Genomic DNA, 111,014 nt, shown 5'->3' on the forward strand with positions numbered 1-111,014 from the left:
GGCGAAGTCCGCAGCGCCCGCGTCTATGGCTGTCAGATCGAACAGGACGGCCGCCCCTGCCTGGTCCTGACCGTCCGCGACATCACCCGCATGCGCGCCCAGGAACGCGCCCTGCGCGACAGCCAGGAGCGCCTGGACCTGGCGCTGGATTCTGCGCAACTGGGTATCTGGGACTGGCACATCCCCAGCGGCCTGCTCTACGGCTCGGCCCGCGCCGCCGTGCTGCACGAATTGCCTGACCGGGATTTCCACGGGCCCTTCGGCGAATTCTTCGCCTGCGTCGACAAGACCGACCGCCAGCGCATGCGCCAGGCCTACGCCCGGCTCGCCCGCGGGCCGGAGAACGACTACCAGTTCACCTACCGCGCCCAGCTCGACTCGGGCGAGGTGCGCTACCTGGAAAGCCGCGCGCGCCTGTACCGCGACACCCACGGCAAACCGCTGCGCATGGCCGGCACCCTGCTCGACATCACCGAGCGCGTGCTGCGCGAACGCAGCCTGGAGGCCTCGGAGGAGAAGTTCGCCAGCCTGTTCCAGGGCAGCCCGGACCCGATCTGCGTATCGCGCGTGCGCGACGGCGAGTTCGTCGAAGTGAACCCGAGCTTCTGCAGCACCTTCGGCTGGCTCGCCGAGGACATCATCGGCCGCTCGTCCCACCAGATCACCTTCTGGGCCGACCACCACCAACGCTCGCGGTTGTTCGAGCAACTGATGCGCGACCATTCGCTGCAGAACATCGAGGTGCAGTTCCTCACCCGCGAGGGCCAGAGCCTTACCTGCATGGTCGCCAGCCGGCTGATCTGGGTCGACCGCCAGCTGTGCATTCTCTCCAGCTTCCGCGACGTCACCCGCCGGCTGCAGGCCGAGGCCGCGCTCAAGGCCAGCCAGGAGAAATTCGCCAAGGCGTTCCACTCCAGCCCCGACGCCATCACCATCACCGAGCGCGAGACCGGCCGCTACATCGAGGTCAACGAAGGCTTCAACCGCCTCACCGGCTACCCGCCGGACGAAGTTCTGGGGCAGACCTCGCTGGGCATGAATATCTGGGCCGATCCGGACGAGCGCCTGAACATGATCGCCGCGCTGAACCGCGACGGCTTCGTCCACCACCTGGAAATGCGCGGCCGCCACCGTGACGGCACGATCAAGACAGTGGACGTGTCGGTGGAGCCGATCGAGCTGGGCGGCGTGGACTGCCTGCTGCTCACCGCCCGCGACACCAGCGAGCTGCGCGAGGCCGAGGCGCGCATCCAGCACCTGGCCTACCACGACGCCCTGACCGACCTGCCCAACCGCGCCCTGCTGATGGACCGCCTCAAGCAGCAGATTGCCCTGCTGCAACGTCACAGCCTGCGCGGCGCCCTGCTGTTCCTCGACCTCGACCACTTCAAGCACATCAACGACTCGCTCGGCCACTCCGTCGGCGACTCCATCCTGCAGATGGTCACCGCGCGGCTGGAAGCCAGCGTGCGCCAGGAAGACACCGTCGCGCGCCTGGGCGGCGACGAGTTCGTGGTGCTGCTGACCGGCATCGAGGGCAGCCGCCTGGAAACCGCCCAGCAGGTACGCCAGCTGGCGGAAAAACTCCGCGACCTGCTGGCCGAACCCATGCTGCTGGACGGCCACCGCCTGCAGATCACCCCGAGCATCGGCATCGCGCTGATCCCCGACGACGGCGCGACCCCGGACGACCTGCTCAAGCGCGCCGACATCGCCATGTACCGCGCCAAGGATGCCGGGCGGAACACCGTGCAGCTGTTCCATGAATCCATGCAGCAGGCAGCCAGCGAGCGCCTGCGCCTGGAGAACGGCCTGCGCATGGCCCTCGCCCGCCGCGAGTTCAACCTGCACTACCAGCCCCAGGTGGACGCCCGCGATTCGCGCATCGTCGGCGCCGAAGCACTGCTGCGCTGGCGCCACCCGACTCGCGGGCCGCAATCGCCGGCCAGCTTCATTCGCGTGCTGGAGGACAGCGGGCTGATCGTCGAAGTCGGCCAGTGGGTACTCGAGGAAGCCTGCCGCACCGGCGCCCGGCTGCTCGCAGAAGGCCGCATCGACATCGAGAATTTCAGCCTGAGCGTGAACATCAGCCCCCGGCAGTTCCGCCAGAGCGACTTCGTCGAGCGCCTGCTCGCCCTGCTGCACAAGACCCGGCTGCCGCCGAGCCTGCTGAAGCTGGAGATCACCGAGGGCATCGTGATCCAGCAACTGGACGACACCATCGCGCGGATGGAGCGCCTGCGCGAGGCCGGCGTGCAGTTCGCCATGGACGACTTCGGCACCGGCTACTCGTCGCTGACCTACCTCAAGCGCCTGCCGGTGGACAGCCTGAAGATCGACCAGAGCTTCGTGCGCGACGCACCCAACGACAGCAACGACGCCGAGATCGTCCGCGCCATCATCGCCATGGGGCACAGCCTCGGGCTGGAGCTGGTGGCCGAAGGGGTGGAAACCCCGGAGCAGCTGGCGCTGCTGGCGGAACAGGGTTGCCACCTGTACCAGGGCTACCTGTTCGGCCGTCCGGTGCCGCTGGAGGACTTCATCGCCCTGCTGCCCCACAACGACACCCAGCAGGCAACCTGAGGCCCGCTATTGTGCGGGCCGCAACTCCGACATCACCACCATCACCTGCGCCTCGTCAGCCTCGCCGTCGTTGAGGTAGAGGTGGCCGACACTACTGTCGAAATAGGCCGTCTCGCGCGTCCCTATGCTCACCGACTCGCCCGTCTCGAACTGGATGCGCACACGGCCGGCCACCACCATGGCGAACTCCTGGCCGGGGTGGCGGACGTAATCGTCGAACTCGCCAACTTCGCGGGCGAAGATGCGCGCGTACAGCGGCGTCATGCTGCGCTGTGGGAAATCGCCGGCGATGGGGTAGTACTCGTAGCCGCCGGTGTCGTAGCCGGCGGCGTCATCGATATCGGTCTTCACGAAAGTTTTCAGTCCCATCAGCCCGCCGACGGACGGCGACGGACGGAACAGCTGGGCGATATCCACCTGCAACGCACGGGCGGCGGCGGCCAGCTTGTCGTAGCTCACCGCGACCTGCGCCAGCTCCATCTTCGACAGGGTGGAAACCGCCACGCCAGACAGGTCGGAGAGCTGTTTCAGGGTCAGTTTCTGCTGCTTGCGAACCGCCCGCAGGCGCGCACCGACTTCGTCTCGATCCAGTTGCTGGGGCTTGGGTAGTGCCTGGGCGGTTTCGCTCATGGGACATCTCGTGAGGGGGCCGACGAAAGTTTACCGGGCCTTGCCTTGGGTGCAAAAATTCTCATATCTTAGATTTCTCACATACGAGAAAATCTGCAGAAGGCCCATGCAGTGATCCCATTCGATTTCGTCATCATCGGTGCCGGCATTGCCGGCGCCTCCCTCGCCTACCGCCTGAGCGAGACCCACAAGGTGCTGGTGCTGGAGCGCGAAGAGCAGCCCGGCTACCACTCCACCGGACGTTCCGCCGCCATGTTCATGGAGGCCTACGGCACGCCGCAGATTCAGGCGCTGACCCGCGCCAGCCGGGCCTTCTACGAAAATCCGCCGGCCGGCTTCAGCGAACACCCGATCCTCACCCCGCGCGGCTGCCTGTACGTCGGCGGCCCGGAGCACGTCGAGCTGCTCAAGCAGGCCGAAACCACGCCCGGCGTCGAGCGCATCAGTACCGAACAGGCGCTGGAATTCCTCCCCGTCCTGCGTGCCGACGCCATCATCGGCGCGCTCTACGAGCCGGACGCCCGCGACCTCGACGTGCATGCCCTGCACCAGGGCTACCTGCGCGCGCTGCGCCAGCGCGGCGGCGAGCTGCGCTGCAAGCAGGAGCTGCAGTCGGCTGACTATGCGGAAGGCGTGTGGACGCTCGAACTCAGCCAGGGCGAAACCGTCCAGGCCGCACAACTGGTCAATGCCGCCGGCGCCTGGGCCGATCACGTGGCCGAGCGCTGCGGCATCCGCCCGGTCGGCCTGCAACCCTGCCGCCGCACCGCCTTCACCTTCCCGGTGCCCGACGGCATGGACATCAGCCGCTGGCCGACGGTGATCGGCATCGACGAAAGCTTCTACTTCAAGCCGGACGCCGGCCAGTTGCTCGGCTCGCCCGCCAACGCCGACCCGGTCGAGGCGCAGGACGTGCAGCCCGAGGAGCTCGACATCGCCCTCGGCGTTTACCACATCGAAGAACACACCACCCTGGCGATCCGCCGGCCGAACCACAGCTGGGCCGGCCTGCGTTCCTTCGTCGCCGACGGCGACCTGGTGATCGGCCAGGACGCGCAGAACCCGGCGTTCTTCTGGCTGGCCGCCCAGGGCGGCTACGGCATCCAGTCCGCCGACGGCGTGTCGCGCCTGGCCCAGTCGCTGCTGCTCGGCCAGCCGCTGCCCGAATCCCTGCGCCAGGAAGGCGTCGATCCCCAGCGCCTGAGCCCGGCGCGCCTGCGTTGAATTTCCCCGGAGACCTTAGAATGAGCGATATCCAGCGTTACCCCAGCACCCTGCCCTTCCCCTTCTCCCGCGCCGTGAAGGCCGGCGGCTTCCTGTTCCTGTCCGGGCAGATCCCGATGACCGCGGACGGCCAGGTGGTGAAAGGCGACATCCAGACCCAGACCGAAGCGGTGATGACCCGCATCGCCGAGAGCCTGGAAGCCTGCGGCGCCAACTACTCGCAGGTGGTGAAGGCCACCGTGTGGCTGTCCGACATGGCGCACTTCGCCGGCTTCAACGAGGTGTACAAGCGCTACTTCGAACAGGGCCTGCCGGTGCGCTCCTGCGTGGCTTCGGCACTGGCGCTGGGCGTGGACGTCGAGGTGGAAGTCCAGGCCTACGTCGGCCAGGCGTGACCCTTTCCGGCCCCGCCGCGAGCGGGGCCGCTCTCATAACAACAACAGAGTCTCGATCATGAAAACCAGTCTCAAGCTCGGCGGTGCCTACATCGGCCTGGTGGTGGGCGTCGGCTTCGCCTCGGGCCAGGAGATCCTCCAGTTCTTCGGTGGCTTCGGCATCATGGGCCTGGCCGGCGCGCTGGTGGCGCTGGCGCTGTTCGCCTTCCTGCTGATGAATCTCTACCAGATCGGCAGCCGCCTGCAGACCCAGTCGCACAAGGAAGCCATGGAGTACATCTGTGGCAAGCCGCTGGGCCGCGTCGTCGACCTGATGCTGACCTTCTTCCTGTTCGGCACCATGGTGGTGATGTTCGCCGGCGCCAACTCCTCCTTCGAGCAGCAACTGGGCATCGGCCACTCCATCGGCGGCATCGTCCTCGGCGTGCTGACCATCATCACCGTGTGCCTGGGCCTGAAGCGGGTGATCACCCTGATGAGCCTGATAACCCCGGTGCTGATGGTCATCGTGGCGATCATCGCCGTCTACGCGCTGACGCATATCCAGAAGCCGCTGGCGGAGCTGGAGCAGATCGCCCTGGCGGTGCCGCACCCGGCGCCCAACTGGTTGCTCGGTGCACTGCTTTACGTCTCCTACAACGTCGCCGCCACCGCAGCGGCCGTGGTGGTGATGGGCGGCAGCGTGGCGAACCTGCGCACCGCCGCAATGGGCGGCGTGTTCGGCGGCATCGGCGTGGGCATGCTGATCCTCGCCATGGCCCTGGTGATGCTGGTGCAGATCGACGTGATCGGCGGCAGCGCCATCCCCACCCTGCTGCTGAGCAACAACATCGCGCCCTGGTTCGGCGACGTGATGCTGGCCCTGCTGCTGGTGAAGCTGTACTGCACCACCAGTGGCTTCGCCTACACCCTGGCCGCGCGCTGCGTTGCCTACGGCGTACCCTTCCGCGTGGCGACCGTAGTCGCGGTGGTGCTTGCCTTCATCGCCAGCCAGGTCGGCTTCGTCAAGCTGGTGGGCCTGGTCTATCCGGCCATGGGTTACCTGGGCTTCGTGCTGATGGCGGCCATCGTCGTCGCCTGGTGGCGCAACCGCTCGGCGCCGCTGCCGGACCAGCAGAAGGCCTGATCGGCCGCTGATCGAGGCACCAACGAAAACGCCCGTCTCCTGCGAGACGGGCGTTTTGCTTTGCGGCTACGGCCCGGCTGATGCCGGGCTGCCACTTAGCCTTCGATGGCCGGGTTCTGGCCGTTGATGGCGATCCGCTTGGGCTTGGCTTCTTCCGGAACGATGCGCACCAGCTCGACGCTGAGCAGGCCGTTCTTCAGCGATGCGCCCTGGACCTCGATATGGTCGGCGAGGCGGAACGACAGCTTGAAGGCGCGCTGGGCGATGCCCTGGTGCAGGTAGGTGACACTCTCGGAAGCCTTTTCGCGCTTGCCGCCGTTGACGGTCAGCACACCGCGCTCCACCTGCAGCTCCAGGTCTTCCTCCTGCAGGCCAGCGGCGGCGATGACGATGCGGTACTGGTCGTCACCATGCTTCTCGACGTTGTAGGGCGGGTAGGAACTGCCGCCTTCACTGCGCAGGGCGGATTCGAACAGATCGTTGAAGCGATCGAAGCCGACGGACTGGCGGAACAGCGGGGCGAGGGAAAGGACGTTGCTCATGCGAATCTCCTGAAATTTTCAGCAAGGTATGATCTGGAGCCTGACATCAGAACTCCGGTGCGGGACCCGTCTTCGGCCTCCCGCAGGAACATAGATTGGGCTGCTCGAATTCATTTCAAGCCCCCTTCGCAACAGGACGAGATTCCATGGACAAGGTCATGCTGATCACCGGCGCCAGTCGCGGCATCGGCGCCGCCACTGCACTACTGGCCGCCGAGCGCGGCTTCGCCGTGGCGATCAACTACCGCCGCGAGCAGGAAGCGGCGCAGGCGCTGGTCGCGCAGATCACGGTAGCGGGCGGCACGGCACGCGCCTTCGCCGCCGACGTGGCAAACGAGGACGACGTGCTGCGGCTGTTCTGCGAAGTGGACGAAGCCTTCGGCCGCCTCGACGTGCTGGTGAACAACGCCGGCATCCTGGAGCGCCAGATGCGCCTGGAAGACATGGATGTGGCGCGCCTGCAGCGGGTGTTCGCGGTAAACGTCACCGGCACCTTCCTCTGCTGCCGCGAGGCGGTGAAGCGCATGGCGCACAAGCATGGCGGCAAAGGCGGAAGCATCGTCAACGTCTCGTCCATGGCCTCGCGCCTGGGTTCGCCCAACGAGTACATCGACTACGCCGCTGCCAAGGGCGCGGTAGACAGCCTGACCATTGGCCTGGCCAAGGAAGTGGCGACGGAAGGCATCCGCGTGAACGCCGTGCGGCCGGGGCTGATCCGCACCGAAATCCACGCCAGCGGCGGCGAGCCAGGGCGCGTGGAGCGTCTGCAGTCGGCGATTCCCCTGGGTCGGGGCGGTGAGGCGGAAGAAGTGGCGCGGGCGATCCTGTTCCTCGCCTCGGACGAGTCCAGCTACAGCACCGGCGGTTTCGTCGATGTCAGCGGCGGCCGATAACCTGTAAGAGCGCGCCGTGCGCGCGATCGCGGGCATGGCGCGCTCTTACAGGTGACTGCCGTTGCGTCAGGCGGCGGCTTCGATCTCGACCTGCAGCATCCGGTCGAGCACTTCGCAGTCGTGCTCGCGGCGCACCTGGGCGAACAGCTCCACAGCTTCGGGATAACTGCGGGTAAGCATCCCCAGCCACTGCTTCAGTCGCCCCGGCGCATAACGCGGCGCCAGCTTGCGCCGGGCCTGGCGCCAGAAGTCGTCGAGCAGCACACGCACTTCCGCCCAGGGCATCGGCACCACTTCGCGGCCATCGCGCCAGGCGGCGATCTGCCGGGCGAGGTCCGGGCGGGAAACCAGCCCGCGGCCGAGCATGATGTCCGCCACTCCGCTAATGGAGCGGCAGCGGTGGTAATCCTCCAGCGTCCAGACTTCGCCGTTGGCGAACACCGGCACCTTCACCGCGTCCGCCACTTTCGCCACCCACTCCCAATGGGCCGGCGGCTTGTAGCCGTCAGCCTTGGTCCGCGCGTGCACCACCACATGGGCGGAACCGGCGTCGGCCAGGGCGCGAGCGCAGTCTATGGCGCCGTCCGGGCTGTCGTAGCCCAGGCGCATCTTCGAGGTCACCGGAATGTGTGCAGGCACCGCACGGCGCACCGCCTCGATGATGCTGAACATCAGCTCCGGTTCCTTCAGCAGCACTGCGCCGCCACGGGAGCGGTTCACCGTCTTGGCCGGGCAGCCGAAGTTCAGGTCGATCACCGGAGCGCCCAGCTCGCAGGCCTGTACGGCGTTCTCCGCCAGCAGCTGCGGGTCGGAACCGAGCAGCTGCACGCGCATCGGTACGCCGGCGCGGGTACGGCTGCCGTGTGCCAGTTCCGGGGCGAGCGCCAGGAACGACGACGGCGGCAACAGCCGGTCGTTGATGCGGATGAATTCGGTGACGCACCAGTCGATGCCGCCGACGCGGGTCAGCACATCGCGGAGGATGTCATCTACCAGCCCCTCCATCGGGGCCAGGGCGATCTGCACGGGGAAATCTCGGGCTATGGCGAAGGCCGCGGATTGTAGGGAATGCGCCTCGCCGGGAAAAGCGCGGCGCGACGGATCACGCGCCGGCGGCCACGGTTTCCGGGGAGAGCAGCGCGCGGCCGTAGCCTTCGATGAACTCCACCGGCATGCGCTTGGGCTTGCCGCTGGACAGCTCGATGCAGACGAAGGTGGTCTGCGCGCGCAGCAGGGTCAGGGCATCTGCCGGACGCACCAGCTGGAAGTGGCGGGTCATTTTCAGGCGCTGGTCGGACTGGACGATCCAGGTCGCCAGTTGCAGCTGCTCGCCTTCATAGGCGGCGGCCAGGTAGTCCACTTCATGGCGCACCACAGCCATGGCGCGATCCAGCCGGCGGTACTCGGCCAGGTCCAGCCCCAGGCTCTGGGAGTGACGCCAGGCGCAGCGTTCCAGCCAACTGACGTAGACCGCATTGTTGGCGTGGCCGAGGCCGTCGATATCCTCGGATTTGACCTCGATGTCGATGACGAACGGGTCGGGCAACTGCCAACTCATGAAGCGTGCTCCAGGCTTGCGGCCAGCGCGATCGCTTCGGCGGCCAGTTGGGTGATCTGGTCCCAGGCGCGGGCGCGGACCAGGCTGGGCGGCGCGATCCAGGTGCCGCCGACGCAGGCGACATTGGGCAGGCGCAGGACGTTGAGCAGGTTTTCCTGGGTGATGCCGCCGGTCGGGCAGAAGCGGATACCGGCGAAAGGCGCCTTCAGGCTCTTGAGCATCTTGATCGCGGCATTGCCGTCGGCCGGGAACAGCTTCAGCGAGCGGTAGCCGTACTCCAGCGCCACCAGCACTTCGGAAGGCGTCATCACGCCCGGCAGGAACGGCAGCTTGGCATCGTCGGCGGCGGCCACCAGGCGCGGCGTGCAGCCGGGGCTGACGGCGAACTGCGCACCGGCGTCGCGAGCTTCCTGGAACTGCTCGGTGTGGATCAGCGTACCGGCGCCGACGATCATGTCCGGCAGCTCGCGGCGGATCTCGGCCACCGCTTCCAGCGCCTGCGGCGTGCGCAGGGTCACTTCCAGCACCCGCACACCACCGTCGGACAGCGCGCGAGCCAGGTCTCCCGCCAGCGCCACGTCATCGATCACCAATACCGGCATGACCGGGCGCGCCTTCTGCAGCACCCAATCCAGCGACAGATTCATGCATTCCCCCAATCGGCCACCCGCGTGCGCAAGACCTCGCGCCCAGGCCGGGGCGGCCGGAAATGCCCGAAAGTCTACGCCAGCGCGCCGGGCCTGACGACCCGCAACGGGCCAGCATGCAACGAAAACGGCGGACTTTAGCCGCCGTTATCAGCCTGGTGAATGGCTCAGGAAGCCAGCGCCAGGGCTAGCGGCAACTCGGCCTCTTCCAGCAGCTCCAGAATGGCTTCGGTGACCACTGCATCCGCCAGCACGCGGTGATGCCCGCCCTCCTTCAGGCGCAGCAGGCGACTACGCGGCCACGCCTCGTGGATGGCCGTGGCCTCGCCGACTCGCACGTACCTGTCGTCCTCGGCATGCACCACCAGGCCGGGGAAGTCCAGCTCATAACGCGCGACGTCCAGCTGCTTGGCCGCGATACCCGCGCGCGCTTCGATCATGCGGATAAAGCGCGAGCGTGCCAGCGGCGGCAGGCCGACCATCCTGGAGAAGCCGCGCAGAACGCCCAGCACACTGCTCGGCGCACCAATGGTCACCAGCGTTTCGGTGCGCAGGCCCATCTGGGTCGCCAGCAGTGCGCTGGCGCCGCCCATGGAATGACCGATCACGGCACGCAGCGGCGGCAACTCGCCGGCCGCTTCCAGCAGGGCGCGGGCGAACAGCACGATGTCCGCTTCGTGGCCGGGCGAGCGGCCGTGACCCGGCCCGTCGAGGGCGATCACGCCGTAACCGGCGCCCACCAGCTTCTCGATCAGTGTTGAGAACTGGGTAGGCCGCCCTTCCCAGCCATGCATCAGCAGCACGGCCGGCCCTTCACCCCAGCGCAAGGCAGACAGCCCGAAGCGCAGGGTGACGCGCTCGGAACTGGCCAGCAGCGGCAGTTCCCAGTCACGCGGGGCATATTCATTGGGCGTCACGAAGAGCTGACGCATGCGCTGCGCCGCCCATTTCGGCGCGACGCGGCCCAGGGTGGCATTGATTCCTCGAACCCAGCTCAGACTGTTCATTGCCGTACCTCCTCAGATCACCGCTTTTTTCGCGGCACGCAGGACACGATCGGACAGGTCGCCGGTGCCCAGGGCACGAGCCAGCGCCAATCCGCCAATCATCAGGGCCATGTCGCTGAGCACGGTGTCGATTTCCTCGGGGCGGCCGGCCAGCGCCGCGACCATCAACTCCACGTGCTCTTCCAGAGTCTGGCGGAAAGCTTCCGGCAGATCGGCGATCTCGTTCAGTGAACTGGGGATCGGGCAGCCCTCCTCCTCGGTATCGCGGTGCTTGCGCGACAGGTAGTACTGCGCCGTCAGCGCGCGGCGCTCGGCGAAGCTCAATTGCGGGTCGAAGCGCTTGAGCCCTTCGCGGCGCTTGGCGAGCAACTCGCGGAAGGCCTCCAGCATCAGCGCGTCCTTGCTCTCGAAGTGCGAGTAGAAGCCGCCCACCGTCAGCCCCGCCGCCGACATCACTTCGCCCACGCTGGGGCCGACCGGCCCACGCTGCAGCAATGCGCTGGTGGCGGCGGACAGGATGCGTTCGCGGGTCTGGGCTTTCTTGTCGCTCATGGCTGACTGCTCGCTCGGGCAAATATTATGGAGAGAATATTATTCTCGTAATAAAAATCGGCAAGCGAAAAGCGCGACCACTGGTCGGAGGGAAATTTTCTGGAGGGAGAAAAACAAAAGGGCCACTGAAAGTCTCAGTGGCCCTATAGGCATCGCAGAGCGATAAAAATGGCGTCCCCTAGGGGACTCGAACCCCTGTTACCGCCGTGAAAGGGCGGTGTCCTAGGCCACTAGACGAAGGGGACATATCCTTCGAAGAAACCCACCAGGCGGTGGATTCTGGCTTCATCCCATATGGGAATTTGGTGGAGCTAGACGGGATCGAACCGTCGACCTCTTGCATGCCATGCAAGCGCTCTCCCAGCTGAGCTATAGCCCCAGATGACTCTGGCTGACGACGCGAACGCATCGTCGCTGGATAAGTGGCGTCCCCTAGGGGACTCGAACCCCTGTTACCGCCGTGAAAGGGCGGTGTCCTAGGCCACTAGACGAAGGGGACGCAAAACCTTCGATTTCAGCCTTGCCCGGACCAGGCAAGACCTACTGGTAATTTGGTGGAGCTAGACGGGATCGAACCGTCGACCTCTTGCATGCCATGCAAGCGCTCTCCCAGCTGAGCTATAGCCCCAAAGTACCGCTGGATCTATCGTTCCGTTCCGCCCTGTCAGTTCAGTTCGTCGCTGGAACGGGGCGCATCTTAGGGGTGAGGCGAACCCCTGTCAACAACATTTTTTCAGATTTCTTATTTTTTTCTCCCAAAGAACAATCACTTATGTGACCGCCCCGGTTTCCGCCCGGCGAAATCCGCGGCTCGCCTGCCCTCTTCCGGCTCGCCCGCAACCACCAGCGCCAGCATGAAAAAGGCCGGACGCTTCGCAGCGCCCGGCCTTTTTCAGTGTAGGAAAGAACTCAGGAGCCGATGGCGTCGCGAATCTTTTCCCACTCCTTGGCTTCTTTCTTCGACGCACCGCCCAACAGTTCCAGGGCCTGGCGCAAGCGATAGCGCGACAGATCGGCGCCGAGGATCTCCATGGCGTCGAGCACCGACACCGAACTGGCCTGGCCGGTGATGGCCGGGAACATCAGCGGCATCACGTCACGCAGCTTGAGGCCGAGGTGCTCGGCCACGGCCTGGATGGTCGCGGTAATGCGGTCCTTTTCCCACTGGCGCAGCGCTTCGAGCTTCCACAGCACCAGTTGCAGGACCTGGCGAACCTGGGTGGCGTCGAGCTTCTTGTGCTCGAACAGCTTGGCGTCCAGTTGCACGCCACCGCTGAAGAAGAAGCCGGCCAGCGGGGCGATCTGGCTGAAGTTCTCCACGCGGCCTTGTACGTGCGGGGCGATCTTCATCAGGTACTCGGGGTTGAGCGCCCACTTCTGCACTTCCTTGGCGAAGTCCTCCACCGACAGCTCGCGAATCCACTGGCCGTTCAGCCAGGAGAGCTTCTCGACGTCGAAGATCGGGCCGCCCAGCGACACGCGGGACAGGTCGAAGTACTCGATCATCTCCGCAAGGCTGAACTTCTCGCGCTCGTCGGGCATGGACCAGCCCATGCGGCCGAGGTAGTTCAGCAGCGCCTGGGGCAGCAGGCCCATGCGCTCGTAGAAGGTGATCGAGGTGGGGTTCTTGCGCTTGGACAGCTTGCTCTTGTCCGGGTTGCGCAGCAGCGGCATGTAGCAGAGCACCGGCTGCTCCCAGCCGAAGTACTCGTACAGCTTGATCAGCTTGGGCGCCGACGGCAGCCATTCTTCACCGCGCAGGACGTGGGTGATACCCATCAGATGGTCGTCGACCACGTTGGCGAGGAAGTAGGTGGGCAGGCCGTCGGCCTTCATCAGCACCTGCATGTCCATACGGTCCCACGGGATTTCCACGTCGCCACGGAGCATGTCCGGTACCACGCAGACGCCCTCGGTCGGCACCTTCATGCGCACCACGTGGGATTCGCCGGCGGCGATGCGCTTGGCCGACTCCTCTTTCGCAAGGTGCATGCAGTGGCCGTCGTAGCGCGGAGTTTCCTTGCGCGCCTGCTGTTCGGCGCGCAGCGCGTCGAGGCGCTCGGAGGAGCAGAAGCAGGGGAAGGCGTGGCCTTTCTCGACCAGTTCGTCGCTGTACTGCTTATAGATAGCGCCACGTTCGCTCTGCCGGTACGGGCCGTGCGGGCCGCCGACGTCCGGGCCCTCGTCCCACTCGATACCCAGCCAGCGCAGCGCGTCGAAGATCTGCTGTTCCGATTCGCGGGTCGAGCGCACCTGGTCGGTGTCCTCGATGCGCAGAATGAACTGACCGCCGTGCTGGCGGGCGAAGCAGAGGTTGAACAGCGCGATATACGCGGTGCCGACGTGCGGGTCGCCGGTGGGAGACGGCGCGATACGGGTGCGGACTGTGGTCATGAAGGCTCTCGTGTGCAGCAATTCTTCGTGTGAGGCGGACAGCGCGCGACGGCGCGCGCGCTCATGGGTGCGATGGTATCAGGCGGGCCACCTTCGGCTCCAGCCAGCGACCGGGATCAAGGGGCAGGTTATTGATCATGAAATCGAGGAAAGCCTTAACCTTCATCGCCTGGAAGCGCCGCGACGGGTACACGGCGTACAGCTCGCCCACCGGCAGCTGGACCTGCGGCAGCACGCGCACCAGACTTCCGCTGGCCAACTGTTCGTCGACGATCAGCTCCGGCAGCGAGGCGATCCCCACTCCGGCCAGCACGGCTTCGCGGGCGAAAGTGATGTTGTTGCACGACAGCACCCGGTGGCACGGCACGGTTTCTCCGCGCAGCGGCCAGTAGCGCTGGGAATCGGCCTGCAGCAGCACGGCGCGGTGGCCGGCCAGTTCCTCGACGGTTTCCGGGCGGCCATGCAGCTCCAGGTACTCCGGGCTGGCACACAGGCAGCGGCTGGTGGTCAGCATGCGCCGGGCGATGAGGGTCGAGTCCTCTGGCTGGCCGACCATGATGACGATGTCCACGCCCTCCTCCAGCGGATCGACGGTGCGCGAGGTCAGTTCGACCTCAGCGGTGATCTGTGGATAAAGGTTCATGAAGTCGCCCACTACCTTGGCCAGGTACATCTGGCCGAACTCGATGGGCGCGCTGATCCGCAACAATCCCGAAGGCGCCTGCTGCAACTGCATCACCGCCTGCTCCGCCTCGGCGAAGTCGTGCATGATCTGCCGACAGCGGTCGTAGTAGGCCTGGCCCACTTCGGTGAGACGCAGCTTGCGCGTGGTGCGGTTGATCAGGCGCACGCCCAGGCGCTCTTCGAGCAGCGCGATACGCCGGCTCACCGTGGATTTCTGCATCCCCAGGCTCTGCGCCGCCTGGGTGAAGCTGTGCAGTTCCACGACGCGAGTGAAGATCAGCGCATCATCCAGCCCCATGATTGTTCCCTATAAGCAACAAAGTTTCCGAAGTGTAGCGGCTACGTGCCGCCACGGAACACTGTTACATTGGCAAACATTTTTTGGCCAACCAAACGCTCGTTTACCTATGCCCGCACAATTGAAACGCCGCCTGTCCGTGTTCTTCGTCATCCTCGTGGTGGTCGCCTTCGCCTTCCTGGCGCGCTGGTACTTCATCGGCCGCTTCGTCGAGAGCACCGACAATGCCTACGTGCAGGGTGAGATCACCCGCATCGCCAGCCAGCTCGGTGCCCGCGTCGACGAGGTGCTGGTGCAGGACAACCAGCACGTCGAGAAAGGCCAGTTGCTGGTGAAGCTCGAAGCCGCCGACTTCCAGCTTGCGCTGGACCGTGCAAAGGCCACCCTGGCCACCCGCGAGGCGGAACTGGAGCAGGCGCGCAGCAAGCTCAAGGGCCAGACCAGCATGATCGCCGCCAGCGCGGCCGACGTGAACGCCAGCCAGGCCACCCTCGGCCGCACCGAGGTCGACCTCGGCCGTGCCCAGGCCCTGCGCAAGCCCGGCTACGTGTCGGAAGAGCGCGTGACCACCCTGGCCGCTGACTCCAACGTCGCCCGCTCGCAAGTGGCCAAGGCCCAGGCCGACCTGCAGGCCCAGCGCGTGCAGCGCGAAACCCTGGGCACCGACGTGCAGCGCCTGCAGGCGCAGATCGAAAGCGCCCGCGCCGACATCACCCAGGCCGAGATCAACCTCGCCCGTACCGAAATCCACGCGCCGGTCAGCGGTCTGGTCGGCCAGCGTGGCGCCCGCATCGGCCAGTACGTGCAGGTCGGCAGCCAGTTGCTGTCGCTGGTGCCGGACGACGGCATCTGGGTCCAGGCCAACTTCAAGGAAACCCAGATCGGCAAGATGCGCCCCGGCCAGACCGTCCGACTGGTATTCGACTCCTTCCCCGACCAGCCCATCGAAGGCCAGGTCCAGAGCCTGTTCGCCGCCTCCGGTGCGCAGTTCAGCCTGCTGCCGCCGGACAACGCCACCGGCAACTTCACCAAGGTGGTGCAGCGCATTCCGGTCAAGATCACCTTCGCCACCGACACTCCGCTGCAAGGGCTGATCCGCCCAGGCATGTCGGTCGAGGCCGAGGTCGAGCTGCGTGGCCGGTGATCAACTGATCCGGCCGGTCGGCGAGCCGACCCGCCGCGACTGGATTGCCGTGTTCAGCGCCATGCTCGGCGCGTTCATGGCGGTGCTCGACATCCAGATCACCAACTCTTCGCTGAAAGACATCCAGGGGGCGCTGGCCGCCACCCTGGAAGAAGGCTCGTGGATTTCCACCTCCTACCTGGTGGCCGAGATCATCATGATCCCGCTCACCGCCTGGCTGGTGCAGCTGCTCTCGGCGCGCCGGCTGGCGTGGATGATCTCCGTCGGCTTCCTGTTCTCGTCGCTGCTCTGCTCGTTCGCCTGGAACCTGGAGAGCATGATCGTGTTCCGCGCCATGCAGGGCTTCACCGGCGGCGCGCTGATCCCCCTCGCCTTTACCCTGGCGCTGATCAAGCTGCCGGAACACCACCGCCCCAAGGGCATGGCGTTGTTCGCCATCACCGCCACCTTCGCGCCCTCCATCGGCCCGACCCTGGGCGGCTGGCTGACGGAGAACTTCGGCTGGGAATACATCTTCTACATCAACATCCCGCCGGGCCTGCTGATGATCGCCGGCCTGCTCTACGGCCTGGAGAAGAAGGAAGCGCACTGGGAACTGCTGAAAAGCACCGACTACGCCGGCATCGTCACCATGGCCATCGGCCTGGGCTGCCTGCAGGTGTTCCTCGAGGAAGGCCACCGCAAGGACTGGCTGGAGTCGAACCTGATCGTCAGCCTGGGCAGCATCGCCCTGGTCAGCCTGATCCTCTTCGTGATCCTGCAGACCTCGCGACCGAACCCGCTGATCAACCTGGGCATCCTGCGCAACCGCAACTTCGGGCTGTCGAGCATTTCCAGCATCGGCCTGGGAATGGGGCTGTACGGTTCGATCTACGTGCTACCGCTGTATCTCGCGCAGATCCAGGGCTACAACGCCATGCAGATCGGCGAGGTGATCATGTGGATGGGCGTGCCGCAGCTGTTCCTCATCCCGCTGATTCCCAAGCTGATGAAGATCATCGAGCCGCGCCTGCTCTGCGCTATAGGCTTCGGCCTGTTTGGCATGGCGAGCTTTTTCTCCGGCGTGCTCAACCCGGACTTCGCCGGCCCGCAGTTCAACCAGATCCAGCTGCTGCGCGCCCTCGGCCAGCCGATGGTGATGGTCACCATCTCGCTGATCGCCACCGTTTACTTGCAGCCGCAGGACGCGGGCTCGGCTTCCAGCCTGTTCAACATCCTGCGCAACCTCGGCGGCGCCATCGGCATCGCGCTGCTGGCGACCCTGCTGGATAGCCGTGCCAAGGTCTATTACGACTACCTGCGCGAAGCGGTGGTGCCGGTGAATGGCGCGGTAGACGAGCGACTGGCGCAGCTGACCTCTCAACTGGGCACGCAGCAGGCGGCGCTGGGCAAGATCAGCGAGATCGTCCACCAGCAGGCGGCGATCATGGCTTACAACGATGCCTTCCATGCCATTGGCATCGTGCTGGCGATCAGCATGGTGGCGGTGCTCCTGACTCGTCCGCTACCGGCGGGCATGGGGGCTGGCGCGGGAGCCGGGGCGCACTGAACGCCCCGCCCTCCTCTTACCCCATCGACACCATACGGTCGCGCAGCTTGCCGATCTCGTCGCGCACCCCGGCCGCGGCTTCGAACTCCAGGTCGCGGGCCAGTTGGTACATGCGCTCCTCCAGCTGCTTGATACGTTTGCCGATCTCGTCGGGCGTGCGCAGCTCGTTTTCGTACTTCCCACTCTCCTCCGCCACTTTCGCCAGGCTGCGGCGCTTGCCCTTGGCGCCCGGCACCACGGCACCCTCGAGGATGTCCTTGATATCCTTCTTCACACCCTTGGGCACGATGCCGTGCTTGGCGTTGAACTCCAGCTGCTTGGTACGACGGCGCTCGGTCTCGTTGATCGCCCGCTCCATGGAGCCGGTGATCCTGTCGGCGTAGAGGATCGCCTTGCCGTGCAGGTTCCGCGCGGCGCGGCCGATGGTCTGGATCAGCGAGCGTTCGGAACGCAGGAAGCCTTCCTTGTCCGCATCGAGGATCGCCACCAGCGCCACCTCGGGCATGTCCAGGCCCTCGCGCAGGAGGTTGATGCCTACCAGTACGTCGAACTTGCCCAGGCGCAGGTCGCGGATGATTTCCACCCGTTCCACGGTATCGATGTCCGAGTGCAGGTAGCGCACGCGCACGTCATGGTCGCCCAGGTAGTCGGTGAGGTCCTCGGCCATGCGCTTGGTCAGGGTGGTCACCAACACGCGCTGGTCCACTGCCACGCGCTTGCCGATTTCCGAGAGCAGGTCGTCCACCTGGGTGGTCGCCGGGCGGATTTCCACTTCCGGGTCGACCAGACCGGTGGGGCGTACCACCTGCTCGACCACGCGACCGGCGTGCTGATCCTCGTAGGGGCCAGGCGTTGCGGAGACGAAGATGGTCTGCGGACTGATCGACTCCCACTCCTCGAAGCGCAGCGGGCGGTTGTCCAGCGCCGAGGGCAGGCGGAAGCCGTACTCCACCAGGGTTTCCTTGCGTGAGCGGTCGCCCTTGTACATGGCGCCGACCTGGGGAACGCTGACGTGGGATTCGTCGATCACCAGCAGGGCGTTGTCCGGCAGGTAGTCGTAGAGCGTCGGTGGCGGCTCGCCGGGACCGCGCCCGGAGAGGTAGCGCGAGTAGTTCTCGATGCCGTTGCAGTAGCCCAGCTCGAGGATCATCTCCAGGTCGAAGCGAGTGCGTTGCTCCAGGCGCTGGGCTTCCACCAGCTTGTTGTTGGTGCGCAGGTAGTCCAGGCGCTGCTTGAGCTCGGCCTTGATGTGCTCCACCGCTTCGAGCAGCGTCTCCCGCGGGGTGACGTAGTGGCTCTTGGGGTAGAAAGTGAAGCGCGGCAGCTTGGTCAGCACCTCGCCGGTCAGCGGATCGAAGGCGGCGATGTTCTCCACTTCGTCGTCGAACAGCTCGATGCGGATGGCCTCCAGGTCCGATTCCGCCGGGAAGACATCGATGACATCGCCGCGCACGCGGAAGGTGGCGCGGGCGAAATCCATGTCGTTGCGGGTGTACTGCAGGCTGGTCAGGCGGCGCAGCAGCTCGCGCTGGTCCATCTTGTCGCCGCGGTCCAGGTGCAGAACCATCTTCAGGTAGGACGCCGGGTCACCCAGGCCGTAGATCGACGACACGGTGCAGACGATGATGGCGTCCTTGCGCTCCAGCAGCGCCTTGGTCGCCGACAGCCGCATCTGCTCGATGTGGTCGTTGATCGAGGAATCCTTCTCGATATAGGTGTCCGAGGACGGTACATAGGCCTCGGGCTGGTAGTAGTCGTAGTAGGAGACGAAGTACTCGACGGCGTTGTTCGGGAAGAAGGTCTTGAACTCGCCATAGAGCTGCGCGGCCAGCGTCTTGTTCGGCGCCAGCACCATGGTCGGGCGCTGCACCTGGGAAATGACGTTGGCGATGCTGAAGGTCTTGCCCGAGCCGGTCACCCCCAACAGCGTCTGGTGCGACAGCCCCGCTTCCAGTCCTTCCACCATCTGTCGGATGGCTTCGGGCTGATCGCCGGCGGGCTCGAATCGCGAATCCAGTTGAAAAATCGACATGGGAACCTCGCTTTGGCGTGTGACGCTTCGGTCGCCAAAGCGTCATACCAGTCGAAAAGCACGCGCGACAACTCGCCGCCTGCTGTAGAGGCCTATATAATACCGGCCCGTCGACGCAACCCCCAGCGCCGTGTGCGGGTGGGTTGCAATTGCACTTCACTCCCGCCTTAGAGCTGCTGCCAAAATGAGTCTGTTCTCCGCTGTCGAAATGGCCCCCCGTGACCCGATCCTGGGCCTGAACGAAGCTTTCAACGCCGATACCCGTCCGGGCAAGATCAACCTGGGCGTAGGCGTTTATTACAACGAGGAAGGCCGTCTCCCGTTGCTGCGCGCCGTACAGGCCGCGGAGAAAGCCCGCATCGAGGCCCACGCACCGCGCGGCTACCTGCCGATCGAAGGCATCGCTGCCTACGATTCGGGCGTGCAGAAGCTGCTGTTCGGCGCTGATTCCGAACTGCTGGCCGAAGGCCGTGTGGTCACCACCCAGGCCGTCGGCGGTACCGGCGCGCTGAAGACCGGTGCCGACTTCCTCAAGCGCCTGCTGCCCAACGCCACTGTCGCCATCAGCGACCCGAGCTGGGAAAACCACCGCGCGCTGTTCGAAGCAGCCGGCTTCCCGGTGCAGAACTACCGTTACTACGACGCCGCCACCAACGGCGTGAACCGCGCCGGCCTGCTGGAAGACCTCAACGCCCTGCCCTCGCAGTCCATCGTTGTGCTGCATGCCTGCTGCCACAACCCGACCGGCGTCGACCTGACCATGGACGACTGGAAGCAGGTCCTGGACGTGCTCAAGGCCAAGGGCCACGTGCCGTTCCTCGACATCGCCTACCAGGGCTTCGGTGACGGTATCGACGAAGACGCCTCCGCCGTGCGCCTGTTCGCCAAGTCGGGCCTGAACTTCTTCGTGTCCAGCTCCTTCTCCAAGTCGTTCTCGCTGTACGGCGAGCGCGTTGGCGCCCTGTCGGTCGTGACCGACAGCCGCGAGGAATCCACCCGCGTCCTGTCCCAGGTCAAGCGCGTGATCCGCACCAACTACTCCAACCCGCCGACCCACGGCGCCAGCGTCGTCGCCGCCGTGCTGAACAGCCCGGAACTGCGTGCGGTCTGGGAAGAAGAGCTGGGCGAAATGCGCACCCGCATCCGCGCCATGCGCGTCGCCATGGTCGAGCAACTGGCTGCCCTGGGCGCCAAGCGCGACTTCAGCTTCGTTGCCGAGCAGCGCGGCATGTTCTCCTACTCCGGCCTGACCGCCGAGCAGGTCGAGCGCCTGAAGAACGAGTTCGGCATCTACGCCGTCGGCACCGGCCGCATCTGCGTCGCCGCGCTGAACAACGGCAACCTGGATACCGTTACCCGCGCCATCGTCCAGGTGCTCTAAAAAAATCCGGGGAAGTCGTCGGCACGATGTTGACTTCCCCTTTTTAATCAGTAAGATACGCCCCGTTGTTCCGCGATAGCTCAGTCGGTAGAGCAAATGACTGTTAATCATTGGGTCCCTGGTTCGAGTCCAGGTCGCGGAGCCAGAATTCAAAGCCCTCGGCACACGCCGGGGGCTTTTTTATTGGGCTTCTGGACTCTCTCCAGGGACTGCGTCCCAGGTGATTCCCCCTTCGGGGCCGCGCTGAAGCGCGTTCGGCTGACGCCGTCGAGTCCAGGTCGCGGAGCCAAAGTTCAAAGCCCTCGGCGCACGCCGGGGGCTTTTTATTGGGCTGGAGAAATGCGCTCCAATGAAAAAGCCGGTCATCGACCGGCTTTTTCATTTCAGCAGGCAAAGACTCAGAGCGAAATCCTGTCGCGGTTCTTGTCCAGGGTGCCCTTGCCGATACCCTTCACTTCCAGCAACTGATCCACCGTAGTGAACGGCCCGTTGCTGGCCCGATAGTCAACGATGGCCTGGGCCTTCACCTTGCCGATGCCCTTCAGGGACTTCTGCAGTTCTTCGGCGGACGCCGTGTTGATATTCACCGCCTCGACCTGGGACACAGGCGCCTTGGCAGCCGGCGCCGATGCTTCGGCGGCCGGTTTGGTGGCAGGCTGGGGACTGGTGGCCGCCTGGACGGCACCACCGAAAGAGAGGCAGGTGAACAGGATCAGGCCGGCGAGAGAGAGCAGGTTCTTCTTCATGAGTCATTCCCTGAAATAGGAGGCTTCTAGGCGAGCGCGACGGCGCCGCCCAGTGACCATATCGCCAGGAACACTCGTGAAAACCTTGGTTTAGAGAGTCGGCAGCAGTTTCCGGCGCCGCCGACAGATCGTCAGGAAAGGACTGACAATGCTCGCAGACGCGGCGATCGCCACGTCTGCTAGGAGCCGTGGATCAGGGCTCCATCCTCCGCTGCTGGTGGATCAGGTCGACGATCTCGCCCTCGGGGCAATAACCGCTGACGGTTTCCCGCAACAGTTGCCGCACCCGCGCGTAGTTGCCCTGATCCACAGCCTTGAGCAGGTCCGCCAGGACAAGCTTGAAGCCCTCCCAGTGCATCAGCTCCTCGTTGGCCTTCATGATCATCGGATGCTCGGTGGCGCTGACGTTGTCGCCGATCAGTAGCTCCTCGTAGAGCTTCTCGCCGGGTCGCAGACCACTGAATTCGATGGAAATATCACCGTGGGGCGTGCGCTCGGAGCGAACGCTAAGGCCCGACAGGTGGATCATCCGCTCGGCCAGCTCGAGGATCTTCACCGGCTGCCCCATGTCCAGCACGAAGACGTCGCCGCCGCGCCCCATAGAGCCGGCCTGGATCACCAACTGGGCCGCCTCGGGGATGGTCATGAAGTACCGGGTAATGCCCGGATGGGTCACGGTGACTGGCCCACCGCGCTTGATCTGCTCGCGGAACAGAGGAATGACGGAGCCGGACGAGCCCAGCACATTGCCGAAGCGGACCATGGTGAAACGGGTCTTGTTGACCTGGTGCACGCCGGACTTGTCGCCGAACAGCACCGGCGCGGACTCCTGGCTCAGGGCCTGCAGGATCATCTCCGCCAGGCGCTTGGTGCTGCCCATGACATTGGTCGGGCGCACCGCCTTGTCGGTGGAGATCAGCACGAAGTGCTCGACCCCGGCCTGTACCGCCACCTGGGCGGTATGCAGGGTGCCCATCACATTGTTCAGCACGCCCTCGGAAATGTTGTGTTCGACAATGGGCACATGCTTGTAGGCCGCGGCGTGATAGACCGTGGCGACCTTCCAGGTACGCATCACATCCAGCAGGCGCTCGGCACTGCGGACGGAGCCGAGGATCGGCACCAGCTGCACCGCGAGGGACTCGCGCTTGATGCGGTTTTCCAGTTCCTGGTGCACGCGGTAGAGGTTGTATTCGCTGTGCTCGAACAGCACCAGCACGGTGGGCGACGAGCCGAGGATCTGGCGGCACAGCTCCGAACCGATGGAACCACCGGCACCGGTGACCATCACGACTTCGCCACGAATGCAGTGTTCGAACAGCTCCTTGCGCGGCTCGACCGGGTCGCGCCCCAGCAAGTCCGCAATATCCACTTCCTGGATGTCATCCACTCGCACACGGCCGTTGGCCAGCTCGATGAAGCCCGGAACACTTCGTACGTGGACCGGGTAAGGCTCGAGCAGACCGAGGATTTCACGGCGCCGGGCGCGGGTCGCGGAAGGGATCGCCAGCAGCACTTCCTGCACACCGGTCTCGTCGATCATCTGCTGGATATGCTTGGGCTTGTAGACACGCAGGCCGGCGATGACGCGGTTGGCGATCTCGTCATCATCATCGATGAAAGCCACCGGGCGCATCGCACGCCCCAGGCGCAACGCCGCCACCAGCTGGTTGCCGGCAGACCCCGCACCATAGACCGCCACCTTGGGCAGGCCATCCTGCTGCTTGAGGAACGGCACAGCCTGGACCGTGCTGTACCAATCCCCCATGAAATATTGGCGCATGGCCAGGCGCAGGCCGCCGATCATCAGCAGGCTCAGCCACCAGTAGTTCAGCACCAGGGAGCGCGGGACCATTTCGGTCACCGAGCGGTTCCAGTAGACCACCAGCGAGAGCAGCAGCGCCGAGATCGTCACCGCCTTCCAGATCGCGATCAGCGCGTCATTGCCCAGGTAGCGCATCACCGCACGGTACATGCCGAAACGGATGAACAGCGGAATAGCAACCACTGGCGCCGCCACGAACAGCCAACCATGGACCCGGAACGGATACTCCAGATCGTCAGTGCCCAGGCGCACGATGAACGCCAGCCACAGCGAGAACCACACCAGCAGAATATCCGTGGTGACCTGCAATAGCCGTTTATGTCGTCTCGGAAGCCTCAGCAGGCGTTCTCGGAGCATCAGCGCTTGTCCTTAATCCCGAGCGGAGGAAAGTTTCTCGCCCGCTACATTGACCACCAAATCCGGCGGAGTTCAGCTCACATCCTGTTCATCCGGACGACCTGCACCCAGATGAGCTACGACAAGCACCAAGGGAGCATAGGCCACAATCAGCCCCAGCAAACCCGAAACATGCCCCAGTGCCACCAGCAACGCCAGCGGCATGAGCCACAGCACATTGATGGCCGTCACCACCAGCGACACCCGCAAGTGACTGCCGTAACGGCGAGAAGCGCGCTGGTAGGCATGGCTGCGATGCGCCTCGTAGACGCGCTCGCCACGCACCAGACGGTGGATCAGCGTGAAGGTGGCATCCACCACGAACACACCGAGCAGGATCAGCCAACTCCAGATCAGCGGCGCGAACACTGTCCCCGCCTGCAGCGCCAATCCTCCGAGTATCAAGCCGAGGAAACCACTGCCCGCATCTCCCATGAAGATCCGCGCCGGAGGGAAATTCCAGACCAGGAACCCCGCCGCCGCCATGCCCAGGATCAAGGGCAACCACACCAGTTGCGACTCGCCGACTAACCACCCGCAGAGGGCTCCGCCCAGGCAGACGCTGATGGCTTCCAGGCCGGCAATCCCGTCGATGCCGTCCATGAAGTTGTACAGGTTGAGCAGCCAGACCAGGAACACCGCGCCCAGCAGGTCGCCGGCCAATCCCAGGTCCAGCGTCCCCCACGGCACAGCCAGCGCAGGCAGCCCGCCCAGCCAGCCAAGTAGCCAGAACGCGGCGACAAAATGCCCCAGCAGCCGCCAACGCGCGGGAATATGACGGTGATCGTCGAGGAAACCAATGACCGCAACCAGGACGCCGGCCGGCAGCAGGGCCAACAGGCTGCTTCCATCCACCGCCCCCAGAACACCGACCAACGGCAGGCAGCCCAGGAAACCCAGCACAATGGCAACGCCACCACCACGGGGCGTGGGGATCTGGTGCGAACTGCGGGCATTGGGAATGTCCATGATGCTGCGCGCCAGCGCATAACGACGCACTCCGGCAGTCATCGCCCAGGATGCGATGAACACGGACGCCAGCAGAATACCCATGCTCATCGTCCCTGCTCCTGACCACATCCCCGCGCCGCTGCCCTCAGGGCCTGCTCGACACTGACCGGCGGAGTCCAGCCCAATCGACTGCGGGTCGTCGAAATATCCACCTGCAACGACCCCAGCAAGCGCTGGACTTGCTGGCTCCGCCCGGTCAGCAGCCCCAGCAGGCGCAGCAGCGCAGCCGGAACCGGCAGCAGCCGCGGGCGAACCCCCAGGGCCTTGCTCAAACCACGGCACAGCTGTGCCGTCGACATATCCTCACCGTCGCTCACCAGGAACACCTGTCCGGCGGCCGCCGGATGGCGCGCGCAAAGCAGCAGCAGATCGACCAGATTGTCCCGTGCGACCAGACTGCGGCGATTGTCGATGGAGCCGAAAGGCAGCGGCAGACGACGCTGCAACGCGCGCATCAGGCTGGCGAAGTTGGCACTCACCCCCGGGCCATAGACCAGCGGCGGACGCACCACGGCGACTTCGAGACCGGTCTGCCGGGCAACATCGAACAGGGCCTGTTCGGCTTCGAGCTTGGACTGCCCGTAGGGGTCCTGCGGTTGCGGCTCGGCGTCGGCAGTGAAAGGATGGCCCGGCACTGTCTCCTCGCCATTGACCTTGATCGAACTGACAAAGACGAAGCGCTTCGCACCGGCTGCCGCGGCCTGTTGCGCCAGATGCCGGGTCGCCTCGACGTTCACCGCGCGAAACTCGGCGAGCGGGTCCGCTGCCTGCTCGTCCATGACATGAACGCGGGCAGCGCAGTGGATCACCACATCGACCCCTTGCAGGGCCTGCGTCCAGGATTGCGCCACGCTCAACCCATCGATGAGCGCCACCTCGACACCCTCGGGGTATGGCGCGATGGCGCCACGCTGGGCGACGCGAACCTGCACGCTATCTTCCTGGCACAAGCGCACCAGTACACCTCGGCCGACAAAACCGCTCGCGCCCGTGAGTAGAACCTTCAATCCAGTACCTGCAGAACCTGACGCCTACGGCGTCTTCCATGTTTGAGCGAACGCGTCAGAGCGGTGAAATGACCGGCCGCAGGGCATTCCAAGCGTGGCAACTGGGGCATTGCCAGTGCAGTTCGCGGCCGGCAAAACCGCACTTGCCGCATCGATAGCGCGGCATTGTCTTATACAACCCGATGATTATTGGAGCGATTTTTCCCGTCGCCGAGTCTTTTTCAGTGTCGCCCCCCACTACTTCCAGGTATTCGCCCACGCCTTGCCAGGAAGGATGGCGCTCCACCCGCTCCAGCAGGCTCTCGCGCCAGCTGGAAGCACGCCCTGGCTGCTCGCTTTCGGCCAACAACGCGAGGATCGCCGGCGGTACTTCCTCGCCCCCTGCCAGCTCGCGCAAACAAGCCAGCACCTCGGGCCGGGCAAGGCCGTCGTGGCGACGCAGCAGCGGCACTATCTCGCCCAGGAAGGCCTTGGCATCGCTCGCCAGCTCACCGATGGTAGCGACGGCAGCAGCCGGATCCTTGCGCCACAGCTCGCAGTCCAGCCGCATCAGCAGAGCGCGCACGCAGCGCTTGTCGACGCGACGAGCCTCGCGCAGCAGCTCCTGCATGGCGCTGCGATCCCCGGTCTTGCCTTTCTCCTGAGCGAGCTCGCAGTAATAGTTGGCCAGCGCCGCGCTCAGCTCCGGGCGGCTCGGCACCAGTCGGGCAGCCAGTTCGATGGCGCGCGACCAGTTCTTCTCGCGCTCGCAGATCAGCCGCTGCTCATCCAGTGCCTCGAGAGAGATGGGCTCGTCACGCTGCTGGGTCAGCTCGTCCAGCAACTCCTCGGCGCTGCCGAGCAAGCCGCCGGCGATGTAGTCGCGGGCCAGCTCCAGGCGCACTTGCGCCACCAGCGAGCCGTCCTCGCCGGCGCGGCCCAGCAGATCCTGGTGGATGTGGATGGCTTTCTCGATATCGCCGCGGCGGCGGAACAGGTTGCCGACGTGCAGGTGGCTTTCAAGCGTTTCCGGGGTGACGACCAGCCCCTGGGAAAGGCTTTCCAGCGCGTCATCGGAATGTCGTTCCAGCAGGTTGTGCATGCTGTGGACGCGCGCCCGGAGGTTCGATTCGGGCGCAGGCTGGGTGCAGGAAAGAGAGCGACGCCCCATCCACCAGCCGATGGCCAGGGCGCAGAAGAAGAACAGCGTGGCGATGACGCTAGGCATGGTCCGTCAGCGACTTTTCACGCAGCGCGTCATTCTCCTTGCGGAAACGGGTGACTTCGGAGCGCAGCCCGGTCATGCGGACGTGCGTCTTCGCGCGGAAGGGAATGCTCAGCAGCAGGCCGATCACGCCGCCGACGATGAAGGCAAGGGAGATGAAGAGCACCAGCGGCCACTGCGGCGACTGCCAGCCGAGGAAGGTCAGCTGCGCGGGCTGCAGGTTTTCAAGGACGAAAACCACGACGACGGCAGCCAGGACGACCAGCGCCAGAATCAGCAGGAAACGTTTTGCCCGAAGCATGGACACTCCTTCTTGAAGACGGATACCCCGGGGTCACTCGGGTTCGTTGACGCGGTCGCGCAGCTCCTTGCCGGGCTTGAAGTGCGGGACGAACTTGCCGTCCAGGCGCACGGACTCGCCGGTCTTCGGATTACGGCCGGTGCGCGGCGCACGGTAATGCAGCGAGAAGCTACCGAAACCCCGGATTTCGATGCGATCCCCAGTGGCCAGAGCCTGGGACATTTGCTCAAGCATGGTCTTGATCGCCAGCTCCACATCCTTTGCGGAAAGCTGCCCCTGATGGGTGACGATTCTCTCGATCAACTCCGACTTGGTCATGGTTTTCCCTTCTTTTTCAAGCGGCTAGATCAGCTCTAGGTTCTTTTAGCATGCTGGTCATGCTTTGAACAGCCCGAACGGGAAGGATGTGTTTTCATCCGGTCAAGTAGTTGGCAAATAAAAAATGGCCGATTCCCGGGGGAGGAATCGGCCACGGTCGCGCCCAGGAGCGGGAGGACGCGCAAACAGGAAACGGATCAGGCGATGGCAGCGAGCTGCGCCTTGGCCTTGGCCAGGCCCTTCTCGGCGAATTCACCGCCCATGTTCAGGCCTTCGGCGTGGATGAAGGTCACGTCGTGGATGCCGACAAAGCCCAGCGCTTGGCGCAGGTAGGGTTCCTGGTGGTCCAGCGCACCGCCGGCGTAGACGCCGCCACGGCTGGTCAGGACGAAGGCGCGCTTGCCGGTGAGCAGACCCTGCGGGCCGGTCTCGGTGTACTTGAAGGTGACGCCGGCGCGCAGCACGTGGTCCAGCCAGGACTTCAGGGTGCTGGGGATGGCGAAGTTGTACATCGGCGCAGCCAGGACCAGCACGTCGGCGGCCTGCAGTTCGGCAGTCAGCTGGTTGGAGCGTTCCAGAGCGGCGCGTTCGATCTCGCTGTGCTCCTGAGCCGGCTTCATCCAGCCGCCCAGCAGGTTGGCGTCCAGGTGCGGCACCTGCTCGACGGCCAGGTCGCGGACCTGGACGTCGTCAGCCGGGTGAGCGGCCTGCCACTGGGCGATGAAATCGCGGGTCAGCTGGCGGGAAACGGAACCTTCCTGACGGGCACTGCTTTCGATAACCAGAACGCGGGACATGGACTGGACCTCCATCGGTCGTTGAATGTGTCGATGGAGGCCATCCTAAAGATGAACAAATCGATAAAAAAGCGTAAATAGTCGCTTCTAATTATCGAATAAATTGATTTCTTACCTGACTGCTTCTAGTCTTGTCGGGAAATCAGGAAGGATTGCAGGTCAGCTTGATGCGCAGCTTGATCACTGCGCGACTGAAGCTGGAAGTCAGGTTGGCCTCCTTGCCAGGTGCAATGGTGGCCTTGCGCACATGCGGCGTCTCGGGACCGTTGACGAAGACCGCGGTGCAGGTCACCGGCTGCTGGCCGCCGTTGCGCAGGAGGATCGCCCCCATCTGGTCGCCGATATCCTGGGTCTCGATATCCATCTCGGTGCCATTGAGGCTCTTCTGCACTTCGATGGGATAGGCCAGGGCGGTCAGCGGCAACATGGCCAGAACGGCACAACAGAATTTTTTCATGGCGGTCTCTTGTTGGTCTTCTGCGGACCGCCAGAGTAGACAAGAGGAAGCGAGGATGAAAGCGCCCCGCGTTACCCTGGATCAGTGGAGAACCCTGCAGGCCGTGGTCGATCACGGCGGCTTCGCCCAGGCGGCCGAAGCCCTGCACCGTTCGCAGTCGTCGATCAGCTACACCGTGGCGCGCATGCAGGAGCAGCTCGGCGTGCCGCTGCTACGCATCGACGGACGCAAGGCCGTGCTCACCGAAGCCGGTGAAGTACTGCTGCGCCGCTCGCGGCAACTGGTGAAATCCGCCGGCCAGTTGGAAGAACTGGCCCACCATATGGAACAAGGCTGGGAGCCGGAAGTGCGCCTGGTCGTGGACGCCGCCTACCCCACCGTGCGCCTGGTGCGTTCGCTGTCGGCCTTCATGCCGCAGAGCCGCGGCTGCCGCGTGCTGCTGCGCGAGGAAGTGCTGTCGGGTGTGGAGGAAGCGCTGGTGCAGGGCCATGCGGACCTCGCCATCAGCGGCCTGAACATTCCCGGGCACCTGGGCGCCGACCTGTCCATCGTCGACTTCGTCGCCGTCGCCCATCCCGATCATCCACTGCATCGCCTGCAACGCGAGGTCACCCACCAGGATCTGGAAACCCAGATGCAGGTGGTGATCCGCGACTCCGGCCGTCTGCAACCGCGCGACGTCGGCTGGCTCGGCGCCGAGCAGCGCTGGACCGTGGGCAGCCTCGCCACCGCCGCCACCTTCGTCAGCAACGGTCTGGGTTTCGCCTGGCTGCCGCGGCACATGATCGAGCGCGAGCTGCGCGACGGCCAGCTCAAGCCGCTGCTGATGAAACAGGGCGGCGTGCGCGAGAGCCGCTTCTATCTTTACCCGAACAAGGAAAAGCCTCTGGGCCCGGCCACGCAGATCCTCGTGGAGCTGCTGACCACCTTCGCCAACGTACCCCTCGACGCCCATTTCGCCGCCCCGGAAAGCCCGGCCTGAAGCCACAGCCCGCACGAACAAGGAGCCCGTCATGCCGTTCTTCGACCACGCCGGTCATCGCCTGCACTACGAGGAAAGCGGATTCGGCACGCCGGTGCTGCTGGTGCACGGGCTCGGCTCCAGCACCCGCGACTGGGAATACCAGGTGCCGGACCTGGAGAAACGTCATCGGGTGATTGCCCTCGACGTACGCGGCCACGGCCAGTCGGACAAGCCGCGCCAGCGCTACAGCATCGCCACCTTCGCCGAGGACGTGATCGCCCTGCTCGATCACCTGAGCCTGGGCCGTGTGCACCTGGTGGGCATAAGCATGGGCGGCATGATCGGCTTCGAACTCGCCACCCGCTGGCCGGAGCGGTTGAACAGCCTGACCATCGTCAACAGCGCCCCGGAAGTGAAACCGCGCAGCCTGCGCGAGTACCTGGAAGTGGCGCGCCGGCTGTTTCTCGCCCATGTGCTGGGCCTGGATACGGTGGGCAAGGCGCTGGGCAAGATGCTCTTCCCCAAGCCCGAACAGAGCGACCTGCGCCGCAAGATCCAGCAACGCTGGCCGCAGAACGACAAGCGCGCCTACCTCTCCAGCCTGCACGCCATCATCGGCTGGGGTGTGCAGGAACGCCTGGCGCGCATAACCTGTCCAACCCTGGTGATCAGCGCCGACCGCGACTACACCCCCGTCTCACTCAAGCAGGCCTATGTCGGGCGCATGCCCAATGCACGCCTGGTGGTGATCGAGGACTCGCGCCACGCGACCCCGCTGGACCAGCCGGAAAGATTCAATACCACCCTGCTCGACTTCCTCGAGCAGGTCGACCATCCCTAGAACCTTCAGGAAACATCCGCCAAATGACCCTGTTCAAACGCTTCCTGCTCGCTGCCTGCTCCCTGGTCCTGGCCGGCTCGGCAATCGCCGCCGACGCCAACAAGCCGCACGTGCTGCTGTCCACCACCTCGGGCGAAATCGAAATCGAGCTGTACGCCGACAAGGCACCGATTTCCGTGAAGAACTACCTGTCCTACGTCGATAGTGGCTTCTACAACGGCACTATCTTCCACCGCGTGATCCCCAACTTCATGATCCAGGGTGGCGGCTTCACCGAAGCCATGAAGGAGAAGGACACCCAGGCGCCAATCAAGAACGAGGCCGACAACGGCCTGCTCAACGAGCGCGGCACCCTGGCCATGGCCCGCACCAGCGACGTCAACTCCGCCACCAGCCAGTTCTTCATCAACCTGACCGGCAACGACTTCCTCAACCACGGTTCCCGCGACTTCGGCTACGCGGTATTCGGCAAGGTCGTGCGCGGCATGGGCGTGGTCGACCAGATCGCCGGCGTGAAGACCGGCAACAAGGGCATGTTCCAGGACGTACCGACCACCCCGGTGGTCATCCTCTCCGCCAAGCGTCTGTGATTCTGCGCAGCCGCGGCTGACGGAGGCCATTCAAGGCGAGCCCAGGACGGGCTCGCCGACACAACCCGAGAGCCATCATGCTTTACCGTCGTTTCGAGCGTCTGATCGATCCCTTCCGCGACGTCCCCGAGCGCATGCCGCCTTCCGACGTCATCCGCTTCTACGTCTACTACCTGCGCCAGGTCTGGCCAGTCTTCCTCGCCCTGCTCTTCGTCGGGCTGATCGTGGCACTGATCGAAGTCGCGCTGTTCAGCTACCTGGGGCGTATCGTCGACCTTGCCCAGGGCACCGCCCCCGCCGACTTCTTCACCGTGCACGGCCGCGAGCTGATCTGGATGGCCGTGGTCGCGCTGGTCCTGCGCCCGGTGTTCAACGGCCTGCACGACATGCTGGTGCACCAGAGCATCAACCCCAGCATGACCAACCTGATCCGCTGGCAGAACCACCGCTACGTGCTCAAGCAGAGCCTGGGCTTCTTCCAGAACGACTTCGCCGGGCGCATCGCCCAGCGCATCATGCAGACCGGCAACTCCCTGCGCGACTCCGCCGTGCAGGTGGTCGATGCCATCTGGCACGTGCTCATCTACACCATCAGCGCGCTGGTGCTGTTCGCCGAGGCGGACTGGCGCCTGATGATTCCGCTGGTGCTGTGGGTAATCGGCTACGTCGGCGCGCTGGGCTACTTCATCCCGCAGGTGAAGCAGCGCTCGGTGATCGCTTCGGATTCGCGCTCGAAACTCATGGGCCGGATCGTCGACGGCTACACCAACATCACCACCCTCAAACTGTTCGCCCACACGCGCCAGGAAGAGGACTACGCCCGCGAAGCCATCGACGACCAGACCCGCAAGGCCCAGCGCGCCGGGCGCGTGGTGACCTCGATGGACGTCACCATCACTATCTTCAACGGCCTGCTGATCGCCGGCACCACGGGCCTCGCCCTGTGGCTGTGGACCCAGTCGCTGATCTCGGTCGGCGCCATCGCCCTGGCCACCGGCCTGGTCATCCGCATCAACAACATGTCCGGCTGGATCATGTGGGTGGTCGGCGGCATCTTCGAGAACGTCGGCCAGGTGCAGGACGGCATGCAGACCATCGCCCTGCCCCGCCAGGTGACCGATGCGCCAGACGCCAAACCGCTGGTGGTGAAGCACGGCGAAGTGCGCTTCGACCAGGTGAACTTCAGCTACGGCAAGGGTGGCGGCCTGATCAGCGGCCTCGACCTGACCGTGCGCCCCGGCGAGAAGATCGGCCTGGTCGGCCCCTCCGGCGCCGGCAAGTCGACCCTGGTGAACCTGCTGCTGCGCCTCTACGACCTGGAGGGCGGACGCATCCTGATCGACGACCAGGACATCGCCCACGTAACCCAGGAAAGCCTGCGCGCGCAGATCGGCATGGTTACCCAGGACACTTCGCTGCTGCACCGCTCGATCCGCGACAACCTGCTCTATGGCCGCCCGGATGCCGGCGAGGCCGAGTTGCAGGACGCAATCCAGAAGGCCCGCGCCTCGGAGTTCATCCCGCAGCTGAGCGATGCCGAAGGCCGCTTCGGCCTCGATGCCCACGTCGGTGAGCGCGGCGTGAAGCTCTCCGGTGGCCAGCGCCAGCGCATCGCGATCACCCGCGTGCTGCTCAAGGACGCGCCGATCCTGATCCTCGACGAAGCCACCTCGGCGCTGGATTCGGAAGTGGAAGCGGCGATCCAGGAAAGCCTGGAGACCCTGATGCAGGGCAAGACGGTGATCGCCATCGCCCACCGCCTCTCGACCATCGCGCGCATGGATCGCCTGGTGGTGCTGGAGCATGGCCGCGTGGTCGAGAGCGGCAGCCATGCCGAGCTGCTCGCCCACGGCGGGCTGTATGCGCGGCTGTGGCGGCACCAGACGGGTGGTTTCGTCGGGGTGGATTGATCACGCCCCGCGCACGACCGCCCATGATTGTGCGTTGGAGCTTCCCTGTAGGAGCGGGCCATGCCCGCGATCGCGTCCATGGGGCGCTCCTACAGGGTGTGCCGCTGTATCCCGCGCGCATAAAAAAGCCCGGCACTGAGGCCGGGCATGTCCAGATCAGGACAGCTCAGTGTGTGTCCAGCAGCGCCAGCGCCTCGCGGCTCAGGCGTTCGACCGTGGCCCAGTCACCGCTGTCGATGGCGGCCTTGGGCAGCATCCAGCTGCCTCCCACGCACATCACGTTGGCCAGCCGGTAGTAGTCGTTGAGGTTGTCCGGGCCTACGCCGCCGGTGGGGCAGAAACGCACCTCCGGGAACGGCCCGCCAAACGCCTTGAGCGCCTCTACGCCACCGGCGACCTTCGCCGGGAACAGCTTGAAGCGGCGCAAGCCATGGCGGTATGCCGCCATGATTTCCGAAGCGGTGGCCACGCCGGGCAGCAGCGGCACCGGGCGGGTCACCGCGTACTGCAACAGCTCGTCGGTACAGCCGGGGGTGACGATGAACTTCGCCCCCGCCTCTTCCGCCTGGACGAAGGTTTCCGGGTCGAGCACAGTGCCGGCGCCGACGATCAGCTCCGGGCGCTGCTCGCTCAGCTGGCGAATCGCGGTGAGGCCCAGCGACGTCCGCAAGGTCACTTCCAGAACGGTGATGCCGCCGGCTGCCAGAGCATCCGCCATGGGCAGGATGTCCGCCTCGCGGTCGATGGTGATCACCGGCAGGATGCGAGCACGCTGCGCGAGGGCATCGATCTGCTGGATGTGTTGTTCAGACATTGCGGTAACTCCGTGCCTCAGGGGCACCAGTGGATCGAAAGAGGCGAACGCAGGAACGCATTGATGGGCATGCGCTGGTCGTCGTTGTCGCTGAGCGCCTGGCTCAGGGTGGCCAGCTTGGACTCGCCCTGGATGGCCAGGATCTGCACCCGCGCGCCCTGCAGCACGGCGCGGGTCAGGGTCAGGCGCTGGTGCGGCACGGTCGGTGCCCACATCGGCAGGCAACGGCGCGTGCCAGCCGGGTCCAGCGCATCCACCAGGTTGGTGCTGCCGGGGAACAGCGAAGCCGTGTGGCCGTCGTCGCCCATGCCCAGCACCAGCACGTCGATGGGCAGCATCAGTTCATTCAGGTAACGGTCGGCCTTGTCGGCCGCCTCTTCCAGGCTGGCTGCCGGCTGGTAGATACCGATGAATTGCGCCTTGGTTGCCGCACCCTTGAACAGGTGCCGACGCAGCAGGCCGGCGTTGCTGTCCGGATGCGACTCGGGCACCCAGCGCTCGTCGGCAAGGCTGACGGCCACTTTCGACCAGTCCAGCACCGCGCCGCTCAGAGCTTCGAGGAATGCCACCGGGCTGCGTCCGCCGGACACCACCAGCAGCGCGCGGCCACGTTCGATCAATGCCTCGCGCAGCGCGTCGGCTACCGCTTCGGCCAGGCCGCGAGCCTGCTCGGCGGCGTTGTTCCAGGTCTTCCAGGCCATGCCTTCAGCCAGTTGGGGTTCATAGATCGCCATACCAGTCCCTCCCGTCGCGTGCGATCAGGGCAACCGAGGCCTGTGGCCCCCAGCTTCCGGCCGGATAGGGCTTGGGCTCCTCGCCCAGGCGCCCCCAGCCGTCGATCAGGCCGTCGCACCATTTCCAGGCGGCCTCGATCTCATCCTTGCGGACGAACAGGTTCTGGTTGCCTTGCGTGACTTCCAGCAACAGTCGCTCGTAGGCATCCGGCGTCCGGGCGGTCTGGAAGGTTTCGGAGAAATTCAGCTGAAGCGGGCCGGTGCGCAGTTGCATGCCCTTGCCCAGCCCCTGGTCCTTGGTCATCACCTGCAGGGAAATGCCCTCGTCCGGCTGCAGGCGAATGATCAGCCGGTTGCTGATCAGCGAGCGCTGCTCCGGGGCGAAGATGTAGTGCGGCGGTTCCTTGAAGTGGATGACGATCTGCGAGTGCTTCTGCGGCATGCGCTTGCCGGTGCGCAGGTAGAACGGCACCCCGGACCAGCGCCAGTTGCGGATATCCACACGCAGGGCGACGAAGGTCTCGGCATCGCTGTTGGGGTTGGCGTTCTCCTCGGCGACGTAGCCGGGCACCGCCTTGCCGTCGATGTAGCCGGCGGTGTACTGGCCACGCACTACGCGGGTTGCCAGCTGTTCGGGGGCGATGGGTTCCAGCGCGCGCAGCACCTTCACCTTCTCGTCACGGATGCTGTCGGCGGTAAGGTCCGCCGGCGGGTCCATGGCGATCAGGCAGAGCAGCTGCAGCAGGTGGTTCTGCACCATGTCGCGCAGCTGGCCGGCCTTGTCGAAGTAGCCCCAGCGGCCTTCGATGCCGACTTTCTCGGCGACGGTGATCTCCACGTGGGAGATGTGGTTCTGGTTCCACTGGGTCTCGAACAGGCTGTTGGCGAAGCGCAGCGCGATGAGGTTCTGCACCGTCTCCTTGCCCAGGTAGTGGTCGATCCGGTAGATACGGTTTTCCGGGAAGAAGCGCGCCACCGCGTCGTTCACCGCGCGGGACGATTCCAGATCGTGGCCGATGGGTTTTTCCAGGACCACCCGGGTGCGCTCGGCGAGGCCGGCGGCAGCGAGGTTCTCGCAGATGCCGCCGAACACCGAGGCCGCGGTAGCGAAGTAGGCGACCAGGGTCTTCTCGTCACCCACAAGCTCAGCCAGCGCCTGGTAGGAACCGGCGTCGAGGAAATCCATGCTCAGGTGATGCAGGCGCGCCTGGAAGCGGGCCCAGACGGTTTCGTCCCACTCCTTCGCCGGCACGGCCTGGCGCAGGCGGCTCTCGATGGTCGCCAGGGGATCTTCGCTGGCACCGTCGTCGCGGGCCAGGGCGAGAATGCGGGTGTCGCGGTGCAGCAGGTCTTCGCGGTCGAGCTGGTAGAGCGCCGGCAGCAGCTTGCGCAGGGCGAGATCACCCAGGGCGCCGAACAGCGCGAGGGTGCAGGGCAGAACACGGACTTCAGGCATTTATTGTTACCAACCAAATTTTGGACGATAGTTAGCCTTACACGCCGGCATTAAGACAAATATGTAGTAATTAAACAACATATTTTTGCCGCTTCGCATCCCTGTTGGTCGCTTGCCGGCCTGACGTTAGGATAGCGCCGCTGGCCGCACCTACCCGGCCAACCGTCGATTGCCCAAGGAGCAAGGATGAAAAACCTGCTGGAGCAGATCCAGAGCCGTCTGGAAGAGCTGAACAAGGCCGAGCGCAAGGTCGCCGAGGTGATCCTGCGCGACCCGCAGCAGGCCACGCGCTTCAGCATCGCCGCGCTGGCCCAGGCGTCCAGCGTCAGCGAGCCGACGGTGAACCGCTTCTGCCGCTCCTTCGGCATGAGCGGCTACCCGGAGCTGAAGATCCAGCTGGCCCAGAGCCTGGCCAGCGGCGCGGCCTTCGTGACCCAGGCGGTGGCCGCCGACGACGGCCCCGAGGCTTACACGCGCAAGATCTTCAGCAGCACCATTGCCTCGCTGGACAGCGCCCACAAGCAGCTCGACCCGAAGCTGATCGACCGCGCCGTGGACCTGTTGATCCAGGCCCGGCAGATTCACTTCTTCGGTCTCGGCGCCTCCAGCTCCGTGGCGCTGGACGCGCAGCACAAGTTCTTCCGCTTCAACCTGGCGGTGTCAGCACAGAGCGATGTGCTGATGCAGCGAATGATCGCCTCGGTGGCGCACACCGGCGACCTGTTCGTGGTGATTTCCTACACCGGGCGCACCCGTGAGCTGGTGGACGTGGCGCACCTGGCGCGGCAGAACGGCGCCTCGGTGCTCGGCCTGACCGCCGCCGACTCGCCGCTGGCCCGCGCCAGCACCCTGAGCCTGGACATCCCGCTGCCGGAGGACACCGACATCTATATGCCGATGACTTCGCGGATCATCCAGCTGACCGTGCTTGATGTGCTCGCGACAGGCGTGACCCTGCGCCGCGGCGTGGACTTCCAGCCGCATCTGCGCAAGATCAAGGAGAGCCTGGTGCCGACGCGCTACCAGCTCGACGAGGAAGACTGAACGCCGCCGCTCCCGCAGTTAGAATCCTGCGCCTGCCCACGACTCGATTAGCACCTGATCAGTCATCCGCGCCCGGATCGAGCCCCGGGAACAGCACCTCGGTGAAGCCGAACTTGCTGAAATCGGTGATGCGCGACGGGTACAGGCGGCCGATCAGGTGGTCGCACTCGTGCTGCACCACGCGGGCGTGGAAGCCTTCCACGGTGCGGTCGATGGGCTGCCCCTGCGGATCGACACCCTGGTAGCGGATACGCTGATGACGGTTCACCGCGCCGCGCAGGCCCGGCACCGACAGGCAGCCTTCCCAGCCCTCCTCCAGCTCATCACCGATGGGCGTGATCAGCGGGTTGAGCAGGATGGTCGGCGGTACCGCTGGCGCGTCCGGATAGCGCTCGCTGCGCTCGAAGCCGAAGATCACCAGTTGCAGGTCGACACCGATCTGCGGCGCGGCCAGGCCGACGCCGCCGACGTGGTGCATAGTCTCGAACATGTCGTCGATCAGTTGCTGCAGCTCGGCGCTGCCGATCATCGACTCGGGCACCGGTGGGGCGATGCGCAGCAGGCGCTCGTCGCCCATCTTGAGAATCTCGCGGATCATCTGTGCCTCGTTCGCCGTTGCGTGAAAGCGGCATGCTTCCAATGAGAGCTGCATCCTCGGCCCCCACAACCCGTCTGGCAAGCCCGCGACCGCCGGGCAGCGCCCCGGAGCCCGTAGCGCCGCGGTGGTAGACTGATCTGCGACGACAACCATCGAACGACGGATATTTGCCGAATTTCACGGCAGATGGCGGTCGAACCCTGGGGGGAACTTTCATTCCGAGGGGCATGAGGTTCGTCATGAACAGGCATTACTACATCAGCGACAACCTGGACGACCTGGAGCAGGTCGAGCAGGAACTCTCCGAAAGCGGTATCGGCATCGAACAGATGCATGTGCTCAGCGACAGCGACGCGGAAATGCAGGAACACCGCCTCCACGAAGTGCCCTCGATGATGAAGAAGGACGTGGTGCACTGGGGCAAGATCGGCCTGATGATCGGCGTCGCGCTGGCCGTGCTGGTACTGGTGGTCGGCTACCTGAGCGGCTGGACGCAGACGGCGGCCGGCTGGATCCCCGTGGTCTTCCTCGCTGCGGTGCTGCTGGGCTTCAGCCTGTGGGAAAGCAGCTTCTTCGGCCTGCAGCGCCCCAGCGGCGACGTGCGCCGCTTCCAGGACAACCTGCACGAAGGCCGCCACGTGTTCTTCGTCGACGTGAAGCCCGAGCAGGAACCGGTGCTGGACATGGTGGTGCGCCACCACCCACGCCTGGAGATCGCCGGCTTCGGCAGCGCCATGCCGGCCTGGTGGCTCTCCGTAGAGCAGGCCTGGAACCGTTTCCGCCACATGATGTGATGCGTACCGGCCGCGCGCCGGTGATTATGCGTACCCTCTCCTCCGCGCCCGTGCAGCCAGCGGCCTGCCAGTTGCGGGCCGGACGAAATCCACTCGACAGGACGAGAATGGCTGCCGTTCAGGAATCGTTCAGAAACCGTTAGCCTGCTATTGATTCATATCAGCCGAGCGCCTCCGGTCGAACTCGAAACTATTCGAGTTCCCCATTACTCAGGAGGCTGGGACATGTCTTCATCGCCCAACCAGAAACTCGGCTTGGCCGCGCTCACCGCCCTGGTGGTCGGCTCCATGATCGGCGGCGGCATCTTTTCGCTGCCGCAGAACGTCGCGAAAAGTGCCAGCCCCGGCGCCGTATTGATCGGCTGGGCTATCAGCGGTATCGGCATGCTGATGCTCGCCTTCGTCTTCCAGAGCCTGTCCAACCGCAAGCCGGAACTGGACGCAGGCGTCTACGCCTATGCCAAGGCCGGCTTCGGTGACTACATCGGCTTCAACTCGGCCTGGGGCTACTGGATCAGCTCCATGCTCGGCAACGTCAGCTACTTCGTGCTGATCTTCAGCGCGCTGGGCTACTTCTTCCCGGTGTTCGGCGAGGGCAACACGGTCATCGCCTTCGCCTGCTCGTCCCTGCTGCTGTGGGGCCTGCACTTCCTGATTCTGCGCGGAATCAAGCAGGCGGCCTTCATCAACCAGGTCACCACGGTCGCCAAGGTCGTGCCCATCGTGCTGTTCATCCTGATAGGCCTGGTGGCGTTCGACATGGACCTGTTCACCGCCGACTTCTGGGGCCATGGCCACGTCGATTTCGACAGCGTGATGAGCCAGGTGCGCAACATGATGCTGATCACCGTCTGGGTGTTCATCGGTATCGAGGGCGCCAACCTGTATTCCGGCCACGCGAAGAAGCGCTCGGACGTCGGCACCGCCACGGTGATCGGCTTCGTCTCGGTGATGGCGCTGCTGGTGCTGGTGAACGTGCTGTCCATGGGCATGATGAGCCAGGCGCAACTGGCAGGCCTGCCCAACCCGTCCATGGCCTACGTGCTGGAACACGTGGTGGGCCACTGGGGCGCAGTGCTGATCATCTCCGGGCTGGTCGTCTCGCTGTTCGGCGCGCTGCTGGCGTGGATCCTGCTCAGCGCGGAGATCATGTACGCCGCCGCCCACGACCACACCCTGCCGAAGTTCCTCGCCCGCGAGAATGACAAGGACGTGCCGGTGAACGCGCTGTGGATGAGCAACGCCACGGTGCAGGTGTTCCTGCTGGTCACCCTGTTCGCCGCCAGCACCTACACCAGCCTGGTGTACCTGGCCGCATCCATGGCGCTGCTGCCCTACCTGTTCTCCGCCGGCTATGCCGTGCTGCTGAGCCTGCGCGGGGAAGGCTACGAAGGCCTGCTGCGCGAGCGCCGCAAGGACCTGGTAATCGGTGCCATTGCCCTCATCTACAGCCTGTGGCTGGTGTACGCCGGCGGCATGGACCACCTGCTGCTCTCGGCGCTGCTCTACACCCCGGGCGTGGTGCTGTTCATCATGGCCAAGCGCGAGCGTGGCGAGCGCGTGTTCAGCAAGGCGGAATGGCTGATCTTCGCCATCCTGCTGGCCGCGACCCTGGCCGCCGGCTACGGTCTGTATGCGGGTCAGCTGAGCCTCTGAGGTTCGGCGCCGATGCCCGCGGCCCAGGCCGCGGGCTTTTGCTTTCCAGGAGAAATGGCTGACTTCAGGAGAAGATAATGAGCACGCCCACCGAGGTCACTATCCATTCCAGCACCGGCCTCGACCGCCAGCAGTACCGCATCCGCCTGAGCTATACGGTGGAGAACGCCGCCAGCCGGGATGCGCTGGTGAAGTTCGAGCTGGACGGCGAGATCGACGGCCAGCCGTTCAAGGACGGCTTCGATCTGCCCGGCGACCTCGCCTTCAACTTCGCCGGCAGCGCCACGCGCATCCTGCGCCGCCACGGCCTGCGGGTCTGCCACGGGCCGGTGCTGCGCTTTCGCAAGGAACATGACCGGGTGTTCGACGACCTGCGTCGTCGGCTGAAGGCCGAACCCGGCACGCCGGTCGACCTGCAGCGCATGGGCTCGCTGGCCCCGGCCGAACCGCGTTGCGCGGTGGCCGAATCCATCGTCCGCGGGCGCGGCTGAGCCGTCAGACCAGTTCGATGCCGTCGTCGTGGATGACGATCAGGCCCTGCTTGAACAGGCCGCCGATGGCCTTCTTGAAGTTGCCTTTGCTGACGCCGAACTGCTGCGCGATCAGGTCCGGCGGGCTCTTGTCGCTGAGCGCCAGCTGACCGCCGGCCTCGCGCAGGGCCTTGAGGATCTGCTCGCTCAGCGCATCGGAAAGGCCAGCGCCGGCGGGCTGCAGGCTCAGGCTGATCTTGCCGTCGGCGCGCATTTCCTTGATGTAGCCGGTCTCGCGCAGGCCGTTGCGCATGAACTTGAAGACTTCGTTCTTGTGGATCAGGCCCCAGTGCTTGCCGTCGATGATGGCCTTGTAGCCAAGGTCCGTGCGTTCGACGACGAGCAGGTCCACCTGCTGGCCGGCCTTGTAGTTGGCCGGGACATTGTCCAGGTAGCGGTCCAGGCGCGCGGTGGCGGTGATACGGCGGCTGCGCTCGTCGAGGTAGACGTAGACCACGCAGTAGTCGCCGACCTGCAGCGGGCGCTTCTCTTCCGAGTGCGGCAGGAGCAGGTCCTTGGGCAGGCCCCAGTCGAGGAACAGGCCGACACGGTTGACCTCCACCACCTTGAGGCTGGCGAAGCCGCCGACCTGCACCTTGGGCTTCTGGGTGGTGGCAATCAGGCGGTCTTCGCTGTCCAGGTAAATGAACACGTTGAGCCAGTCGCCCACTTCGGTGGGTTCGTTCTTCGGTACGTAGCGCTTGGGCAGGAGGATTTCGCCGTGGCTTTCGCCATCCAGGTAGAGACCGAAATCGGTGTGCTTGGCCACCTGCAACGAATTGAACCGACCTATGACTGCCATGACGCTTACCTCGTGAACGGGGCGGGCATTCTACGCGCATTGGCGCGTTATGGCTGCCGCCGGTTGCCGGATCGGTCGCGCGTCATCGACGCGCATCGCGGGCATGGCCCGCCCCTACAGGTGTTCCGCCTGGCCGAACTGAAGCTCCGCCAGACGCGCATACAGCGGATTGCTGGTCACCAGCTCGGCGTGCCGCCCCAATGCCACCAGGCGACCGTGCTCGATCACCGCAATGCGGTCGGCATTGAGCACGGTGGCCAGGCGGTGAGCGATCACCAGCGTGGTGCGGTCGCGCATCAGTCCCGGCAGTGCCTGCTGGATCAGGTGTTCGCTCTCGGCATCCAGCGCGCTGGTGGCTTCGTCGAGCAACAGGATAGGCGCGTCCACCAGCAACGCACGGGCAATCGCCAGACGCTGGCGCTGGCCGCCGGACAAGCCCAGGCCGCTCTCGCCCAGGTGCGTCCGGTAGCCCTGCGGCAGGCGCAGGATGAACTCGTGGGCGTGGGCCGCGCGGGCGGCGGCCTCGACTTCCGCATCACTGGCACCGGGGCGGCCGTAGCGGATGTTCTCCTCCACCGTGCCGAAGAACAGCGCCGGGTTCTGCGACACCAGCGCGAAGCTGCGACGCAGGTCCGTCGGGTCGAGCTGCGCGATGGGCTGGCCGTCGATCAGGACGCGCCCCTGCTGCGGATCGTAGAAGCGCAGCAACAGGTCGAACAGAGTGGACTTACCAGCGCCCGACGGGCCGACCAGCGCCAGGGTCTCGCCGGGTTCCACGCGCAGGTCGATGCCATCGATGGCCCACTGCTCCGGGCGCGACGGATAGGCGAAACGCACGCCCTGCAGGTCGATGCTGCCGACGATGCGCTCCGGCAGGTGCAGCAGGTCGCTGGCCGGGGCATGGATTTCGCTGCGCGCGCGCAGCAGTTCGGCGATGCGCTCGGCGGCACCGGCCGCTCGCTGCAGTTCCCCGATCACTTCGCTCAGCGTGCCGAAGGCCATGCCGACGATCAGGCTGTAGAACACGAACGCCGCCAGGTCGCCGGGGCTGATACGCCCGGCGATCACGTCCATGCCGCCGACCCAGAGCATCACGCCAACCGCGCCGAGCACCAACAGGATCACCACGCTGACCAGCCAGGAGCGCTGCATGATGCGCTTGCGCGCGGTGTCGAAGGCGTCCTCCACCGTGCGGCCGAAGCGCGCGCGGTCCTGCGCCTGGTGGTTGTAGGCCTGCACCGTCTTGATCTGGCCGAGGGACTCGCCGACATAGCTGCCGACGTCTGCCACGCGGTCCTGGCTGAGCCGCGACAGGCTACGCACGCGGCGGCCGAACAGCAGGATCGGCGCGATCACCAGCGGCAGCGAGGCGACCACGATGCTGGTCAGCTTGGCGTTGGTGAAGAACATCAGGATCACCCCGCCCAGCAGCATCAGCACGTTGCGCAGCGCCATGGACAGCGAGGAGCCGATCACCGACTGCAGCAGCGTGGTGTCGGCGGTCAGGCGCGACTGGATCTCCGAGGACCGGTTGTTCTCGTAGAAACCGGGGTGCAGCTCGATCAGATGGTCGAACACACGCTGGCGGATGTCGGCGACGAAGCGCTCGCCGATCCACGACACCAGGTAGAAGCGCACGAAGGTGCCCACCGCCAGACATAACACCAGCAGGAAAAAGATGCCGATGGCGCGGGTGAGCAACTGCTCGGACTGGGTGATGAAACCCTGGTCCACCAGCAGGCGGATGCCCTGCCCCAGGGACAGGGTGATGGCAGCGGTGAACAGCAGCGCCAGCAAGGCGCCAAGGGCGCGCCAGCGGTAAGGGGCGAGGAACGAACGAGCCAGGCGCAGGGCATTGCGCTGGCGGGACGACAACAGGGACATGGCGGGCTCTGAACGGCCGGAATGGGCAGAGGGTAGCACCGCCGCGGCGCAGCGCGCGAAGGACGATTCAGGCAGCAGTATGGGACCGTTCGTTCCATAACCACCCCGAAAGGTGCTCGTTTGATGTACAATGGGCGGCCAATTTGCGCAGACAGGTATGGCAGATATGACTACCAAGCCCTCCACCCGCCAGAAAGCAGCCCCCAAGGCCCCCGCCGCTACCGCGACCAGCGAAGCTCTGGAAGCCCAGATCGCGGCCTTCCTGAACTCCGGCGGTGAGATCCAGCAGATCGCCAAGGGCGTGACCGGTCAGAACTACGGCGCACCGAGCCGCCACATCAGCCTCGGCAAGAAGTAATATCTGCAGGCAAGCCTGCCGGCTCTCGGCAGGCTGCCCGCCTCCTCCGCGTCAAGCGTCCTGTATTACCCCCTCTCGCTACACTCCCGCGTTACACCGAAGCCTCCGCAATTCCAGATTCCTCATATTGCCTCCGCGCCTTGCACTCGGGCAGAGTCCGCCCATAGTCAGGACTTGGCCTATCCCAGGCCACTCGCAAGGAGCACCCCATGTTGCCCTCTCCGGAAAAGCTGCTGTCGCGCAACCTGCTCGATGTGCTGATCCGCGCCGGCCTGATCCTGTTGCTGGCCGTTTTCTGCTTCCGCATCTTCCATCCCTTTCTCGACCTGATGCTCTGGTCGGTGATCCTCGCCATCACTCTCTACCCCATGCACCAGTTGCTCAGCGGCTGGCTGGGCGAGCGCCCGAACAGCGCGGCGAGCCTGATTGTGGTGCTGGGTCTGGTGATCCTGCTGGTGCCGGTGGTGGTGATCGGCCTGTCCATGGCCGATTCGGTGCGCGACCTGGTGCACGCCATCCAGAACCGCACCCTGCAGGTCCCGCTGCCACCGGACTCGGTACAGAACTGGCCGGTGATCGGGCAGTACGTCTATCCCTTCTGGCACCGCGTCGCCACCGACTTCATGGGCGTCGCGCAGCAACTGGCGCCGCACCTGCAAGGCGTGGCGAAGAAGGTCGCCGGGCAGGCAGCAGGCGTCGGCATGGGGCTGATGCAGTTCCTCGCCGCCTTCGTCATCGCCGGGGTGATCATGGCCTACGGCAAGCTGGGCAGCCGCACCGCCTGCGACATTGCCGTGCGCATCTCCGGCCCTGACCGTGGCCCGGGACTGGCCGAGCTGTGCACCGGCACCATCCGCGCGGTGGCCCAGGGCGTGGTCGGCGTGGCCTTCATCCAGACGCTGATCCTCGGCCTGGGCTTCATCGTCATGGGCATCCCCGGCGCCGGCCTGCTGGCCCTGGGCGTGTTGCTGCTGGGGATCACCCAACTGCCGGTGGTGCTGATCACCCTGCCGGCGATCGCCTATGTGTTCATGACCAACGATTCGCTGCTGGTGTCCATCCTGTTCACCATCTGGACGGTGGCCGGTGGCCTCTCCGACAACGTGCTCAAGCCGCTGATGTTCGGCCGGGGCAGCAAGGTGCCGATGGCGGTGATCCTCATCGGCGCCCTGGGCGGCATGCTCAGCAACGGCATCATTGGCCTGTTCGTCGGTCCGGTGGTGCTGGCCCTGGGCTACGAGCTGTTCATGTCCTGGGTCCACGAGCGCGAGGCGCCGGTCGCGCCACCGGTCGAATCCTCCGAGCAGACTTCACCCTGATCCCCTCGTCCGCGGCATGGACCGCGGGCATTCACCCGCAATGGAATGCACACGATGTCCAAACGCTGCTCCCTCACCGCTGCCGTGCTCGCCGCCGGCCTGCTGCTCTCCCCACTGGCCTTCGCCGAAGAGGCCGTCGTCTGGCCGGCCGTGGTCAATGCCGCCGACCAGCAGCGCCTGACCACCCTCGACGCACAGGTCAAGCAACTGCTCGACCAGCTCCAGCAGAGCGAGGACGAAACCACCCGCAACGAGGCGCTGAACCTCTACCGCATCGTGCTGGAAGACCCGGAGCCGCTCGCCGACGCCGCCCTTACCGGCAACTGGAAGTGCCGCTCGGTGCAGCTCGAGGCGCAAGCGCTGTACGGCTACCCGAACTTCAAGTGCTCGGTGCGGCAGACGCCCAAGGGCCTGTTCCTGGAGAAGACCAGTGGCTCGCAGCGCATCAGCGGCTACCTGCAGCGCCTGGACGACAAGCAACTGGTGTTCGTCGGCGGCGCCTCGGTGAACGACGATCCGCAGGTCGGCTACAGCGGGCTGGAGCAAGCCGCCGCCCGCGAGACCGACGTGGTCGGCGTGGTGCGCAACTCCTACGACGGCTTCGTGCTGCTGGTGCCCGAACAGCTCGGCGGCTACAACCTGTTCCGCTTCACCCGCTGAGCCCACTCTCGCCAGGAAAGGCTCAGAGCAGCGCCACCATCTCCTTGAGCGTCACCGCCCAGGTGCCCTTCGCGTTGAGGTAGCGATAACCGAAACGCGAGCCGTTGGCCTGGGTGGTGAGCACCGCGTTCCAGGCCAATCCCCGCTGCACGTCGTGGGCCGGGTCGAGGAGGAAGAAGGCGTCGTCGCTCATCCCCACCGCCAGGCACCAGTGGCGGATGTCACTGTCCTTGCGGCCATGGAAGCCGAGCACCACCGGGATGTTCTCCTCCAGGTGCCGCCGGGTCAGTTCGACCATTCGCGTGCCGTTACCACGCTCGACGCGGTACTCCTTGTCGCTGATGACCTTGAGCAGTTCCAGCAGGTCGGCGCCCGTGGTGCCGACGCGCACCAGCGTCTCGTGCTGGTTCAGCGCCTCCATCAGCCGCCCGTAGCGGGTTCGCGAATCCACCGGCGCCAGCCCCTTGGCCTGGCGCCGCGCCAACTGATTGCGGGCGAGCATCGCCATCACCAGGCAATAGGGCCCGCAGGCGCCGTCCATGTCGCCCTGGCGCAGGTGCACCTTCTCGCCACGCCGGTTGATCAGGCCGCCAGTGCCGTGCTCGTCCAGGTCCCAGCCCAGGCCGTCGATCAGGTTGATCCGCATCGCGCTTCCTCGTTGCTTGGTCTGAGGTTGTGACCGGACACCGCGCGGATCATTCCACCGGCTTGCGGTTACAATGGACGCTTTCCCCTGCCTGGTTACCCGAAATGTCCGAAGCCATCCGCCTGTCCAAGCGTCTCGCCGAGCTGCTGCCCTGTTCGCGCCGCGACGCCGAGCTGTACATCGAGGGTGGCTGGGTCACGGTCGACGGCCAGCGCGTGGAGGAACCGCAGTTCAAGGTCGACACCCAGCGCATCGAGCTGCTGCCGGGCGCCTCTCCCGACCCGATTCCGCCGGTGACCATCCTCGTGCACAAGCCGGTCGGCCTGGGCAGCGGCAACGGCGCCAACTCCGCCCAGCAACTGCTGACGCCGGACAAGCGCTGGAGCGAGGACAACCTGCAGCAGCGCCTGCTGCGCAAACACTTCGGCCACCAGTTCAACACCACTGTGCTGGAAACCGACGCCAGTGGCCTGCTGGTCTACACCCAGAGCCGCGGCGTGCAGCGCCGGCTGGTGGACGAGGCGGACAACATCGAGCACGAGTACGTGGTCGAGGTCAGCGGGCAGATCGCCGACAACGGCCTGAAGCGCCTCTGCCGCGGCATGCTGATCGACGGCCGCGAACTGCCGCCGCTGAAGGTCAGCTGGCAGAACGAGACCCGCCTGCGCTTTGCTGGCAAGCAGTTCCGCCCCGGCCAGATCGCCGCCATGTGCCGCGCGGTCGGCTTGCACGCCCTGTCGATCCGCCGCCTGCGCCTGGGCGGCGTGGCCATGGGCAAGCTGCCCGTCGGCCAGTGGCGTTTCCTGCAGCCGGGCGAGAAGTTCTGACCGTCTACCCGACCAAGGTCTCGGGCGCCCGCAAATAACCAGGGCGCCCTTCTAATCCGCGGCTTACAGCCGCTATCGATAACGTCGATAGTCACCAGTCGACGCATTCAGTTCTCTTGATAGTCCGCGCGCGGCATCTTGGCCCCATCAACTCGCTGGCAGGAGATTCGCCGGCCCCGCAGTCGGGCCGCAGGGGCGAACAAGCTACTCGCGAGACGCCCCCAACGGATCGTCAAGAGGACACCACCATGCAAGTCATTCTCGATTTCCTGCTGCTCGTTGGCTCCCTGGTAGAGCTGCTGCTGTACGTCGCCCTGGCCAGCGTCGTGCTCGCCACCACGCTGCTGGCCGGTGGCATCGCCGTGCTGACCCTGCGCTCGCCGGGCTCGGCCGTGGTCATCCCCGACCGTCGCCCCTCGGTCAGCCGCCAGCCGCGCCCGGCGGTGAAACACCAACTGGCCCGGCCGGTACTGGTCGCCGTAGCGAACGAGCCGATCCTGGCGAAAACCGCGTGAAGCCGTCCTCGCCAGCGATTCAGTCCGGGTAGCGCCCGAGTGCGGCCCCCAGGTCGCGCTCGAGATCCCCGTCCTGCTGGCCGCCGTTGTCCATCATCCAGCGCACCCGCTCCAGCGTTTCCGGCGCAGACATATCACCGACGAAGCGCTGCGATTCCTCCACCAGCGCCGCCTGATCCGCCGCCGTCACCTGCTCCACCAGCGCCTTCACATGGGCGATGCCCGCCGCCGGGAAGGTCGAAATGCGGCGCGCCAGGGCCTCGCAGAACCCCTCCAGCTCCGCGTCCGCCAGCGCCCGGTTGATCCAGCCGTAGCGCTCTGCCGTGTCCGCATCGAAATCCTCGCCGCCCAGGCAGACCTCCAGCGCCCTGCCCCGCCCCAGCATTTGCGCAAGGCGCACCGTGCCGCCCGCACCGGGCAGCAGGCCGACCGCCACTTCCGGCTGGCCGAGCAGCGCCCGCTCGCGGGAGGCGAAGCGCATGTCCAGCGCCAGGAGGAACTCGCTGCCGGCGCCCCGCGCGCGGCCGCGCAGTTCGCCGATGGTCACCTGCGGCAGCCGGCTGAAACGGCTGAACAGCGCGCTGAGCGGGCTGGCCATGCCGGCGGGCAGCTTCATCGGCGGCGCGTCCAGCTGGCTGCCGAGGTCATAGTGGGCAAGGAAGAAATCCGGGTTGGCACTGCGAAACAGCACCACGCGGATTTCGCTATCGCGTTCCAGCTCGTCGGCCAGGTGCAGCAGGTCGATGACCATGGCGCGGTCGACCAGGTTGATCGGCGGGTGACGGAAGCTCACCACGGCAACGCCGTCGCGGTCTTCTCGGGTGAAAGTGCGGTAGTCGCTCATCGATGGGCCTCCGTTGCGAAGGCCCGAGGATGCGCCGGGGCGCGCGTGGCCCCCAGCACTATCGATGCGCGGAATGGCCGGTCAGTGGTGGCCGATGCCCTGGTCCTCCAGGTGGTCCGCCTCGAACAGGGTTTCCAGCTCCTTGCGCGCCTCGCGAGCGGTCTGGATTACCGCAGTCTCGTCATCGTAGACGCGGTACTGGGCCATCAGCACCGCTTCGTCGTGGCGCTTGAAGCGGCGGATGCGCGCGGCGACCTGCTCCTCGGTCAGGCCCAGGCCGGTGAGCAGCAGGCGGCTCATCTCCAGGCTGGAGTGGAAGGTCTCGCGCACCGGCGTCGCGTCGGCGTCCAGCAGGTGGTAGACGTGCTGGCGGTTGCGGGCCCGGCCGATGACCTTCAGGTGCGGGTAGAGCTTGCGCACCAGCCGCGCGGTCTCGATGTTGGTCTGCGGATCGTCCGTGGCGACGACGAAGAACTCGGCCTTCTCCACCTGGGCGGCGCGGAGGATTTCCGGGCGCAGCGGATCGCCATAGAAGATCGGGATATTGCCGTAGCTGCGGGTCAGCTCGATGGTGTCCACCGAGGTATCCAGCGCGACGAAGGGCACGCCCTGGGCGCGCATGATACGGGCAACCACCTGACCCATCCGGCCCATGCCGGCAATCACCACGCGCGGCGCGTCGTCCGGCAGCTGGCGGTATTCGGGCGGCGGCTCGCGCAGCACTGCGGGCTTGGGCTTGATGTTGCGCGCCAGGGCCAGCACCAGCAGCGGGGTCATCGCCATGGACAGAGTGATGCACAGCACCAGCAGCGAATGCAGCTTGCCGTCCATCAGCCCCTGGGCCAGGGCCAGCTTGAACACCACGAAGGCGAACTCGCCGCCGGCGCCCAGCAGCACGCCGAGGCGGATCGCCGAGACCTTGTCCAACCCGCCAGCCAGGCGGCCGATGAGGAACAGCAGCGGCAGCTTGATCCCCACCAGCAGCAGGGTCAGGCCGAGCACCACCAGCGGCTCGCTCTTGAGCAGGCCGAGGTCCGCGCTCATGCCCACGCTGATGAAGAACAGGCCGAGCAGCAGGCCCTTGAAGGGTTCGATCTGTGCTTCCAGCTCGTGGCGGTACTCCGAGTCTGCCAGCAGCAGGCCGGCGAGGAAGGCGCCCAGCCCCATGGACACACCGGCCCACTCCATCAGCCAGGCGGTGCCGACCACCACCAGCAGCGCGGTGGCGGTGGACAGGTCGGCCTGACCGGTGCGGGCCACCGAGCGGAACACCGGGCGCAGCAGGAAGCGCCCGCCGATGACCACCACGGCGATGCTGCCGACCACTTCCATGACATGGGCCAGGTCACCGCCCGGCGCCGCCGAATCGGCGCGCGCGCCCAGCAGCGGGATCATGGCGATCAGCGGGATCGCGGCGATGTCCTGGAACAGCAGGATGGCGAAGCCGAGACGACCGTAGGGGCTGTTCAGCTCCTTGCGCTCGGCGAGAATCTGCAGGCCGAAGGCGGTGGACGACAGCGCCAGGCCGCCGCCCAGCACCACGGAGGTGTTCACCGGCATGTCGAAGGCCAGCACCGCGACGCTGCCGATGGCCAGCGCGGTGAGCAGTACCTGCGCGAGGCCGACGCCGAACACCTGCTTGCGCATCACCCACAGGCGCTTGGGCGAAAGCTCCAGGCCGATGATGAAGAGCAGCAGCACCACGCCCAGCTCGGAGAGACTGGCGACGCTGTCGGGATTGTCGATCAGCCCCAGCAGCGACGGGCCGATGAACACCCCGGCGAGCAGGTAGCCGAGCACCGCGCCCAATTGCAGGCGCTTGGCCAGCGGCACCATGAACACCGCCGCGAGCAGGAAGACCACTGCCGACTGCAGGTAATTCGTCCCATGTTCCATGTATCAAGACTCCTTGGAAGGGTTGGGGCGAAGCGAAGATCCACCCATGTCGTTCATCTCACACATCCAGCGCCACGCCCTCGGCCAGCAGATGCCGCTGGAACTGCCCGGCCAGGGCATCCACCTGGTCCCAGGGCTGTTCGTAGCGCTCGTCCAGCGCGACATGGCTGCTGGCGCGCACACGGGCTTCGAGCCCGCAGTGCTCGTAGAAGGCGTTCACTGCGGCGACCATCGGCTCGCGCTGGTTTTCCATCAGGATGGCACCGTGGGCCAACACCACGTAGCGCCCGTCGCTGGGCCGGCGGCGCCAGCGCTGGGCGGTGCCCACCAGCTTGCGGCCGCCCAGGTTGACGTTGTAGCGGCCATCGCAGAAAGCGCCTTCCACTTCTCCCAGGCCCGGATTGAGGCCGAGGGCCGCCAGCCAGTCGCACAGCGGCTGGCACAGGCGCAGGTAGGCGGTTTCGATACGCGTCTGCTCGTTGTCGCCCGGCGGGATCGCATAGACCAGCGCGACGTTGAGCACACCGGCGGACTGCGGTACCGGCTCGCCGCCGGTATCGCGCAGGGCGATCGGCCAGCCCAGCCCGGCGCAGGCGACCTCGGCGGCAGCAAAGCCTTCCAGGCGGCTCAGCCGGCGCGGCATCACCAGGGACTGCTCCAGCGGGCTCCAGAACAACAGGCCGCTGTCGCGCTCACCAGCGAAGGTGGCATCGAGCAGCGCGCGCTCGGCATCCAGGCCCTGTTGCGCCGACAGTCGTTGCACTCTATTCATGACAAGGCGCCTGGATTCATCAAAGCGTTCCGGGGGATTCATGACAGCGTCCTTGGGTAAACCGGGTTGCGGACTATGCCCGCCGAGGGCTTATCCGACAATGTTCCAGGCCAATTTGTTGCCGCACTCGGAAATTTCAGCGTAGCGGGCTGTGACTGCCGCGGTGTCGCGCCAAGTCACGTCGATTTCAATCCGCGCCGCAGCGAAGCGGCGCTGCGTCTATCCTGCTACTGGCCGGCACTTGCGCAGGAGGCCAGAGCCCGTGTCCAGGACGTTGCTTCAGCGTCTGCACCACGCCATTGCCGTCAACGACGCGCTGGCGCTGCCGATCGCCCGGGAAAACCTGCGGCGCCTCTACTTCTCCGCCCTGCTGGCGGTGCCCTTCGACCTGGTCCATATCCTGGTCTTCCGTCTCAACCTGCAGGGTTCCAGCCCCGAATACGACGGCTGGAGGCTGGATATCATCCGCGTCCACGCCGTGGTCGCCGTGCTCTTCAGCCTGCTCGGCCTGCTCGCCTGGCTGGCCTCCCCGCCCCGACGCCACGCACCTCTGTGGTACATGCAGACCCTGACCGTACTGGGCAGCATCCTGCTGCTGGGGTTCGGCATCGCCATCACCGGTGCCGACCAGCAGGTCACCAGCAGCATTACCCCCTTCCTCATGGCCTCGGTGGCCACCTCGCTGATCATCCTGTTGCGCCCGAGCCTGGCCGTCACGCTCTATATCCTCGCGCTGGCCACCTTCGAGCTGACCATGACGCTGACCCAGGCCAGCCCACAGCTGCGCCTGTCGAACCAGATGGGCGGGCTGACCATCTGCGGCATCGGCCTGGTGTTGTCGTTCATCCTCTGGCACGGCCACGTGCGTAACCTGCGCCAGCGCGAGTTCCTCCGCCAGCAACGGCTGGAGCTGGAGGAAAAGAACCGCCAGCTGGAATACCTCGCCGGCCACGATCCCCTGACCGGGCTGTTCAACCGCCGCCAGTTCGACCAGCTGGTGGGCATGGAGCTATCGCGCGCCGCTCGCCAGCCGGCGCCGATCAGCCTGCTCATGGTGGACCTGGATCATTTCAAGTTCATCAACGACCGCTACGGCCACCCACTGGGCGACGAGGTCATCCGCCACACCGCCAGCCTGCTGAGGAACTACACCCGCACCGGCGACAGCGTGGCGCGCCTGGGCGGCGAGGAATTCCTGCTGCTGTTGCCTGACACCTCACAACCTCAGGCACGGGTGATCGCCGAGAAGGTTCGCCGGCTGCTGGAGGAAACCCCGCTGCCGATGAAGGACGGCCTGCTCTACCTCACCGCGAGTTTCGGCATCGCCTGCCTGGAGGCCGGCGTGCCGGGCACCTACGAGGGGCTCTACGCGGCGGCAGACAAGGCGCTGTACAAGGCCAAGGCGAGCGGCCGCAACCGGGTGGAGGTGATAGAGCTGGGGACGGAGATGGGGACGTTCGATTGAGAGCCCGAACTTGCTGCTATCCGCTCCTACGCCCATGAACGCGACGGAGCCGAACTGCAGGAACGCGCCATGCGCGCGATCGCGGGCATGGCCCGCTCCTACAGGGAGGTATTCGTTCGGATCAGTCCTTGCGCTACTGCGCGTACTTGCGAGTCAGCCCCGGCGGGACGCCGCTGCTGTCGGTTTCGGTCCAGGGGCCTTGCGGGCCGACGCCCCAGTACCAACCGCTGTCCCAGTGGTAGTAGGTGCGCTGGCGGTAGTAGAGGTCCTTCTGGCCCTGGATCACATAGACGCCGAGGCTGGCGTCCCAGCGGCCCTTGCCGCCGGGCGGCGGGGCGAACTGGGTCGGGCGCTTGGCGGCCGGTGCAGCGCTGGGCTGCGGGGTGATCGGCGAGCTGGAAGTCTTGGCCGGCGGGATCGGCTTGCTCGGCTGCGAGGGCGGCGGAATCTGCGAAGGCGGCTGCTCCGGCTGCTGCGGTTGCACCACGCAACCACCCAGTACCAGCATGGCGCCCAGCGCCAGCAATCTGCCCTTCATCGCTCAACCCTCTCTTGTCGTGATTACTTCTGATCCGGGCTGTCGATTGTCACGCTCTGCTCGCCCGCCTGGGAAGTAGACAACGAAGCACTTCGTCCGATCCATTCCCCGGCAGTGGCATTGCCGGCGCGGGAGATGCGCGCGACCAGCTGCACCTGCGGATGCTGGGAGAGCTTGAGCTGCGGCATCATCGCGTCGGCGTCGCTCAGCGAAACCTCGCTGGGCAGGTCGGAGACCTTCAGGCGCTTCACCGCCAGCGGCATCGGCGGGCCGCTCACCGCACGGGCGAAGACGAACACGCTGTCGTCCGGCTTGACCTGGCCCTTCACTGCGTCGGTCAGGTCGACCTTCACCTTCAGGGTCACGCCAGCGGTGTCGGCAGCAACCGGGGCTTCGGGCGGAGTCTGGCCCTTCTCGACCATCCGCTGGCGAGCGCGCTCGATACCGCCGGCGATGGCGTCGCGGGACGGATCGTCCTGCGGCAGCACGGTGACCAGGCGGCCCCAGTAGTCGATGGCGTCAGCGTACTTCTCGTCCTCGAACGCGGCGATGCCGAGCAGGCCGAGGGTGGTGACTTCCTGCGGGTCCTTCTTCAGCGCTTCATCGGCGAGGTCACGGACCTGCGGGCTGAGCGCCTTGTCCCCGGCGAAGTACAGCGCCTGCGCCCATTGGCCGAGCACTTCCGGCTGGCGGCCGGAGAGGCGCGCGGCCTGCTCGAAGGCCTTGGCGGCGTCGGCGGCGCGGTTCTGGGTCATGTAGGCGCGGCCGAGGAAGTACCAGCCTTCGGCGGAGTCCGGCTGAGCCTTCAGCGAGCGCTCCAGGCGCGAGGTCATCTCTTCCATGGACTTGGGCGCGGTGGCGAACTCGCGGGCCAGCTCGACCTTGTCACTGGCGCCCCAGTGCAGGTAGAGACCCAGGGCGAGGAACGGCAGGACCAGCGCCACCACCAGCGGCGCTGCGCGGCCTAGACGGGAGCGGCGATCATCGCCGGCGCCTTCGGTGTCGGAGAGCAGCTCGCGGGCCGCTTCGGCGCGGCCGGCTTCGAACTGCGCGGCGTCGAGGGTGCCGGCGTCACGCTGGGAAGCCAGCTCGGCCAGACGCTCCTGGTACAGGGCGACGTTGAGGGCGGTGCGGTCTTCCTCGGCCTGGGCCTTGCGGCCGCGCAGCAGAGGGACGAGGAGGAATGCCAGGGCCACCAGCAACAGCAGGCCGGCGGCGAGCCAGAAATCGATCATTTGTCTTGGTTATCCAGCAATTGGTCGAGACGCGCCTGCTCCTCGGCGGACAGCGTGGTGGAAGTGGCAGCGGCCGGGCGATGACGGCGCGCGACGATGGCGCCGATGACGATCACGCCCAGGCCCAGCAACGCGGCGGGGCCGAACCAGAGCAGCCAGGTGCGCTCGCTGACTTCGGGCTTGTAGCGCACGAACTCGCCGTAGCGGTCGACCATGTAGTCGACGATCTGCTGGTTGCTCTTGCCGGCCGCCATCTGGGTGTAGATCTGCTTGCGCAGGTCGGCGGCGATCGGCGCGTTGGAGTCGGCGATGTCCTGGTTCTGGCACTTGGGGCAGCGCAGCTCGGTGGTCAGTTCGCGGAAGCGCGCGCGCTCGGCGTCATTGGCGAACTCGTAGGTGTCGATGGCGGCGTGGGCGATGCCGGTCAGGCAAAGCCCGAGCGCGGCGGCGGCAAGCAGACGCTTCATTTGCCCTCCGCTTCGTCGACCAGGCCCTGGTAGATCGGCGCCAGCTGTTCACGCCAGACCTTCTCGTCGACGGCGCCGACCAGCTTGTGGCGGATGATGCCGTCCTTGTCGATGATGTAGGTCTCCGGCGCGCCGTAGACGCCCAGGTCGAGGCCCAGGGTGCCCTGCGCATCGGCGATGTTCATCAGGTAGGGGTTGTGCAGCTCCTTGAGCCACTTCTGCGCCGCAGCGCCATCGTCCTTGTAGTTGATGCCGTAGATCACCACGCCCTTGGCGGCCAGATCGGTGAGCACCGGGTGCTCGAAGCGGCAGGTCGGGCACCAGGTGCCCCAGACGTTGACCAGCGCCGGCTTGCCCTTGAGGTCGGCCTCGGTGTAGGTCTTGCCCGGCTCGGTGACGCTGGGCAGGGAGAACGCCGGGAACGGCTTGCCGATCAGCGCCGAGGGCAGCTCGCTGGGGTCCAGCCACAGGCCACGGAAGAGGAATACCGCGACGACCAGGAAGATCGCCAGGGGCAACAGCAGGATCGCACGCTTCACACTCAGGCTCCCTGTCCGGCGAGGCCGAGGGCCTCGCGTACACGCGTTTTCACTTTCACCCGGTAGCGACGGTCCAGCGCCGCCAGCACGCCGCCCAGGGCCATCAGCAGGCCGCCGAGCCAGATGAAGCGCACGAAGGGCTTGATGTGCACACGCACGGCCCAGGCGCCGTTGTCCAGCGGCTCACCCAGGGCGACGTAGAGGTCGCGGGTCAGGCTGCCGTGGATGCCGGCCTCGGTCATCATCGAGTTCTGCACGCTGTACAGGCGCTTCTCCGGGTGCAGCACGGCTACTTCAGAGCCCTTGCGGGTCACGCGGATGGTGCCCTTGTCGGAGGTGAAGTTCGGCCCTTCGAAGTGATGAGTACCCTCGAAGCGGAACTGGTAACCGGCCAGCTCCACCGACTCGCCCGGCGCCATGCGCAGGTCGCGCTGGGCGCTGAACTGGCTGGTGAGGACCACACCGATGGCGCAGATGGCGATACCGAAGTGCGCCAGCTGCATGCCCCAGTAGCTGCGGTTGAGGCCCGCGGCACCGGCGATCACACCCTTGTGGCGGACCTTGTCGAAGAAGTCACGCACACCGGCCAGTACGACCCAGGCGGCCAGCATGAACACCGCCAGCACTTCCCAGTGCAGCTCGCCGTACAGGAAACTGCCGAGACCGCCCAGCACCACGGTGCCGATCAGCACCGGGGTGAGCATGTTGCGCAGCCAGCGGGTCGGGGTGTCCTTCCAGCGCACCAGCACGCCGACCGCCAGGGCCAGCATGAGGATGGCAATCAGCGGCACGAACAGCGCGTTGAAGTACGGCGGGCCGACCGACAGCTTGGCGCCGCTGATGGCGTCGAGCACCAGCGGGTAGAGGGTGCCCAGCAGGATCATCGAGGCGGTGACCACCAGGATCAGGTTGTTCAGCAGCAGCAGGGTTTCGCGGGACCAGAGGGCGAAGCCGACCTGGCTCTTGACCACCGGCGCGCGCAGGGCGAACAGCGTCAGTGAACCACCGACCACCACCAGCAGGAAGGCGAGGATGAACACGCCGCGCTCGGGGTCCGAGGCGAAGGCGTGCACCGAGGTCAGTACGCCGGAGCGGACCAGGAAGGTGCCCAGCAGGCTCAGCGAGAAGGCCGCGATGGCCAGCAGCACGGTCCAGCTCTTGAACACGCCGCGCTTCTCGGTCACCGCCAGCGAGTGGATCAGCGCGGTGCCCACCAGCCAGGGCATGAAGGAAGCGTTTTCCACCGGGTCCCAGAACCACCAGCCGCCCCAGCCCAGTTCGTAGTAGGCCCACCAGGAGCCGAGCACGATACCGACGCCGAGGAAGGTCCAGGCCACCAGGGTCCACGGACGCGACCAGCGCGCCCAGGCGGCGTCGAGACGGCCGCCGAGCAGTGCGGCGATCGCGAAGGCGAAGGCCACCGAGAAGCCCACGTAGCCCATGTAGAGCATCGGCGGGTGGAAGATCAGGCCCGGGTCCTGCAGCAGCGGGTTGAGGTCGTTGCCGTCCGCCGGCACCTGCGGCAGCAGGCGGCTGAAGGGGTTGGAGGTGATGATCAGGAACAGCAGGAAGCCGGTGCTGATCATGCCCATCACGGCCAGCACGCGGGCCAGCATCACTTCCGGCAGCTGGCGGGAGAACACCGACACGGCGAAGGTCCAGCCGCCGAGGATCAGCGCCCAGAGCAGCAGCGAGCCTTCGTGGGCGCCCCACACGGCGCTGAACTTGTAGAACCAGGGCAGCGCACTGTTGGAGTTGCTGGCGACGTAGGCCACCGAGAAGTCATCGTGGAGGAAGGCCCAGGTCAGGCAGCCGAAGGAGAACAGCAGGAAGGCGAACTGCCCCCAGGCTGCCGGGCGCGCCAGGCTCATCCACTGGCGATCGCCACGCCAGGCGCCGACCAGCGGGAAGAACGACATCACCAGCGCCATGCACAGCGCGAGGATCAGCGAGAGGTGGCCGAGTTCGGGAACCATGTCAGTTGCTCCCCTGTTGCGGCGCGGCATTGCCGCTCTGGCTGGCTTCGTAGTGCTCCAGCTTGCCGCTGTCCTTGAGCGCCTTGGTGACTTCCGGCGGCATGTATTTCTCGTCGTGCTTGGCCAGCACTTCATCGGCGGTCAGCACGCCGGCTTCGTTGATCTTGCCCAGGGCGACGATGCCCTGCCCTTCGCGGAACAGGTCCGGAAGGATGCCGCGGTATTTCACCGTGACTTCCTTGGCGAAGTCGGTGACCACGAATTCCACGTCCAGCGAGTCCGCCGAACGCTTGAGCGAGCCCTTCTCGACCATGCCTCCGGCGCGGATGCGCGTGTCGTGCGGGGCTTCGCCGTTGGCGATCTGGGTCGGGGTGTAGAACAGGTTGATGTTTTCCTGCAGGGCCGACAGCGCCAGGCTGACGGCGACGCCAACGCCGGCGACGATGGCGAGGACGATGTACAGACGCTTCTTGCGGACCGGATTCACTTGCTGGCCTCCCGGCGCAGACGACGCGCCTCTTCTTGCAGGTAACGCCGGCGCGCCACGATCGGCGAGACGACGTTGATCGCCAGAACCACCAGGCAGATGGCGTAGGCGGACCACACGTAAGGGCCATGGTGACCCATGGCGAGGAAATCGGAGAAGGACTCGAAACTCATAGCGCGCGCTCCACCTCGGCCTTGACCCAGCTCGCGCGGGCTTCGCGCTTGAGCACTTCCAGGCGCATGCGCATCATCAGCACTACGGCGAAGAAGCAGTAGAAACCGGCGACCATCATCAGCAGCGGGATCCACATCTCCGGCGGCATCGGCGGCTTTTCAGTCAGGGTGAAGGTGGCCGGCTGGTGCAGGGTGTTCCACCAGTCCACCGAGTATTTGATGATCGGGATGTTCACCACGCCGACGATGGCCAGCACCGCGCAGGCCTTGGCCGCGCTGTCGCGGTTGGTGATGGCCTGGCCGAGGGCGATGATGCCGAAATAGAGGAACAGCAGGATCAGCATCGAGGTCAGGCGTGCGTCCCAGACCCACCAGGCGCCCCAGGTCGGCTTGCCCCAGATGGCACCGGTGACCAGCGCGACGAAGGTCATCCAGGCACCGATGGGCGCGGCACACTGCACGGCGACGTCGGCGATCTTCATCTTCCAGATCAGCCCGACCGCGCCGGCCACCGCCAGCATCACGTAGCAGGACTGGGCGAGGAACGCCGCCGGCACGTGGATGTAGATGATCCGGAAGCTGTTGCCCTGCTGGTAGTCAGGCGGCGCGAAGGCCAGGCCCCAGACGGTGCCGGCAACCATCAGCAGGATCGCGGCGACCGCGAACCACGGCATCCAGCGTCCGCTGATCTCGTAGAACCACTTGGGCGAGCCAAGCTTGTGAAACCAAGTCCAGTTCATCATCAGGCTCTGTAATTCAAAGCTCTAGTCTGCCGCCGGTGCCGCTTCCCAGCCCGGCGATCGTTCGTTCACTCGCCGACGCTGATCTTCAGCCCGGCGGCGATGGCAAAGGGCGTCAGCGTCAATGCTAACGCCGTCAGGCTGGCCAGCCACAGCAGGTGCCCGGCGGTGGGCAGCCCCTGCAGCGACGCCTGCAGCGCTCCGCTGCCCAGGATCAGCACCGGAATGTAAAGCGGCAGAATCAGCAGGGCCAGCAGCAGGCCGCCGCGCTTGAGACCGACGGTGAGCGCCGCGCCCACGGCGCCCAGCAGGCTCAGGATCGGTGTCCCCAGCAGCAGCGACAGCAGCAGGTCCGGCAGACAGCGCGCCGGCAGGCCCAGCATCAGGGCGAACAGCGGCGACAGCAGCACCAGGGCCAGCCCTGAAACCAGCCAGTGTGCCAGCACTTTGGCCAGGACCAGTAGTGGCAGGGGGTGCGGCGAAAGGACCCACTGCTCCAAGGAACCATCCTCGAAATCGCTGCGGAACAGGCCGTCCAGCGACAGCAGCACCGCCAGCAATGCCGCGACCCAGACCAGCCCCGGCGAGAGGTTCTTGAGCATTTCCGACTCGGGGCCGACCGCCAGCGGGAACAGCGCTATGACGATGGCGAAGAACACCAAAGGATTAGCCAGCTCCGCCGGACGGCGGAACAGCAGGCGCGCTTCGCGGGCGAGCAGCAGGGTGAAGACATTGCTCATCGCGCCGCCATCTCCCGTGCGTGCAGGCCCAGGTCGAGGGCGCGGTAGCCTTGCGGCATGCGCTCCAGGGTGTGATGGGTGGTCAGCACAACTAATCCACCGCGTTCGCAATGGCCGGCCAGGTGTTCTTCCAGCTGCGCCACGCCCTGCTTGTCCAGGGCGGTGAAGGGTTCGTCGAGGATCCATAGCGGCGGCGCGTCCAGGTACAGGCGCGCCAGGGCCACGCGGCGCTGCTGGCCGGCGGACAGGGTATGGCAGGGAACGTCCTCGAAGCCGCGCAGGCCGACGGCTTCCAGCGCCTGCCAGATGGCATCGCGGTTGGCCGGCTGGTGCAGGGCGCAGAGCCAGGCGAGGTTTTCTTCGGCGGTGAGCAGGCCCTTGATGCCGGCCGCGTGGCCGATCCACAGCAGCTGACGGGCCAGTTCATGGCGCTGCTCGGTCAGCGGCTTGCCATTGAGCAGCACATCGCCGGCAGTCGGCTGCATCAGCCCGCTGAGCAGGCGCAGCAGGCTGGTCTTGCCGCTGCCGTTGGGGCCGACGATCTGTAGCATTTCGCCCGCGCCCAGTCGCAGATCGAGACGCTCGAACAGCATGCGCCAGTCCCGCTCGCAGGCGAGCGCCACGGTTTCGAGGAGGGGATGGGTCAAGGGCATCGGCAACCGTCGGGCAGAAAACAGTCAGTGGTGCAAAAACGCGGCCATACCGCGCGGGCCGCCAAGCACGGCCTCGGGCGGCGCATTATACACAGCCGTTCCTACGCCCGACGTCAGGTTTTTCGACAGGGTGTAACGTCAAATCAGCGCACCTTGAGCTACGTCCATGCGCAACCACCGCCCTGCCCTCCTGCCGCCGGACGGTCTAAAGTGCGCGCAATCGCCGCCGATACACTGGGCGCAACCCCGTCACGCCGCCTGCAGGTCCCCGATGCCGAGTGAAATTGGCGCTTCCCGTCCGCTACCGCCTACCCCGTCGCTGCGCAGCACGCAGAGCGCGGCCGAGCTGACGCTCAAGCTCGCGCAGAGCCTCGGCGACCTGCTGCCGCCGGGAGACAAGGCCCACGCGGAAGTACTGGCGGTGCGCGACGGGCAGGTGAATTTCCAGCTGCTGCTGCGCCTGACCATGGCCAGCGGCCAGCAGGCCCTGGTGGTGGCGGAAAGCCCGCAGGCGCTGCCCAAGGGCAGTACCCTGCAGCTGTCGACGCTGAACCAGACCAGCCTCGCCGCCACCCTGCTGACGCAACCGAGCCTCGGCTCGCTTGGCCCCCTCGGCATGAGTGGCGCCAGCCAGGCGCCACTGGGTAGCCTCGACCTCGACGTGCTGCCCGTAGGCACCCTGATCCAGGGCAAGGTGGATGCCAGCCAGCTGATCGCCCTCGGCAAGGCCGAACAGGTGGTCTACAAGGTGCTGGTGACGTTGCTCAATACGCCGCTGGCCGGGCGCCAGCTGAGCATCGAATCGCCCAACCCGCTCCCCCTCAACAGCCTGCTCAGCGCCCGCGTGCAGGACCAGCAGGCCCTGCAGTTCCTGCCGATGAACGCCCGCATGGACCAGCTCGACCTGAGCCTGCAGCTCGGCGCCCAGCAGAACCGCCAGGGCCCGCTGGATAATCTGTTCAAAGCGCTGCAGGGTAGCGGCAGCAACCCGAACCTGAGCCCGGAGCTGCGCCAGTCGGTGGACAAGCTGCTCGGCGCACTGCCAGACATCCGCCAGCTCAGTGATGCCAAGGGCGTCGCCCAGGCCTTCCAGCAAAGCGGCGCGTTCCTCGAAGGGCAGTTGCTGCGCGGCGTAGAGGGTTTGCCCCAGGACCTCAAGGCCAACCTGCTGCGGCTGATTGCCCAGATACTGCCAACCGTCCAGGGCGGTACGGCGGCCGCGGTGCTGGGCAACCTGCCGGGCAGTGCCCTGGCCGGTGCCAACAATCTGGCACAGGCCATGCCGGCCTTCGTACGCAATGCACTGGGTGTGATCGGCCAGACCAGCGGGCGCACGCCGCCACCGGTCAGCTTCCCGCTCCCCAGCCGGCTGGCCAATGAACTGGAAGAAGAAGGTGACCTCGAGTCGCTGCTCAAGCTGGCCGCCGCCGCGGTCTCCCGCCTGCAGACCCACCAGCTGGGCAGCCTGGCGCAGAGCGATGTACTGCCCGACGGTACGGTACTGAACACCTGGCAGCTGGAGATTCCCCTGCGCCATCAACAGCAGATGGTGCCGATCCAGGTACGTATCCAGCAGGAAGAAAAGGACAGTCCGGCGAGCGAGCGTGAGCAGCAGCCGCGGGAAATGCTCTGGCGCGTCGATCTGGCCTTCGACCTGGACAGCCTCGGCCCACTGCAGGTCCAGGCCACCCTGGCCCACGGCAGCATCGGCACCCAGCTGTGGGCCGAACGTGCCGCCACCGCCAGCCTGATCGACGGCGAACTGGGCACCCTGCGCCAGCGCCTGAACGACGCCGGTCTCAGCGTGGGCGAGCTGAGCTGCCGCCAGGGCAAGCCGCCCCAGGGCGCGCGCACGGCGGTGGAACAACGCTGGGTGGACGAGACCGCATGAAGAAGCCGAGGAAAGCGCCGCGCCAGGCCATCGCCCTCAACTATGACGGGCAGAGCGCACCGACGCTCACGGCCAAGGGCGACGATGAACTGGCGGAAACCATCCTCGCCATCGCCCGCCACCACGAGGTGCCGATCTACGAGAACGGCGAGCTGGTGCGCCTGCTGGCGCGCCTGGAGCTGGGCGACGCGATTCCCGAGGCGCTCTACCGCACCATCGCCGAGATCATCGCCTTCGCCTGGTACCTCAAGGGCAAAAGCCCGCTGAACGACAAGCCAGGGGCGCCGCCGGACGCGCTGCCGCTGTTGCTGGAAGGGCCCGACTCCCGGCGCCGGTAAGCCTGCTCAGCCGCGGCACTCGCAGCCGCTGCGGGCCGGAGGAAGATCGCCGGCCGGGGCAAAGTCACTGAACTCGCCCACCGACTTGCGGATCGGCTGCTCGTCTTCGCTGTGGTAGAGCACCATGCTGCTGGTCACCTCGCGCAGCTGCGCCAGGGAAATCGGCTTGTCCAGCACATCCAGCAGCGGCACTCGGTTGGCCCAGGCCCACTGCATCAGGCCGCGTCGTTCCTCCGCACTGTAGCTCCCCACCAGCAGGAACTGGCGGAAGGTGTTGCTCTGGCTCAGCGCCTTCAGGCTCATCAGCTCGCTGGGGCCGGGGCGGAAGTCGTCATGGATGAACAGGCTGTAACGCTGCCGAGTACCAAGCGCCTTGCGCACTTCGTCCAGGTTCAGGCACAGGCTCAGGTGATAGAACTCCAGGCGATTGAGCAGCACGCTGTAGTTCAGCAGCCGGCCGGGGTGCGAGCACAGCACCATGGCCCGACGGGAAACGGTCGCCATATCGATGGCCTCGGAAAAATTTTGACGAGGCCAATTTAGCGACGAATTGCCGCGATTCTTATCAGACGAGTCCTAATTGCCTGTAGTGAAACTCCTACAAGCGAGAAATCCCGACAGGCGGCAAGGGCACGAAAAAGGCGATGGCGCGGGCTTCAGTCCCGCGCCTTGCCCTGATGCAGGCGGGCGACCAGTTCGGCTTCGGCCTGGGACAGGCCGCAGCTCTGGGTCAGGTCTTCGGGGCTGGCGCCCATGCCGACCAGACGTGCCGCCTGACTGAAGGAGAGGCTGGTGGGATCACGCTGCTCGATGCGCACCAGGCGCTCGGGCAGCGGCGCGACCTGCTTGTTCAGCTCGCGCAGCTCCTCGCCCATGCGGATATTGATCTGCTGGTACGACTCGATGCGCTTGCCCTGTTCCTTCAGGCGCTGCTCGAACACCGCCAGTTGCTTGGCCAGCTGCACCGCCTGGGCTTCCTGGGCACGCTGCCGGCCGGACAGCCAGACGCAGGCCAGCGCCAGGCCAGCGCAGGCGATACCGAGCACTACCAGAGCGATCAGCACCTCAGATGCTCTCCAGCTCCGACCACTCTTCCTCGGTCATCATCTTGTCCAGCTCGACCAGGATCAGCAGCTCGCCGTTCTTGTTGCAGACGCCCTGGATGAACTTGGCCGATTCCTCGTTACCGACGTTCGGCGCGGTCTCGATCTCGGACTGGCGCAGGTAGACGACCTCGGCGACGCTGTCGACCAGGATGCCCACTACCTGCTTGTCGGCTTCGATGATGACAATGCGGGTGTTGTCCGAGACCGGCGCCGGATCCAGGCCGAAGCGCTGGCGGGTATCGATCACGGTGACCACGTTGCCGCGCAGGTTGATGATGCCCAGCACGTAGCTCGGGGCACCCGGGACCGGCGCGATCTCGGTGTAGCGCAGCACTTCCTGGACCTGCATCACGTTGATGCCGTAGGTCTCGTTGTCCAGGCGGAAGGTGACCCACTGCAGAATCGGATCTTCGGCACCTTGCGCTGACGTTTTCTTCATATCCCCTCGCCTCTTCTGGTTCCACGCCGCCTGCGGCGTGGAGGTTGTCTTTCAAATCCGCTTGCGCACAGCCTCAGGGCTGCAGACGCTTGGCGGCGCCGCTGGCGATCAGTTCGGCCAGGGCCGAGACATCGAGCAGCGCGCACATCTGGTCGATCACCGTGCCGGCCAGCCACGGGCGTTGCTGGCGCTGGCTGCGCCACTTCACCTCGGACGGGTCCAGGCGCACCGAGCGGCTGACCTGATGCACGGCCAGCCCCCACTCGTAGCCCTGCACGGAAATCACGTACTGCAGCCCCTCGCGGTAGTCGTCGCGGTAACGCTCGGGCATCACCCAGCGCGCGGTGTCGAGTACCTTCAGGTTGCCGTTCTGGCCCGGCAGGATGCCGAGGAACCAGTCGGGCTGGCCGAACAGCGGGGTCAGGTCGTGCCCCGCCAGTGGATAGATGGAGCCCAGGCAAACCAGCGGCACGGCCAGGGTCAATCCGGCGACGTCGAACAGCAGACACTCGAAGGGCTCGGCGGCCCAGACCGGGCGACCGTCGTCGAGCAGCTTGAGCGGCGCGGCGGGCATCTCGGCGCTGCCGGGCTGGTGCAGGTCGATGACCTGGCCCAGTTGCGCCGGCGGCTCGTCGGCCTCGGCAGCATCGGCAACGGGCGCTTCGATGACCGGTGCTACGGGCTCTGGCAGGCGCAGTTCGGCCAGCGGAGCCGGGGCAACCGGTGCGCGAGCGGCGACGTTCAGGCGTGCATCGCGGACCTGCTCTTCGAGCACGGCCGCTTCGAATTCATCGAGGCTGACGCTGGCTTGCGGCGCCTGCTGTACCGCAACCTGAGGCTCGGCGATCAGCGGCGCGACCGGCTCGCTGACCACCAGCGCCACCGGGGCGATCGGAGCCGGAGCAACCGGCGCGGCGACAGGCTGCGCCACCGGCTCCGGATCGAAGTCTTCGAAAGTTGCCTCCTGCAGCAGTGCGTCCAGGTAGGACTGCAGCGCGAGCTGGGGGCGAGTGGCGGTAGCGGAACGACTCATGATGGATAACCGCGCAAGGTGACTGTCCAGCCTATCGGCAGCGGACGCGCCGCTCTTGAGCGCATCCGTCGGATTCTTTTGTTCAGGCCTGCCATCTTCAGGCTACCTGGCTCGCCGGCACATGGGCCAGCAGATGCTTGAGCAATGCGCGGTAGGCGATCACACCCCGGCTGTTGCTGTCGTTGCGCGACGGCACCGTGCCCAGGCGGCTGGCGTCGCGCAGCTTGGTATCCACCGGGATGAACGCCTGCCAGAGGGTTTCCGGGTAGGTATCGCGCAGCACCCGCAGGGTGCCCAGCGATGCCTGGGTACGGCGGTCGAACAGGGTCGGCACGATGGTGAACGGCAGCGCCTGCTTGCGCGAGCGGTTGACCATCTTCAGCGTGTTGACCATGCGCTCCAGGCCCTTGAGGGCGAGGAACTCGGTCTGCACCGGGATCACCAGGTGCTGGCTGGCCGCCATGGCGTTGACCATCAGCACGCCCAGCAGCGGCGGGCTGTCGATGATCGCGTAGTCGAACTCGTTCCACAGCTGCGCCAGGCTCTTGGCGATCACCAGGCCGAGACCGTTCTGCCCCGGCGACTGGCGCTCCAGGGTGGCCAGCGCGGTGCTCGACGGCAGCAGGCGGATGTTCTCGTGGCTGGTGGGCAGCAGCAGCGATTCCGGCAGTCCCTCGGGCACGTTGCCCTGGTGCAGGAACAGGTCGAACACACTGTGCTCCAGGGTGTCCGGGTCATGGCCGAAGTAGCTGGTCATCGAGCCGTGGGGGTCCAGGTCGACGATCAGCACGCGCTTGCCGGCGTCCGCCAGCAGGCCTGCCAATGCGATCGAGGATGTGGTCTTGCCGACGCCACCTTTCTGGTTGGCTACCGCCCAGACTTTCATAGTGCTGGCTCCCCGCATGCACAGGATCGGATCAGGGTCATCATGTCGTTCAGTCCCCTGCCGATGACGAAGAATTGACGGCGCCACTGCCGGGCGCCTCGCTGGCAATCACTGGTGCAGATTGCGTGCCAGCATGCCGCAACGCCGGGTCCGGCTGCGCCTTGCCACTGCCCACCCCGCTGATGCTGCGGCGCACCTCCAGGTTGCGGGAGATCACCAGCACCACCCGGCGGTTGCGTGCGCGGCCATCCGCCGTGGCATTGTCCGCCACTGGCTGGAATTCGCCATAGCCCACCGCCGCCAGCCGACCGGCGTCGAGGCCGTCCTGGGCGAGCATGCGGACGATGCTGGCGGCGCGCGCCGAGGACAGTTCCCAGTTGGTCGGGTACTGCGAATTATGGATCGGAACGTTATCGGTGAAGCCTTCGACGTGCACCGGGTTGCGGTAAGGCGCCAGAATCCTGGCGACCTTCTCGATGATCTCGAAGGCAGCGTCATTGGGAATCGCATCACCGCTGGGGAACAGCAGGCTGGAATTGAGGGTGATCTCGATCCAGAACTCGTTACCGCGCACCGACAGCTGGTCAGTGGAAATCAGGTCGCCGAAGGCCTGGCGCACGCTATCGCTGATCTGCTGCAGGGTATCGGGGTTGCTCTGGGCCTGCCCCTCGTCCTGTGGCTCGTTCAGCGACTGGTCCGGCTGCTGGGTACGCGGGCGCTCCTCGCCGACAGGGATCGGGCGGATCGAGCGGTCCGGCTGGTTGAACACGCCGGTCAGGGTTTCCGAGAGGATCTTGTACTTGCCTTCGTTGATCGAGGAGATCGAGTACATCACCACGAAGAAGGCGAACAGCAGGGTGATGAAGTCCGCGTAGGACACCAGCCAGCGTTCGTGATTCTCATGTTCCTCATGACGTCTGCGGCGAGGCATGCGCATCCCCTCCCCCTCAGCCGACGAAGCCTTGCAGCTTCAGCTCGATGGAGCGCGGGTTCTCACCCTCGGCGATGGACAGCAGGCCCTCCATGAGCATTTCGCGGTAGCAGGACTGGCGCAGCACGATGCTTTTCAGCTTGTTGCCGATGGGCAACAGCAGCAGGTTGGCCAGGCCCACACCGTAGATGGTGGCGACGAAGGCCACGGCGATGCCGTTGCCCAGCTGGCTGGGGTCGGCGAGGTTGCCCATCACATGGATCAGGCCCATCACCGCACCGATGATGCCAATGGTCGGCGAGTAGCCGCCCATGGCTTCGAATACCTTGGCGGCTGCCAGGTCGCGGCTTTCCTGGTTGTACAGGTCGACTTCGAGGATGCTGCGGATGGCCTCGGGCTCGGTGCCGTCCACCAGCAGTTGCAGGCCCTTGCGCGCGTAGGGGTCGCGCTCGGCATCGGCGACGGTTTCCAGGCCCAGCAGGCCTTCCTTGCGCGCCGTCATGCTCCAGCCGACCACGTGGTTGATGCCGCCGACCAGATCCACCTTAGGTGGCAGGACCATCCAGCGCAGCATGGTCACGGCGCGTTTGAGCACCGCGACCGGGGTCTGCAGCAGTGCGGCAGCCAGGGTGCCGCCCACCACGATCAGTGCCGCCGGGCCGTTGGCCAGGGCACCGACGTGCCCGCCCTCGAGGAAGTTGCCACCGATGATGGCAACCAGCGCGAGGATCAGGCCGACCAGGCTGAGGACATCCATCAGCCGCAGGCCTCGGTCAGGTGCCGGCCGATGTCGTCCAGGCTGTACACCGCGTCGGCCAGGCCGGCCTTGGCGATCGCCATGGGCATGCCGTAGATCACGCAGCTGGCTTCATCCTGTGCCCACACCTGGGCGCCGCCCTGCTTGAGCATGCGCGCGCCTTCGCGGCCGTCAGCGCCCATGCCGGTGAGGACCACCGCCAGGACCTTGTCGCCGTAGGCCTTGGACGCGGAACCGAAGGTCACGTCGACGCAGGGCTTGTAGTTCAGGCGCTCGTCACCAGGCAGGATGCGGATCGCGCCACGGGCGTCGACCATCATCTGCTTGCCGCCGGGAGCCAGCAGGGCCACGCCGGGACGCAGAATGTCGCCATCCTCGGCTTCCTTGACGGTGATCTTGCACAGCTTGTCCAGGCGCTCGGCGAAGGCCTTGGTGAAGGCCGCCGGCATGTGCTGGATCAGCACCAGCGGCGCGGGGAAATTGGCAGGCAGCTGGGTCAGGACCCGCTGCAGCGCCACCGGCCCACCGGTCGAAGTGCCGATGGCTACCAGCCGGTAGGGCTTACGCTTTGGGGCGGCGGAAGTCGCCGGAGCCGGAGCGGCCGGCGCGTGGCTGGCGCCCGACGAAGCGGGAGCGGCCGGGCGCGCAGTGCCGGCTGCGGGCGTCGAAGCCGGCGCGGCCGGGCTCGACGAGTACGAGGAGTACGCGGCGAAGCGGCGGTTGCTCTTGGCGATGGTGTGGACCTTCTCGCACAGCAACTGGCGGACCTTGTCCGGGTTGCGCGAGATGTCCTCGAAATTCTTCGGCAGGTAATCGACGGCGCCGGCATCCAGCGCGTCCAGGGTCACCCGCGCGCCCTCGTGGGTCAGCGAGGAGAACATCAGGACCGGCGTCGGGCAGCGCTGCATGATGGTCCGCACGGCGGTGATGCCGTCCATCAGCGGCATCTCGTAGTCCATGGTGATCACGTCGGGCTTGAGCGCCAGCGCCTGATCGATCGCCTCGCGGCCATTGGTTGCCGTGCCGACCACCTGGATCTGCGGGTCAGCCGAAAGAATCTCCGAGACGCGGCGGCGGAAGAACCCCGAATCGTCCACCACCAGGACTTTGACAGCCATAGACACTCCTGAAAAAAACTTCTTCCATCACACGGGCGGGCGCGGGGTCGTCCCACGTCCCGCCCATGGCGGTCAGATACGACGGGCGTAGCGCTTGAGCATGCTCGGCACGTCGAGGATCAGCGCAATGCGCCCGTCCCCGGTAATAGTCGCCCCCGCCATGCCCGGCGTGCCCTGCAGCATCTTGCCCAGCGGCTTGATCACTACTTCTTCCTGGCCCACCAGCTGGTCGACCACGAAGCCGATGCGCTGGGTGCCCACGGAGAGGATCACCACGTGGCCCTCGCCCGGCTCGTCATACTGCGCGCCCGGCACCAGCCAGCGCTTGAGGTAGAACAACGGCAGGGCCTTGTCGCGGACGATCACCACTTCCTGGCCATCGACCACGTTGGTGTTCGACAGGTCGAGGTGGAAGATCTCGTTGACGTTGACCAGCGGGAAGGCGAAGGCCTGGTTGCCCAGCATCACCATCAGGGTCGGCATGATCGCCAGGGTCAGCGGGACCTTGATGACGATCTTCGAGCCCTGGCCCTTGGTCGAGTAGATATTGATGATCCCATTGAGCTGGGAAATCTTGGTCTTCACCACGTCCATGCCGACACCGCGGCCGGAGACGTCGGAAATCTCGGTCTTGGTCGAGAAGCCCGGCGCGAAGATCAGGTTGTAGCAGTCGGACTCGGAGAGGCGATCGGCCGCGTCCTTGTCCAGCAGGCCCTTCTCCACAGCCTTGGCGCGCAGAACGTCCGGGTCCATGCCCTTGCCGTCGTCGGAGATCGACAGCAGGATGTGGTCGCCTTCCTGCTCGGCGGACAGCACCACCTTGCCCGAACGCGACTTGCCGGCGGCCTCGCGCTCGTCGGGGCCTTCGATGCCGTGATCCACCGCGTTGCGCACCAGGTGCACCAGCGGGTCGGCCAGGGCCTCGACCAGGTTCTTGTCCAGGTCGGTCTCTTCGCCGATCAGCTCGAGGTTGATCTCTTTCTTCAGGTTGCGCGCCAGATCGCGGACCTGGCGCGGGAAGCGGCCGAAGACCTTCTTGATCGGCTGCATGCGGGTCTTCATGACCGACGACTGCAGGTCGGCGGTGACCACGTCGAGGTTGGAGACGGCCTTGGCCATCGCCTCGTCGCCGCTGTTCAGGCCCAGACGCACCAGGCGGTTACGCACCAGCACCAGTTCGCCGACCATGTTCATGATCTCGTCCAGGCGGGCGGTGTCCACGCGCACGGTGGTTTCCGCTTCGTTGGCCGGCTTTTCTGCGGCGGCAGCGGCGGGCTTGGCCGGCGCAGGCTTGGCGGCAGCGGTCGGCGCCGGAGCGGGCTTGGGTGCGGGCGCAGCAGCCGCTTTGGGCTGTGCAGCGGGTTGTGCATTGGAGGGCGCAGCCGCGAACGCTTCTTCCTTCGCGCCGGTGAACTGGCCCTTGCCATGCAGCTCGTCGAGCAGCTTCTCGAATTCGTCGTCGGTGATGTTGTCGTCGCCACCGGCAGCCGGAGTTTCCTCGGGCTTGGTCTGGGCAGCGGTTTCGACGGGAGCGGCGGCTTCTTCCTTAGCGCCGGTGAACTGACCCTTGCCATGCAACTGGTCGAGCAGCGCTTCGAACTCGTCGTCGCTGATCTCGTCGCCAGCACCGACGGCGGGCGCCTCGGCAACCGGTGCCGGAGCCGCGCTGACGGGCTCCTTGGCAGCAGCGCTGAACTGGCCCTTGCCGTGCAGCTGGTCGAGCAGTGCTTCGAACTCGTCGTCGGTGATGTCGTCGCCACCGCTGCCAACCGGTGCGGCAGGCGCTTCGGCGGCGGGCTCGAGGGCATCCATCAGTTGTTCGAACTCAGCGTCGGTGATGTCGCCATAGGCGGCCGCAGCGGCCGGGGCCTCTTCCACGACAGGCTCGGCAACAGCCGCAGCGGGAGCTTCGGCAGGAGCGGCGTTCGGATCCGCCAGGCGCGACAGCGCAGCCAGCAGCTCGGGAGTGGCCGGCGTCGGCTCCTCCGCGTCACGCACCTGCTGGAACATGACGTTGACGGTATCCAGCGCCTGCAGCATCACGTCCATCAGCTCGGCATCCACGCGGCGTTCGCCCTTGCGCAGCATGTCGAACACGTTTTCGGCGATGTGGCAGCACTCCACCAGCGCATTCAGCTGGAGGAAGCCGGCACCACCTTTGACGGTATGGAACCCACGGAAGATTGCATTGAGCAGGTCCATGTCATCCGGGCGGCTTTCCAGCTCGACCAGTTGCTCGGACAGTAGCTCGAGAATCTCGCCGGCCTCCACCAGGAAGTCCTGGAGGATTTCGTCATCGGCGTCGAAGCTCATTCGGTGCTCCCTCTACAGCGTCAGCGGACGCTTAAAAACCAAGGCTGGACAACAGGTCATCGACATCGTCCTGACCGGATACGACGTCCTTTCTTGTATCGGCAGCAATCTGCGGACCTTCACCCTTGGACGATCTTTCTTTTTCCACCGCGTCGCGCATGCTCTCGTGGTCATGCTCGATGCCGGCGTAGCGATCGACCTGCCCCGCCATCCAGACCAGCTTCACCAGGTTCGACTCGACCTCGGTCACCAGCTTGGTGACGCGCTTGATCACTTGCCCGGTAAGGTCCTGGAAGTCCTGCGCGAGCAGGATGTCGTTCAGGTGCGCGGAGAGCTTGCGGCTGTCCTGGGCGCTGATGTAGAGGAACTGCTCGACACGCTTGGCCAGGTCACGGAAGGCCTCGGGGCCCAGCTCGCGACGCATGAAACGCGACCAGTCTTCCTGCAGCTCCTTGGCCTGGGTCTCGATGTGCATGACCACCGGGGTGCACTCTTCCACCAGGTCCATGGTCCGATTGGCCGCTTTCTCGGTCATCGTCACCACGTAGGACAGGCGATCAGTCGCGTCGGCAATCTGCGAGACTTCCTGGGCGCGCGGGGAGCTGGGATCGATCTGGAAGTTGACGATGGCGTTGTGCAGCTCGCGGGTAAGCTTGCCTACCTCTTGGTAGAGCCCGCGATCACGCGCCTGGTTGAGCTCGGAGATCAGCTGCACGGCGGTCTGTACGTCGCCCTGCTCGAGGCAGTCGACCAATTCGCGCGCGTGTTTTTTCAGGGTCGACTCGAAGTCACCCGCGGATTCGTTGAAATCCATGACGCCCTCTTGGTCAGCCTCAGCTGCCGACCCGCTCGAAAATCTTCTCGATCTTTTCTTTCAACACCTGAGCGGTGAAAGGCTTGACCACATAGCCGTTGACCCCGGCCTGGGCCGCTTCGATGATCTGGTCGCGCTTGGCTTCAGCGGTGACCATCAGTACCGGCAGGTGCTTCAGACGCTCGTCGGCGCGGACCGCACGCAGCAGGTCGATGCCGGTCATGCCGGGCATGTTCCAGTCGGTAACGAGGAAGTCGAAGTTGCCGCTGTGCAGCATCGGCAGCGCAGTGGTGCCGTCGTCGGCTTCTGCGGTGTTGGTGAACCCCAGGTCCCGCAGGAGGTTCTTGATGATGCGCCTCATCGTGGAAAAGTCGTCCACGATGAGAATTTTCATGTTCTTGTCCAAACCTGCCTCCATCGATACCAAACGCGCCCTGGCGGGCGTGCCGTCAATTCATCGAGCGTCGTGCGCTCTTTGCTGTGGGCGCGTCAAAGGAACGTCACCCAAAAATTCGTAAGCCTATAACTTGCCTAAGGAAAATCCCTTCAGCACCGCCTCTCAGAAGCAGCCGACGCGAAACTACCCGATGCTCAGCGAGCGCGCCACTCCGCCAGTCGCGAACGCAGGCGCGCGGCGCACTGGCTGTGCAGCTGGCTGACGCGGGACTCGCTGACGCCCAGCACTTCGCCGATCTCCTTGAGGTTGAGTTCCTCGTCGTAGTACAGCGCCAGCACCAGTCGCTCGCGCTCGGGCAGCTTGGTGATGGCGTCGGCCAGGGCCGCCTGGAAGCGTTCGTCTTCCAGGCCGTGGGACGGCTCGTTGTCGTGGTGCGAGGCGTCTTCGGCAAAGCCGCCGCCCTGGTCGCCGTCCTGCAACATGTCATCGAAGCTGTACAGACGGCTGCCCTGGGTGTCGCTGAGGATGCCGTAATAATCTTCGAGGCTCATATTGAGTTCGGCAGCAACCTCCTGATCTTTAGCGTCACGTCCGGTGCGCGCTTCGACGGTGCGGATGGCGTCGCTGACCATGCGGGTGTTGCGGTGGACCGAACGCGGGGCCCAATCGCCCTTGCGCACCTCGTCGAGCATGGCGCCGCGGATACGGATGCCGGCGTAGGTTTCGAAGCTCGCGCCCTTGCCCTGATCGTATTTCTTCGCGGCCTCCAGCAGGCCGATCATGCCGGCCTGCATCAGGTCCTCCACCTGCACGCTGGCCGGCAGACGGCCGAGCAGGTGGTAGGCGATGCGCTTCACCAGCGGGGCGTGTTTCTGGATCAGCAGTTCCTGGGAGTTGTGCGCCTGTGCCTTGCTGTACATACGCGCTCCGGAGGCCGCGGTCATACGGCCGAACCCGTGGGATGTTGCACCAGGCGCTCGACGAAGAACTCCAGGTGCCCTCTTGGGTTGGCCGGCAGCGGCCAGCTGTCGACCTTCTGCGCCACCGCACGGAAGGCCAGGGAAGCCTTGCTGCGCGGGAACGCCTCATACACCGAACGCTGCTTCTGCACGGCCTTGCGCACCGACTCGTCGTAGGGAATGGCGCCGACGTACTGCAGCGCCACGTCCAGGAAGCGGTCGGTGACCTTGGTCAGCTTGGCGAACAGGTTGCGGCCCTCCTGAGGGCTGTGGGCCATGTTCGCCAGCACGCGGAAACGGGTCATGCCGTAGTCGCGGTTGAGCAGCTTGATCAAAGCGTAGGCATCGGTGATGGACGTGGGTTCATCACAAACGACCAGCAGCACTTCCTGGGCGGCACGGACGAAGCTCACCACCGAGTCGCCAATGCCGGCGGCGGTGTCCACCACCAGCACGTCGATGTTGTCGCTGATGTCGCTGAATGCCTGGATCAGGCCGGCGTGCTGCATCGGCGTGAGGTGCACCATGCTCTGGGTGCCCGAGGCCGCCGGGACGATGCGGATGCCGCCGGGTCCCTGGAGGATCACGTCACGCAGGTCGCATTCGCCTTCGATGACGTCGGCCAGCGTGCGCTTGGGCGACAGCCCCAGCAGCACGTCGACGTTGGCCAGGCCCAGGTCGGCATCCAGCAGCATGACGCGGCGGCCGAGATCGGCCAGCGCCAGCGACAGATTCACCGACACGTTGGTCTTGCCCACGCCACCCTTGCCGCCGGTGACTGCGATTACCTGAACGGGATGCATACCCATATCAATACCTTGTCTCGTCGTTCGACCGTCACGCATCGGCGTTTCGGCTAATCCGGCTGCAGTGCTCTACCGCCTCCGGCGCTCGCGGATCGTCTTGCAGAGCATCCGCATCGCTTGGGCGGCTCAACCGGCCACCCCACGCCCCACCCGGGGCTCACAATCTTCAGCTGGCGCGACGCACCGGCTGTTGGTAAAGGCCGGCGAACATGTCCGCCATGGCATCCTCGCAAGGCTCTTCGGGCGATTGCAGGCTCACCGCGCGGCTGACCAGTTGGTGCGCGCGTGCCACATGCAGATCGTCCGGGATCTTCGGCCCGTCAGCCAGATAGGCTACCGGTAGATGCTGGCTGATAGCCAGAGCCAGAGCTTCGCCGAGGCTTCCCGCTTCGTCCAGTTTGGTCAGGATGCACCCGGCCAGCCCACAGGAACGATAGTTCTGCCAGGCGGACTTGAGTACCTGGCTCTGGCTGGTCGCGGCCAGCACGAGGTAATTCTTCACGTTCAGGCTCAGCGACGACAGCGCTTCGAGCTGCATGCGCAGCGCCGGATCGTTGGCGGGCAGGCCGGCGGTATCGATCAGCACCAGACGCTTGCGCGCCAGCGGTGCCATGGCCTGGATCAGCGACTGGCCCGGATCGACCAGGGTCACCGGCACATTGAGAATGCGGCCCAGCGTCTTGATCTGCTCCTGCGCACCGATGCGGAAGCTGTCCATGGACACCAGCGCGATGCTCTGCGCGCCGTACTTCAGTACGTAGCGGGCGGCCAGCTTGGCCAGGGTGGTGGTCTTGCCCATGCCGGCCGGGCCAACCAGGGCGATCACACCGCCCTGCTCCAGCAGGTCGATTTCCGGGGTATTGATCGAGCGCGCCAGGTGCGCCAGCAGCATGCGCCAGGCCTGCTTCGGATCGGCGATGGAAGCCACGCGCTCCAGCAGGTTGCGCGACAGGTCGGCCGGCAGCCCCATGCGTTGCAGGCGACGCCACAGGCCGGCTTGTTTCGGACGCTGGTTCTGCAGCTGGTTCCAGGCGATGGAGCCCAGCTGCACTTCGATCAGCTCGCGCAGGCCGTTGAGCTCGAAGCGCATGGCTTCCAGCGCCTGCTGGCCGACAGTGGGCGCCGCCGGGGCAACCGGTGCATCCATGGCGGCGGCCAGGGTTTCGGCGGCGCTGCGACGCGGCTTCTCGGTGCCGTACATTTGACGGTCGCCGCGCACGCTATCGCTGGCGCGGGTCGGAGCCGACAGGTCAGCCTTGGCCTGGGCGATCTTCGCCTGGGTCTTGCGCAGCTCGGCTTCCAGCGCCGGGTTCGGCTTGCTGGCCGCCACCGGGGCCTGGTAATCCAGCGCCGCGGTCAGCTCTACGCCACCCGCGACACGGCGATTGCCGATGATCGAGGCGTCCGGGCCCAGCTCGTCACGGACCAGTTTCATGGCCTGACGCATATCAGCGGCGAAGAAGCGTTTTACCTGCATGGCCTGCGACCTCAATCAATTCTGCCCAACAGTGGCAACGATCGTGACTTGTTTGTTGTCGGGGATTTCCTGGTAAGCCAGCACATTCATGGTGGGAACCGCCATCCGGGCGAATCGCGACATCATCGCGCGGATGGGACCTGCCACCAGCAGAATCGCCGGCTTGCCGAGCATCTCCTGACGCTGCGCCGCTTCAACCATCGAGCGTTGCAGCTTTTCGGCCATTCCGGGTTCCAGCAACATGCCTTCTTCGGAGCCCTGTCCGGCCTTCTGAAGACTATTGAGCAATATCTGTTCCAACCTGGGCTCCAGAGTGATCACAGGCAGCTCCGGCTCTAGTCCCACAATGGTTTGCACGATTGCACGGGACAGTGCCACACGAACCGCCGCCACCATCGCGGCGGGATCTTGACTCTTCACCGCCACGTTGGCGATGGCCTCGGCGATGGTACGGATGTCACGTACCGGCACCTGTTCCTGCAGCAGCGCCTGAAGCACCTTGAGCAGCGTCGACAGGGAAATCATTCCCGGCACCAGCTCTTCGGCGAGCTTGGGCGAAGTCTTGGCCAGCAGCTGCATCAGTTGCTGGACTTCCTCGTGGCCCAGCAGCTCGTGGGCGTGCTTGTGCAGCACCTGGTTCAGGTGGGTGGCGACCACGGTGCTGGCATCGACCACGGTGTAGCCCAGCGATTGCGCCTGATCACGCTGCGAGGCCTCGATCCAGACGGCTTCCAGGCCGAAGGCCGGGTCCTTGCCGGCGATGCCGTTGAGGGTGCCGAACACCTGGCCGGGGTTGATCGCCAGGTCGCGATCCGGGTAGATCTCGGCTTCCGCCACACTGACGCCCATGAGCGTCAAACGATAGGCGTTGGGCAGCAGGTCGAGGTTGTCGCGGATATGCACCGACGGCATCAGGAAGCCCAGGTCCTGGGACAGCTTCTTGCGCACGCCCTTGATCCGCGCCAGCAGCTGGCCGCCCTGGTTACGATCGACCAGCGGAATCAGGCGGTAGCCCACTTCCAGGCCGACCATGTCCACTGGGGTCACGTCGTCCCAGCCCAGTTCCTTGGTCTGCTCGGCGCGCTGGGCGGGCAGCAGTTCCTGCTGGGTCTGGGCTTCCTGCTCGGCCTTCTGGCTGGCCTGGCGCTGGCGATGCCAGATCAGGTACGCGCCACCAGCGGCCAGAGCGCCCAGGCCGACGAAGGAGACGTGCGGCATGCCGGGGACCAGGCCCATGGCGATCAGGATGGCGGCAGAGATCGCCAACGCCTTGGGCGAGGCGAACATCTGGCGGTTGACCTGCTGGCCCATGTCTTCGGAGCTGGAGACACGGGTCACCATGATCGCGGCGGCGGTGGACAGCAGCAGCGAAGGCAGCTGCGCCACCAGGCCGTCACCGATGGTAAGCAGGGCGTAGACCTTGCCGGCGTCGCCGAAGCTCATCGAGTGCTGGATCATGCCGATGGCCACGCCACCGATGAGGTTGATGAAGAGGATCAGCAGGCCGGCGACGGCGTCACCGCGGACGAACTTGCTGGCACCGTCCATCGAGCCGTAGAAGTCGGCTTCCTGGGCCACTTCGGCGCGGCGCTTCTTGGCTTCCGCCTGCTCGATCAGGCCGGCGTTGAGGTCGGCGTCGATGGCCATCTGCTTGCCGGGCATGGCGTCGAGGGTGAAACGCGCGCTCACCTCGGAGATACGCCCGGCACCCTTGGTGACCACCACGAAGTTGATGATCATGAGGATCGCGAAGACCACGATACCGACGACGTAGTTGCCGCCGATCACCACCTCGCCGAAGGCCTGGATCACCTTGCCCGCAGCCGCGTGGCCATCGTGGCCGTGCAACAGCACGACGCGGGTGGACGCGACGTTCAGCGCCAGGCGCAAAAGCGTGGCGACCAGCAGGATCGTCGGGAACACGGCGAAGTCCAGCGGGCGCAGGGCGTACACGCTGACCAGCAGGACCACGATGGACAGGGCGATGTTGAAGGTGAACAGCACGTCCAGCAGGAACGGCGGGATGGGCAGGGTCATCATCGCCAGCATGGCGAGCAACAGCAGCGGCACGCCGAGGTTGCCCCGGCTGAGCCCTACCAGATTGCTGCGAACAGTGCCGATCAGTTGCGTACGATCCACCCGAATTTCCCCTGCGCGTTGGTGACCGAGCCGGCCACCGGATCAAACTTTTGACGCCCAACCGGGCATCCGCACAGGGTTTTGCAGGAAGCGTTCCAACTTCTTCGAAACGGTTTCAGGAACTGTCTTTCACCAGTTTGAAAGTACCGTCCTTGAAGCTGCCCGCCACCGCGCAGGTGGACTGGTTGGCGTCGCTGCGCGCCTCGAATCGGTAGTGGCCGGACATCACGCCGTACTCGGTGTCGTCCTCGCTGCGGACGATCTCCACGCGGTCGATCACCAGCTCGCCATGGCTGGCGCGCAAGGCATCCTCGGGCACCTCCTGGAACAGCACCGCCGCGCCCTCGCCCAGCTTCGCCCGAGCCTCGCGCTGGGGGCCTATGGCGTAGCGGCCGGAAAGCTTCGAAGGATCGAGGCGCAACTGGTCCCGCGCAGTGGTCAGGTGGAACTGCGCGGTGAGCGTCGCCGGGTGGCCGCCCTCTCCCTGCACTGCCAGAGGCACGCCAACCACCAGCTGGTTGTCGCCGCTGAGCTGGGCGACATACAGCGAGCCCCACCAGCGATCGGTCACCTGCGCCTCGTGCTGGGTGCCGCAGACCTGCAGGCGGTACTGCGTCACCGGTGTATCGGGCGCGCAGGCGCCGCACAGACCGACGCCCACCGCCATCGCCAGCATCCTGAAGTGTCCCGCTTCGCTCATCGTCCTTTCCCGGTCAGCGCCTCGAAGGTTCGACCGGCGATCTCCGGGCAAAGGTTCCCCTGTCTTTAGGCCGGTTACCAGCTCCCGGAGGCGCCGCCCCCGCCGCTGGAGCCACCGCCACCGGAGTAGCTGCTGCTGCCGCTGGACGACGAACCACCGCCACTGCTGGAGCCCCCGGAGCCGCCGGAACCCGAGCCGCCGGGGACGAAGGCGAACAGCAGCGGAAAGAACAGCATGGGGATCAGCGCGAGCGAATCGGGGAATGCCCAGGGCTGCTGCAGGACACCGAACACGTGGATCACCGCGCCGGCGATGAGCAGCGCTACCGCCAGACGGATGGCGAATTCCACACGGCTGCGCCGCCAGGTCTTGTACGCGAGAACGAATGGCAGGCAGAGCAACACCACGCCAATGCAGCCGCCAATGGGCAAGGCCAGGCCATAGAGCGCCACATCGCCGCCGTCGAAGTACTTGGCACAGACCATCAACGCCACCAGATAGCCGATGATGCCGCCGACTATCCCGGCCGACAGGCGCGAGCCCGCCGCCAACGCACCGATGCCGGCGCCGAAGAGCATGCTGAAGGGAATGGCCATGAGCAGCATCGGCAGGCTTCTCAGCCCCGCGCTGACGGCCATCAGCACGGTTGCCACGGCCAGCGTTGGCAGCACGACCTTCACACCCAGCCAGCGGCGACGTAGTACGACACCGGCCACACCACCGCCGACCAGTCCGATCAGCAGCAGCCAGCCCTCCCAGGTCAGACCGCCACTGCGGCGCTCGTCCGGCAGCGTCTCGCCGTCGATCAGTCGCTCCAGCACAGTCACCGCATTCTCGATGCCACCGGCGAAGTCGCCACTACGGAAAGCCGGAACCATCTCTTCCCGGATGATGCGCCCGGCGACTACGTCAGGAATCGCCCCTTCCAGGCCGTAACCGACCTCGATGCGCATGGTCCGGTCCTCCTTCGCCACCAGCACCAGCACACCGTCGTCCACGCCCTGCCGGCCCAGGCGCCATTGTTCAAAGACACGGGTGGCGAACTGCTCGATGCTGTCCTCGCCGGTGCTGGGCAACATCAGGATGGCGATCTGCGAGCCCTTGCGCTGCTGCAGCGCCAGCAGCCGCTGTTTCATCGCAGCGATCCACTCGCTGCCCAGGGTGCCGGTAAGGTCGGTGACCGGGCTCTTCAGCTCCGGCACCGCGAAGGTTCGGGCAGGCTCGCCATCGGCATCAGCTTCATCGGGTACAGCAACCAGCACGTCCTGTGCGGGACGGGCAGCGTCAGTCGGGATCTCTGCCCGCACGCCAGCCGCGCCGAGCAGGAGGAGGAGATACAGTGCGCAACGAATCCAGAGGGTCATGCCTTCTTTCCCTGAAGGTGTGGGCTTGGCAGCCCGGAGCGTCGAGGGATTATGCCGTCACCAGCTTCCCGACGCACCGCCGCCGCCACTGGAACCGCCACCGCCGGAGAACCCGCCACCGCCCGAACTGCCGCCGGACGACCCGCTGGATGAACCGCCGCCCGAACCCGAGCCACCACCCGCACCGCCCTGCCCTGCCGCGAACACCACCAGCCCCGGCAGGCACATGAAGGGCAGCACCAGCAGCCAGTTCAGCGGAGTCGTCGGAGCACCGGCGAAGAAACCGATCAGCAGGTACAGGCCGAAGATTATCGCCAGGCGCCAGTAGAAGGCCTTGTGCCCGGCCGGCGCCTTGGCGCTCTTGCGCCCTTTGCGCCCCTTGCGAGGTCTGCGCCAGACGTCGCGCATCATCGAGATCAGCAGCCACCAGAGGCCGATGACCATCAGCACCGCCAGCGGAGCAGCCAGCGCATAGACCCAGAGCAGGCCGCCGAAGCGCGGCGTCAGGAAACCGAGCAGGATGCAGTAGGCAATCAGCCCCAGCACGCCGTAGAACACCACCCGAGCCGTCCACAGCGCACCGAAGGTAGCGCCGCCAACCAGCAGGCAGATCGGCGTGACGGCAACCACTCCCAGGGCATCCTTGCCGCCGGACAATATGGCCACCAGCACGACCACCACCGCGCAAAACGCCAGTGCGCCGCGCCAGCCCATCCGCCGTGCGGCAAGCAGCACGCCACCCACGCCACCGGCCACGAAGGACGCCAGCAACAGCCAGGCTTCCAGCGGCAAGCGCAAGGGTTCGGGGGCGAGCTCCGGCAGCACCTCGCCATCGACCAGCAGGATCAGCGCATCCACCGCCGAATCGATACCGCCCGCGTAATCGCCCTCGCGGAAGGCCGGCGCCATGCGCTCGCGGATGATGCGCCCGGCCAGCACGTCGGGAATCGCGCCTTCCAGGCCATAGCCGACCTCGATGCGCATCAGGTGATCGTCCTTCGCCACCACCACCAGCACACCGTCGTCCACGCCCTTGCGGCCGAGCTTCCAGAGGTCGAACAGCTTGTTGGAGAAGGCCTCAATGCCCATCTTGCCCACCGTCGGCAGCATCACCACGGTGATCTGCGCACCACGCTGGTCCTCCAGAGCCTTGAGCTTGTCGATCAGGCGCGCCTTGGTGGCCGGGTCGAGGGTGCCGGTGACGTCCACCACACGCTCGCTCAGCGGCAGCAGCACGCCGCCATCGGCGGGCGCGTCGGCCCAGACGGGCTGGACGCAGGTGAAGAGGCAGAGCAAGAGCCAGAACGCGAAGCGCAGGCCGGCGAAGGAATCCCGAAGCATGAAACGTTTCCTTGGCTGAACAGGCCGCCCGGAGCCTTCGACGCCGGACGCAGGCCGACCATCCTACTGCACGGGCGGCGCCTGCGGGTCACTCGTCCCGGCGCAGGTCCGGCGGGATCGGCAGGTCCGGCATCGGCCCCGGGCGCTTGCCCTTGCCGGAGCGGTACTGCTTGAGCTGGTAGACGTAGGCCAGCACCTGGGCCACGGCGAGGTAAAGGCCGGCGGGAATCTCGTGGTCGAGTTCGGTGGAGTAGTAGACCGCCCGCGCCAGCGCCGGCGATTCGAGCACCGTGACCTTGTGCTCCTGGGCGATCTCGCGAATCTTCAGCGCCATGAAGTCGTTGCCCTTGGCCAGCAGCCTGGGCGCCCCGCCCTTCTCCGCGTCGTATTTCAGGGCCACGGCGAAGTGCGTCGGGTTGGTGATGATGACGTCGGCTTCGGGCACCGCCTGCATCATCCGCCGGTTGGCCATCTCGCGCTGCATCTGGCGAACCTTGGCCTTGACCTCCGGCTTGCCCTCGGAGTCCTTGTACTCGTCCTTGACCTCCTGCTTGGTCATCATCAGCTTCTTGCGGTTGTCCCAGAGCTGGAAGGGCACGTCCGCGGCGGCGATGAAGATGATGCTGCAGGCCAGCCAGAAGGCGCTCCAGCCGACAATCCGGGCGCTGTGCACCATCGCCTGTTCCAGCGGCTCGTGGGAGATGGCCAGCAGGTCGTCCTGGTCGGACTTGAGCACCAGGACCGCCACGATCAGCACCAGCACGAACTTGGCCAGGGCCTTCAGCAACTCGGTCAGCGAGCGCAGCGAGAACATGCGCTTGAGCCCGGCCAGCGGGTTCATCCGGCTGAACTTGGGCGCCAGCGCCTCGGCGGAGAACAGCCAGCCGCCCAGCGCAACCGGGCCGACCAGCGCCGCGATCAGCAGCACCGCGAGGATCGGCCAGATCGCATCGGCGCCGATCTTGCCGCCGGCGATCAGCAGGTTGAGCATGCTCTCGCTGTTCATCACCGTGGCGCGGTCCAGCTCGAAACTGCCGCGCATCAGGCGCATCAGCGCATCGGCCAGGCTGGCGCCGAACATCAGCAAGGCCCCGGCGCCGGCCAGGAGCACGGCCAGGGTATTCAGCTCCTTGGACCGAGGGAGCTGGCCCTTCTCGCGCGCGTCGCGGCGCCGTTTCTCGGTAGGTTCCTCTGTCTTGTCTTCGCTACTGTCGTTCTCGGCCATCAGCGGGCCCCCACGAGTTCGCGAAGCAGGCGCAGGCCTTCACTGGCCAGCGCCTGGTACTGGGTGAGAATCTCGGCACTGCCAATCCAGACAATGACGAAGCCCATGATCAGGGTGAGCGGGAATCCGATCGAGAAGATGTTCAGCTGCGGCGCCGCGCGGGTCATCGCGCCGAATGCCAGGTTGACCACCAGCAGCGCGGTGATCGCCGGTAAGGCGATCATCAGGCCTGCGCCCAGGACCCAGCCGAGCTTGCCGGCCACCGTGATGAAATGGTTGCTCGACAGCCCCTCGCCCACCGGCAGCGTGGTGAAGCTTTCCGCCAGCACCTCGAAGACCACCAGGTGGCCGTTCATGGAGAGGAACAGCAGGGTCACCAGCATGGTGAAGAACTGCCCCAGCACCGGTACCGAGATGCCGTTGGTGGGATCGACCATGGACGCGAAGCCCAGGCCCATCTGCATCGAGATGATCTGCCCGGAAATGACGAAGGCGTGGAACATCAGCTGCAGGACAAAGCCGAGCATGGCGCCAACGAGGATTTCCTGGGCGATGTAGACCATCGCCTTGAGGCTCAGCGCATCCACCTGCGGCATCGGTGGCAGGTTGGGCGTCAGCGCTACCGCGATGGCCACGGCCAGGTACAGGCGCACGCGCGTCGGCACCAGTTGGGTGCCGATGATCGGCATCACCATCAACATCGCGGCGATGCGGAACAGCGGGAACAGGAAGGCCCCGATCCAGCCGCCGATCTGCGCGTTGCTGAGCTCGAGCATCAGCCGATCAGCGTCGGGATGCTGGTGATCAGCGACTGGGTGTATTCCATCAGCTGCCGCAGCAGCCAGGGGCCCAGCACGATGAGGGTGAGCAGCACCACCAGCAGGCGCGGCAGGAAGCTCAGGGTCTGCTCGTTGATCTGCGTGGCGGCCTGGAACATCGCCACGATCAGGCCCACCAGCAGGCTGGGCAGCACCAGGATGCCGACCATCACGGCGGTCAGCCAGAGCGCTTCACGGAACAGGTCGACGGCGACTTCGGGGGTCATGGCTGCTCCTGTCGTTCAGCAGAGGGGTTCATCGCTAGACCGTCCCGAAACTGCCGGCGAGCGTGCCGATGATCAATGCCCAGCCGTCCACCAGGACGAACAGCATGATCTTGAACGGCAACGAGATGATCAGCGGCGAGAGCATCATCATGCCCATCGCCATCAGGACGCTGGACACCACCAGGTCGATGATCAGGAACGGAATGAAGATCATGAAACCGATCTGGAAGGCAGTCTTCAACTCCGAAGTGACGAACGCCGGCACCAGGATGGTCAGGGGCGTGGCGTCGGCGCTGGCGATGTCGGTGCGCTTGGACAGCCGCACGAACAGCTCCAGGTCCGATTGCCGAGTCTGCGCCAGCATGAAGGCCTTGAGCGGCACTTCCGCGCGAGTAAGTGCTTCCTGCGCGGGGATCTGCTCGCTCAGGTAAGGCTGCAGCGCAGTCGTGTTGATCTTGTCGAACACCGGCGCCATGACGAACAGGGTGAGGAACATCGCCAGGCCGATCAGCACCTGGTTCGACGGCGTGCTCTGCAGGCCCAGCGCCTGACGCAGGATGGAGAAGACGATGATGATCCGGGTGAAGCTGGTCATCAGCATGACGAACGCCGGAATGAAGCTCAGCGCGGTCATGATCAGCAGGATCTGCAGGCTGACCGAGTATTCCTGCTGCCCCTGCGGATTGGTGGTCACGGTGATCGCCGTCAGCTGCGTCGGATCGGCGGCGAAGGCCTGCGGCGCCATCAGCGCCAGCAGGCCCAGGAGCAGCGGCGCGACTGACTTGAGCGCACCGATCAGCACGGAGAGGTTCAGCGAACGGGTCACTGCGGGCGGCCCTTGTCCTTGTTCAGCAATTCCAGCAGGCGCTGGGCGAATTCCGGCTGCGCCGGCTCCGATTCGGCGGCATGCACCGGCTGGCGCATGACGTGCAGCGGGGTGATGCGACCGGGCGTCAGGCCCAGCAGCACCTGCTCCTCGCCCACCTGCACCAGCACCAGCCGATCACGCGGGCCGAGGGACTGACTGGAAATCAGGCGGATCGCCTGGTTGCCGCGCGGCACGACCTGCTGCACGCGACGCACCAGCCAGGCCAGCAGGAAGATCAGGCCGACCACCAGCACCAGGCCCAGCAGCAACTGCATCAATTGCGCGCCGGCGCTGCCGGTGATGATGCTTGGCGTGGAGCTGGCGTGGACGATGGCCGGATTGGATGCCGGTACCTTGGCCTCCTCGCCCAGGGCGAAGAGGGACAGCCCCAGCAGCGGCAGGGCGCCTACGCTGGAGAGCAAACGGGGATTCGCGAGCAGGCGGCCCATGTCAGCGCAGCTTCTTGATGCGTTCGCTGGGGCTGATCACGTCGGTGAGGCGGATGCCGAACTTCTCGTTCACCACCACCACTTCGCCATGGGCGATCAGGGTGCCGTTGACCAGCACGTCCAGCGGCTCGCCGGCCAGGCGATCGAGTTCGATCACCGAGCCCTGGTTGAGCTGCAGCAGGTTGCGGATGTTGATGTCGGTGTGGCCGACCTCCATGGAAATGGTCACCGGAATATCCAGGATCACATCCAGGTTGGGGCCTTCCAGCCCGGCGATCATCGGCGTCTTGGGCGCCATGCCGAACTCTTCCATCGGTGCGCGCGGTGCAGCGGGCACGGCCGGAGCCGCGGCGCCGGCCATCATCGCGTCGATGTCGTCCTGGTTGGCATCACCGGATTCGGAAAGGGCCGCGGCCCACTCATCGGCCAGCGCCTGTTCTTCGGGAGTCACGTTTTCTTCATCAGACATGGTGGGTCCTCGTGGGATCCGCTCAGCGCAAGCGCTCGAGGGGATCGAGAATCTGCAAGGCCAGGTTGCCCTTGTGCGAACCCAGCTTGACCTTGAAGGAAGGCACGCCGTTGGCGCGCATGATCATGTATTCGGGCAGCTCCACCGGGATCACGTCGCCCGGCTGCATGTGCAGGATGTCGCGCAGCTTGAGCTGGCGGCGCACGACGGTGGCGCCCACCGGCACGCTGACGTCGAGGATGTCTTCGCGCAGGGCATTGATCCAGCGCTCGTCCTGATCGTCCACGTCGGACTGGAAGCCGGCATCGAGCATCTCGCGGATCGGCTCGATCATCGCGTACGGCAGGGTGATGTGCAGGTCGCCGCCGCCGCCGTCCAGTTCGATGTGGAAGGTGGAGACCACCACCACTTCGCTGGGGCTGACGATGTTGGCCATCGCCGGGTTCACCTCGGAGTTCACGTACTCGAAGTTGATCGGCATCACCGCGTGCCAGGCCTCGGCGAGATCGACGAAGGCCTGCTCGATGACCATACGCACCACCCGCAGCTCGGTGGGGGTGAACTCGCGGCCCTCGATCTTGGCGTGACGACCGTCACCGCCGAAGAAGTTGTCCACCAGCTTGAACACCAGCTTGGCGTCGAGGATGAACAGCGCGGTTCCGCGCAGCGGCTTCATCTTCACCAGGTTGAGGCTGGTGGGTACGTACAGCGAGTGCACGTACTCGCCGAACTTCATCACCTGTACGCCGCCCACGGCGACATCCGCCGAGCGGCGCAGCAGGTTGAACATGCTGATGCGGGTATAACGGGCGAATCGCTCGTTGATCATCTCCAGGGTCGGCATGCGACCCCGGACGATACGGTCCTGACTGGTCAGGTCGTAGGACTTGATCGCCCCCGGCTCGACGTCGGACTCGGTTTCCACCAGGCCGTCGTCGACGCCGTGCAACAGCGCGTCGATCTCGTCCTGGGAAAGTAGATCCTGCATGGCCATGGCGGGTACCTACTGCAATACGAAGTTGGTGAAAAGCACTTGCTCCACGGTCAACTGACCGGTCGCCTTCTTCGCCAGTTCCTGAAGACTGGACGTGGCCTGCTGACGAAGCATCTCCTTGCCGACCGGAGTCACCAGATTGTCGAAATTCTGGCTGGAGAACAGCATCACCAGCTGGTTGCGCACCAGCGGCATCTGCTCGCGCAGGGCATCCATCTGCGCCTGGTCGCGGCCCATCAGGGCAACGGCTACCTGAAGATAGCGCTGGCGGCCGTTCTGGTTGAAGTTGACCACGAAGGACGGCGCGAGAATCTCGTAGACCGCCTGCTTCTTCGTCGGCTCGGCGTGTTCCGCGGTCTTGGCTTCGGCTTCGTCGGGCTTGGCGCTCTTGTGCAGGAAGAACCAGGTACCGCCCACCGACGCACCCACCGCCAGCAGGAAAGCCAGCACGATGATGATGATGAGCTTCAGCTTGCCCTTGCCGGGCGCCTGGCCATCGGGGAGAGAAGGCGTCTGTTCTTTCTTGGCCATGCCAATAATCCGTCACTTTTGCGGCGCGAAGCGCTGATACCGGGGTAGCAGCAAGGGCTGTGCCAGTTTGGAAGAGTCCTACTGGCGACGCCGCGGATATTACAGGCTAGACGGAGGATGTCACGGGGAGCGAAGAGAAATTTCAGTCGATGCCAGCTTATCGGGGTATGGGACGTAAAACGCTGTCCGTTCTACGCCCCATGAAGCCCGCGGGGATCACGCGTAGTAATCCACCAGTCCCCTGCCCTGCGCCGCCGTCTGCGGGCGGATCTCGGACACGCCACTGAGCATCGGCTCATCGTCACCGCTGCCACTACCCGCCACGCTCCGCGAGCTGCCACGGCCGTCGCCCTGCTGCTGTTGCTGCCAGCCACGGGCGGACTGGTCGGAAACGTTCACGTCCAGTTGCATGCCCTGCTGGTTGAACATCTCGCGCAGGCGATGCTGCTGGCTGTCCAGCGCTTCGCGGACGTTGGCGTTGGCGCTGACGAAGTTCACCTGGGTCTGGTCGCCGGTCATGTGGATGCGCACTTCCAGGCGGCCGAGGTTGGCCGGGTCCATCTGGATCTCGGCCGACTTGAGGTTCTGCGAGGACATCCACATCACCCGGTCCACCACCTGATCAGTCCAGCCGTTCTGCTGCACGGACACCGCCTGCCCCGGCACCAGCGGGTTCACCGGGCGACTGGTCATGGCCTGCGGCGTGTTCAGCGCCTGCGTCAGCGACTCCAGGCGTGCGGCAAAGGCCTCGTTGCGCGGCATCTCCGGCTTGGCGTCTGCCTGCACGTCTGCCAGTTGCTGGGTCAGGTCGACGCCATCCTTCAGCGCGCCCTCGGCAAGCTTGCCTTCGGCGCCCTTGGCTGCCGCATCCGGGCTCAGTGCAGCGAGGGCGGCGGACAGATCGTTCTTGCCGCTGGCATCCAGTGACTTGTCCCCCGCCTTGGCCGCAAGGTGGCCGGTGAGCTGAGTCTGCTGCACCTGGTCTTCAGCGCCCACGGCGAGCGTCAGGTTTACCCCCGGAATCTCGTTGAGCTTCTGCAGATCGCCATCGCTGCTGGCATCGGTGAGCTGGCTGGTGCCGGTGCTGACCACCAGCGGCGGCGCTTCGGGCTCCGGCAGTTGGCCGGTCATGCCGAGCATCAGCAGCGGGTCGAGGGTCGCGTCGGGACTGGTCTCGGTATCCGCTACCTTCTCGTCCGCCTTGCTGGCGCCATCGGCCGGCAAGGCCTTGCCGTCCTCGGCAACCTTTGGCTGGTCAGCGGCAGCCGGTGCGGTGGAGTCCTTGCTCGCGGTGTCCTTGTCGGCACTGTCCCGCGGCTTGTCGTTCTTCGCCTTTACCGGTTTGTCGGCGCGCTCGCTGGCGGCTGGCCGCTGCTCCTTGGCGTAGACATCCGCAAAGCTGGAACCCTTGTCGCTGCTGCTGTTCGACGAACTTTGCGCAGACTTGGAGAGCGCCGCCTTGGGCCGGGTGTCAGGCGTCGACGTCAATAAAATATCCGGGGCGACAGCCATCGGAGTTCTCCGTTGATGTGAATATCCAACACGGAGATAGCAAGGCGCGGGCCAACTCGGAAAAGGTCAGGGGCGACCGGGCAACAGCAGGGTGCGGACGATGGAGAATTCATGCTCGACCTTGCCGATCAGGCCTTGCGCGCCGGACAGGTCGTTCTGCCGCGCGGCCTCCTCGAGTCGCTTGCACAGGCTGCTCAGTACCGAGGCGCCCATGTTGCCGCAACTGCCCTTGAAGCTGTGCGCAGCGTGGCGCAGGGCCGGCGCATCGCTGGCGGCGGATGCCTCGCGGATGCTGCGCAGGCGCTCCTCGGAGTCGCTGAGGAAGGTTTCCACCAGGAGCGGATACTCGTCTTCCATGATCGACAGCAAATTGCTCAGCACGGCGCCATCGAGATGCGGCTCGGACATTGGGCACTCCCTGAAAGACGGCTCGCCACCCGTCAGGGGGACAAGAAGGCCCCGATTATGCCTGAGCCGACCAGAAGAACTCCACGGAGACCGCCTTGCCGTCGCCCGACCACTGACAGCGGTCAGACAGCTGCCGGACCAGCGTCAGGCCGCGCCCGCAGAGGCTGCCGGCAGCCCTCTGCGAAGCCAGCACCGCGCCCACGTCGAAACCGTCGCCGCTGTCTTCCACCCGCACCAGCAGGCGCCCCCCATCGCCGTGAGGGGCGAGGTCGAGATGGAAGCGCACGAAACCGTCGCGCAGGGCGACCAGGCGCTTGCTGCGCTCCTGGTAATAGCGGGCGAAACCGGCGGCATCGCACTTGAGCGAGGAGTCCAGACCCATCACGCCGTGCTCCAGGGCGTTGGAGTACAGCTCGGCGAGCACGGTGTAGAGCGCACCACCGCGCGGGCGCAGGTCTTGCACCTCCATCAGCAGCTGCAACAGGAAGGGCAAGGGGTTGAAATTGCGCAGGGTCGGCGCGCGGAATTCGAAGCTGGCGGACCAGTCCAGCGGGCTGCTCAGGCCGTTGTCGGAGAACGCCAGCGGCGGGCGCTGCAGCGAGCCTTCGGGGACCAGCGCGATCTCCAGCATGCTGACGTCGTCCTGGGCTTCGCCGCGAAACCGCGCCACCGCCGCCTGGATGCCGTCGAACAGGCGCGACGGCGCAAGGCCCTCGCCGAACACCTGGTGCAGGCGCTCCTCGCCGAAGGCTTCGCCCGTGGCATTGCGCGCTTCCAGCACGCCATCGGAGAAGAGGAACACACGGTCGCCCTCCTCCATCGCGTAGACCTCGAAATGGTCACTGAAGGCCGAAGGGTCGAGAATGCCCAGCGGCAGGTGCCGCGACACCAGCGGCTGCAGTTCGCCGCTGTCGTGGCGGTGCAGGTAGCCGTTGGGCAGGCCGCCGTTCCACACCTCCACCAGGCCGCGCTGGAAACTCAGATTGAGCACCGCGGCGCAGCAGAACACGCCCACCGGGAGAATGCGTTTGAGCTTGGCGTTCATCTCGCGAAGGATGTCCGCCATCGGGTAGCCCTTGGCTGTCATGCCGTAGAACACCTCGGCCAACGGCATGGCGCCAATGGCCGCCGGCAAGCCGTGGCCGGTGAAGTCGCCGAGCAGCACGTGCATGCCGCCGGAGGGCTTGAACGCCGCCAGCAGCAGGTCGCCGTTGAACAGCGCGAAGGGTGATTGCAGGTAGCGGATGTTCGCCGCGTTCAGGCACCCAGAGTGCGCCACCTTGTCGAACACCGCCTTGGCCACCCGCTGCTCGTTGAGCAGGTGCTCGTTGTGCCGGGCGATCAGGTCGCGCTGCTCCAGCACCATCCGCTGCAGGTGATGCAGGCGCCCCATGGCGCGGATCTTGGCTTCGAGGATGACGCGGTTGTAGGGCTTGGATAGGAAGTCATCGCCGCCCGCCTCCAGGCTCTGCACCAACGCCTCGGGCTCGCTCAGCGAAGTGAGGAAGATGATCGGCACCAGCTCCTCGCCAGCCTGCCGGCGAATCCGCCGCGCCGCTTCGAAGCCGTCCATCACCGGCATCAGCGCATCCATCAGCACCAGCTGCGGGCGCTCCTGGGCGAACAGCGCGAGCGCTTCCAGCCCGTTGGCGGCGGTGATCACACGATGTCCCTGGCGGCTGACGATGGTCGACAGCAACAGGCGATCGGCGGCGTTGTCGTCGGCGATCAGGACGGTGAGGAGTTCGGACATGGCCGTTGCCACTGCAGAGCGCGCCGGGTCAGCTGATCTTGAACAGCTGCTCGAAGTTGGAGATGGACAGCACCTTGCGCACGTCCGGATTGCAATGCGCCAGGCTGATCTGCGCGCTCTCGCCGCCGGCGTGGTCGCGCAGCAGCAGGAGCATGCCCAGCGCCGAACTGTCGAGGTAGGTGGCGCCCTTCAGGTCCACCACGTAGCGCTTGGGCGTGGTCTCGACGCGTTCGTAGGCGTTGCGGAATTCCTGGTGCGCGCCGAAATCGAAACGTCCCTGGACCACTATGGTGAGCTCCTGCCCGTCGGCGGAGGGAACGGAAGTGATGGCCATGGGATTCTCCTTATCGATCGATGGTCGCGCACGAGCTTGAAGATGTAGCAGCTAGCGATGACAGCGGCAACCTCTGCGAACGATGGGAAACCGCCTCGCCAGACCGGTCGAACGGTACCCGGCAGGTCGATTAATGGACCACCGGTCGACACGGGCACGTCGAATGCCTTTACCCTTTTACCCGTGCGACGCAGAGCGAAGGCTCGCAAGAGGCCTTGGAAGGGTCGCACCCGCAAGAAGGGGGCAACATGTACAAGTCCATTCTCATCGCGGCCTGCGTGTTGTGCGTGGCGCCGTACGCCAGTGCTCAGGTGATGCAGCGCAACCTGGGCGATTTCGAACTCAAGTTCGCCAATTCACCTACGCGCAGCATGGCCCAGGGGCTGGTCCAGCCGGGCCAGGCCAACAGCGCCCAGGGCGGCCTCGACATCACCCACGACAGCGGTTGGTACGTCGGCAGCTGGACCTCGAACATCGAGCAGGAAAAGCCGCTGGAGATCGACAGCTACGCCGGCTTCAAGCACCCGCTGGGCGACGGCAAGCTGGGCTATGAAGTGGGCACCCTGCGCTACAGCCGGCCGGAACAGCCCGACTACGACAGCCAGGCTCTGTACGGCGGCCTCTCGGTGTTCGGCAGCCGTCTCGGCGCGGCCTACAGCGCCCAGGCCGGGCGCAGCACCACCACGCTGTTCACCGACCTTGGCGTACAGCCTGACCTCGGCTTCGACGTGACCTTCAAGTATTCCACCTACAACCTCGCCGCCCCCGTGAGCCTGAACAGTGGTGGCAGCGTCGGCGAATTCGGCGACTGGTCGGTGAACTTCAGCCGCCCCTGGAACGGCATCGACCTGAACTTCTCCTACAGCGGCAGCAGCCTGACCGGTGGCGACTGCAGCGCCTACTCCGGGCACAACGCGTATTGCGACTCGGCGTTCATGTTCAAGGCCTCGCGGCCGTTCTTCTGAGGAGCCCCCAAGCCTCTCCCGGAGGGAGAGGGAGCAGTCCGCTGCCAAGCGCCACTCCTGCGCTCTTCCTGCACCTCCATACCCAGCTGACTCCGATGCCCGCATCCCTGCCGAACGCCCCCTCTCCCCCTGGGAGAGGGCTGGGGTGAGGGCGAGACCGCGCGCCGAAAGCTCCCGGCGCCAAGAAAGTCAATTTCATTCAAGATCGACCCTGTGCCAGGGGCTACTCTGCCTATCACCCTCCGCGCCCGCAGGCCTGACCCAATGCTGCACCGAGTGAACTGCACCGCCGCCGCCCTGCCCGGCCTGCGCATCGTCGAGATCCTCACGCAGCGCAGCTTCCCGCGCCACGCCCACGACGAGTACGGCATCGGCGTGATGCTCGAAGGCGGGCACCGCTCCTGGAGTGGCCGCGGCCAGGTCGAAGCCGGGCCGTGCGACATCATCACCGTGAGCCCCAATGAACTGCACGACGGCATCCCCCTGCGCGGTGCGCCGCGGCGCTGGTGGATGCTCTACGTGGAGCCGACACTGTTGGCAGAACTGGCCGGCGGGGAAATGGCCGGACGCGAGTTCACCGTACCCGCCCTCGCCGACCGACAACTCGCCCAGCGCATTGCCAGTCTGCTGCAACATCTGCCGGGCGCCTGTGCGGAGGAAGCCAGCGAAGGCGTGCTCGACCTGTTCGGCGAGCTGCTCGACCAGCGCCTCGACACGAGCGTGGCGACCCTGCCGTCCCGCAGTGTGGCACGCATGCTCGAACGGATTCACGACGACCCGCGCAATGCCCCCGCGCTGGTGGAGCTGGCCGGCATTGCCGGGCTGACACCCTTCGCGGCGCTACGTCGCTTCCGCCGCGAACTGGGTACCACGCCCCACGCCTACCTCCTGCAGTACCGTGTAAGACAGGCCCACAAGGCCATCGGCGAAGGCCGCACGCTGGCCGACGCCGCCCAGCTCGCCGGCTTCGCCGACCAGTCGCACATGACCCGCGCCTTCGCCCGCCAGCTCGGACTGACACCGGGGCAATGGCGCTCAACGTTCAGGCAGCCGCCAACGCCCTGATCGCCCCACCCTCACTTCTTCCACACAGGAAACCCACGGGAATGAACGCAGAATTCCTGCTGACGGCGTTCGTCGTCGTTTTGCTGCCCGGCACCGGCGTGCTCTATACCCTGGCCGTCGGTCTTGGCCTTGGCGCCCGCGCAGCCACCCTGGCGGCGCTGGGCTGCACACTGGGCATGGTGCCTCAACTGCTGCTCGCCACTTTCGGCCTGTCGGTGATCCTGCAGGCCAGCGCGGCCAGCTTCCAGATCATCCGGCTGCTGGGCACGGCCTACCTGCTGTTCATCGCCTGGCAGGTGTTTCGCGGCAGCGGCGCCCTGGCGCTGGATTCGGCCAGCAGCCCGCGCAGCACCCCGCGACTGGTGGGCACCGGGCTCTGGCTGAACCTGCTCAACCCCAAGCTCGGGCTGTTCTTCCTGGCCTTCCTGCCGCAATTCGTGCCAGCCGGCAGCGAGGACGCGCGCGGGCTGTTCCTGATGCTCGGCCTGGTGTTCGCGCTGATGACCTTCATCGTGTTCATCGGCTACGGACTGCTGGCGTCCTGGGTGCGCGACTATGTGATCGGGCGTCCGGCGGTGATGACGCTGATCCGCTGGAGCTTCACCCTCGCCTTCGTCGTGCTGGCGCTAAGGCTGGCCGTCGAGTCGCTGCTGCCCTGATCAGCCGCGCTAGCCGATCAGCCCCGCGCCCATGTTTATCGCCAACCCGAGGATCGCGGTGTTGAACAGGAAGCCGATCACCGAGTGCGCCAGCACCACCTTGCGCATCGCACGTGAAGCGACCTCCACGTCAGAGGTCTGTACCGCCACGCTGAGGGTGAAGGAGAAGTAGAGGAAGTCCCAGTAGTCCGGGTTCTTCTCTCCCTCGGGGAAGCGCAGCACCGGCTCCGCCGCGTCGGCCGAGTAGAACTGCCGGGCGTAGTGCATGGTGAAGATGGTGCCGATGAGGAACCAGGACCCCAGCACCGTGCTGGCGGTGAAGACGTAGCGGACGATCTTCTCACTGCCGTTGGCGTGCCCGGCGGTGGCCAGCTCGACGACGATGGCGACTAGGCTGGCCACGGCGGCAACGGTGACCAGCACCAGCACTGCCTCGGCATTCTCGTCCTCGATCTCGGCCAGCCGGCGCACTTCTGCGGGCGCAGCGCGCAGGGCCAGCCAACCGATCAGCAGCACGTAGAGCCAGGCCATGCAGTTCCAGCCCAGCAGCACACGGGTCATGGGCGCAAACGGGTAGCACGCCAGCCCCACCAGCACACCCATGACGACGGAGCTGATCAGTCGCGGATGCGCCTGCAACAGGGCTCGGTTCAGGCGCAGCATGCCATGCGGTCCAGCTCGGCGGCGGCCAGATGCGCCACGCTCAGGTCGCTGTCGGCGGCCATGCCATCGTCGAGGAACCAGGCAGCAGAGAGGCCGGCGAAAGCCAGCACCCACTCCAGCAGGCGGCGCCGGTCGACGCGTGCGTGTTCGACGATCACGTCGAGCTGACGCAGGAAGCGCATACGCTCGCGGGAGGTCGGCAGGTCCGGATTGCACAGCAGGTTGGCATAGTCGAACAGGCGCTCGCCGTAGAGCCGCTTGGGGTCGATGGCCAGCCAGCCGCGCTCGCCGAAGTCGAGGATGTTGTCGTGATGGATATCGCCGTGCAGCACGCGCTGGTCATGCTCGCTGGCCAGCAGCGCCTCAGCGGTTTCCAGGCAGCGCGGGAACAGGCCGCCGTAGCGCGTGGCCGCCGGCGCGAGATCGCGGAACCACTGGCGCAGGTCGAGCAGCTCCGGCGCCGGCGTATCGCGCGGCCAGTGCAAGCGGCGCACCGTGTCGCAGGCAATGCGGCTGGCCTGGTCGTCCTCACCGTGGAGCGCCATGTGCATCAAGGAACGGCTGCCCTCGGCACGCTCCATCAGGATCGTGTCGCCATCGTAGGCAAAGACCTGCGCAGCGCCCTCGCCACACCACCAGTTCATCACCAGCCCGCCGCCCTGCTCGTCGACATCCAGTGCGCGCTTGATCATCGCAGCCCGTCCCATCCAGCGGACCGGCAGCAGATGGCTGCTGGGAGTGATGATCGGCTCACCCTCGGGGACGAGCTGCCAGAGTTGCAGGACGCGCTGGAAATCCACAGGCACAGGCGTGGGAAGAGGCATGAAGGGGTCCAACCAGGGAGACTGACTGGAGCCTAGCACGGGGTTCCGCGGAACCCGATCGCTATTGCTCGGCGGAAGGCTTCAGCCGCTGGGCGAATTCGTCGAGCTGTTTCTGCTCGTACTTGTCGGCGGCCAGGCGCGCTTCCTCGCGGTAGCGCTCCACCAGCTTGCGCAGGCCTTCGAGGCGCGCGTACTTCTCCTGCCAGATGACCCGCGCCTTGCCCACGTTGGTTTCGTGGAAAGCCACCGAGCGATTCTGCTGCTCGACGGCGCCTTCGAGCTGGGACAGGAAGCGCTGGTAGTTGATCAGCCACTGGCCGCTGACGCCCTGCTGGCCGTTGGTGATCCATTGCTGCTGGTAGTCGTAGCGGTAGCGCTCCAGCTCGGCGAGCTTGCGCTGCGCCTGCTGCAACTGGCCCTGCATCTGGCCGAGCTGGCGCGCGGCCTCGCGCTCGGCCTTGAGCGCCATGTCCACCACCGGGGCGAGGCGTTCGGCGCGGCGGTTCACAGGCTCACCACAAGCCGTAGGATGGGTGGAGCGGAGCGATACCCATGCTGCAACTCGCCACGAGCTGAAAGACGATGGGTATCGCAGGCTCCACCCATCCTACGAAAAGCCCTTCCTGGCCGCTTCATCAGCCAGCCTTGCCGCTGACGACCGCATCCAGCAGCAGGCGGCTGTCGTCGAGGTTCTGGCTCTCGTCGAGGGCCTGGCGCAGGAACTGGCGCATGATCGGGAAGCGCTGGATGGCCAGGTCGGTTTCCGGATCGCCGCCGGCCACGTAGGCGCCGACGCTGATCAGGTCGCGGCTCTGCTGGTAGCGCGACCACAGCTGCTTGAAGCGCTGGGCGTCACGCATGTGCTCGGGCGTAGTGACCTGGGGCATCACCCGGCTGATCGAGGCTTCGATGTCGATGGCCGGGTAATGGCCTTCCTCGGCCAGCCGGCGCGACAGCACGAAGTGGCCGTCGAGCACACCCCGCGCGGCGTCGGCGATCGGGTCCTGCTGGTCGTCGCCTTCGCTGAGCACGGTGTAGAACGCGGTGATCGAACCGCCGCCCTTCTCGCCGTTGCCGGCACGTTCGACCAGGCGCGGCAGCTTGGCGAACACCGAGGGAGGATAGCCCTTGGTCGCCGGCGGCTCGCCGATGGCCAGGGCGATCTCACGCTGGGCCTGGGCGTAACGGGTCAGGGAATCCATCAGCAACAGGACGTTCTTGCCCTTGTCGCGGAAGTACTCGGCGATCCGGGTGCAGTACTGAGCGGCGCGCAGGCGCATCAACGGCGCATCGTCCGCCGGCGAAGCAACGACCACGGAGCGCTTCAGGCCTTCCTCGCCGAGGATGTGCTCGATGAATTCCTTCACTTCGCGGCCCCGTTCGCCGATCAGCCCGACCACGATGATGTCGGCCTTGGTGAAGCGGGTCATCATGCCCAGCAGCACGGATTTACCCACGCCGGTACCGGCGAACAGGCCCAGGCGCTGGCCACGGCCCACAGTGAGCAGGGAGTTGATCGAGCGGATGCCGACGTCCATCGGCTCGTGGATCGGGTCGCGCGCCAGCGGGTTGATGATCGGGCCATCCATCGGCACCCAGTCCTCGGCGCGCATACCGCCCTTGCCGTCCAGCGCGCGGCCGACGCCGTCGAGCACGCGACCGAGCATGGACATGCCCATGGGCAGCCGGCCGGAGTCCGGCAGCGGCACCACGCGGGCGCCGGGGGCGATGCCAACGAGGCTGCCCACCGGCATGAGGTAGATCTTGCTGCCGGCGAAACCCATCACTTCGGCTTCCACTTGCACCGGGTGATAACCGCCGTCGTTGATCACCTGGCAGCGGCTACCGACAGCGGCCTGCAGGCCCTCGGCCTCCAGCGTCAGGCCAACCATGCGCAGCAGGCGGCCTTCTACCACCGGCTGGGTCGGCAGGCTCACGGCGTCGCTGTAGCCCTGCAGGCGGCGGGCGAAGCTGACGCGATCAAGACGCATCGGTGCCGCCCTGATCGGCTTCGAGGTTCACGTGCAGGTCTGGCTCCAGGGCGTGGGTCGCCTGGTCGCGCTGCTGCTCGAAGAGCTGCTTCACGGCCTGGGCCAGGCGCGTCTCGACGGTGGCGTCGATGCGCGAATGTTCGGTCTCGATGCGGCAGCCGCCGGGGAGCAGGCCGTCGTCCTCGATGATTTTCCAGCTTTCCTCGTGGCGATCGCGCAGGGCCTTCACCAGTTCGAAATCCTGCGGGTTGACCTGGATGCGGATGTTGCTGGCGCCCATCGGCAGCAGCTTGAGCGCCTCGCGCAGCACCAGGCGGATCTGGCTGGAGTCGGTGGCCAGCTCGCGCTGTACGACCTGGCGCACCACGTGGGTCACCAGGTTGAGCATGCCCTGTTCGAGCATCTGGTCCTGTTCGGCAATGGGGTCGAGCAGGTGCGACATCAGGGTTTCGAGATTCTGCAGGCGCGGTTGCAGCGCGGCGTCGGCTTCCTGACGCGCCTTGATCTGGCCGGCGTGGAAGCCGTCCTTTTCTCCGGTGGAGAAGCCCTCGTTGTAGGCCTCCTGGCGGATCGCCTCGAGCTCGTCGAGCGTCAGAGGCTTGACCTCTTCCTCGGGCACTTCCTCGATCTGTGGCGGCTCCTCGGCCACCGGCTCGGGTTCGGGCTCAGGCTCCGGGGCCGGCCGCGCCGGGTCGAAGCTGGGCAGCGACCAGCGGTCGAAGCCCGCCACGTCGCGCGCGCGGATCAGCTCGCTGAGTTTGTCTTCATCCTTCGCCGGCGGTACCACGTCAGATCATCTCCTCGCCGCCCTTGCCACCCAGCACGATTTCGCCGGACTCGGCCATACGGCGGGCGATGGTGAGGATTTCCTTCTGCGCGCCTTCCACTTCGCTGACGCGCACCGGGCCCTTGGCCTCCAGGTCGTCGCGCAGCAGCTCGGCGGCACGCTTGGACATGTTGCGGAAGATCTTCTCGCGGATCGCCTCGTCCGAGCCCTTGAGGGCCAGCACCAGCACGTCCGAGGAAACCTCGCGCAGCAGCGCCTGGATGCCACGGTCGTCGACGTCGGCCAGGTTGTCGAAGACGAACATCAGGTCCTCGATCTGGCCCGACAGGTCCTCGTCGACTTCGCGGATGGCGTCCATCAGCGAGCCTTCGACCGAGCTGTCGAGGTAGTTCATGATGTCCGCCGCGCGCTTCACACCGCCCATGGTGGTGCGGGTGGAATTGGCGTTGCCGGCGAACTGCTTCTCCAGGATCAGGTTCAGTTCCTTGAGCGCGGATGGCTGCACGGTATTGAGCGAGGACACGCGCAGGATGATGTCCAGGCGCACCTTGTGGTCGAAGTGGCTGAGCACTTCGCCGGCCTGGTCGGGGTCGAGGTAGGCGACCACGATGGCCTGGATCTGCGGGTGCTCGTAGCGGATCACGTCGGCCACGGCGCGCGGCTCCATCCACTTCAGGCTGTCCAGGCCGCTGGTGTTGCCGCCCAGCAGGATGCGGTCGATGAGGTTGTTCGCCTTGTCCTCGCCCAGGGCCTGGGTGAGCATCTTGCGGATGTAGCTGTCGGCGCCAACGCCCAGGCTGGTCTGGTCGCCGACGATCTCGACGAACTCGCCCATCACCTGCTCGACCTGCTCACGGTGCACGTTGCGCATCTGCGCCATGGCCACGCCGACCTTCTGCACTTCCTTCGGACCCATGTGGCGCAGCACCTGCGCGGCATCGGTCTCACCCAGGGAGAGCAGGAGGATGGCAGCCTTGTCGACCTTGTTCAGTTTGGCGTTCATGCGCGCTTCACTCATCGGAATTGATCCAGTCCTTCACTACCTGGGCAACGCGCCCCGGGTCCTGGGCGACCAGTGTCTTGATCGCATTCAATTGTGCATCGTACCCCTCGGACGGGCTGGGCAGCAGGATGCTGGCCGGGCCACCGAGGCTCACGCGGTCTTCGGACAACTCGCCCTCCAGACTGCCCAACTCGCCCAGGCCACCTTCGCCTGCAGCGCCACCGGCCACCAGGGCCTTGCTCTTGTTACCCGACAGGTTGTTCAGCACCGGGCGCAGTACACCCAGCACCAGCACCAGGATGAAGACGATGCCCAGCACCTGCTTGACCACGTCCCAGAACCAGGGCTGCGAGTAGAACGGCGGCGATGCAATTTCATCGCCAAGTTCCGGGGCGAACGGCGCGTTGATCACGCTGACGCTGTCGCCACGGCTGGCGTCATAGCCTACCGCGTCCTGCACCAGACGGGTGAAGCGACCCAGCTCATCGGCGGTCCAGGGCTGGTGGCTGACTTCGCCGGTCTTCGGATCGGCGATCATGCGGTCATCCAGCACCACCGCGACGGAAAGCCGGCGCAGGCGACCCTGCTGCTGCTTGGTGTAGCTCACCGAGCGATCCAGCTCGTAGTTGCGGGTGTTCTGCTGGCGCTTGTCGGTCGGGTACGGGGCCAGTTCCGGCTTGCCGGTCTTCGGATCGATGATCGGCTGGCCGTTGGCGTCCTTCAGCGGCTGGCCCGGCGCGACGAAGTCCGCCGGCTTGTTCTGCGCAGTGGTCTGCGGGGCGCTGGACGGGCCCGGAGGCTGGTTCGACAGCGCACCCGGCACGCCCTGCGGACCGTTGCTGTTCTGGCGTTCCTCGTTGTTGCTCTGCTCGCTGCGCAGGGCCGGCTGGTCCGGGTTGAACGACTCCGAGGTGGATTCCACCGCACTGAAGTCGACGTCCGCGGATACCTCGGCCTTGTAGCGGCCGCTGCCCAGCACCGGCGCGAGGATACTGTGCACGCGCTGGGTGAAGTTGGTTTCCATGCGACGGGTGAAGTCGAACTGCTTGCCGGCCATGGTCAGCTCGGAGAGCTCCTGCTGGTCGGAGAGCAGGTTGCCCTTCTGGTCGACAACGGTGACCTGGCCTTTATCCAGTTCCGGCACGCTGGTGGCGACCAGGTTGACGATGGCCAGCACCTGGCTCGGCTCCAGGGTGCGGCCCGGGTACAACTCGACCAGCACGGAGGCGCTGGGCTTGCGGTCATCACGGACGAACACCGAGCTCTTGGGGATGGCCAGATGCACGCGGGCACCCTTGACGTTGTTCAGGCTCGAGACGGTACGCGCCAGCTCGCCTTCCAGGCCGCGACGGTAGTTGGTCGCTTCCATGAACTGGCTGGTGCCCAGCGCCTGTTCCTTGTCGAGGATCTCGAAGCCGACGTTGCTGTCGGTCGGAGCCAGGCCGGCACCGGCGACTTTCATGCGCGCACGGCCCAGGTCGTCGGCCTTCACCAGCAGCGCGCCGGAGTTGGGCTCGATCTTGTAGCCGATGTCGGCAGCGGACAGCGCCTCGACCACCTTGTTGGCGTCGACGCCGTTGAGGCTGCCGTACAGCGGCTTATAGTCCGGCTGCTGCGACCACAGGACCATGCCGAAACCGATGGCGATGCTCGCGGCGAGGCCGACCAGCAGGCCGACCTGGCGCAGCACCGGCATGTCCGCGAGGTTCTCGAGGAAAGTCAGGCCGAGCAGCGGCTTTTTCGGCGCGTCGGCGCCGACCTTGGCCGGAACCTGACTGTCAACAACGGAGGCTTGGGACATTACCTACGATCCTCGCCGCTCAAACCGGCATCTGCATGATGTCCTGGTACGCCTGGACGAGCTTGTTGCGTACCTGGGTCATCGCCTGGAAAGAAACACTGGCCTTCTGGGAGGCGATCATCACCTGGGTGAGATCGACACCGCTCTGCCCCATCTCGAAAGCGTTCGCCATGTCGGAGGCGACCTGCTGGGTACCGTTTACCTTGTCCACGGCCTGCCCGAGCATCTGCGAGAAGCTTGGCGCCCCCGGCTCGGCCGGTGCGGCCTGCGTCTTCGCCTTGGCCATGGCCTCCATTTGCATGGAGCGCATTTCCAGCAGCAGACGATTGAACTCGATACCCTGACTCATCACTTACCCCTCCGACTGGCCGCGGTTTTTTGACACTGCGCGGCGCTTTGCAGAGGTGATTGCAACTTGGGTGCCAGGTTTTCAGGGCGTAGGAAAAATGCGGAAGACAGCTCTGGAGTGGGGACTTCAGAGCTGCTGATCCGGTGATCCTGACTGAGCCTTTGCGTGGGGCAAAGCCCCTCACCCCAACCCTCTCCCAGAGGGAGAGGGGGCAGATCGGCGTGGGCGGGGAGATCGGCGGTCAGTCGGGCACGCTGTCGCAACAGAAAAACGCCAGACATCCAGCAGGCAGAGGACAGCCGCCTCTCCCTCTGGGAGAGGGTTGGTGTGAGGGCAATCAGCCTGCGCCGGACTCGACCGCCAATCGAAGCGCCTCCAACACCACTTCAGTCCGCAGCAGAACGTCATGATTCCAGAACCGAGCCACCCGAATCCCCTGCCCCACTAGCCAGGCATCCCGTTCAGCGTCATGGTCGGACTCCAGATGCTGCCCGCCATCAAGCTCCACGGCCAAGCGCAGCTCATGGCAGTAGAAGTCCAGCACATACCGACCACACGGCACCAGCCGCCTGAACTTCAGCCCGAGGAATCTGCGATCCCGCAGACATGCCCACATCCTGGACTCCGCGTCGGTTTGCCGTCGCCGCAACTGACGCGCGAACTCCACCTCATCCACGGCGCGCTCCTCCTATAGATCGACCAGGAAGAAAGCTCAGCGATTCTCTTGAGGAGCGCAGCCGGGCTGCGGCGTAAACATGCCCGCGAAAACACCGAGTCCGACCAAGAAAAGGCCCGCACGAATGCGGGCCAAGAGGGGTTGTCCGTCAGGGGCTCAACTGGCGTAGAGATAAGCCTCCACGTCCATGCCGGCGTCGCGCATCTGCGCGAGCTTGTAACGCAGGGTTCGCGGGCTGATGCCCAGGCGCTCGGCGGCCTCCTTGCGGCGGCCGCGCTCACTGCGCAGGGTGTCGATGATCATCTGGAACTCGCGGCGCTTGAGGTCTTCACCCAGTTGCCCGGCTTCGGTGGAAGTCGGTGACGGAATTTCGACACCAGCCGGAGCCTGCGGCGCAGGTGTCGTCGGCACCGCTGCCAGCACCGGGCGCGGAGCCAGTCCGATAGGCGCGGTCAGACAGAGGTCGGCGGCCTGCACCTGCCCGCCCTGCTGCAGGATCAGCGAGCGCTGAATGGCGTTGTCCAACTCGCGCACGTTGCCCGGCCAGGGATGTGCCAGCAAAGCGGCGCGGGCGTCGTCGGCCAGAGTCACCGGTGCGTGATTCATCTTGCGGGCGTACTTGGCCAGCAGGCGTTCGGCCAGCGGCAGGATATCGGCGGGACGCTCGCGTAGCGGGCGCCAGGCCAGCGGGAAGACCGACAGGCGATAGTAGAGGTCTTCGCGGAAACGCCCGGCAGCCACTTCAACCAGCAGGTCGCGGTTGGTGGTGGCGAGCACGCGGATGTCGAGGCTGATCGGCTTGCGCGCACCGACGCGCTCCACCTCCCGCTCCTGCAGCACACGCAGCAGCTTGGCCTGCAGGGCCAGCGGCATTTCGGAGATTTCGTCGAGCAGGATGGTGCCGCCGTCGGCCAGTTCGAACTTGCCCGGCTGGGCGGCGATGGCGCCGGTGAAGGCGCCCTTCTCATGGCCGAACAGGGTGGCCTCGAGCATGTTGTCCGGGATCGCCGCGCAGTTGATCGCGACGAAGGGTTTGCCAACGCGCGGCGACTGCTGGTGGATGTACTGCGCCAGGACTTCCTTGCCAGTACCGGACTCGCCGGAAATCAGCACGGTGGAATCGCTGCGCGCAACACGGGCAGCCAGTTCCAGCAATTGCTGGCTGGCCGGCTCCAGAGCCACCGGACCTTCGCCGACGCTGCCGGGTACTGCACCCAGCGCATGGCGGGCGACCAGCTCCAGCAGCGCGCGCGGCTCGAACGGCTTGACCAGGTAATCGGCCGCGCCCTGGCGCATGGCGTCCACCGCGCGGTCAACGGCGCCGTAGGCAGTCATCAGCAGCACCGGCAGTTGCGGATGGCGCTTGCGGATCAGGCCGAGCAACTGATGCCCGTCCATGCCGGGCATGTTCACGTCGCTGATCACCAGACTGAAGTTGTCCTTTTCCAGCGCCGGCAGAGCGGCCTCGGCACAGTCGACGGCGACGAAGTCGTGCCCGCCGAGCGACAGGGTATCGGAGAGGGCTTCACGAAGGGCGCGGTCGTCTTCGACCAGCAGGACTTTGGCGGCCATGGAAATCACTCCTCGTGGACGACGGGTTGAGCCAGGATCAGCGGCAGGATCAGGGTGGCGCAGGTACCGACACCGGGACGCGAGCGCAGGCGCAGCTCGCCCTGGTGGGCCTTGGCGACGGCTTTCACCACGGCGAGACCGAGGCCGGTGCCGGTGGTCTTGGTGGTGAAGAAAGGCTCGCCCAGGCGCGCCAGGGTTTCCGCGCTCATGCCCGGGCCGTTGTCGCTGATGGACAGGCGCAGGCTGTTGTCGCGCTGGTACAGGTGCACCTTCAGGCGCACATCGCGGCCGGCGGCCTGGATGGCGTTCTCCACCAGGTTGAGCACGGTGCCGACCAGGGTGTCGCGGTTGCACAGCAGCTCGCCGACGCGAGCGTCGCACTGCCAGCGCAGGTTGAGGCCGGCGACGTGGGATTCGGCGGCGGCGCGCAGGCTGGCAAACAACTGGTTGGGCGCGAGGCGATCCGGCAGGGGCAGCTCGCCGCGGGCGAACACCAGCATGTCGCGCACCTGGCTTTCCAGCTCGTGCAGGCGCTCCTTGATGCGCCCGGCGAAACGCTGCTGATGCTCCACCGGCAGCTCGCCCTCGCTCAGGTGACCGGCATAGAGCATGGCGGCGGACAGTGGGGTGCGAATCTGGTGGGCCAGGGAGGCGACCATGCGGCCCAGGGCGGACAGGCGCTCGTGGCGGGCGAGCTGGTCCTGCAGGCGACGGGTTTCCGTCAGGTCATTGAGGAGGATGAGCTGGCCGGGCTCGCCGTTCAGCGGGCGGATGGCGATGGACACGCGGCGGCCATCGCGCAGGGAAACTTCGTGGCCGTCGTCGGCACGCGGGGCGAAGCTGCGGGCAATGACTTCACGCCAGAGCATGCCCACCAGCGGTTTGCCGAGCAGCGCGACCGCCACCGGATTGGCGTCGCGCACCACGCCCTGGCCGTCGATCATGATCACGCCACCGGGCAGCACATCGAGCAGGCTCTGCAGGCGGTTGGCCTGACGCTCCTTCTCCGCCAGCTCCTGCATGCGCTGCGCGCTGACCAGGGCGAGTTCGCCCTTCAGCTCGGTGACACGGGCTTCCAGCAGGCTGTAGGACTGGTTGAGCTGGCTGGACATCTGGCTGAACAGCTCGAAGGTCTGCTCCAGATGGGCGCGGCTCTGCTGCTCCACCGGCACCTGCAGCGCTTCTGCCGGCAGTTGGGGAGCAAGTTCAGTCTGGCGATTGGTGGCGGGCATCATGCGGGTTTTCCTCATCCGTCCGACGGCGTGAATCTGTCGGTCGGATGAGTCTTAGCAAACCCCGTGCCTAAAATTTACTCGTTATATTTCAATGACTTGAAAAAACGAGTCAGGCGAAGGCGTCAATCCTCCGCCATTTCCTCTTCACGGCGGCTCATGCCGTACTTGCGCATTTTCTCCACCAGGGTGGTGCGGCGGATGCGCAGACGTTCGGCGGCACGGGCGACAACGCCACTGGCATCGTCCAGCGCTTGCTGGATCAGCCCCTGCTCGAGGTTGGCGAGGTAGTCCTTCAGGTCGATGCCCTCGGCCGGCAGCATGGCCGGCGAGTCGAGGCCCGGCAGCCCGGCGGTGATCGCCGCGCGCTCTTCCAGCTCCTCGCGCAGGCTGGTCGCCAGCTGCTCGTCTTCGTCGTCGACGTGACGGAATTTCTTCGGCAGTTCGCCCACGCCGATCACGCCATAGGGGTGCATGATCGCCAGGCGCTCGACGAGGTTCGCCAGTTCGCGCACGTTGCCCGGCCAGTCGTGGCGGCAGAGCGACATGATGGCGGCGGAGTTGAAGCGGATCGATCCGCGCTTCTCGTGCTCCATGCGCGAGATCAGCTCGTTCATCAGCAGCGGGATGTCCTCAACGCGCTCGCGCAGCGGGGCCATCTCTATGGGGAAGACGTTGAGGCGGTAGTAGAGGTCTTCGCGGAAGCTGCCGTCCTCGATCATCTTCTCGAGGTTCTTGTGGGTCGCGGCGATGATGCGCACGTCCACGTTCTGCGTCTTGTTGCTGCCTACGCGCTCGAAGGTGCGCTCCTGCAGCACACGCAGCAGCTTGACCTGCATCGGCAGCGGCATGTCGCCGATCTCGTCGAGGAACAGGGTGCCACCGTTGGCCAGCTCGAAGCGCCCGGCACGGGTGGTGATGGCGCCGGTGAAGGCGCCCTTCTCGTGACCGAACAGCTCGCTTTCCAGCAGCTCCGCCGGGATTGCGCCGCAGTTGACCGGCACGAAGGGCGCGTCGCGGCGCTTGGAGTGGTAATGCAGGTTGCGCGCCACCACCTCCTTGCCGGTGCCGGACTCGCCGAGGATCAGCACGCTGGCGTCGGTGTCGGCGACCTGCTGCATCATCTGCCGCACGTTCTGGATGGCACGGCTGGTGCCCACCAGGCTGCGGAACAGGTTGGGCTCGCGCTGGCGACCGCGCTCGCGGGCCTGGTCATACATCTCGCGGTAGACCTGGGCGCGGTGCAGGGAATCGAGCAGCTTGTTGTAGCTGGGCGGCATCTCGAGGCTGGCCAGCACGCGGCGGCGCAGCTCCTCGGGCCACTCGTTGGGTACCGGTTCGCCCATCAGCAGGACCGGCAGGTACTCGTCCCAGGACGCGAGCTGCTTGAGCAGCTCCAGCGCCCCGCCCTTGCTCTCCACGGCGCCGACCAGTACGCAGAGCACGTCACGGCTGCCGTTGGGAAGCGGGTCGACGACCTGGCGCCAGTCGCGGCTGCTGCAGGACAGTTGGTCTTCACCCAGGAAGCTGATGATCACCGAGAGGTCCCGGCAACGGTCCTGGTTGTCATCGATCACGAGGATTTTCGTTTCGCGCCACATCTTAGCTTGTCATCCCGGGCTTGAAGGCCGTACTACGGCGGCTGACACGACCTGGCCACAGCACAATTTCCTCGTGCTAGCCAGCATTTGGCCACTAGTTAAGTCAAAATTGTGGCTCGAGTCAAATTTATGGCGTGTTTTTTTTGGTGCGGCCCGACGAAGGGTGTTGATCCCCGTCATGGCAATTGAAATGGAGCGTAGTTCGAAGCGGAGGCGGCGGCCACCGGCACTTGGCCGATCACCGCCGAAAGAGAGCCGATCCGAATGGATCAGCCGAACATCTGGTAAACCTTGGCGCCCTGGTGCGAACGGTTGACGCGGACGATCTCGGTGGCCACCTCTTCACGCTGCCGGGTGACGGCCTGGACCAGCTCGCGGTACAGCGCCAGCAACCCTTCGAGGCTGCGCTTGAGATCACTGTCATCGTCCATCGGCTCGACCATGGCGGCGTCGACATGCTCGCGACACTGGAGGTCGAGTTGGGCGACAGCTTCCCAGTCTTCCTGGGCCAGCGCCGCACCCAAAGCGAGGCGGGTCTGTTCGATCTGCTGGACGGCGAGGGTCATGTTCGGTATCTCCTGGCGAGCTGCGATCACTGCGGAATCGCGTCCCAGCCTTCCTTGATGGTACGCAGCAGGCCCGACACCTCGTCGAGGACTTCCAGGTCATTGCTGCGGTTGGCCTCGCCCAGGCGACGGCTCATGTAGTCGTACAGGTTGGCATAGTTTTCAGCCAGCTCACCACCGGCTTCGAAATTCAGCGCTTCGCGCAGACCGGCGAGAATCCCGGTGGCCTTGCCGATCAGGATACCCTTCTGCGCGTACTGCGCACGCTCCATCGAGCCGCGAGCCTGGGCGATGCGGCTCAGGCCACCCTCCATCAGCATCTGGATCAGACGATGGGGAGAGGCGTCGTGCACCTGAGACTGGTTGTTCACGTTCTGGTACTGACGCATGGCTGCCGAAGCGTTCATCTGAAATCCCCTTGATTCGCCGAACGATCAAATCGTTGATATTCAGGATATCGGCGCTGGCGAAAAAACCTTTAGGCGAAATTCAGCACTGGCGTACTGCCGCACGGCCCCGCCGCAGAGCGGCGCGGCCTGCGGCAGCGGCATCAGCTGTCGGAGCTGCTGGACTTGTTCAGCGCGTTGAGCGTGGTCAGCACACTGGATTTGGTGGCATTGAGCTGGGCGACCAGGGAGTCCATGGCGTTGTACTTGGCCATGAGCGTGGTAGTCAGCTTGTCCATGCGATCGGTCAGCTTGGTCTGCTGATCCGCCAGGTCGCTGAGGGTGCCGTTCAGCGCCGAAGTGCGCTGATCGAGCAGGCCATTGGTCTTGGTATACGCGTCGAGGTTGCCGCTCATGCGCGAAAGCAGGCCACCGGAACCGGTGAAGAAGCCCTGCACCGAGGCGAAATTCTGCTCCAGCGCCTTGTCCAGCTTGTCGCTGTCCACTGCCAGGGTACCGTCCGTCTTGGTCGAAATACCCAGCTGCGACAGCAGTTTGATGCTGCCGCCTTCGGTAGAGGAGCCGACCAGCTCGCTGCGCATGGTATTGAGCAGCGTGCGCGTCATGGCGTCACTGGCCAGCGAGGCTGCCGAGGTGGTCGGATTGCCGTCGGCGTCAGTGGTGTTGGTGATCTTGGTCAGCGAGTTGATCGAGGTCATCAACGCGTTGTAGGCATCGACGAAAGACTGGACCGAGGTCTTCAGGCCATCGGTGTTGGTATCCACCGTGACGGTGGACTTGCCCTCGTCGACCAGATCGAATTCGACGCCACTGATGGCGCTGGTGATCTTGTTCACCGAGCTGCTCATTTCCAGGCCGTCGATGGTGTAGCTGGCGTTCTTCGCCGGCTCGTCGACATAACCGCCGGTCGTGGCGGAGGCCTTGGTGCCGGCGCCGTCGATCTTGAGCACACCGAGGCTCGCATCCCCGGTGGTGGCGATGCTGATGTCGCTGCCAGAACCGGTGACGCTGGAACCCAGCACCAGGCGGGGGCCGTTGGAGTCGGTGATGATGTTCGCGGTGAGTCCGCTGGACTTGAGCTGGCTGTTGATGCTGTCGCGGATATCCGACAGGCTCGCGCCGGCGGCGACGCTGACCTTATAGGTGCTGCTGCCCTGAGAGATGCTCAGGGTGCCCGCGCCAAAGGTGGCCGCCTTGTCGATGTACTGTGTCGCCACCTTGGAGCTGGTGGCCAGGTTCTTCACCTCGATCTTGTATGTGCCCGCTGCAGCCCCGGTGCCCAGGGTGGCAGTCAGCGCATCGGTGTTGGAGCTTTTCACCGCCAGACCGGCAAAGGAGTTGGAGCTGGAGTCGTTGAGCTTGCTCAGCGCTGTCTGGAAAGTCGACAGGGCGCTCTTGAGCGAACCGATACCGGAGAGCGTGGTATTGGTCGCGGTCTTCTGATTGGTGATCTGACTCTGTTTCGGCGCCTTCTGCGCGTTCACCAGCGAAGTCACGATGGAGTCGATGTCGTATCCCGACCCCACACCATTGATCGAAGTCCCGGCCATTTGCCTACCCTCCTGTCCAAATTTCTGGCGGAATTGACTCTACCGCCTGCGTCTATAAACGCTTCATTCAAGAATCGCGCCAGATCTCTCGCAATCTGAGATCAGGCGCGTTCGCTGAACAGCAGATTACCCGCTTCCTTCAGGCTTTCTGCCAACTTGAGTGCAACTTCCGAAGGAATCTGCCGAATAACCTCGCCAGTATCCGAGGCCACAACCTTCACGACGGTTTCGCCACTGGCGTCATCGACCGAGAATTCCAGGTTGCGCTGCACCGACTGAGCCTGTTCACGCAGCCGGCTGACGGCTTCGTTCAGGCTGCGGCGGTTATTGGCCGGCGACTCCTTGGCGCTCTGCGGCAAGCTGTTGCCGCTGGCCGGCTTGCTGCCCGCGGCGGCGTTGTCGGCCGGTCGCAGGGTGTTGATTCCGAGGCTGGTATCCATCAGGTTTCACCCTCCACACGCAAAGCAAGAAAGGGCGCTGGGCGCCCTTCCTTCCGTTTATAGCCTTTCGGCAATCCCTTACTGGAGCAGCTTCAGGACAGCGGACGGCAGCTGGTTGGCCTGGGCCAGTACCGCGGTGGCGGCCTGTTGCAGGGTCTGCTGCTTGGTCATCTGCGCCGTTTCTGCGGCGAAGTCTACGTCCTGGATGGTGCTGCGTGCAGCGGTGGCATTCTCGGAGACGTTCTGCAGGTTGGAGATGGTGCTGTCCAGACGGTTCTGGATGGCGCCCAGTGCGGAACGCTGGGTGTCGATCTGCTTCAGCGCCGCATCGATCACCTGAGTGGCCTTCTGCGAATTGGTGGCATCGGAGATGTCCAGCTTGTCGACGCTGCTGTAGGAGGTGACGGCAGTCGCGGCAGCCAGGCCCAGGGTGGTGGCGATGTCGTTGCTGGCTGCGCCAGTGGTGACGTCGATGTCCTTGCCGGAGGTCAGGATCAGCTTGCCGGAAGCGTTGACGTTGGCCGACACGCCGGTGATGTTGGTGTTGATCGCGGCGGCGATGTCGTTGGCGCTGGCGCCCTTGGCGATGTTCACGGTGGTGCCGTTGATGGTCAGCGAGCTCGCAGTCGCCACGGTGCCGCCACTGCCGTTGGTGTCAGCAGTGATCGCAGCAGTACCGGTTTCGGTGGCCAGGACCGAGGTGCCTTTCAGAGCCGAGGCGCTCATGTCGCCCAGGGTGAAGCTCACGGTTTCGTTGGCGTTGGCGCCGACCTGGAAGGTCAGGGTACCGGTGCCGCCGGCGGTGCCGTCGAGCAGCTTGATGCCGGAGGTGCCGCCACCGAAGGTGGTGGTCTGGGAGATACGGGTCAGTTCAGCGGTCAGCGACTTGAACTCCTGGTTCAGCGACGCCTGGTCTTCGGTGCTGTTGGAGCCGTTGGCGGACTGCAGGGACAGTTCACGCATACGCTGCAGGATGTTGGTGGACTCCTGCAGGGCGCCTTCGGCGGCCTGGGCGATGGAGTTGGCGTCCTGGGCGTTCTTCACAGCCACGTCGAGGCCTTTGACCTGGCTGGTCAGACGGTTGGAGATCTGCGAGCCGGCGGCGTCGTCCTTGGCGCTGTTGATACGCAGGCCGGTGGACAGACGGGTCATCGAAGTGGTCAGGGAGTTGGAGGCCTTGGTCAGGTTCTTTTGAACCGACAGCGAGGCGATGTTGGTATTAACGGTAAGAGCCATGACGAATTCCTCGTATTAGGGCTAGGTGGCCTCTCCTTGCCGCTATCAGATCCGAAATGGCGTGGAGAACCTTCGTTAGGGTTATCGTCGTCTTCGTCAATCGCTTTAGCCCTTTTTTCAAATTTCTTTTCATTCCCTCGAAATTCCGCGGCTGGCCCCGTTCTTGCTGGTAGCTCCCACGACGTCAAATTTGCGCCACCACACGCTACAGGCCCCGTCTCACTATGCACAACGCAACTCGCCAGAAACTCCAGCGTATCGTCGATGCCCTGAGGATTGCCGAGGACCGGCACGACATTCCCCAGCAGATCGCACTCTATGAAGAGCTGGTTCAGGAGAAGCCCGACCTCCCCCTGGGCCAGGCTCAGCTCGGCGTCCTCTACTGGGACCGTGGTGATCAACAGCGCGCATCCGGCCATTTCGAGAAAGCGCTGACGTATCCGCAGAACGACCATATAGACAGCCTGCTGTTCGGGCGCATGGCCAAGTCCCCCCTGTACACCGGCGATGTGGACCGTGCGAAGGCCTGGTATGACGCCAAGCCGAATTTCTGGCGCCTGCGCCTGTACTTCGAGAACCTCAATCGGGCCGAGCGCTTCGAGGAAGCCGAGCACCTCCTGCTCGGGCTCCTCGCCGGACCGCTGCCCAAGGACGGCCAGTTGCTGGCCCTGCACATGATGGCGCAGGTCTACCTCTATACCGGCCGCACTCACGACAGCGTCGCCGCCTGCCAGGCGGGCCTGGAACTCGACCCCACCTGCGAACCGCTGATGTTCAACCTCGCGGTCGCCCAGGAAATGCTCGGCCGCTACCGCGAAGCCTTCCATGACTACAGCCGCGTGCTGAAGCTGGACCCGACCAACGACGAAACCCATAACAACCTGTCGCACCTGATGCTGCGCCTGGGCGAGTTCGAAAGCGGCTGGCGCCATTACGAGTGGCGCTGGGGTACGGCATTGAAGGACCAGCACGTGGACTTCCCCCTGCCCCGCTGGCAGGGCGAAGCGCTGGCGGGCCGCTCGCTGCTGGTGTGGCGTGAACAGGGTATCGGCGACCAGATCA

The 111,014-nt window shown here is 65.6% G+C and carries 114 protein-coding genes and 5 tRNA genes (2 of these 119 only partly in view); 29 read left to right on the forward strand and 90 right to left on the reverse strand.

Annotated elements, in window-relative coordinates:
* A protein-coding gene (locus tag ABKS89_RS21075) for a sensor domain-containing protein (RefSeq protein WP_348586949.1) crosses the window boundary here: on the forward strand, window positions 1–2,583 show its 3' portion. Its footprint begins 294 nt before the window's first position; only the last 2,583 of its 2,877 coding nucleotides appear in the window; the start codon falls outside the window, past its left edge; it ends in the stop codon at window positions 2,581–2,583.
* 6 nt (window positions 2,584–2,589) lie between these two features.
* On the opposite strand, the gene ABKS89_RS21080 is transcribed toward ABKS89_RS21075, so the two are convergent.
* A complete protein-coding gene (locus tag ABKS89_RS21080; RefSeq protein WP_348586951.1) occupies window positions 2,590–3,213 on the reverse strand; it encodes a helix-turn-helix domain-containing protein in 624 nt (207 codons plus the stop codon).
* 111 nt (window positions 3,214–3,324) lie between these two features.
* Between ABKS89_RS21080 and ABKS89_RS21085 the strand changes: the two genes are divergently transcribed.
* Genes ABKS89_RS21085 through ABKS89_RS21095 form a run of 3 tightly spaced genes read left to right on the forward strand, consistent with a single transcriptional unit; the run spans window position 3,325 to window position 5,958 of the window.
* On the forward strand, window positions 3,325–4,437 hold the full coding sequence (locus ABKS89_RS21085) for an NAD(P)/FAD-dependent oxidoreductase (protein ID WP_348586953.1): 1,113 nt from the start codon (window positions 3,325–3,327) through the stop codon (window positions 4,435–4,437).
* A gap of 20 nt (window positions 4,438–4,457) precedes the next feature.
* Window positions 4,458–4,832 (forward strand): RidA family protein, encoded by a 375-nt coding sequence (locus ABKS89_RS21090; protein ID WP_184589263.1) that lies wholly within the window; start codon window positions 4,458–4,460, stop codon window positions 4,830–4,832.
* 58 nt (window positions 4,833–4,890) lie between these two features.
* Window positions 4,891–5,958, forward strand: coding sequence for a YkvI family membrane protein (locus tag ABKS89_RS21095; protein WP_348586955.1), 1,068 nt, complete (start codon window positions 4,891–4,893; stop codon window positions 5,956–5,958).
* A 95-nt stretch (window positions 5,959–6,053) separates the two neighbouring features.
* On the opposite strand, the gene ABKS89_RS21100 is transcribed toward ABKS89_RS21095, so the two are convergent.
* On the reverse strand, window positions 6,054–6,500 hold the full coding sequence (locus tag ABKS89_RS21100; RefSeq protein ID WP_081519355.1) for an Hsp20 family protein: 447 nt from the start codon (window positions 6,498–6,500) through the stop codon (window positions 6,054–6,056).
* A gap of 146 nt (window positions 6,501–6,646) precedes the next feature.
* Between ABKS89_RS21100 and ABKS89_RS21105 the strand changes: the two genes are divergently transcribed.
* Window positions 6,647–7,393 (forward strand): SDR family oxidoreductase, encoded by a 747-nt coding sequence (locus tag ABKS89_RS21105; RefSeq protein WP_348586957.1) that lies wholly within the window; start codon window positions 6,647–6,649, stop codon window positions 7,391–7,393.
* A 66-nt stretch (window positions 7,394–7,459) separates the two neighbouring features.
* Here ABKS89_RS21105 and ABKS89_RS21110 read toward each other — a convergent pair whose 3' ends face one another.
* The 11 genes from ABKS89_RS21110 to ABKS89_RS21160 form a co-directional block, all read right to left on the reverse strand.
* Window positions 7,460–8,419 carry a tRNA dihydrouridine synthase gene (locus ABKS89_RS21110; protein ID WP_348586959.1) on the reverse strand — a complete coding sequence of 320 codons (960 nt, stop codon included), beginning with the start codon at window positions 8,417–8,419 and terminating at the stop codon, window positions 7,460–7,462.
* A 76-nt stretch (window positions 8,420–8,495) separates the two neighbouring features.
* Entirely contained in the window at window positions 8,496–8,951 is a 456-nt protein-coding gene (locus ABKS89_RS21115) for an acyl-CoA thioesterase (RefSeq protein WP_138215021.1), read from the reverse strand.
* Complete coding sequence (locus tag ABKS89_RS21120) at window positions 8,948–9,598, reverse strand: bifunctional 4-hydroxy-2-oxoglutarate aldolase/2-dehydro-3-deoxy-phosphogluconate aldolase (RefSeq protein ID WP_348586961.1); 651 nt, start codon at window positions 9,596–9,598, stop codon at window positions 8,948–8,950. Before ABKS89_RS21120 ends, ABKS89_RS21115 begins: the two co-directional genes overlap by 4 nt.
* 167 nt (window positions 9,599–9,765) lie before the next feature.
* A complete protein-coding gene (locus ABKS89_RS21125; RefSeq protein ID WP_348586963.1) occupies window positions 9,766–10,605 on the reverse strand; it encodes an alpha/beta fold hydrolase in 840 nt (279 codons plus the stop codon).
* Between the two features lie 12 nt (window positions 10,606–10,617).
* The gene (locus ABKS89_RS21130; protein WP_138215024.1) at window positions 10,618–11,157 is read right to left on the reverse strand and encodes a TetR/AcrR family transcriptional regulator; all 540 of its coding nucleotides are present in this window, start codon (window positions 11,155–11,157) and stop codon (window positions 10,618–10,620) included.
* A gap of 169 nt (window positions 11,158–11,326) precedes the next feature.
* Window positions 11,327–11,402 (reverse strand) — tRNA-Glu (locus ABKS89_RS21135).
* A gap of 58 nt (window positions 11,403–11,460) precedes the next feature.
* Window positions 11,461–11,536 (reverse strand) — tRNA-Ala (locus tag ABKS89_RS21140).
* 44 nt (window positions 11,537–11,580) lie between these two features.
* Window positions 11,581–11,656 (reverse strand) — tRNA-Glu (locus ABKS89_RS21145).
* A 53-nt stretch (window positions 11,657–11,709) separates the two neighbouring features.
* Window positions 11,710–11,785 (reverse strand) — tRNA-Ala (locus ABKS89_RS21150).
* A 281-nt stretch (window positions 11,786–12,066) separates the two neighbouring features.
* Complete coding sequence (gene gltX, locus ABKS89_RS21155; protein WP_348586965.1) at window positions 12,067–13,551, reverse strand: glutamate--tRNA ligase; 1,485 nt, start codon at window positions 13,549–13,551, stop codon at window positions 12,067–12,069.
* A 61-nt stretch (window positions 13,552–13,612) separates the two neighbouring features.
* Window positions 13,613–14,533, reverse strand: coding sequence for a LysR family transcriptional regulator (locus ABKS89_RS21160; protein ID WP_138215026.1), 921 nt, complete (start codon window positions 14,531–14,533; stop codon window positions 13,613–13,615).
* Window positions 14,534–14,642: 109 nt separating this feature from the next.
* Between ABKS89_RS21160 and ABKS89_RS21165 the strand changes: the two genes are divergently transcribed.
* The gene (locus ABKS89_RS21165) at window positions 14,643–15,677 is read left to right on the forward strand and encodes an HlyD family secretion protein (RefSeq protein ID WP_348586966.1); all 1,035 of its coding nucleotides are present in this window, start codon (window positions 14,643–14,645) and stop codon (window positions 15,675–15,677) included.
* Window positions 15,667–17,226 (forward strand): MDR family MFS transporter, encoded by a 1,560-nt coding sequence (locus ABKS89_RS21170; RefSeq protein ID WP_494514417.1) that lies wholly within the window; start codon window positions 15,667–15,669, stop codon window positions 17,224–17,226. Before ABKS89_RS21165 ends, ABKS89_RS21170 begins: the two co-directional genes overlap by 11 nt.
* A gap of 16 nt (window positions 17,227–17,242) precedes the next feature.
* On the opposite strand, the gene uvrB is transcribed toward ABKS89_RS21170, so the two are convergent.
* Window positions 17,243–19,258, reverse strand: coding sequence for an excinuclease ABC subunit UvrB (gene uvrB, locus ABKS89_RS21175; protein WP_348586968.1), 2,016 nt, complete (start codon window positions 19,256–19,258; stop codon window positions 17,243–17,245).
* A gap of 184 nt (window positions 19,259–19,442) precedes the next feature.
* On the opposite strand from uvrB, the gene ABKS89_RS21180 reads away from it, so the two are divergent.
* Together ABKS89_RS21180 and ABKS89_RS21185 are read left to right on the forward strand one after the other, a co-directional pair.
* A complete protein-coding gene (locus tag ABKS89_RS21180; protein ID WP_045211941.1) occupies window positions 19,443–20,639 on the forward strand; it encodes an amino acid aminotransferase in 1,197 nt (398 codons plus the stop codon).
* 69 nt (window positions 20,640–20,708) lie between these two features.
* A tRNA-Asn gene (locus tag ABKS89_RS21185) sits at window positions 20,709–20,784 on the forward strand.
* A 253-nt stretch (window positions 20,785–21,037) separates the two neighbouring features.
* Here ABKS89_RS21185 and ABKS89_RS21190 read toward each other — a convergent pair.
* The 9 genes from ABKS89_RS21190 to ABKS89_RS21230 all read right to left on the reverse strand — a co-directional run bounded on the left by ABKS89_RS21190 (window position 21,038) and on the right by ABKS89_RS21230 (window position 28,701).
* Complete coding sequence (locus ABKS89_RS21190; RefSeq protein WP_138215030.1) at window positions 21,038–21,385, reverse strand: ComEA family DNA-binding protein; 348 nt, start codon at window positions 21,383–21,385, stop codon at window positions 21,038–21,040.
* A gap of 193 nt (window positions 21,386–21,578) precedes the next feature.
* Complete coding sequence (locus tag ABKS89_RS21195) at window positions 21,579–23,567, reverse strand: polysaccharide biosynthesis protein (protein ID WP_138215031.1); 1,989 nt, start codon at window positions 23,565–23,567, stop codon at window positions 21,579–21,581.
* A gap of 72 nt (window positions 23,568–23,639) precedes the next feature.
* Window positions 23,640–24,665 carry an MraY family glycosyltransferase gene (locus ABKS89_RS21200; protein ID WP_348586970.1) on the reverse strand — a complete coding sequence of 342 codons (1,026 nt, stop codon included), beginning with the start codon at window positions 24,663–24,665 and terminating at the stop codon, window positions 23,640–23,642.
* Window positions 24,662–25,624, reverse strand: a complete 963-nt coding sequence (locus ABKS89_RS21205; RefSeq protein ID WP_348586972.1) for a UDP-glucose 4-epimerase family protein — start codon at window positions 25,622–25,624, stop codon at window positions 24,662–24,664. Before ABKS89_RS21205 ends, ABKS89_RS21200 begins: the two co-directional genes overlap by 4 nt.
* A gap of 55 nt (window positions 25,625–25,679) precedes the next feature.
* Complete coding sequence (locus ABKS89_RS21210; RefSeq protein WP_348586974.1) at window positions 25,680–26,831, reverse strand: tetratricopeptide repeat protein; 1,152 nt, start codon at window positions 26,829–26,831, stop codon at window positions 25,680–25,682.
* Entirely contained in the window at window positions 26,824–27,129 is a 306-nt protein-coding gene (locus tag ABKS89_RS21215) for a LapA family protein (RefSeq protein ID WP_138215035.1), read from the reverse strand. Before ABKS89_RS21215 ends, ABKS89_RS21210 begins: the two co-directional genes overlap by 8 nt.
* A 33-nt stretch (window positions 27,130–27,162) precedes the next feature.
* A complete protein-coding gene (gene ihfB / locus ABKS89_RS21220; RefSeq protein WP_015478091.1) occupies window positions 27,163–27,447 on the reverse strand; it encodes an integration host factor subunit beta in 285 nt (94 codons plus the stop codon).
* Between the two features lie 197 nt (window positions 27,448–27,644).
* Complete coding sequence (locus ABKS89_RS21225) at window positions 27,645–28,244, reverse strand: FMN-dependent NADH-azoreductase (RefSeq protein WP_138215036.1); 600 nt, start codon at window positions 28,242–28,244, stop codon at window positions 27,645–27,647.
* Between the two features lie 142 nt (window positions 28,245–28,386).
* Window positions 28,387–28,701 (reverse strand): 3-phosphoglycerate kinase, encoded by a 315-nt coding sequence (locus ABKS89_RS21230; protein WP_081519336.1) that lies wholly within the window; start codon window positions 28,699–28,701, stop codon window positions 28,387–28,389.
* A gap of 55 nt (window positions 28,702–28,756) precedes the next feature.
* Between ABKS89_RS21230 and ABKS89_RS21235 the strand changes: the two genes are divergently transcribed.
* The 4 genes from ABKS89_RS21235 to ABKS89_RS21250 all read left to right on the forward strand — a co-directional run bounded on the left by ABKS89_RS21235 (window position 28,757) and on the right by ABKS89_RS21250 (window position 33,006).
* Complete coding sequence (locus ABKS89_RS21235; protein ID WP_081519335.1) at window positions 28,757–29,683, forward strand: PA3225 family LysR-type transcriptional regulator; 927 nt, start codon at window positions 28,757–28,759, stop codon at window positions 29,681–29,683.
* A 31-nt stretch (window positions 29,684–29,714) separates the two neighbouring features.
* Entirely contained in the window at window positions 29,715–30,506 is a 792-nt protein-coding gene (locus tag ABKS89_RS21240; RefSeq protein ID WP_138215038.1) for an alpha/beta fold hydrolase, read from the forward strand.
* A gap of 29 nt (window positions 30,507–30,535) precedes the next feature.
* Complete coding sequence (locus ABKS89_RS21245; protein WP_242015389.1) at window positions 30,536–31,096, forward strand: peptidylprolyl isomerase; 561 nt, start codon at window positions 30,536–30,538, stop codon at window positions 31,094–31,096.
* 77 nt (window positions 31,097–31,173) lie between these two features.
* Window positions 31,174–33,006: an ABC transporter ATP-binding protein gene (locus ABKS89_RS21250; RefSeq protein WP_138215040.1), complete on the forward strand. Its 1,833-nt coding sequence runs from the start codon at window positions 31,174–31,176 to the stop codon at window positions 33,004–33,006.
* A 166-nt stretch (window positions 33,007–33,172) separates the two neighbouring features.
* On the opposite strand, the gene ABKS89_RS21255 is transcribed toward ABKS89_RS21250, so the two are convergent.
* From ABKS89_RS21255 to zwf, 3 genes are read right to left on the reverse strand one after another with little or no spacing between them, the layout of a single operon-like run.
* Window positions 33,173–33,820, reverse strand: a complete 648-nt coding sequence (locus ABKS89_RS21255; RefSeq protein ID WP_348586976.1) for a bifunctional 4-hydroxy-2-oxoglutarate aldolase/2-dehydro-3-deoxy-phosphogluconate aldolase — start codon at window positions 33,818–33,820, stop codon at window positions 33,173–33,175.
* Window positions 33,821–33,837: 17 nt separating this feature from the next.
* Window positions 33,838–34,554, reverse strand: a complete 717-nt coding sequence (pgl, locus tag ABKS89_RS21260; RefSeq protein ID WP_348586978.1) for a 6-phosphogluconolactonase — start codon at window positions 34,552–34,554, stop codon at window positions 33,838–33,840.
* Window positions 34,541–36,010: a glucose-6-phosphate dehydrogenase gene (zwf, locus tag ABKS89_RS21265; protein WP_348586980.1), complete on the reverse strand. Its 1,470-nt coding sequence runs from the start codon at window positions 36,008–36,010 to the stop codon at window positions 34,541–34,543. The genes pgl and zwf overlap by 14 nt, the downstream gene beginning before the upstream one ends.
* Before the next feature lie 186 nt (window positions 36,011–36,196).
* On the opposite strand from zwf, the gene ABKS89_RS21270 reads away from it, so the two are divergent.
* The gene (locus ABKS89_RS21270; protein WP_138215044.1) at window positions 36,197–37,054 is read left to right on the forward strand and encodes a MurR/RpiR family transcriptional regulator; all 858 of its coding nucleotides are present in this window, start codon (window positions 36,197–36,199) and stop codon (window positions 37,052–37,054) included.
* Between the two features lie 58 nt (window positions 37,055–37,112).
* Here ABKS89_RS21270 and def read toward each other — a convergent pair whose 3' ends face one another.
* Window positions 37,113–37,652 carry a peptide deformylase gene (def, locus tag ABKS89_RS21275; RefSeq protein WP_138215045.1) on the reverse strand — a complete coding sequence of 180 codons (540 nt, stop codon included), beginning with the start codon at window positions 37,650–37,652 and terminating at the stop codon, window positions 37,113–37,115.
* Between the two features lie 239 nt (window positions 37,653–37,891).
* On the opposite strand from def, the gene ABKS89_RS21280 reads away from it, so the two are divergent.
* The 3 genes from ABKS89_RS21280 (at window position 37,892) to ABKS89_RS21290 (ending at window position 40,593) form a co-directional block, all read left to right on the forward strand.
* Window positions 37,892–38,446 carry a magnesium transporter gene (locus tag ABKS89_RS21280; protein ID WP_138215046.1) on the forward strand — a complete coding sequence of 185 codons (555 nt, stop codon included), beginning with the start codon at window positions 37,892–37,894 and terminating at the stop codon, window positions 38,444–38,446.
* Between the two features lie 225 nt (window positions 38,447–38,671).
* Complete coding sequence (gene arcD, locus ABKS89_RS21285; RefSeq protein ID WP_138215047.1) at window positions 38,672–40,102, forward strand: arginine-ornithine antiporter; 1,431 nt, start codon at window positions 38,672–38,674, stop codon at window positions 40,100–40,102.
* A 77-nt stretch (window positions 40,103–40,179) separates the two neighbouring features.
* Window positions 40,180–40,593: a DUF5064 family protein gene (locus ABKS89_RS21290; protein WP_348586982.1), complete on the forward strand. Its 414-nt coding sequence runs from the start codon at window positions 40,180–40,182 to the stop codon at window positions 40,591–40,593.
* A 4-nt stretch (window positions 40,594–40,597) separates the two neighbouring features.
* Here ABKS89_RS21290 and ABKS89_RS21295 read toward each other — a convergent pair whose 3' ends face one another.
* A complete protein-coding gene (locus ABKS89_RS21295) occupies window positions 40,598–41,434 on the reverse strand; it encodes a CvfB family protein (protein ID WP_081519323.1) in 837 nt (278 codons plus the stop codon).
* A gap of 114 nt (window positions 41,435–41,548) precedes the next feature.
* On the reverse strand, window positions 41,549–43,318 hold the full coding sequence (locus ABKS89_RS21300; RefSeq protein WP_138215048.1) for an ABC transporter transmembrane domain-containing protein: 1,770 nt from the start codon (window positions 43,316–43,318) through the stop codon (window positions 41,549–41,551).
* Window positions 43,319–43,475: 157 nt separating this feature from the next.
* Here ABKS89_RS21300 and ABKS89_RS21305 point away from each other — a divergent pair, with 157 nt between their 5' ends.
* The 3 genes from ABKS89_RS21305 (at window position 43,476) to ABKS89_RS21315 (ending at window position 45,655) form a co-directional block, all read left to right on the forward strand.
* Window positions 43,476–43,676 (forward strand): PFL_1563 family small protein, encoded by a 201-nt coding sequence (locus tag ABKS89_RS21305; RefSeq protein ID WP_024765957.1) that lies wholly within the window; start codon window positions 43,476–43,478, stop codon window positions 43,674–43,676.
* Window positions 43,677–43,885: 209 nt separating this feature from the next.
* Window positions 43,886–44,995: an AI-2E family transporter gene (locus tag ABKS89_RS21310; protein WP_348586984.1), complete on the forward strand. Its 1,110-nt coding sequence runs from the start codon at window positions 43,886–43,888 to the stop codon at window positions 44,993–44,995.
* A gap of 54 nt (window positions 44,996–45,049) precedes the next feature.
* On the forward strand, window positions 45,050–45,655 hold the full coding sequence (locus ABKS89_RS21315; protein ID WP_171039427.1) for a DUF4893 domain-containing protein: 606 nt from the start codon (window positions 45,050–45,052) through the stop codon (window positions 45,653–45,655).
* A gap of 22 nt (window positions 45,656–45,677) precedes the next feature.
* On the opposite strand, the gene ABKS89_RS21320 is transcribed toward ABKS89_RS21315, so the two are convergent.
* On the reverse strand, window positions 45,678–46,301 hold the full coding sequence (locus tag ABKS89_RS21320; RefSeq protein ID WP_348586985.1) for a hypothetical protein: 624 nt from the start codon (window positions 46,299–46,301) through the stop codon (window positions 45,678–45,680).
* A 104-nt stretch (window positions 46,302–46,405) separates the two neighbouring features.
* Here ABKS89_RS21320 and ABKS89_RS21325 point away from each other — a divergent pair, with 104 nt between their 5' ends.
* Together ABKS89_RS21325 and ABKS89_RS21330 are read left to right on the forward strand one after the other, a co-directional pair.
* Window positions 46,406–47,128 carry an RNA pseudouridine synthase gene (locus ABKS89_RS21325; RefSeq protein WP_138215052.1) on the forward strand — a complete coding sequence of 241 codons (723 nt, stop codon included), beginning with the start codon at window positions 46,406–46,408 and terminating at the stop codon, window positions 47,126–47,128.
* Window positions 47,129–47,376: 248 nt separating this feature from the next.
* Window positions 47,377–47,643 carry a hypothetical protein gene (locus tag ABKS89_RS21330; protein ID WP_138215053.1) on the forward strand — a complete coding sequence of 89 codons (267 nt, stop codon included), beginning with the start codon at window positions 47,377–47,379 and terminating at the stop codon, window positions 47,641–47,643.
* Between the two features lie 19 nt (window positions 47,644–47,662).
* Here ABKS89_RS21330 and ABKS89_RS21335 read toward each other — a convergent pair whose 3' ends face one another.
* The 3 genes from ABKS89_RS21335 to ABKS89_RS21345 all read right to left on the reverse strand — a co-directional run bounded on the left by ABKS89_RS21335 (window position 47,663) and on the right by ABKS89_RS21345 (window position 51,155).
* Window positions 47,663–48,487, reverse strand: coding sequence for an enoyl-CoA hydratase/isomerase family protein (locus ABKS89_RS21335; protein ID WP_348586987.1), 825 nt, complete (start codon window positions 48,485–48,487; stop codon window positions 47,663–47,665).
* Window positions 48,488–48,568: 81 nt separating this feature from the next.
* A complete protein-coding gene (locus ABKS89_RS21340) occupies window positions 48,569–50,383 on the reverse strand; it encodes a monovalent cation:proton antiporter-2 (CPA2) family protein (RefSeq protein WP_138215055.1) in 1,815 nt (604 codons plus the stop codon).
* A gap of 58 nt (window positions 50,384–50,441) precedes the next feature.
* Window positions 50,442–51,155, reverse strand: coding sequence for a lipoate--protein ligase family protein (locus ABKS89_RS21345; protein ID WP_348586988.1), 714 nt, complete (start codon window positions 51,153–51,155; stop codon window positions 50,442–50,444).
* A 262-nt stretch (window positions 51,156–51,417) separates the two neighbouring features.
* On the opposite strand from ABKS89_RS21345, the gene ABKS89_RS21350 reads away from it, so the two are divergent.
* A complete protein-coding gene (locus ABKS89_RS21350) occupies window positions 51,418–52,620 on the forward strand; it encodes a GGDEF domain-containing protein (RefSeq protein ID WP_348586989.1) in 1,203 nt (400 codons plus the stop codon).
* A 133-nt stretch (window positions 52,621–52,753) separates the two neighbouring features.
* Here the strand turns inward: ABKS89_RS21350 and ABKS89_RS21355 are convergent, their stop codons facing one another.
* From ABKS89_RS21355 to ccmA, 10 genes are all read right to left on the reverse strand, one after another.
* Window positions 52,754–53,158: a hypothetical protein gene (locus tag ABKS89_RS21355; RefSeq protein ID WP_081519312.1), complete on the reverse strand. Its 405-nt coding sequence runs from the start codon at window positions 53,156–53,158 to the stop codon at window positions 52,754–52,756.
* A gap of 23 nt (window positions 53,159–53,181) precedes the next feature.
* Complete coding sequence (ccmI, locus tag ABKS89_RS21360) at window positions 53,182–54,393, reverse strand: c-type cytochrome biogenesis protein CcmI (protein ID WP_348586991.1); 1,212 nt, start codon at window positions 54,391–54,393, stop codon at window positions 53,182–53,184.
* The gene (locus tag ABKS89_RS21365; RefSeq protein ID WP_348586992.1) at window positions 54,390–54,860 is read right to left on the reverse strand and encodes a cytochrome c-type biogenesis protein; all 471 of its coding nucleotides are present in this window, start codon (window positions 54,858–54,860) and stop codon (window positions 54,390–54,392) included. The genes ccmI and ABKS89_RS21365 overlap by 4 nt, the downstream gene beginning before the upstream one ends.
* Entirely contained in the window at window positions 54,857–55,399 is a 543-nt protein-coding gene (dsbE, locus tag ABKS89_RS21370) for a thiol:disulfide interchange protein DsbE (protein ID WP_015476576.1), read from the reverse strand. The genes ABKS89_RS21365 and dsbE overlap by 4 nt, the downstream gene beginning before the upstream one ends.
* A 2-nt stretch (window positions 55,400–55,401) precedes the next feature.
* Entirely contained in the window at window positions 55,402–57,375 is a 1,974-nt protein-coding gene (locus ABKS89_RS21375; RefSeq protein WP_348586994.1) for a heme lyase CcmF/NrfE family subunit, read from the reverse strand.
* Window position 57,376: 1 nt separating this feature from the next.
* Window positions 57,377–57,862, reverse strand: a complete 486-nt coding sequence (ccmE, locus tag ABKS89_RS21380; protein ID WP_045212029.1) for a cytochrome c maturation protein CcmE — start codon at window positions 57,860–57,862, stop codon at window positions 57,377–57,379.
* Window positions 57,859–58,035 (reverse strand): heme exporter protein CcmD, encoded by a 177-nt coding sequence (gene ccmD / locus ABKS89_RS21385; RefSeq protein ID WP_081519307.1) that lies wholly within the window; start codon window positions 58,033–58,035, stop codon window positions 57,859–57,861. Before ccmD ends, ccmE begins: the two co-directional genes overlap by 4 nt.
* Entirely contained in the window at window positions 58,032–58,778 is a 747-nt protein-coding gene (locus ABKS89_RS21390) for a heme ABC transporter permease (protein WP_088416741.1), read from the reverse strand. The genes ccmD and ABKS89_RS21390 overlap by 4 nt, the downstream gene beginning before the upstream one ends.
* 65 nt (window positions 58,779–58,843) lie before the next feature.
* Window positions 58,844–59,515 carry a heme exporter protein CcmB gene (ccmB, locus tag ABKS89_RS21395; RefSeq protein ID WP_017520311.1) on the reverse strand — a complete coding sequence of 224 codons (672 nt, stop codon included), beginning with the start codon at window positions 59,513–59,515 and terminating at the stop codon, window positions 58,844–58,846.
* Window positions 59,512–60,168, reverse strand: a complete 657-nt coding sequence (gene ccmA, locus ABKS89_RS21400; protein WP_348586996.1) for a cytochrome c biogenesis heme-transporting ATPase CcmA — start codon at window positions 60,166–60,168, stop codon at window positions 59,512–59,514. Before ccmA ends, ccmB begins: the two co-directional genes overlap by 4 nt.
* 271 nt (window positions 60,169–60,439) lie before the next feature.
* Here ccmA and fliK point away from each other — a divergent pair, with 271 nt between their 5' ends.
* Together fliK and ABKS89_RS21410 are read left to right on the forward strand one after the other, a co-directional pair.
* The gene (fliK, locus tag ABKS89_RS21405) at window positions 60,440–62,059 is read left to right on the forward strand and encodes a flagellar hook-length control protein FliK (protein WP_138215061.1); all 1,620 of its coding nucleotides are present in this window, start codon (window positions 60,440–60,442) and stop codon (window positions 62,057–62,059) included.
* The gene (locus ABKS89_RS21410; protein WP_348586997.1) at window positions 62,056–62,397 is read left to right on the forward strand and encodes an EscU/YscU/HrcU family type III secretion system export apparatus switch protein; all 342 of its coding nucleotides are present in this window, start codon (window positions 62,056–62,058) and stop codon (window positions 62,395–62,397) included. The genes fliK and ABKS89_RS21410 overlap by 4 nt, the downstream gene beginning before the upstream one ends.
* A 6-nt stretch (window positions 62,398–62,403) precedes the next feature.
* Here ABKS89_RS21410 and ABKS89_RS21415 read toward each other — a convergent pair whose 3' ends face one another.
* From ABKS89_RS21415 to ABKS89_RS21560, 30 genes are all read right to left on the reverse strand, one after another.
* Window positions 62,404–62,901 (reverse strand): hypothetical protein, encoded by a 498-nt coding sequence (locus ABKS89_RS21415; protein WP_242015380.1) that lies wholly within the window; start codon window positions 62,899–62,901, stop codon window positions 62,404–62,406.
* A 152-nt stretch (window positions 62,902–63,053) separates the two neighbouring features.
* Entirely contained in the window at window positions 63,054–63,461 is a 408-nt protein-coding gene (locus tag ABKS89_RS21420) for a DUF2802 domain-containing protein (RefSeq protein ID WP_138520550.1), read from the reverse strand.
* Window position 63,462: 1 nt separating this feature from the next.
* Window positions 63,463–63,942 carry a chemotaxis protein CheW gene (locus ABKS89_RS21425; RefSeq protein WP_015476565.1) on the reverse strand — a complete coding sequence of 160 codons (480 nt, stop codon included), beginning with the start codon at window positions 63,940–63,942 and terminating at the stop codon, window positions 63,463–63,465.
* A 73-nt stretch (window positions 63,943–64,015) separates the two neighbouring features.
* The gene (locus ABKS89_RS21430; protein ID WP_348586999.1) at window positions 64,016–64,975 is read right to left on the reverse strand and encodes a CheW domain-containing protein; all 960 of its coding nucleotides are present in this window, start codon (window positions 64,973–64,975) and stop codon (window positions 64,016–64,018) included.
* Window positions 64,976–65,072: 97 nt separating this feature from the next.
* On the reverse strand, window positions 65,073–65,861 hold the full coding sequence (locus ABKS89_RS21435; protein WP_138215065.1) for a ParA family protein: 789 nt from the start codon (window positions 65,859–65,861) through the stop codon (window positions 65,073–65,075).
* A 49-nt stretch (window positions 65,862–65,910) separates the two neighbouring features.
* Window positions 65,911–66,792, reverse strand: a complete 882-nt coding sequence (gene motD / locus ABKS89_RS21440; RefSeq protein ID WP_348587001.1) for a flagellar motor protein MotD — start codon at window positions 66,790–66,792, stop codon at window positions 65,911–65,913.
* A 16-nt stretch (window positions 66,793–66,808) separates the two neighbouring features.
* Window positions 66,809–67,549: a flagellar motor protein gene (locus ABKS89_RS21445; RefSeq protein WP_138215067.1), complete on the reverse strand. Its 741-nt coding sequence runs from the start codon at window positions 67,547–67,549 to the stop codon at window positions 66,809–66,811.
* Entirely contained in the window at window positions 67,549–68,667 is a 1,119-nt protein-coding gene (locus ABKS89_RS21450) for a protein-glutamate methylesterase/protein-glutamine glutaminase (protein WP_348587002.1), read from the reverse strand. Before ABKS89_RS21450 ends, ABKS89_RS21445 begins: the two co-directional genes overlap by 1 nt.
* Before the next feature lie 72 nt (window positions 68,668–68,739).
* Window positions 68,740–70,980 (reverse strand): chemotaxis protein CheA, encoded by a 2,241-nt coding sequence (locus tag ABKS89_RS21455; protein WP_348587004.1) that lies wholly within the window; start codon window positions 70,978–70,980, stop codon window positions 68,740–68,742.
* 31 nt (window positions 70,981–71,011) lie between these two features.
* The gene (locus tag ABKS89_RS21460; protein WP_045212054.1) at window positions 71,012–71,794 is read right to left on the reverse strand and encodes a protein phosphatase CheZ; all 783 of its coding nucleotides are present in this window, start codon (window positions 71,792–71,794) and stop codon (window positions 71,012–71,014) included.
* Between the two features lie 19 nt (window positions 71,795–71,813).
* Window positions 71,814–72,188 carry a chemotaxis response regulator CheY gene (locus ABKS89_RS21465; RefSeq protein WP_085988857.1) on the reverse strand — a complete coding sequence of 125 codons (375 nt, stop codon included), beginning with the start codon at window positions 72,186–72,188 and terminating at the stop codon, window positions 71,814–71,816.
* A gap of 197 nt (window positions 72,189–72,385) precedes the next feature.
* Complete coding sequence (fliA, locus tag ABKS89_RS21470; protein WP_184594480.1) at window positions 72,386–73,135, reverse strand: RNA polymerase sigma factor FliA; 750 nt, start codon at window positions 73,133–73,135, stop codon at window positions 72,386–72,388.
* Window positions 73,132–73,959 (reverse strand): flagellar synthesis regulator FleN, encoded by an 828-nt coding sequence (fleN, locus tag ABKS89_RS21475; protein ID WP_017520297.1) that lies wholly within the window; start codon window positions 73,957–73,959, stop codon window positions 73,132–73,134. Before fleN ends, fliA begins: the two co-directional genes overlap by 4 nt.
* 163 nt (window positions 73,960–74,122) lie before the next feature.
* Window positions 74,123–75,433 (reverse strand): flagellar biosynthesis GTPase FlhF, encoded by a 1,311-nt coding sequence (gene flhF, locus ABKS89_RS21480; protein ID WP_348587005.1) that lies wholly within the window; start codon window positions 75,431–75,433, stop codon window positions 74,123–74,125.
* Between the two features lie 15 nt (window positions 75,434–75,448).
* Complete coding sequence (gene flhA / locus ABKS89_RS21485) at window positions 75,449–77,572, reverse strand: flagellar biosynthesis protein FlhA (RefSeq protein ID WP_138215072.1); 2,124 nt, start codon at window positions 77,570–77,572, stop codon at window positions 75,449–75,451.
* 115 nt (window positions 77,573–77,687) lie between these two features.
* Complete coding sequence (locus ABKS89_RS21490; RefSeq protein ID WP_348587007.1) at window positions 77,688–78,272, reverse strand: hypothetical protein; 585 nt, start codon at window positions 78,270–78,272, stop codon at window positions 77,688–77,690.
* A gap of 74 nt (window positions 78,273–78,346) precedes the next feature.
* A complete protein-coding gene (locus tag ABKS89_RS21495; protein WP_348587008.1) occupies window positions 78,347–79,636 on the reverse strand; it encodes a TPM domain-containing protein in 1,290 nt (429 codons plus the stop codon).
* Window positions 79,637–79,693: 57 nt separating this feature from the next.
* Window positions 79,694–80,977 carry a TPM domain-containing protein gene (locus tag ABKS89_RS21500; protein ID WP_348587010.1) on the reverse strand — a complete coding sequence of 428 codons (1,284 nt, stop codon included), beginning with the start codon at window positions 80,975–80,977 and terminating at the stop codon, window positions 79,694–79,696.
* Between the two features lie 88 nt (window positions 80,978–81,065).
* Window positions 81,066–82,202, reverse strand: a complete 1,137-nt coding sequence (flhB, locus tag ABKS89_RS21505; RefSeq protein ID WP_138215076.1) for a flagellar biosynthesis protein FlhB — start codon at window positions 82,200–82,202, stop codon at window positions 81,066–81,068.
* Window positions 82,202–82,978: a flagellar biosynthetic protein FliR gene (gene fliR / locus ABKS89_RS21510; RefSeq protein WP_192290998.1), complete on the reverse strand. Its 777-nt coding sequence runs from the start codon at window positions 82,976–82,978 to the stop codon at window positions 82,202–82,204. Before fliR ends, flhB begins: the two co-directional genes overlap by 1 nt.
* Window positions 82,978–83,247 (reverse strand): flagellar biosynthesis protein FliQ, encoded by a 270-nt coding sequence (fliQ, locus tag ABKS89_RS21515; RefSeq protein WP_045212070.1) that lies wholly within the window; start codon window positions 83,245–83,247, stop codon window positions 82,978–82,980. Before fliQ ends, fliR begins: the two co-directional genes overlap by 1 nt.
* 34 nt (window positions 83,248–83,281) lie before the next feature.
* Entirely contained in the window at window positions 83,282–83,992 is a 711-nt protein-coding gene (gene fliP / locus ABKS89_RS21520; protein WP_225594669.1) for a flagellar type III secretion system pore protein FliP, read from the reverse strand.
* A 77-nt stretch (window positions 83,993–84,069) separates the two neighbouring features.
* Window positions 84,070–84,564: a flagellar biosynthetic protein FliO gene (gene fliO / locus ABKS89_RS21525; protein ID WP_348587012.1), complete on the reverse strand. Its 495-nt coding sequence runs from the start codon at window positions 84,562–84,564 to the stop codon at window positions 84,070–84,072.
* 1 nt (window position 84,565) lies between these two features.
* Window positions 84,566–85,033, reverse strand: coding sequence for a flagellar motor switch protein FliN (fliN, locus tag ABKS89_RS21530; protein WP_138215080.1), 468 nt, complete (start codon window positions 85,031–85,033; stop codon window positions 84,566–84,568).
* 22 nt (window positions 85,034–85,055) lie between these two features.
* Window positions 85,056–86,027, reverse strand: a complete 972-nt coding sequence (gene fliM / locus ABKS89_RS21535) for a flagellar motor switch protein FliM (RefSeq protein ID WP_045212074.1) — start codon at window positions 86,025–86,027, stop codon at window positions 85,056–85,058.
* 9 nt (window positions 86,028–86,036) lie between these two features.
* Entirely contained in the window at window positions 86,037–86,558 is a 522-nt protein-coding gene (gene fliL, locus ABKS89_RS21540; protein ID WP_348587014.1) for a flagellar basal body-associated protein FliL, read from the reverse strand.
* Between the two features lie 216 nt (window positions 86,559–86,774).
* Window positions 86,775–88,070 carry a flagellar hook-length control protein FliK gene (locus tag ABKS89_RS21545; RefSeq protein ID WP_348587015.1) on the reverse strand — a complete coding sequence of 432 codons (1,296 nt, stop codon included), beginning with the start codon at window positions 88,068–88,070 and terminating at the stop codon, window positions 86,775–86,777.
* 66 nt (window positions 88,071–88,136) lie between these two features.
* Window positions 88,137–88,478, reverse strand: coding sequence for an Hpt domain-containing protein (locus ABKS89_RS21550; protein WP_138215082.1), 342 nt, complete (start codon window positions 88,476–88,478; stop codon window positions 88,137–88,139).
* Window positions 88,479–88,533: 55 nt separating this feature from the next.
* A complete protein-coding gene (locus ABKS89_RS21555; RefSeq protein WP_138215083.1) occupies window positions 88,534–90,231 on the reverse strand; it encodes an ATP-binding SpoIIE family protein phosphatase in 1,698 nt (565 codons plus the stop codon).
* Window positions 90,232–90,259: 28 nt separating this feature from the next.
* Window positions 90,260–90,565: an STAS domain-containing protein gene (locus tag ABKS89_RS21560; protein WP_081519284.1), complete on the reverse strand. Its 306-nt coding sequence runs from the start codon at window positions 90,563–90,565 to the stop codon at window positions 90,260–90,262.
* A gap of 248 nt (window positions 90,566–90,813) precedes the next feature.
* On the opposite strand from ABKS89_RS21560, the gene ABKS89_RS21565 reads away from it, so the two are divergent.
* From ABKS89_RS21565 to ABKS89_RS21575, 3 genes are all read left to right on the forward strand, one after another.
* Window positions 90,814–91,530, forward strand: coding sequence for a TorF family putative porin (locus ABKS89_RS21565; protein ID WP_348587017.1), 717 nt, complete (start codon window positions 90,814–90,816; stop codon window positions 91,528–91,530).
* A gap of 264 nt (window positions 91,531–91,794) precedes the next feature.
* Window positions 91,795–92,595: a helix-turn-helix transcriptional regulator gene (locus ABKS89_RS21570; RefSeq protein WP_348587018.1), complete on the forward strand. Its 801-nt coding sequence runs from the start codon at window positions 91,795–91,797 to the stop codon at window positions 92,593–92,595.
* Window positions 92,596–92,636: 41 nt separating this feature from the next.
* Entirely contained in the window at window positions 92,637–93,254 is a 618-nt protein-coding gene (locus tag ABKS89_RS21575) for a LysE family translocator (RefSeq protein WP_348587020.1), read from the forward strand.
* A gap of 9 nt (window positions 93,255–93,263) precedes the next feature.
* Here ABKS89_RS21575 and ABKS89_RS21580 read toward each other — a convergent pair whose 3' ends face one another.
* The 17 genes from ABKS89_RS21580 to ABKS89_RS21660 all read right to left on the reverse strand — a co-directional run bounded on the left by ABKS89_RS21580 (window position 93,264) and on the right by ABKS89_RS21660 (window position 109,952).
* Window positions 93,264–93,917 carry a DUF1345 domain-containing protein gene (locus ABKS89_RS21580; RefSeq protein ID WP_138215087.1) on the reverse strand — a complete coding sequence of 218 codons (654 nt, stop codon included), beginning with the start codon at window positions 93,915–93,917 and terminating at the stop codon, window positions 93,264–93,266.
* Window positions 93,905–94,741: an aminoglycoside phosphotransferase family protein gene (locus tag ABKS89_RS21585; RefSeq protein ID WP_348587022.1), complete on the reverse strand. Its 837-nt coding sequence runs from the start codon at window positions 94,739–94,741 to the stop codon at window positions 93,905–93,907. Before ABKS89_RS21585 ends, ABKS89_RS21580 begins: the two co-directional genes overlap by 13 nt.
* Before the next feature lie 61 nt (window positions 94,742–94,802).
* Complete coding sequence (gene fliJ, locus ABKS89_RS21590; RefSeq protein ID WP_081519279.1) at window positions 94,803–95,249, reverse strand: flagellar export protein FliJ; 447 nt, start codon at window positions 95,247–95,249, stop codon at window positions 94,803–94,805.
* A gap of 127 nt (window positions 95,250–95,376) precedes the next feature.
* On the reverse strand, window positions 95,377–96,732 hold the full coding sequence (gene fliI / locus ABKS89_RS21595; protein WP_081519278.1) for a flagellar protein export ATPase FliI: 1,356 nt from the start codon (window positions 96,730–96,732) through the stop codon (window positions 95,377–95,379).
* On the reverse strand, window positions 96,722–97,519 hold the full coding sequence (gene fliH / locus ABKS89_RS21600; RefSeq protein ID WP_138215089.1) for a flagellar assembly protein FliH: 798 nt from the start codon (window positions 97,517–97,519) through the stop codon (window positions 96,722–96,724). Before fliH ends, fliI begins: the two co-directional genes overlap by 11 nt.
* A 1-nt stretch (window position 97,520) precedes the next feature.
* Window positions 97,521–98,537, reverse strand: coding sequence for a flagellar motor switch protein FliG (gene fliG / locus ABKS89_RS21605; RefSeq protein WP_138215090.1), 1,017 nt, complete (start codon window positions 98,535–98,537; stop codon window positions 97,521–97,523).
* Entirely contained in the window at window positions 98,530–100,323 is a 1,794-nt protein-coding gene (gene fliF, locus ABKS89_RS21610; protein WP_348587024.1) for a flagellar basal-body MS-ring/collar protein FliF, read from the reverse strand. Before fliF ends, fliG begins: the two co-directional genes overlap by 8 nt.
* 19 nt (window positions 100,324–100,342) lie before the next feature.
* Entirely contained in the window at window positions 100,343–100,672 is a 330-nt protein-coding gene (gene fliE, locus ABKS89_RS21615) for a flagellar hook-basal body complex protein FliE (protein ID WP_138215092.1), read from the reverse strand.
* A 337-nt stretch (window positions 100,673–101,009) separates the two neighbouring features.
* On the reverse strand, window positions 101,010–101,348 hold the full coding sequence (locus ABKS89_RS21620) for an endonuclease domain-containing protein (RefSeq protein WP_348587025.1): 339 nt from the start codon (window positions 101,346–101,348) through the stop codon (window positions 101,010–101,012).
* 156 nt (window positions 101,349–101,504) lie between these two features.
* Window positions 101,505–102,920, reverse strand: coding sequence for a sigma-54-dependent response regulator transcription factor FleR (gene fleR / locus ABKS89_RS21625; RefSeq protein WP_348587027.1), 1,416 nt, complete (start codon window positions 102,918–102,920; stop codon window positions 101,505–101,507).
* 5 nt (window positions 102,921–102,925) lie between these two features.
* Window positions 102,926–104,155 (reverse strand): sensor histidine kinase, encoded by a 1,230-nt coding sequence (locus ABKS89_RS21630; RefSeq protein WP_405307455.1) that lies wholly within the window; start codon window positions 104,153–104,155, stop codon window positions 102,926–102,928.
* Between the two features lie 122 nt (window positions 104,156–104,277).
* Complete coding sequence (locus ABKS89_RS21635) at window positions 104,278–105,753, reverse strand: sigma-54 dependent transcriptional regulator (RefSeq protein WP_192381210.1); 1,476 nt, start codon at window positions 105,751–105,753, stop codon at window positions 104,278–104,280.
* A 269-nt stretch (window positions 105,754–106,022) separates the two neighbouring features.
* Window positions 106,023–106,319 (reverse strand): flagellar protein FliT, encoded by a 297-nt coding sequence (gene fliT, locus ABKS89_RS21640; protein ID WP_045212118.1) that lies wholly within the window; start codon window positions 106,317–106,319, stop codon window positions 106,023–106,025.
* A gap of 26 nt (window positions 106,320–106,345) precedes the next feature.
* Entirely contained in the window at window positions 106,346–106,726 is a 381-nt protein-coding gene (gene fliS, locus ABKS89_RS21645) for a flagellar export chaperone FliS (RefSeq protein WP_138215096.1), read from the reverse strand.
* Window positions 106,727–106,869: 143 nt separating this feature from the next.
* On the reverse strand, window positions 106,870–108,276 hold the full coding sequence (gene fliD, locus ABKS89_RS21650) for a flagellar filament capping protein FliD (protein ID WP_138215097.1): 1,407 nt from the start codon (window positions 108,274–108,276) through the stop codon (window positions 106,870–106,872).
* Window positions 108,277–108,377: 101 nt separating this feature from the next.
* Window positions 108,378–108,716 carry a flagellar protein FlaG gene (locus tag ABKS89_RS21655; RefSeq protein ID WP_138215098.1) on the reverse strand — a complete coding sequence of 113 codons (339 nt, stop codon included), beginning with the start codon at window positions 108,714–108,716 and terminating at the stop codon, window positions 108,378–108,380.
* A 78-nt stretch (window positions 108,717–108,794) separates the two neighbouring features.
* Window positions 108,795–109,952: a flagellin N-terminal helical domain-containing protein gene (locus tag ABKS89_RS21660; protein ID WP_138215099.1), complete on the reverse strand. Its 1,158-nt coding sequence runs from the start codon at window positions 109,950–109,952 to the stop codon at window positions 108,795–108,797.
* Window positions 109,953–110,176: 224 nt separating this feature from the next.
* On the opposite strand from ABKS89_RS21660, the gene ABKS89_RS21665 reads away from it, so the two are divergent.
* Window positions 110,177–111,014: the 5' portion of a tetratricopeptide repeat protein gene (locus ABKS89_RS21665; RefSeq protein WP_348587028.1), read on the forward strand. Its footprint extends 794 nt past the window's final position; only the first 838 of its 1,632 coding nucleotides appear in the window; it begins with the start codon at window positions 110,177–110,179; the stop codon falls past the right edge of the window.

Source organism: Pseudomonas sp. LABIM340 (assembly GCF_040017195.2).
Lineage (GTDB): Bacteria > Pseudomonadota > Gammaproteobacteria > Pseudomonadales > Pseudomonadaceae > Pseudomonas.

Coding starts and splice junctions, on each gene's coding strand:
- ABKS89_RS21080 (WP_348586951.1), bottom strand. CDS start 3,213: ATGAGCGAAACCGCCCAGGCACTACCCAAGCCCCAGCAACTGGATCGA.
- ABKS89_RS21090 (WP_184589263.1), top strand. CDS start 4,458: ATGAGCGATATCCAGCGTTACCCCAGCACCCTGCCCTTCCCCTTCTCC.
- ABKS89_RS21095 (WP_348586955.1), top strand. CDS start 4,891: ATGAAAACCAGTCTCAAGCTCGGCGGTGCCTACATCGGCCTGGTGGTG.
- ABKS89_RS21100 (WP_081519355.1), bottom strand. CDS start 6,500: ATGAGCAACGTCCTTTCCCTCGCCCCGCTGTTCCGCCAGTCCGTCGGC.
- ABKS89_RS21105 (WP_348586957.1), top strand. CDS start 6,647: ATGGACAAGGTCATGCTGATCACCGGCGCCAGTCGCGGCATCGGCGCC.
- ABKS89_RS21115 (WP_138215021.1), bottom strand. CDS start 8,951: ATGAGTTGGCAGTTGCCCGACCCGTTCGTCATCGACATCGAGGTCAAA.
- ABKS89_RS21120 (WP_348586961.1), bottom strand. CDS start 9,598: ATGAATCTGTCGCTGGATTGGGTGCTGCAGAAGGCGCGCCCGGTCATG.
- ABKS89_RS21125 (WP_348586963.1), bottom strand. CDS start 10,605: ATGAACAGTCTGAGCTGGGTTCGAGGAATCAATGCCACCCTGGGCCGC.
- ABKS89_RS21130 (WP_138215024.1), bottom strand. CDS start 11,157: ATGAGCGACAAGAAAGCCCAGACCCGCGAACGCATCCTGTCCGCCGCC.
- gltX (WP_348586965.1), bottom strand. CDS start 13,551: ATGACCACAGTCCGCACCCGTATCGCGCCGTCTCCCACCGGCGACCCG.
- ABKS89_RS21160 (WP_138215026.1), bottom strand. CDS start 14,533: ATGGGGCTGGATGATGCGCTGATCTTCACTCGCGTCGTGGAACTGCAC.
- ABKS89_RS21165 (WP_348586966.1), top strand. CDS start 14,643: ATGCCCGCACAATTGAAACGCCGCCTGTCCGTGTTCTTCGTCATCCTC.
- uvrB (WP_348586968.1), bottom strand. CDS start 19,258: ATGTCGATTTTTCAACTGGATTCGCGATTCGAGCCCGCCGGCGATCAG.
- ABKS89_RS21180 (WP_045211941.1), top strand. CDS start 19,443: ATGAGTCTGTTCTCCGCTGTCGAAATGGCCCCCCGTGACCCGATCCTG.
- ABKS89_RS21190 (WP_138215030.1), bottom strand. CDS start 21,385: ATGAAGAAGAACCTGCTCTCTCTCGCCGGCCTGATCCTGTTCACCTGC.
- ABKS89_RS21195 (WP_138215031.1), bottom strand. CDS start 23,567: ATGCTCCGAGAACGCCTGCTGAGGCTTCCGAGACGACATAAACGGCTA.
- ABKS89_RS21200 (WP_348586970.1), bottom strand. CDS start 24,665: ATGAGCATGGGTATTCTGCTGGCGTCCGTGTTCATCGCATCCTGGGCG.
- ABKS89_RS21210 (WP_348586974.1), bottom strand. CDS start 26,831: ATGCCTAGCGTCATCGCCACGCTGTTCTTCTTCTGCGCCCTGGCCATC.
- ABKS89_RS21215 (WP_138215035.1), bottom strand. CDS start 27,129: ATGCTTCGGGCAAAACGTTTCCTGCTGATTCTGGCGCTGGTCGTCCTG.
- ihfB (WP_015478091.1), bottom strand. CDS start 27,447: ATGACCAAGTCGGAGTTGATCGAGAGAATCGTCACCCATCAGGGGCAG.
- ABKS89_RS21225 (WP_138215036.1), bottom strand. CDS start 28,244: ATGTCCCGCGTTCTGGTTATCGAAAGCAGTGCCCGTCAGGAAGGTTCC.
- ABKS89_RS21230 (WP_081519336.1), bottom strand. CDS start 28,701: ATGAAAAAATTCTGTTGTGCCGTTCTGGCCATGTTGCCGCTGACCGCC.
- ABKS89_RS21235 (WP_081519335.1), top strand. CDS start 28,757: ATGAAAGCGCCCCGCGTTACCCTGGATCAGTGGAGAACCCTGCAGGCC.
- ABKS89_RS21240 (WP_138215038.1), top strand. CDS start 29,715: ATGCCGTTCTTCGACCACGCCGGTCATCGCCTGCACTACGAGGAAAGC.
- ABKS89_RS21250 (WP_138215040.1), top strand. CDS start 31,174: ATGCTTTACCGTCGTTTCGAGCGTCTGATCGATCCCTTCCGCGACGTC.
- ABKS89_RS21255 (WP_348586976.1), bottom strand. CDS start 33,820: ATGTCTGAACAACACATCCAGCAGATCGATGCCCTCGCGCAGCGTGCT.
- pgl (WP_348586978.1), bottom strand. CDS start 34,554: ATGGCGATCTATGAACCCCAACTGGCTGAAGGCATGGCCTGGAAGACC.
- zwf (WP_348586980.1), bottom strand. CDS start 36,010: ATGCCTGAAGTCCGTGTTCTGCCCTGCACCCTCGCGCTGTTCGGCGCC.
- ABKS89_RS21270 (WP_138215044.1), top strand. CDS start 36,197: ATGAAAAACCTGCTGGAGCAGATCCAGAGCCGTCTGGAAGAGCTGAAC.
- def (WP_138215045.1), bottom strand. CDS start 37,652: ATGATCCGCGAGATTCTCAAGATGGGCGACGAGCGCCTGCTGCGCATC.
- ABKS89_RS21280 (WP_138215046.1), top strand. CDS start 37,892: ATGAACAGGCATTACTACATCAGCGACAACCTGGACGACCTGGAGCAG.
- arcD (WP_138215047.1), top strand. CDS start 38,672: ATGTCTTCATCGCCCAACCAGAAACTCGGCTTGGCCGCGCTCACCGCC.
- ABKS89_RS21290 (WP_348586982.1), top strand. CDS start 40,180: ATGAGCACGCCCACCGAGGTCACTATCCATTCCAGCACCGGCCTCGAC.
- ABKS89_RS21295 (WP_081519323.1), bottom strand. CDS start 41,434: ATGGCAGTCATAGGTCGGTTCAATTCGTTGCAGGTGGCCAAGCACACC.
- ABKS89_RS21300 (WP_138215048.1), bottom strand. CDS start 43,318: ATGTCCCTGTTGTCGTCCCGCCAGCGCAATGCCCTGCGCCTGGCTCGT.
- ABKS89_RS21305 (WP_024765957.1), top strand. CDS start 43,476: ATGGCAGATATGACTACCAAGCCCTCCACCCGCCAGAAAGCAGCCCCC.
- ABKS89_RS21310 (WP_348586984.1), top strand. CDS start 43,886: ATGTTGCCCTCTCCGGAAAAGCTGCTGTCGCGCAACCTGCTCGATGTG.
- ABKS89_RS21315 (WP_171039427.1), top strand. CDS start 45,050: ATGTCCAAACGCTGCTCCCTCACCGCTGCCGTGCTCGCCGCCGGCCTG.
- ABKS89_RS21320 (WP_348586985.1), bottom strand. CDS start 46,301: ATGCGGATCAACCTGATCGACGGCCTGGGCTGGGACCTGGACGAGCAC.
- ABKS89_RS21325 (WP_138215052.1), top strand. CDS start 46,406: ATGTCCGAAGCCATCCGCCTGTCCAAGCGTCTCGCCGAGCTGCTGCCC.
- ABKS89_RS21330 (WP_138215053.1), top strand. CDS start 47,377: ATGCAAGTCATTCTCGATTTCCTGCTGCTCGTTGGCTCCCTGGTAGAG.
- ABKS89_RS21335 (WP_348586987.1), bottom strand. CDS start 48,487: ATGAGCGACTACCGCACTTTCACCCGAGAAGACCGCGACGGCGTTGCC.
- ABKS89_RS21340 (WP_138215055.1), bottom strand. CDS start 50,383: ATGGAACATGGGACGAATTACCTGCAGTCGGCAGTGGTCTTCCTGCTC.
- ABKS89_RS21345 (WP_348586988.1), bottom strand. CDS start 51,155: ATGAATAGAGTGCAACGACTGTCGGCGCAACAGGGCCTGGATGCCGAG.
- ABKS89_RS21355 (WP_081519312.1), bottom strand. CDS start 53,158: ATGAAGGGCAGATTGCTGGCGCTGGGCGCCATGCTGGTACTGGGTGGT.
- ccmI (WP_348586991.1), bottom strand. CDS start 54,393: ATGATCGATTTCTGGCTCGCCGCCGGCCTGCTGTTGCTGGTGGCCCTG.
- ABKS89_RS21365 (WP_348586992.1), bottom strand. CDS start 54,860: ATGAAGCGTCTGCTTGCCGCCGCCGCGCTCGGGCTTTGCCTGACCGGC.
- ABKS89_RS21375 (WP_348586994.1), bottom strand. CDS start 57,375: ATGGTTCCCGAACTCGGCCACCTCTCGCTGATCCTCGCGCTGTGCATG.
- ccmD (WP_081519307.1), bottom strand. CDS start 58,035: ATGAGTTTCGAGTCCTTCTCCGATTTCCTCGCCATGGGTCACCATGGC.
- ABKS89_RS21390 (WP_088416741.1), bottom strand. CDS start 58,778: ATGATGAACTGGACTTGGTTTCACAAGCTTGGCTCGCCCAAGTGGTTC.
- ccmB (WP_017520311.1), bottom strand. CDS start 59,515: ATGAGCAATGTCTTCACCCTGCTGCTCGCCCGCGAAGCGCGCCTGCTG.
- ccmA (WP_348586996.1), bottom strand. CDS start 60,168: ATGCCCTTGACCCATCCCCTCCTCGAAACCGTGGCGCTCGCCTGCGAG.
- fliK (WP_138215061.1), top strand. CDS start 60,440: ATGCCGAGTGAAATTGGCGCTTCCCGTCCGCTACCGCCTACCCCGTCG.
- ABKS89_RS21410 (WP_348586997.1), top strand. CDS start 62,056: ATGAAGAAGCCGAGGAAAGCGCCGCGCCAGGCCATCGCCCTCAACTAT.
- ABKS89_RS21415 (WP_242015380.1), bottom strand. CDS start 62,901: ATGGCGACCGTTTCCCGTCGGGCCATGGTGCTGTGCTCGCACCCCGGC.
- ABKS89_RS21425 (WP_015476565.1), bottom strand. CDS start 63,942: ATGAAGAAAACGTCAGCGCAAGGTGCCGAAGATCCGATTCTGCAGTGG.
- ABKS89_RS21430 (WP_348586999.1), bottom strand. CDS start 64,975: ATGAGTCGTTCCGCTACCGCCACTCGCCCCCAGCTCGCGCTGCAGTCC.
- ABKS89_RS21435 (WP_138215065.1), bottom strand. CDS start 65,861: ATGAAAGTCTGGGCGGTAGCCAACCAGAAAGGTGGCGTCGGCAAGACC.
- motD (WP_348587001.1), bottom strand. CDS start 66,792: ATGCCTCGCCGCAGACGTCATGAGGAACATGAGAATCACGAACGCTGG.
- ABKS89_RS21445 (WP_138215067.1), bottom strand. CDS start 67,549: ATGGATGTCCTCAGCCTGGTCGGCCTGATCCTCGCGCTGGTTGCCATC.
- ABKS89_RS21450 (WP_348587002.1), bottom strand. CDS start 68,667: ATGGCTGTCAAAGTCCTGGTGGTGGACGATTCGGGGTTCTTCCGCCGC.
- ABKS89_RS21455 (WP_348587004.1), bottom strand. CDS start 70,980: ATGAGCTTCGACGCCGATGACGAAATCCTCCAGGACTTCCTGGTGGAG.
- ABKS89_RS21460 (WP_045212054.1), bottom strand. CDS start 71,794: ATGGATTTCAACGAATCCGCGGGTGACTTCGAGTCGACCCTGAAAAAA.
- ABKS89_RS21465 (WP_085988857.1), bottom strand. CDS start 72,188: ATGAAAATTCTCATCGTGGACGACTTTTCCACGATGAGGCGCATCATC.
- fliA (WP_184594480.1), bottom strand. CDS start 73,135: ATGACCGCGGCCTCCGGAGCGCGTATGTACAGCAAGGCACAGGCGCAC.
- fleN (WP_017520297.1), bottom strand. CDS start 73,959: ATGGGTATGCATCCCGTTCAGGTAATCGCAGTCACCGGCGGCAAGGGT.
- flhF (WP_348587005.1), bottom strand. CDS start 75,433: ATGCAGGTAAAACGCTTCTTCGCCGCTGATATGCGTCAGGCCATGAAA.
- ABKS89_RS21490 (WP_348587007.1), bottom strand. CDS start 78,272: ATGAGCGAAGCGGGACACTTCAGGATGCTGGCGATGGCGGTGGGCGTC.
- ABKS89_RS21495 (WP_348587008.1), bottom strand. CDS start 79,636: ATGACCCTCTGGATTCGTTGCGCACTGTATCTCCTCCTCCTGCTCGGC.
- ABKS89_RS21500 (WP_348587010.1), bottom strand. CDS start 80,977: ATGCTTCGGGATTCCTTCGCCGGCCTGCGCTTCGCGTTCTGGCTCTTG.
- flhB (WP_138215076.1), bottom strand. CDS start 82,202: ATGGCCGAGAACGACAGTAGCGAAGACAAGACAGAGGAACCTACCGAG.
- fliR (WP_192290998.1), bottom strand. CDS start 82,978: ATGCTCGAGCTCAGCAACGCGCAGATCGGCGGCTGGATCGGGGCCTTC.
- fliQ (WP_045212070.1), bottom strand. CDS start 83,247: ATGACCCCCGAAGTCGCCGTCGACCTGTTCCGTGAAGCGCTCTGGCTG.
- fliP (WP_225594669.1), bottom strand. CDS start 83,992: ATGGCGCCGCAGGCCTTCGCCGCCGATCCGACGCAGCTGACGGCGATC.
- fliO (WP_348587012.1), bottom strand. CDS start 84,564: ATGGGCCGCCTGCTCGCGAATCCCCGTTTGCTCTCCAGCGTAGGCGCC.
- fliN (WP_138215080.1), bottom strand. CDS start 85,033: ATGTCTGATGAAGAAAACGTGACTCCCGAAGAACAGGCGCTGGCCGAT.
- fliM (WP_045212074.1), bottom strand. CDS start 86,027: ATGGCCATGCAGGATCTACTTTCCCAGGACGAGATCGACGCGCTGTTG.
- fliL (WP_348587014.1), bottom strand. CDS start 86,558: ATGGCCAAGAAAGAACAGACGCCTTCTCTCCCCGATGGCCAGGCGCCC.
- ABKS89_RS21545 (WP_348587015.1), bottom strand. CDS start 88,070: ATGGCTGTCGCCCCGGATATTTTATTGACGTCGACGCCTGACACCCGG.
- ABKS89_RS21550 (WP_138215082.1), bottom strand. CDS start 88,478: ATGTCCGAGCCGCATCTCGATGGCGCCGTGCTGAGCAATTTGCTGTCG.
- ABKS89_RS21555 (WP_138215083.1), bottom strand. CDS start 90,231: ATGTCCGAACTCCTCACCGTCCTGATCGCCGACGACAACGCCGCCGAT.
- ABKS89_RS21560 (WP_081519284.1), bottom strand. CDS start 90,565: ATGGCCATCACTTCCGTTCCCTCCGCCGACGGGCAGGAGCTCACCATA.
- ABKS89_RS21565 (WP_348587017.1), top strand. CDS start 90,814: ATGTACAAGTCCATTCTCATCGCGGCCTGCGTGTTGTGCGTGGCGCCG.
- ABKS89_RS21570 (WP_348587018.1), top strand. CDS start 91,795: ATGCTGCACCGAGTGAACTGCACCGCCGCCGCCCTGCCCGGCCTGCGC.
- ABKS89_RS21575 (WP_348587020.1), top strand. CDS start 92,637: ATGAACGCAGAATTCCTGCTGACGGCGTTCGTCGTCGTTTTGCTGCCC.
- ABKS89_RS21580 (WP_138215087.1), bottom strand. CDS start 93,917: ATGCTGCGCCTGAACCGAGCCCTGTTGCAGGCGCATCCGCGACTGATC.
- ABKS89_RS21585 (WP_348587022.1), bottom strand. CDS start 94,741: ATGCCTCTTCCCACGCCTGTGCCTGTGGATTTCCAGCGCGTCCTGCAA.
- fliI (WP_081519278.1), bottom strand. CDS start 96,732: ATGCGTCTTGATCGCGTCAGCTTCGCCCGCCGCCTGCAGGGCTACAGC.
- fliG (WP_138215090.1), bottom strand. CDS start 98,537: ATGAGTGAAGCGCGCATGAACGCCAAACTGAACAAGGTCGACAAGGCT.
- fliF (WP_348587024.1), bottom strand. CDS start 100,323: ATGTCCCAAGCCTCCGTTGTTGACAGTCAGGTTCCGGCCAAGGTCGGC.
- fliE (WP_138215092.1), bottom strand. CDS start 100,672: ATGAGTCAGGGTATCGAGTTCAATCGTCTGCTGCTGGAAATGCGCTCC.
- fleR (WP_348587027.1), bottom strand. CDS start 102,920: ATGGCCGCCAAAGTCCTGCTGGTCGAAGACGACCGCGCCCTTCGTGAA.
- ABKS89_RS21630 (WP_405307455.1), bottom strand. CDS start 104,155: ATGATGCCCGCCACCAATCGCCAGACTGAACTTGCTCCCCAACTGCCG.
- ABKS89_RS21635 (WP_192381210.1), bottom strand. CDS start 105,753: ATGTGGCGCGAAACGAAAATCCTCGTGATCGATGACAACCAGGACCGT.
- fliT (WP_045212118.1), bottom strand. CDS start 106,319: ATGACCCTCGCCGTCCAGCAGATCGAACAGACCCGCCTCGCTTTGGGT.
- fliS (WP_138215096.1), bottom strand. CDS start 106,726: ATGAACGCTTCGGCAGCCATGCGTCAGTACCAGAACGTGAACAACCAG.
- fliD (WP_138215097.1), bottom strand. CDS start 108,276: ATGGCCGGGACTTCGATCAATGGTGTGGGGTCGGGATACGACATCGAC.
- ABKS89_RS21655 (WP_138215098.1), bottom strand. CDS start 108,716: ATGGATACCAGCCTCGGAATCAACACCCTGCGACCGGCCGACAACGCC.
- ABKS89_RS21660 (WP_138215099.1), bottom strand. CDS start 109,952: ATGGCTCTTACCGTTAATACCAACATCGCCTCGCTGTCGGTTCAAAAG.